This window comes from Pseudomonas delhiensis, from assembly GCF_900187975.1.
Lineage (GTDB): Bacteria > Pseudomonadota > Gammaproteobacteria > Pseudomonadales > Pseudomonadaceae > Pseudomonas > Pseudomonas delhiensis.
In genome coordinates, this window is sequence record NZ_FZPC01000003.1 from 56508 (window position 1) to 166994 (window position 110487).

108 protein-coding genes, 1 tRNA gene and 1 pseudogene (2 of these 110 running past the window's edge) are annotated in these 110487 nt (G+C 69.5%); 57 read left to right on the top strand and 53 right to left on the bottom strand.

Translation table 11 applies throughout. The annotated features are described in order from the left end of the window. On the bottom strand, positions 1-1448 hold the 5' portion of the coding sequence (locus CHC02_RS03330; RefSeq protein ID WP_089390095.1) for a protein-disulfide reductase DsbD. Its footprint begins 409 nt before the window's first position; only the first 1448 of its 1857 coding nucleotides appear in the window; its start codon is at positions 1446-1448; the stop codon falls past the left edge of the window. 456 nt (positions 1449-1904) lie between these two features. Next, entirely contained in the window at positions 1905-3518 is a 1614-nt protein-coding gene (locus CHC02_RS03335; RefSeq protein ID WP_089390096.1) for a GGDEF domain-containing protein, read from the bottom strand. 249 nt (positions 3519-3767) lie between these two features. Between CHC02_RS03335 and CHC02_RS03340 the strand changes: the two genes are divergently transcribed. The 4 genes from CHC02_RS03340 to speA all read left to right on the top strand — a co-directional run bounded on the left by CHC02_RS03340 (position 3768) and on the right by speA (position 8310). Then, a complete protein-coding gene (locus CHC02_RS03340; protein WP_089390097.1) occupies positions 3768-4835 on the top strand; it encodes a DUF2333 family protein in 1068 nt (355 codons plus the stop codon). Beyond that, entirely contained in the window at positions 4835-5371 is a 537-nt protein-coding gene (locus CHC02_RS03345; protein ID WP_089390098.1) for an NUDIX hydrolase, read from the top strand. The genes CHC02_RS03340 and CHC02_RS03345 overlap by 1 nt, the downstream gene beginning before the upstream one ends. Positions 5372-5792: 421 nt before the next feature. Further along, positions 5793-6164, top strand: a complete 372-nt coding sequence (locus CHC02_RS03350) for a translation initiation factor Sui1 (protein ID WP_089390099.1) — start codon at positions 5793-5795, stop codon at positions 6162-6164. Positions 6165-6396: 232 nt separating this feature from the next. Continuing rightward, complete coding sequence (gene speA / locus CHC02_RS03355; protein WP_089390100.1) at positions 6397-8310, top strand: arginine decarboxylase; 1914 nt, start codon at positions 6397-6399, stop codon at positions 8308-8310. 293 nt (positions 8311-8603) lie between these two features. On the opposite strand, the gene pdxR is transcribed toward speA, so the two are convergent. Beyond that, a complete protein-coding gene (pdxR, locus tag CHC02_RS03360) occupies positions 8604-10022 on the bottom strand; it encodes a MocR-like pyridoxine biosynthesis transcription factor PdxR (protein ID WP_089390101.1) in 1419 nt (472 codons plus the stop codon). Between the two features lie 124 nt (positions 10023-10146). Here pdxR and cbpA point away from each other — a divergent pair, with 124 nt between their 5' ends. After that, on the top strand, positions 10147-11097 hold the full coding sequence (gene cbpA / locus CHC02_RS03365; RefSeq protein ID WP_089390102.1) for a curved DNA-binding protein: 951 nt from the start codon (positions 10147-10149) through the stop codon (positions 11095-11097). After that, the gene (locus CHC02_RS03370) at positions 11094-11396 is read left to right on the top strand and encodes a chaperone modulator CbpM (RefSeq protein WP_089390103.1); all 303 of its coding nucleotides are present in this window, start codon (positions 11094-11096) and stop codon (positions 11394-11396) included. The genes cbpA and CHC02_RS03370 overlap by 4 nt, the downstream gene beginning before the upstream one ends. 209 nt (positions 11397-11605) lie before the next feature. Here the strand turns inward: CHC02_RS03370 and CHC02_RS03375 are convergent, their stop codons facing one another. Beyond that, entirely contained in the window at positions 11606-12166 is a 561-nt protein-coding gene (locus CHC02_RS03375) for an NADPH-dependent FMN reductase (protein WP_089390104.1), read from the bottom strand. A 185-nt stretch (positions 12167-12351) separates the two neighbouring features. Here CHC02_RS03375 and CHC02_RS03380 point away from each other — a divergent pair, with 185 nt between their 5' ends. Both CHC02_RS03380 and CHC02_RS03385 read left to right on the top strand, forming a co-directional pair. Continuing rightward, entirely contained in the window at positions 12352-13110 is a 759-nt protein-coding gene (locus CHC02_RS03380) for an NAD-dependent epimerase/dehydratase family protein (protein ID WP_089390105.1), read from the top strand. Then, entirely contained in the window at positions 13107-13940 is an 834-nt protein-coding gene (locus tag CHC02_RS03385; protein ID WP_089390106.1) for an arylamine N-acetyltransferase family protein, read from the top strand. Before CHC02_RS03380 ends, CHC02_RS03385 begins: the two co-directional genes overlap by 4 nt. Here CHC02_RS03385 and CHC02_RS03390 read toward each other — a convergent pair. The 4 genes from CHC02_RS03390 to CHC02_RS03405 form a co-directional block, all read right to left on the bottom strand. Next, positions 13937-14395, bottom strand: coding sequence for a DUF2214 family protein (locus tag CHC02_RS03390; RefSeq protein ID WP_089390107.1), 459 nt, complete (start codon positions 14393-14395; stop codon positions 13937-13939). The two genes, CHC02_RS03385 and CHC02_RS03390, sit on opposite strands and share 4 nt — an antisense overlap. A 114-nt stretch (positions 14396-14509) precedes the next feature. Then, a complete protein-coding gene (locus CHC02_RS03395; RefSeq protein WP_089390108.1) occupies positions 14510-15859 on the bottom strand; it encodes an MATE family efflux transporter in 1350 nt (449 codons plus the stop codon). Positions 15860-15911: 52 nt separating this feature from the next. Continuing rightward, positions 15912-16313 (bottom strand): YkgJ family cysteine cluster protein, encoded by a 402-nt coding sequence (locus tag CHC02_RS03400; RefSeq protein ID WP_089390109.1) that lies wholly within the window; start codon positions 16311-16313, stop codon positions 15912-15914. A gap of 81 nt (positions 16314-16394) precedes the next feature. Then, complete coding sequence (locus tag CHC02_RS03405; RefSeq protein WP_089390110.1) at positions 16395-16844, bottom strand: DMT family transporter; 450 nt, start codon at positions 16842-16844, stop codon at positions 16395-16397. Positions 16845-16933: 89 nt separating this feature from the next. Here CHC02_RS03405 and CHC02_RS03410 point away from each other — a divergent pair, with 89 nt between their 5' ends. Then, complete coding sequence (locus tag CHC02_RS03410; RefSeq protein WP_089390111.1) at positions 16934-17368, top strand: SRPBCC family protein; 435 nt, start codon at positions 16934-16936, stop codon at positions 17366-17368. A 378-nt stretch (positions 17369-17746) separates the two neighbouring features. Here the strand turns inward: CHC02_RS03410 and CHC02_RS03415 are convergent, their stop codons facing one another. Further along, a complete protein-coding gene (locus CHC02_RS03415) occupies positions 17747-19774 on the bottom strand; it encodes an NADPH-dependent 2,4-dienoyl-CoA reductase (protein WP_089390112.1) in 2028 nt (675 codons plus the stop codon). A 198-nt stretch (positions 19775-19972) separates the two neighbouring features. Here CHC02_RS03415 and CHC02_RS03420 point away from each other — a divergent pair, with 198 nt between their 5' ends. The 10 genes from CHC02_RS03420 (at position 19973) to CHC02_RS03465 (ending at position 30560) form a co-directional block, all read left to right on the top strand. Next, positions 19973-20167 carry a hypothetical protein gene (locus CHC02_RS03420; protein WP_089390113.1) on the top strand — a complete coding sequence of 65 codons (195 nt, stop codon included), beginning with the start codon at positions 19973-19975 and terminating at the stop codon, positions 20165-20167. Between the two features lie 170 nt (positions 20168-20337). Beyond that, positions 20338-23433, top strand: a complete 3096-nt coding sequence (gene fdnG, locus CHC02_RS03430) for a formate dehydrogenase-N subunit alpha (protein ID WP_090330261.1) — start codon at positions 20338-20340, stop codon at positions 23431-23433. Next, a complete protein-coding gene (gene fdxH, locus CHC02_RS03435) occupies positions 23430-24362 on the top strand; it encodes a formate dehydrogenase subunit beta (RefSeq protein WP_089390116.1) in 933 nt (310 codons plus the stop codon). Before fdnG ends, fdxH begins: the two co-directional genes overlap by 4 nt. 52 nt (positions 24363-24414) lie before the next feature. Then, on the top strand, positions 24415-25041 hold the full coding sequence (locus CHC02_RS03440; protein ID WP_089390117.1) for a formate dehydrogenase subunit gamma: 627 nt from the start codon (positions 24415-24417) through the stop codon (positions 25039-25041). Between the two features lie 164 nt (positions 25042-25205). Further along, entirely contained in the window at positions 25206-26138 is a 933-nt protein-coding gene (gene fdhE / locus CHC02_RS03445) for a formate dehydrogenase accessory protein FdhE (RefSeq protein ID WP_089390118.1), read from the top strand. A gap of 110 nt (positions 26139-26248) precedes the next feature. Next, entirely contained in the window at positions 26249-27655 is a 1407-nt protein-coding gene (gene selA / locus CHC02_RS03450) for an L-seryl-tRNA(Sec) selenium transferase (RefSeq protein ID WP_089390119.1), read from the top strand. Next, positions 27652-29583 (top strand): selenocysteine-specific translation elongation factor, encoded by a 1932-nt coding sequence (gene selB / locus CHC02_RS03455; protein WP_089390120.1) that lies wholly within the window; start codon positions 27652-27654, stop codon positions 29581-29583. Before selA ends, selB begins: the two co-directional genes overlap by 4 nt. A gap of 123 nt (positions 29584-29706) precedes the next feature. Next, the gene (locus CHC02_RS30140; protein ID WP_167364767.1) at positions 29707-29877 is read left to right on the top strand and encodes a hypothetical protein; all 171 of its coding nucleotides are present in this window, start codon (positions 29707-29709) and stop codon (positions 29875-29877) included. A gap of 42 nt (positions 29878-29919) precedes the next feature. Next, complete coding sequence (locus CHC02_RS03460) at positions 29920-30318, top strand: uS10 family ribosomal protein (RefSeq protein WP_135499953.1); 399 nt, start codon at positions 29920-29922, stop codon at positions 30316-30318. 146 nt (positions 30319-30464) lie between these two features. After that, positions 30465-30560, top strand: a tRNA-Sec gene (locus tag CHC02_RS03465). Positions 30561-30602: 42 nt separating this feature from the next. On the opposite strand, the gene CHC02_RS03470 is transcribed toward CHC02_RS03465, so the two are convergent. From CHC02_RS03470 to CHC02_RS03480, 4 genes are all read right to left on the bottom strand, one after another. Continuing rightward, on the bottom strand, positions 30603-30908 hold the full coding sequence (locus CHC02_RS03470) for an excalibur calcium-binding domain-containing protein (protein WP_089390121.1): 306 nt from the start codon (positions 30906-30908) through the stop codon (positions 30603-30605). Between the two features lie 100 nt (positions 30909-31008). After that, a complete protein-coding gene (locus CHC02_RS03475; protein ID WP_089390122.1) occupies positions 31009-31611 on the bottom strand; it encodes a GrpB family protein in 603 nt (200 codons plus the stop codon). 52 nt (positions 31612-31663) lie between these two features. Beyond that, positions 31664-31840, bottom strand: a complete 177-nt coding sequence (locus CHC02_RS30145; protein WP_167364770.1) for a hypothetical protein — start codon at positions 31838-31840, stop codon at positions 31664-31666. 156 nt (positions 31841-31996) lie between these two features. Beyond that, a complete protein-coding gene (locus CHC02_RS03480; RefSeq protein WP_089390123.1) occupies positions 31997-32671 on the bottom strand; it encodes a M15 family metallopeptidase in 675 nt (224 codons plus the stop codon). 191 nt (positions 32672-32862) lie between these two features. Between CHC02_RS03480 and CHC02_RS03485 the strand changes: the two genes are divergently transcribed. Beyond that, positions 32863-34488, top strand: coding sequence for a methyl-accepting chemotaxis protein (locus CHC02_RS03485; RefSeq protein WP_089390124.1), 1626 nt, complete (start codon positions 32863-32865; stop codon positions 34486-34488). 7 nt (positions 34489-34495) lie between these two features. On the opposite strand, the gene CHC02_RS03490 is transcribed toward CHC02_RS03485, so the two are convergent. From CHC02_RS03490 to CHC02_RS03530, 9 genes are all read right to left on the bottom strand, one after another. Continuing rightward, complete coding sequence (locus tag CHC02_RS03490) at positions 34496-34702, bottom strand: hypothetical protein (protein ID WP_089390125.1); 207 nt, start codon at positions 34700-34702, stop codon at positions 34496-34498. A 71-nt stretch (positions 34703-34773) separates the two neighbouring features. Beyond that, entirely contained in the window at positions 34774-35259 is a 486-nt protein-coding gene (locus CHC02_RS03495) for a glycine cleavage system protein H (protein WP_425262373.1), read from the bottom strand. Next, positions 35235-35609 (bottom strand): DsrE family protein, encoded by a 375-nt coding sequence (locus CHC02_RS03500; RefSeq protein ID WP_089390127.1) that lies wholly within the window; start codon positions 35607-35609, stop codon positions 35235-35237. The genes CHC02_RS03495 and CHC02_RS03500 overlap by 25 nt, the downstream gene beginning before the upstream one ends. Next, a complete protein-coding gene (locus tag CHC02_RS03505) occupies positions 35596-36081 on the bottom strand; it encodes a GNAT family N-acetyltransferase (RefSeq protein WP_089390128.1) in 486 nt (161 codons plus the stop codon). Before CHC02_RS03505 ends, CHC02_RS03500 begins: the two co-directional genes overlap by 14 nt. After that, the gene (locus tag CHC02_RS03510; protein ID WP_089390282.1) at positions 36078-36641 is read right to left on the bottom strand and encodes a DUF4136 domain-containing protein; all 564 of its coding nucleotides are present in this window, start codon (positions 36639-36641) and stop codon (positions 36078-36080) included. The genes CHC02_RS03505 and CHC02_RS03510 overlap by 4 nt, the downstream gene beginning before the upstream one ends. Before the next feature lie 121 nt (positions 36642-36762). Continuing rightward, positions 36763-37353: a DUF4136 domain-containing protein gene (locus tag CHC02_RS03515; RefSeq protein WP_089390129.1), complete on the bottom strand. Its 591-nt coding sequence runs from the start codon at positions 37351-37353 to the stop codon at positions 36763-36765. A 58-nt stretch (positions 37354-37411) separates the two neighbouring features. Then, positions 37412-38164: a methyltransferase domain-containing protein gene (locus CHC02_RS03520; RefSeq protein ID WP_089390130.1), complete on the bottom strand. Its 753-nt coding sequence runs from the start codon at positions 38162-38164 to the stop codon at positions 37412-37414. Further along, entirely contained in the window at positions 38157-38465 is a 309-nt protein-coding gene (locus tag CHC02_RS03525) for a MazG-like family protein (protein ID WP_089390131.1), read from the bottom strand. The genes CHC02_RS03520 and CHC02_RS03525 overlap by 8 nt, the downstream gene beginning before the upstream one ends. A gap of 48 nt (positions 38466-38513) precedes the next feature. Next, positions 38514-39371, bottom strand: coding sequence for a MaoC family dehydratase (locus CHC02_RS03530; protein ID WP_089390132.1), 858 nt, complete (start codon positions 39369-39371; stop codon positions 38514-38516). Positions 39372-39583: 212 nt separating this feature from the next. On the opposite strand from CHC02_RS03530, the gene CHC02_RS03535 reads away from it, so the two are divergent. Next, positions 39584-40576: an AraC family transcriptional regulator gene (locus CHC02_RS03535; protein WP_089390133.1), complete on the top strand. Its 993-nt coding sequence runs from the start codon at positions 39584-39586 to the stop codon at positions 40574-40576. 301 nt (positions 40577-40877) lie between these two features. On the opposite strand, the gene CHC02_RS03540 is transcribed toward CHC02_RS03535, so the two are convergent. Continuing rightward, entirely contained in the window at positions 40878-42233 is a 1356-nt protein-coding gene (locus CHC02_RS03540) for a 3-oxoacyl-ACP reductase (protein WP_089390134.1), read from the bottom strand. A 167-nt stretch (positions 42234-42400) separates the two neighbouring features. On the opposite strand from CHC02_RS03540, the gene CHC02_RS03545 reads away from it, so the two are divergent. Beyond that, on the top strand, positions 42401-43681 hold the full coding sequence (locus tag CHC02_RS03545; protein WP_089390135.1) for an acetyl-CoA C-acetyltransferase: 1281 nt from the start codon (positions 42401-42403) through the stop codon (positions 43679-43681). Positions 43682-44030: 349 nt separating this feature from the next. On the opposite strand, the gene CHC02_RS03550 is transcribed toward CHC02_RS03545, so the two are convergent. Beyond that, positions 44031-44477, bottom strand: a complete 447-nt coding sequence (locus tag CHC02_RS03550; RefSeq protein WP_089390136.1) for an Lrp/AsnC family transcriptional regulator — start codon at positions 44475-44477, stop codon at positions 44031-44033. 167 nt (positions 44478-44644) lie between these two features. On the opposite strand from CHC02_RS03550, the gene yedA reads away from it, so the two are divergent. Further along, on the top strand, positions 44645-45532 hold the full coding sequence (yedA, locus tag CHC02_RS03555) for a drug/metabolite exporter YedA (RefSeq protein WP_089390283.1): 888 nt from the start codon (positions 44645-44647) through the stop codon (positions 45530-45532). A gap of 6 nt (positions 45533-45538) precedes the next feature. On the opposite strand, the gene CHC02_RS03560 is transcribed toward yedA, so the two are convergent. The 3 genes from CHC02_RS03560 to CHC02_RS03570 form a co-directional block, all read right to left on the bottom strand. Beyond that, positions 45539-45790, bottom strand: coding sequence for a hypothetical protein (locus tag CHC02_RS03560; protein ID WP_089390137.1), 252 nt, complete (start codon positions 45788-45790; stop codon positions 45539-45541). A 120-nt stretch (positions 45791-45910) separates the two neighbouring features. Next, positions 45911-47494, bottom strand: a complete 1584-nt coding sequence (locus tag CHC02_RS03565) for a rhodanese homology domain-containing protein (RefSeq protein ID WP_089390138.1) — start codon at positions 47492-47494, stop codon at positions 45911-45913. After that, positions 47491-48096: a 3-mercaptopropionate dioxygenase gene (locus CHC02_RS03570; protein WP_089390139.1), complete on the bottom strand. Its 606-nt coding sequence runs from the start codon at positions 48094-48096 to the stop codon at positions 47491-47493. The genes CHC02_RS03565 and CHC02_RS03570 overlap by 4 nt, the downstream gene beginning before the upstream one ends. 114 nt (positions 48097-48210) lie before the next feature. Here CHC02_RS03570 and CHC02_RS03575 point away from each other — a divergent pair, with 114 nt between their 5' ends. From CHC02_RS03575 to CHC02_RS03645, 15 genes and pseudogenes are all read left to right on the top strand, one after another. Continuing rightward, positions 48211-49107, top strand: coding sequence for a LysR family transcriptional regulator (locus CHC02_RS03575; protein ID WP_089390140.1), 897 nt, complete (start codon positions 48211-48213; stop codon positions 49105-49107). A gap of 539 nt (positions 49108-49646) precedes the next feature. After that, on the top strand, positions 49647-50714 hold the full coding sequence (locus CHC02_RS03580; protein ID WP_089390141.1) for an LLM class flavin-dependent oxidoreductase: 1068 nt from the start codon (positions 49647-49649) through the stop codon (positions 50712-50714). 12 nt (positions 50715-50726) lie between these two features. Beyond that, a complete protein-coding gene (locus CHC02_RS03585; RefSeq protein ID WP_089390142.1) occupies positions 50727-51671 on the top strand; it encodes an ABC transporter substrate-binding protein in 945 nt (314 codons plus the stop codon). A gap of 16 nt (positions 51672-51687) precedes the next feature. Next, complete coding sequence (locus CHC02_RS03590; RefSeq protein WP_089390143.1) at positions 51688-52770, top strand: LLM class flavin-dependent oxidoreductase; 1083 nt, start codon at positions 51688-51690, stop codon at positions 52768-52770. Positions 52771-52912: 142 nt separating this feature from the next. Beyond that, positions 52913-53350: pseudogene (locus CHC02_RS03595) on the top strand (acyl-CoA dehydrogenase family protein); the annotation flags it as partial. Positions 53351-53461: 111 nt separating this feature from the next. Continuing rightward, complete coding sequence (locus tag CHC02_RS03600) at positions 53462-54448, top strand: ABC transporter substrate-binding protein (protein ID WP_089390145.1); 987 nt, start codon at positions 53462-53464, stop codon at positions 54446-54448. Between the two features lie 183 nt (positions 54449-54631). Beyond that, the gene (locus CHC02_RS03605) at positions 54632-55534 is read left to right on the top strand and encodes an acyl-CoA dehydrogenase family protein (protein ID WP_089390146.1); all 903 of its coding nucleotides are present in this window, start codon (positions 54632-54634) and stop codon (positions 55532-55534) included. Positions 55535-55710: 176 nt separating this feature from the next. Then, complete coding sequence (locus CHC02_RS03610) at positions 55711-56682, top strand: aliphatic sulfonate ABC transporter substrate-binding protein (RefSeq protein WP_089390147.1); 972 nt, start codon at positions 55711-55713, stop codon at positions 56680-56682. An 80-nt stretch (positions 56683-56762) separates the two neighbouring features. Next, positions 56763-57773, top strand: a complete 1011-nt coding sequence (tauA, locus tag CHC02_RS03615; RefSeq protein ID WP_058488306.1) for a taurine ABC transporter substrate-binding protein — start codon at positions 56763-56765, stop codon at positions 57771-57773. Positions 57774-57983: 210 nt separating this feature from the next. After that, positions 57984-58775, top strand: a complete 792-nt coding sequence (locus CHC02_RS03620; protein ID WP_089390148.1) for a taurine ABC transporter ATP-binding protein — start codon at positions 57984-57986, stop codon at positions 58773-58775. Next, positions 58765-59583: an ABC transporter permease subunit gene (locus tag CHC02_RS03625; protein WP_089390149.1), complete on the top strand. Its 819-nt coding sequence runs from the start codon at positions 58765-58767 to the stop codon at positions 59581-59583. Before CHC02_RS03620 ends, CHC02_RS03625 begins: the two co-directional genes overlap by 11 nt. A gap of 216 nt (positions 59584-59799) precedes the next feature. Beyond that, complete coding sequence (gene tauD / locus CHC02_RS03630) at positions 59800-60636, top strand: taurine dioxygenase (protein ID WP_089390150.1); 837 nt, start codon at positions 59800-59802, stop codon at positions 60634-60636. 279 nt (positions 60637-60915) lie between these two features. Beyond that, on the top strand, positions 60916-62940 hold the full coding sequence (locus tag CHC02_RS03635; protein ID WP_089390151.1) for an OPT family oligopeptide transporter: 2025 nt from the start codon (positions 60916-60918) through the stop codon (positions 62938-62940). A gap of 68 nt (positions 62941-63008) precedes the next feature. After that, a complete protein-coding gene (locus CHC02_RS03640; protein ID WP_089390284.1) occupies positions 63009-63224 on the top strand; it encodes a ribbon-helix-helix domain-containing protein in 216 nt (71 codons plus the stop codon). After that, the gene (locus tag CHC02_RS03645; RefSeq protein WP_089390152.1) at positions 63218-63583 is read left to right on the top strand and encodes a type II toxin-antitoxin system VapC family toxin; all 366 of its coding nucleotides are present in this window, start codon (positions 63218-63220) and stop codon (positions 63581-63583) included. Before CHC02_RS03640 ends, CHC02_RS03645 begins: the two co-directional genes overlap by 7 nt. Here CHC02_RS03645 and CHC02_RS03650 read toward each other — a convergent pair. From CHC02_RS03650 to CHC02_RS30150, 8 genes are all read right to left on the bottom strand, one after another. Next, positions 63571-64296: a DUF6796 family protein gene (locus CHC02_RS03650; protein WP_089390153.1), complete on the bottom strand. Its 726-nt coding sequence runs from the start codon at positions 64294-64296 to the stop codon at positions 63571-63573. The genes CHC02_RS03645 and CHC02_RS03650 overlap by 13 nt on opposite strands. Then, positions 64293-64475 carry a hypothetical protein gene (locus tag CHC02_RS03655; RefSeq protein WP_089390154.1) on the bottom strand — a complete coding sequence of 61 codons (183 nt, stop codon included), beginning with the start codon at positions 64473-64475 and terminating at the stop codon, positions 64293-64295. Before CHC02_RS03655 ends, CHC02_RS03650 begins: the two co-directional genes overlap by 4 nt. Next, positions 64472-65620 (bottom strand): PepSY-associated TM helix domain-containing protein, encoded by a 1149-nt coding sequence (locus CHC02_RS03660; protein ID WP_089390155.1) that lies wholly within the window; start codon positions 65618-65620, stop codon positions 64472-64474. Before CHC02_RS03660 ends, CHC02_RS03655 begins: the two co-directional genes overlap by 4 nt. 7 nt (positions 65621-65627) lie before the next feature. Beyond that, positions 65628-68042 carry a TonB-dependent receptor gene (locus CHC02_RS03665; protein WP_089390156.1) on the bottom strand — a complete coding sequence of 805 codons (2415 nt, stop codon included), beginning with the start codon at positions 68040-68042 and terminating at the stop codon, positions 65628-65630. 101 nt (positions 68043-68143) lie between these two features. Further along, entirely contained in the window at positions 68144-69106 is a 963-nt protein-coding gene (locus tag CHC02_RS03670; protein WP_089390157.1) for a FecR domain-containing protein, read from the bottom strand. After that, positions 69103-69609 (bottom strand): sigma-70 family RNA polymerase sigma factor, encoded by a 507-nt coding sequence (locus CHC02_RS03675; RefSeq protein ID WP_089390158.1) that lies wholly within the window; start codon positions 69607-69609, stop codon positions 69103-69105. Before CHC02_RS03675 ends, CHC02_RS03670 begins: the two co-directional genes overlap by 4 nt. Positions 69610-69690: 81 nt before the next feature. Beyond that, a complete protein-coding gene (gene betT / locus CHC02_RS03680; protein ID WP_089390285.1) occupies positions 69691-71646 on the bottom strand; it encodes a choline BCCT transporter BetT in 1956 nt (651 codons plus the stop codon). Between the two features lie 368 nt (positions 71647-72014). After that, on the bottom strand, positions 72015-72167 hold the full coding sequence (locus CHC02_RS30150; protein WP_167364769.1) for a hypothetical protein: 153 nt from the start codon (positions 72165-72167) through the stop codon (positions 72015-72017). Between the two features lie 332 nt (positions 72168-72499). On the opposite strand from CHC02_RS30150, the gene CHC02_RS03685 reads away from it, so the two are divergent. Beyond that, a complete protein-coding gene (locus tag CHC02_RS03685; protein WP_089390159.1) occupies positions 72500-72823 on the top strand; it encodes a hypothetical protein in 324 nt (107 codons plus the stop codon). Positions 72824-73006: 183 nt separating this feature from the next. Here the strand turns inward: CHC02_RS03685 and CHC02_RS03690 are convergent, their stop codons facing one another. Further along, positions 73007-73903, bottom strand: a complete 897-nt coding sequence (locus CHC02_RS03690; protein ID WP_089390160.1) for a sigma 54-interacting transcriptional regulator — start codon at positions 73901-73903, stop codon at positions 73007-73009. Positions 73904-73994: 91 nt separating this feature from the next. After that, positions 73995-74774, bottom strand: coding sequence for a MetQ/NlpA family ABC transporter substrate-binding protein (locus CHC02_RS03695; protein ID WP_089390161.1), 780 nt, complete (start codon positions 74772-74774; stop codon positions 73995-73997). Positions 74775-75226: 452 nt separating this feature from the next. Here CHC02_RS03695 and CHC02_RS03700 point away from each other — a divergent pair, with 452 nt between their 5' ends. The 3 genes from CHC02_RS03700 to CHC02_RS03710 are packed head-to-tail and all read left to right on the top strand — an operon-like array spanning position 75227 to position 77833. After that, on the top strand, positions 75227-76663 hold the full coding sequence (locus tag CHC02_RS03700) for a cytochrome ubiquinol oxidase subunit I (protein ID WP_089390162.1): 1437 nt from the start codon (positions 75227-75229) through the stop codon (positions 76661-76663). 2 nt (positions 76664-76665) lie between these two features. Further along, positions 76666-77673 carry a cytochrome d ubiquinol oxidase subunit II gene (gene cydB / locus CHC02_RS03705; protein ID WP_089390163.1) on the top strand — a complete coding sequence of 336 codons (1008 nt, stop codon included), beginning with the start codon at positions 76666-76668 and terminating at the stop codon, positions 77671-77673. Between the two features lie 10 nt (positions 77674-77683). After that, a complete protein-coding gene (locus CHC02_RS03710; RefSeq protein ID WP_089390164.1) occupies positions 77684-77833 on the top strand; it encodes a DUF2474 domain-containing protein in 150 nt (49 codons plus the stop codon). A gap of 125 nt (positions 77834-77958) precedes the next feature. Here the strand turns inward: CHC02_RS03710 and CHC02_RS03715 are convergent, their stop codons facing one another. After that, complete coding sequence (locus CHC02_RS03715) at positions 77959-79170, bottom strand: MFS transporter (RefSeq protein ID WP_089390165.1); 1212 nt, start codon at positions 79168-79170, stop codon at positions 77959-77961. 301 nt (positions 79171-79471) lie between these two features. Here CHC02_RS03715 and CHC02_RS03720 point away from each other — a divergent pair, with 301 nt between their 5' ends. The 5 genes from CHC02_RS03720 to CHC02_RS03740 are packed head-to-tail and all read left to right on the top strand — an operon-like array spanning position 79472 to position 85615. Beyond that, positions 79472-82303, top strand: coding sequence for a xanthine dehydrogenase family protein molybdopterin-binding subunit (locus tag CHC02_RS03720; RefSeq protein WP_089390166.1), 2832 nt, complete (start codon positions 79472-79474; stop codon positions 82301-82303). After that, entirely contained in the window at positions 82296-82829 is a 534-nt protein-coding gene (locus tag CHC02_RS03725) for a (2Fe-2S)-binding protein (protein WP_089390167.1), read from the top strand. The genes CHC02_RS03720 and CHC02_RS03725 overlap by 8 nt, the downstream gene beginning before the upstream one ends. Before the next feature lie 2 nt (positions 82830-82831). Beyond that, on the top strand, positions 82832-84073 hold the full coding sequence (locus CHC02_RS03730; protein WP_089390168.1) for a c-type cytochrome: 1242 nt from the start codon (positions 82832-82834) through the stop codon (positions 84071-84073). 1 nt (position 84074) lies between these two features. Further along, a complete protein-coding gene (locus CHC02_RS03735) occupies positions 84075-85043 on the top strand; it encodes an XdhC family protein (RefSeq protein ID WP_089390169.1) in 969 nt (322 codons plus the stop codon). Continuing rightward, positions 85040-85615, top strand: coding sequence for a nucleotidyltransferase family protein (locus CHC02_RS03740; RefSeq protein WP_089390170.1), 576 nt, complete (start codon positions 85040-85042; stop codon positions 85613-85615). Before CHC02_RS03735 ends, CHC02_RS03740 begins: the two co-directional genes overlap by 4 nt. Positions 85616-86155: 540 nt before the next feature. Here CHC02_RS03740 and CHC02_RS03745 read toward each other — a convergent pair. The 3 genes from CHC02_RS03745 to CHC02_RS03755 form a co-directional block, all read right to left on the bottom strand. Next, positions 86156-86566: a type II toxin-antitoxin system VapC family toxin gene (locus tag CHC02_RS03745; protein WP_089390171.1), complete on the bottom strand. Its 411-nt coding sequence runs from the start codon at positions 86564-86566 to the stop codon at positions 86156-86158. After that, positions 86563-86823 (bottom strand): antitoxin, encoded by a 261-nt coding sequence (locus tag CHC02_RS03750; RefSeq protein ID WP_089390172.1) that lies wholly within the window; start codon positions 86821-86823, stop codon positions 86563-86565. Before CHC02_RS03750 ends, CHC02_RS03745 begins: the two co-directional genes overlap by 4 nt. An 84-nt stretch (positions 86824-86907) precedes the next feature. Continuing rightward, positions 86908-88032 (bottom strand): methyltransferase, encoded by a 1125-nt coding sequence (locus CHC02_RS03755; RefSeq protein WP_089390173.1) that lies wholly within the window; start codon positions 88030-88032, stop codon positions 86908-86910. Between the two features lie 128 nt (positions 88033-88160). Between CHC02_RS03755 and CHC02_RS03760 the strand changes: the two genes are divergently transcribed. Then, a complete protein-coding gene (locus CHC02_RS03760) occupies positions 88161-88937 on the top strand; it encodes a ferredoxin--NADP reductase (protein ID WP_089390174.1) in 777 nt (258 codons plus the stop codon). Between the two features lie 188 nt (positions 88938-89125). After that, positions 89126-90679 (top strand): TerC family protein, encoded by a 1554-nt coding sequence (locus CHC02_RS03765; RefSeq protein WP_089390175.1) that lies wholly within the window; start codon positions 89126-89128, stop codon positions 90677-90679. An 18-nt stretch (positions 90680-90697) separates the two neighbouring features. Here CHC02_RS03765 and mscL read toward each other — a convergent pair whose 3' ends face one another. Further along, positions 90698-91111, bottom strand: a complete 414-nt coding sequence (gene mscL / locus CHC02_RS03770) for a large-conductance mechanosensitive channel protein MscL (protein WP_089390176.1) — start codon at positions 91109-91111, stop codon at positions 90698-90700. Between the two features lie 190 nt (positions 91112-91301). On the opposite strand from mscL, the gene CHC02_RS03775 reads away from it, so the two are divergent. The 3 genes from CHC02_RS03775 (at position 91302) to radA (ending at position 93324) form a co-directional block, all read left to right on the top strand. Then, the gene (locus CHC02_RS03775; RefSeq protein ID WP_089390177.1) at positions 91302-91544 is read left to right on the top strand and encodes an HP1242/YdcH family protein; all 243 of its coding nucleotides are present in this window, start codon (positions 91302-91304) and stop codon (positions 91542-91544) included. A gap of 77 nt (positions 91545-91621) precedes the next feature. Then, positions 91622-91864 carry a hypothetical protein gene (locus CHC02_RS03780; protein ID WP_089390178.1) on the top strand — a complete coding sequence of 81 codons (243 nt, stop codon included), beginning with the start codon at positions 91622-91624 and terminating at the stop codon, positions 91862-91864. Positions 91865-91959: 95 nt separating this feature from the next. Next, complete coding sequence (radA, locus tag CHC02_RS03785; RefSeq protein WP_089390179.1) at positions 91960-93324, top strand: DNA repair protein RadA; 1365 nt, start codon at positions 91960-91962, stop codon at positions 93322-93324. Between the two features lie 463 nt (positions 93325-93787). Here the strand turns inward: radA and CHC02_RS03790 are convergent, their stop codons facing one another. Next, positions 93788-94159, bottom strand: coding sequence for a PilZ domain-containing protein (locus CHC02_RS03790; RefSeq protein ID WP_089390180.1), 372 nt, complete (start codon positions 94157-94159; stop codon positions 93788-93790). A gap of 147 nt (positions 94160-94306) precedes the next feature. Here CHC02_RS03790 and CHC02_RS03795 point away from each other — a divergent pair, with 147 nt between their 5' ends. From CHC02_RS03795 to yjiA, 4 genes are all read left to right on the top strand, one after another. Then, complete coding sequence (locus tag CHC02_RS03795) at positions 94307-94813, top strand: DUF3015 domain-containing protein (protein WP_089390181.1); 507 nt, start codon at positions 94307-94309, stop codon at positions 94811-94813. 199 nt (positions 94814-95012) lie between these two features. Further along, positions 95013-97079: a carbon starvation CstA family protein gene (locus CHC02_RS03800; RefSeq protein WP_089390182.1), complete on the top strand. Its 2067-nt coding sequence runs from the start codon at positions 95013-95015 to the stop codon at positions 97077-97079. 15 nt (positions 97080-97094) lie between these two features. Continuing rightward, positions 97095-97298 (top strand): YbdD/YjiX family protein, encoded by a 204-nt coding sequence (locus tag CHC02_RS03805; RefSeq protein WP_089390183.1) that lies wholly within the window; start codon positions 97095-97097, stop codon positions 97296-97298. Between the two features lie 73 nt (positions 97299-97371). Further along, positions 97372-98361: a GTPase gene (gene yjiA, locus CHC02_RS03810; RefSeq protein WP_089390184.1), complete on the top strand. Its 990-nt coding sequence runs from the start codon at positions 97372-97374 to the stop codon at positions 98359-98361. 404 nt (positions 98362-98765) lie between these two features. Here yjiA and CHC02_RS03815 read toward each other — a convergent pair whose 3' ends face one another. The 9 genes from CHC02_RS03815 to CHC02_RS03855 all read right to left on the bottom strand — a co-directional run bounded on the left by CHC02_RS03815 (position 98766) and on the right by CHC02_RS03855 (position 108444). Beyond that, positions 98766-100253 (bottom strand): APC family permease, encoded by a 1488-nt coding sequence (locus tag CHC02_RS03815; RefSeq protein ID WP_089390185.1) that lies wholly within the window; start codon positions 100251-100253, stop codon positions 98766-98768. Positions 100254-100603: 350 nt separating this feature from the next. Continuing rightward, complete coding sequence (locus tag CHC02_RS03820; RefSeq protein ID WP_089390186.1) at positions 100604-101347, bottom strand: cache domain-containing protein; 744 nt, start codon at positions 101345-101347, stop codon at positions 100604-100606. Positions 101348-101690: 343 nt separating this feature from the next. Next, positions 101691-102440: a FadR/GntR family transcriptional regulator gene (locus tag CHC02_RS03825; RefSeq protein ID WP_089390187.1), complete on the bottom strand. Its 750-nt coding sequence runs from the start codon at positions 102438-102440 to the stop codon at positions 101691-101693. Between the two features lie 152 nt (positions 102441-102592). Then, entirely contained in the window at positions 102593-103285 is a 693-nt protein-coding gene (locus CHC02_RS03830) for a substrate-binding periplasmic protein (protein WP_089390188.1), read from the bottom strand. Continuing rightward, positions 103282-104655 (bottom strand): glutamine synthetase family protein, encoded by a 1374-nt coding sequence (locus tag CHC02_RS03835; RefSeq protein ID WP_089390189.1) that lies wholly within the window; start codon positions 104653-104655, stop codon positions 103282-103284. Before CHC02_RS03835 ends, CHC02_RS03830 begins: the two co-directional genes overlap by 4 nt. A 121-nt stretch (positions 104656-104776) precedes the next feature. Then, positions 104777-105499, bottom strand: coding sequence for a glutamine amidotransferase-related protein (locus tag CHC02_RS03840; protein WP_089390190.1), 723 nt, complete (start codon positions 105497-105499; stop codon positions 104777-104779). Between the two features lie 10 nt (positions 105500-105509). Next, positions 105510-105950, bottom strand: coding sequence for a flavodoxin domain-containing protein (locus CHC02_RS03845; RefSeq protein WP_089390191.1), 441 nt, complete (start codon positions 105948-105950; stop codon positions 105510-105512). After that, positions 105947-107227, bottom strand: a complete 1281-nt coding sequence (locus CHC02_RS03850) for an FAD-dependent oxidoreductase (protein WP_089390192.1) — start codon at positions 107225-107227, stop codon at positions 105947-105949. The genes CHC02_RS03845 and CHC02_RS03850 overlap by 4 nt, the downstream gene beginning before the upstream one ends. After that, a complete protein-coding gene (locus tag CHC02_RS03855; RefSeq protein ID WP_089390193.1) occupies positions 107224-108444 on the bottom strand; it encodes a cytochrome P450 in 1221 nt (406 codons plus the stop codon). Before CHC02_RS03855 ends, CHC02_RS03850 begins: the two co-directional genes overlap by 4 nt. A 284-nt stretch (positions 108445-108728) precedes the next feature. Between CHC02_RS03855 and CHC02_RS03860 the strand changes: the two genes are divergently transcribed. Continuing rightward, the gene (locus CHC02_RS03860) at positions 108729-109409 is read left to right on the top strand and encodes a type 1 glutamine amidotransferase (RefSeq protein WP_089390194.1); all 681 of its coding nucleotides are present in this window, start codon (positions 108729-108731) and stop codon (positions 109407-109409) included. A 680-nt stretch (positions 109410-110089) separates the two neighbouring features. On the opposite strand, the gene CHC02_RS03865 is transcribed toward CHC02_RS03860, so the two are convergent. Then, positions 110090-110487, bottom strand: the 3' end of a protein-coding gene (locus CHC02_RS03865; RefSeq protein ID WP_089390195.1) for an aldehyde dehydrogenase. 1096 nt of this gene lie beyond the right edge of the window; 398 of the gene's 1494 nt are visible here — the last part of the coding sequence; its start codon lies beyond the right edge, outside the window — the gene reads right to left on this strand; the stop codon is at positions 110090-110092.

The following is a 110487-nucleotide window of genomic DNA, read 5'->3' on the forward strand; positions in this document are numbered from 1 at the left end:
CGGCCCAGCGGGTGCAGCGGGTCGGATTCGCCGCGCAGGGCGCCGGCCCAGGCGGCCAGGGCGTAGACCAGGAACATCAGGCCCAGCAGCTGGGCGCCGCGTTGCAGCGGCGTCTTGCGCACCAGCTCCAGGGTGCCCAGGGCGATGGCCACGCCGCCGGCCAGGGCGCCCCACAGGGCCAGGCTCACCGGGCCGGAGAGCACCCGTTCCAGCAGCCAGATGGCCACCGCCAGCAGCAGCACGCCGAAGAAGTTGCGCACGCCGGTCATCCAGGCCCCGGATTTCGGCAGCACCGCGCCGCCGCCGGCGCCGAAGATCACCAGCGGGGTGCCCATGCCCAGGCCCAGGGCGAACAGCAGCAGGCCGCCGCCCAGGGCGTCGCCGGTGCTGCCGATGTACAGCAGCAGGCCGGCCAGGGGCGCCGAGACGCAGGGCGAGACCAGCAGGCTGGAAAGCACGCCCAGGGTGGCCGCGCCGGCGATGGAACCGCCGCGGGTGTCGGCCGCCATGCGGTCCAGGCGCTCGCGCAGGAAGCCCGGCAGGCGCAGTTCGAAGATGCCGAACATGGCGATGGCGAAGGCCACGAAGAAGGCCGCGAAGGGCACCAGCACCCAGGGCGATTGCAGCATCGCCTGCAGGTTGAGCTTGGCGCCGAACAGCCCCATGAGCGCGCCGAGCACGGCGTAGCACACCGCCATCGGCAGCACGTAGGCCAGCGACAGGGTGAAGCCGCGCATGCCGCCCGGGCGCCCGCGCAGCACCACCCCGGAGAGGATCGGCAGCATCGGCAGCACGCAGGGGGTGAAGGTCAGCGTCAGGCCGGCGAGGAAGGCGATCAGCAGGCCGCGGTCGAGCTTCTTGATCTTGCCGCTGCCTTCGCCCTTGAGCAGCGCCAGCAGGTCGTCGACCACCGCCGGCTCGCCGGAATCCACGGCGGCCCCGGCCGCGGCGGCGGGCTTGGCGCCGAGGCTGGCCTCGCCGCTGGCGGAGACCTGCACCTGGACGGTCTCCGGGGCGTAGCACAGGCCCTTGTCGGCGCAGCCCTGGTAGGTGACGGTGAGGCGGTAGGGCAGCTTCCGCGGGTTGTCCACCGGCACCTTGATGTCGGTGATGGCGTAGTAGACCTGGGAGTCGCCGAAGTAGTCGTCGTGGTGGGCCTTGCCCGGCGGCAGCTGCACCTCGCCGAGGCCGACCTCGGCCGGCTCGACCTGGAACTTCATGCGGTGGCGGTAGAGGTAGTAGCCCTCGGCGTTGACGAAGCGCAGCAGCACCTGCTGGGCGTCGCTGTCCTCGATGCTCAGGCGGAAGGCCTCGGCCACCGGGAGGAACTTGCCCTCGGCCGGCGCCGCGGTACTGAAACCGGGGGCGGCGGGGGCCGGTTTGTCGAACAGGCCGGCCGTGGCGGGCAGGGCGACCAGGAACAGGAGCAGGGTCAGCAGGCGGCGCATGGAACTCTCGCGGGCTTTCTGGGTGGCGGCATGATAGCCGAATGCGCCCGGCCCCTGGCCACCCCGGCGGGGCCGGCTGTGACAAGACGTGAGCGACCGCACTGCGACCGGCGCGCGCCGCCGGGGTTCCCGGGCCTGCGGCAATCGGGCGCGCAAGTGCTTGCCGGCTGCGTCGAAATGCTCTTCGTAGGAGCGAGCTTGCTCGCTCCTACTAAAAGCCGTGCGTGTGGGCCAGTGGGGGGCGGAGTCGCGATGGGTATCGCTTCGCTCAACCCATCCCACGGGGCGTCGTGGTTGAGTCTGGCGCGCTCTTCAAGGGCGCTTCGTGCCCATCACCGAGCGGGGCATGGCTAAGGTCAAGCGGCGGATAACCGCGAACGGTTATGCGCCCTACGCCGAGCCCACCCCCAGCGTAGGGCGGATAACGCCTACGGCGTTATCCGCCGATCCGCGGGATCAGGCGAACACCTCGACGCGGTTGCGTCCGCCGTGCTTGGCGCGGTACAGCGCCTCGTCGGCGCGCCGGGCCAGGACGGTGACGTCCTCGTCCTGGCCCAGCTGGGCGATGCCGCAGCTGAAGGTGCAGGCCAGGTCGGCGGGCTTGGCCGGGTAGCGGATTTCGGCGAAGCGCTGGCGGATTTCCTCCAGCACCTTGTGCGCCGCCGTGCTGTCGGTGTCCGGCAGCACCACGGCGAATTCCTCGCCGCCGTAGCGGCCGATGTGGTCGGTCTTGCGCAGGCGCTGCTTGAGGAACAGCGCCAGGCTCTTGATCACCCGGTCGCCCATGGGGTGGCCGTAGCTGTCGTTGACCTTCTTGAAGTGGTCGATGTCGAGCATGGCGAAGGTCAGCGGGCGGCCCTCGCGGCGCGCGCGGTAGCTGGCGTCTTCCAGCAGCTGCAGGGTATGGGTGTGGTTGTACAGCCCGGTGAGGCTGTCGCGCACCATGCGCGCCTTGAGGCTGCGCGCCCGCGCCGCGCGGTTGCGCACGGTGGCGATCAGGTGGCGCGGCTTGATCGGCTTGGTGAGGAAGTCGTCGCCGCCCTCGCTCATGGCGTCCAGCTGCTTGTCCAGGTCGTCCTCGGCCGACAGGTAGATGATCGGCACGCTGACGTGGCGCTCGTGCTGGCGGATCACCTTGGCCAGCTCGGTGCCCAGGCATTCGGGCATGTACATGTCGAGGATGATCAGGTCGGGCTGGAACTCGGCCAGCTCGGCCATCACCGACAGCGGCGCGGTGAGCGCGCGGGTGACGACGCCGGCGCCGTTGAGGACCATCTCGGTGTGCGCCGCCTGGGCCCGCGAGTCGTCGACGATGAGCACGCGGAAGGGGTCGTAGTGGGCGACGCGGGTGAGCAGCTCGATCTTCTCCAGCACCCCGGAGGCGTCCAGGGTGCCGCTGAAGAACTCCTGGCCGCCGGCGCGGGCCGCGGCCAGGCGCGTCGGGGTGTCGGTTTCCTCGTGGCTGAAGAACAGCACCGGCAGCTTGTGCGCCAGGCCCGCCTGCACCTCCTCGGCCAGGGCCAGGCCGTGGCCCGCGCCGGCGAAGTCGACCTCCATCAGCAGCGCCGCCGGATGGCGCTCGGCCATGGCCGCGCGGAAGGCCGCGGCGTTCTCGCACAGCTGCGCGTGGACGCCGAAGAACTCCAGCTGCTGGGCCAGGCGCTCGGCGCGCTCGGCGTCCTGCAGGGCCAGGTAGACCGGCTTGCGCAGCGGCGGTAGCTGGGTGTGCTCGAGCTGGTCGCCATGCCGCAGGCCGGTGCGCGACAGGCGCAGCATCAGCTGGGCGAACTCGTTGATCAGCTCGCTGGACAGGCGCCCGCGGTTTTCCGCCACGGCGTCCAGCCCGGCGCCGATGGCGGCGGCCAGCTGGGCGTGCTCGGCCTGCTCGAAGCGTTCGGCGTAGCGCTGCAGGCGCAGGGCGGCCTCGCGCAGGTCGAGCATGCCGCTGGCGGTCCATTCCGAGCGGCTCAGCTGCTGCCAGATCTCCAGCACGTGCCGGGCCTGGTGGATCACCCGCTGGGCGAAATGGTGTTTCAAGCGATCACGGGTCGGATCGTCGTGCTCGGTCATGGCGCGCTTCTTGTGGGGGCTGACGCGGTGGCGAGAGTCGCCGGAGCGGTGATGGCATCATGCTACCATTTGCCGCTGGCAATTCCAGTGATGCCAGTCAAGGATCGCCACGCGTGCCATGCAGAGGGTAGGCTGCCCTTAGGGCGCCGACTGCGGCATGCTAGTGCGCCTGGATCGCGGCATCGTCCGGCACCTGTGGCGAGGCTGGCGGTCCAACCTCTTTCCGTTAGTCGAACCAAGGACTTTGCCATGTGGAACTGGAAGAATCGCGGCGGCTCGGTGCGCGAGCGCGTCGACGACAGGGTTGACGATGTGCGCGCCTACTTCGGCGGGCCCTGGCTGGCGCGCGTGGTGGGCGGGCTGCTGGGCGCCTACCTGGTGGTCGCCGGCCTGGTCGGCTGGTACTGGAGCCGCGAGCCGGACCTGTTCCCCGTGCAGCAACACGCCCAGCAGGCCGCCGAGCGCGCCGGGCGGCAGATGGTGGTGGGCTACACCACCGTGGAAACCCTCAAGGAAGTGGTCGGCACCGTGCTGAACAAGCCGGGCGGCTACCTGTCCAACGACATCTTCCCGCCGGGCCTGTGGCTGGACAACATGCCCAGCTGGGAATACGGCGTGCTGGTGCAGACCCGCGACCTGTCCCGCGCCCTGCGCAAGGACTTCGCCCGCTCGCAGTCGCAGTCCACCGAGGACGCCGACCTGGCCCGCGCCGAGCCGCGCTTCAACTTCGACAATAAAAGCTGGGCGCTGCCGTCCTCCGAGTCGGAGTACGCCGAGGGCATCAAGTCCCTGGACCGCTACCTGGCGCGGCTTTCCGCCGAGCAGCCGAGCGCGCAGTTCTACGCCCGCGCCGACAGCCTGAACAACTGGCTGGGCGACGTCTCCACCCGCCTGGGCTCGATGTCCCAGCGGCTCTCGGCCAGCGTCGGCCGGGTCAAGCTCAACACCAACATCAATGCCGCCGCGCCGCTGGCCCCCGGGCAGGCGCCGCAGGTCGACGAGGAACTGCAGGAAACCCCCTGGCTGCAGATCGACAACGTGTTCTACGAGGCCCGCGGCCAGGCCTGGGCGCTGTCGCACATCCTGCGCGCCATCGAGGTCGACTTCGCCGACGTGCTGGCGAAGAAGAACGCCACCGTCAGCGTGCGGCAGATCATCCGCGAGCTGGAGGCCACCCAGGAACCGTTGTGGAGCCCGATGGTGCTCAACGGCGGCGGCTTCGGCGTGCTGGCCAACCACTCGCTGGTGATGGCCAACTACATCTCCCGGGCCAACGCCGCGATCATCGATCTGCGGCAGCTGCTGGCGCAGGGCTGATGGACCTCGTCAGCGCCGCCGAGGCCGCCCACCGGCTGGCCTCGGACCGGGAACTGATCGCCTGGGTGGACGAGCGCGACCAGTTGCTGGGCGAGCTGCCGCGCGCCCAGCTGCGCGAGCGCGGGCTGATCGGCCGCGGCACCTTCATCCTGCTGTTCGGCGGCGCCGGGCAGCTCTGCGTGCACCGCCGCAGCCTGAGCAAGGCGGTGTACCCGGGCTACTGGGACGCCGCCGCCGGCGGCATGGTCCAGGCCGGCGAGAGCTACGCCCTGTCGGCCCGCCGCGAGCTGGAGGAAGAGCTGGGCGTGGCCGGCGTGGAACTGCGCGAGCACGGCACCTTCTTCTTCGACGAGCCGGGCAACCGGTTGTGGTGCGCGGTGTTCTCCGCCACCTGGGACGGGCCGCTGAAGCTGCAGCCGGAAGAGGTGCTGGAGGCGCGGTTCGTCGAGCCGGGGGTGGCTTTGGAGGAGGCTGGCGCCGGGGCTTTGTACTGTCCGGACTCTTTGCAGGCTTTGAGGCTTTATTTGGCTTCTTGAGCGGCAGGCGGAAAGCGGAAAGCTGAAGAGCCCCTCACCCTGACCCTCTCCCGCAAGCGGGAGAGGGGACTGTCTTGAGTGGGCGTGTGGTTTGTGCCTCTGCTTGCCGATGCCTGTGCATCCACTCCGTGATAGCCGTCGTGCTCGGTGTTTCCGGCGCGGACTCCCTCTCCCGCTTGCGGGAGAGGGCCGGGGAGAGGGTGCTTTTTGAGGGGGCCATGGGGGCATGTCGCCAATCCGCCGATCAATGACGCATTTCCACCCTTAGCATTTGCCTCCAATGCTGGTAAATTGCGCGACCTTTCCGCCCGGGTCCTCCGGCGGGAATGCGCAGCCCCTGCCTGAGTGGGGCGTCGCGGTCGGCGCCAGCCGATCATTCGTTGACCTGGCCCCTAGAGGCCAATCCTGGGGAAAACGCCCGGTGGTCAAGAAAGCATCCTCCCTGTCCGCCCTCGGCGGGCTCGTCTACTCCACCGATGCGGGCCGGCATTGCCCGGACTGCAAGCAGCCCATTGGCGCCTGCACCTGCAAGCAGTCCGTGGTCCCGGCCGGCGATGGCATCGCCCGCGTGCGCCGCGAGACCAAGGGCCGCGGCGGCAAGACCGTGACCACGGTCAGCGGCGTGCCCCTGGCCGAAGACGCCCTCAAGGAACTGGCCAGCGCGCTGAAGAAGCGTTGCGGCACCGGCGGCGCGCTGAAGGACGGCGTCATCGAGATCCAGGGCGACCACGTCGAGCTGCTCCTCGAAGAGTTGGCCAAGCGCGGCTTCAAGGCTAAGAAATCCGGCGGCTGATTCGTCTCTCCCCTGCAGGGAACGGGTTAGGCAGCGGCGCAGTGCGCCGGCATGCCGGCCAGCCCGTTCCCTAGATGGGAGATGCGCCGCGCTCGCGAGTTCGCCACGCTTTCCTAAACTACCGCCAGAGATGGCGGTCAACACGGCAACGTCATACCCGACGTATAGGCTTGTTGCGTCCGCGCGCTACCCGCGCCGGGCGCTCGACTTTCTTTTCAGGAGACACCCGCGCATGGCCGCAAGACGGACCCGCAAAGACGACGGCAGCAACTGGACGGTGGCGGACAGCCGCAGCATCTACGGTATCCGCCATTGGGGCGCCGGTTACTTCGCGATCAACGACGCCGGCAACGTCGAGGTGCGCCCGCAGGGTGCCGACGCCCAGCCGATCGACCTGCACGCGCTGGTCGGCCAGCTGCGCGAGGCGGGCCTGTCGCTGCCGCTGCTGGTGCGCTTCCCGGACATCCTGCAGGACCGTGTGCGCAAGCTGACCGGCGCCTTCGACGCCAACATCGCGCGCCTGGAATACGGCAGCCGCTACACCGCGCTCTACCCGATCAAGGTCAACCAGCAGGAAGCGGTGGTGGAAAGCATCATCGCCACCCAGAAGGTCTCCATTGGCCTGGAGGCCGGTTCCAAGCCCGAGCTGATGGCGGTGCTGGCGCTGGCGCCCAAGGGCGGCACTATCGTCTGCAACGGCTACAAGGACCGCGAGTTCATCAAGCTGGCGCTGATGGGGCAGAAGCTCGGGCACAACGTCTTCATCGTCATCGAGAAGGAGTCCGAGGTGCAGCTGGTGATCGAGGAGGCCGAGCAGGTCGGCGTGCTGCCGCAGGTGGGCCTGCGCGTGCGGCTGTCCTCGCTGGCGTCCTCGAAGTGGGCCGACACCGGCGGCGAGAAGGCCAAGTTCGGCCTGTCCGCCGCGCAGCTGCTGTCGGTGGTCGAGCGCTTCCGCAAGGCCGGCCTGGACCAGGGCGTGCGCCTGCTGCACTTCCACATGGGCTCGCAGATCGCCAACCTGGCCGACTACCAGCACGGCTTCAAGGAAGCCATCCGCTACTACGGCGAACTGCGCGCCCTCGGCCTGCCGGTGGACCACGTGGACGTCGGCGGCGGCCTGGGCGTGGACTACGACGGCACCCACTCGCGCAACGCCAGCTCGATCAACTACGACATCGACGACTACGCCGGCGTGGTGGTGGGCATGCTCAAGGAGTTCTGCGACGCTCAGGGCCTGCCGCACCCGCACATCTTCTCCGAGAGCGGCCGCGCGCTGACCGCGCACCACGCGGTGCTGATCACCCAGGTCACCGACGTCGAGCGGCACAACGACGAACTGCCGAAGATCACCGACCTCGCCGAGCAGCCGGAGATCGTCCAGTACCTGGCCGACCTGCTGGGCCCGACCGACGCCGAGATGGTCACCGAGACCTACTGGCGCGCCACCCACTACATGAGCGACGCCGCCAGCCAGTACGCCGAGGGCAAGATCAGCCTGGCCCAGAAGGCCCTGGCCGAGCAGTGCTACTTCGCCATCTGCCGGCGCCTGCACAACCAGCTCAAGGCCCGCCAGCGCTCGCACCGCCAGGTGCTCGACGAACTTAACGACAAGCTCGCCGACAAGTACATCTGCAACTTCTCGGTGTTCCAGAGCCTGCCCGACACCTGGGCCATCGGCCAGGTGCTGCCGATCCTGCCGATCCACCGCCTGGGCGAGGAGCCGGACCGCCGCGCGGTGCTGCAGGACCTGACCTGCGACTCCGACGGCAAGATCACCCAGTACGTCGACGAGCAGAGCATCGAGACCAGCCTGCCGGTGCACGACGTGAAGGAAGGCGAGGACTACCTGATCGGCGTGTTCCTGGTCGGCGCCTACCAGGAAATCCTCGGCGACATGCACAACCTGTTCGGCGACACCGACTCGGTGAACGTCTACCAGAACGCCGACGGCAGCTTCCACCACGCCGGCATCGAGACCCACGACACCATCGAGGACATGCTGCGCTACGTGCACCTGTCGCCCGAGGAGCTGATGACCCACTACCGCGACAAGGTGGCCGGGGCCAAGCTCACCGCCCGCGAGCGCACCCAGTTCCTCGACGCGCTGCGCCTGGGGCTGACGCGCTCGGCGTACCTGTCGTCCTGACCGGCACGGACTGCTCTTCGTAGGCGCGAGCTTGCTCGCGAACCCGCTTCACACCATATCTTCCTCGTCATTCCCGCCTTCGCGGGAATGGCGGGTGGAGCGTGGTGTCAGGGACGTAGGGCGAATAACCGTTCGCGGTTATCCGCCGATTGACCTTGGCCATAGGCGCGTACTGGATTCAACCTCGGAGCCGCTCCCGGCTGGCTTGCGGTCTGGCCTTGAGTGTCCAGCCCAGCCGTGGCGCGCGGGATAAGTGCGGTGTAGCGGCGTATAACCGCGAACGGTTATACGCCCTACGCTCCCATCACCTCTGTCACGCGTCTGGCCAATTCGGTTGCCTGCCGCTCGTCTTTTACATTGGTGAAACTCATCACCAGTGCCGGTTCGCGCTTCGCCTCCACGCACCAATTGTTCAGCGCCTGCAGGCCCAGGCCGGCTTCCCGGGCGTGGGCGGCGATGGCCTTGTCGTCGCCGTCGATGCGGCCGATCAGGTGCAGGCCGCCGGGCAGCTCGGCGAAGCGCATGCGTTCGCCCAGGCGCCGCTCCAGCGCGCTGCGCAGCAACTGCCGGCGCTGCGCGTAGAGCGTGCGGGTGCGCTTGAGGTGGCGGGCGAAGTGGCCCTCGCTGATGAAATCGCACAGCGTCGCCTGCTGCAGCTCGGCGCAGCCGTTGGCGAAGGTCTGCTGGCTGCGCACGAAGCGCGCCAGCAGCGCTTCGGGCACCACCAGGTAGCCCAGGCGCAGGGCCGGGAACAGCACCTTGCTGAAGGTCCCGGCGTAGAGCACGCGGCCCTGGCGGTCGAGGCTCTTCAGCGCCGGCAGCGGGAAGCCGGCGTAGCGGTACTCGCTGTCGTAGTCGTCCTCGACTATCCAGGCCCCGGCCTGGGCCGCCCAGTCCAGCAGGGCCAGGCGCCGCGGCAGGCTCAGGGCCACGCCGGTGGGGCTCTGCTGCGAAGGAGTGACCAGGGCGAAGCGGGCGTCCGGCGCGCGGCGCAGGCCTTCCTCCACGCACAGGCCGTCGGCGTCCACCGGCACCGCCACCGGTGCTGCGCCGGACGCGGCCATCAGCTGGCGCCCGCGCGGGTAGCCGGGGTCCTCGTGCCAGACGGCATCGCCAGGCTGCAGCAGGGTGCGGCTGATGAGGTCCAGCGCGCCCTGGTAGCCGGCGCAGATCAGCACCTGCGCCGGCTCGCAGGCGATGCCGCGGGACACGTTGAGGTAACCGGCCAGCGCCTCGCGCAGTGGCGCGTAGCCGCAGGGATCGGGGTAGGCCAGCTCGACACTGGTGCCATGGCGCAGGCGGCGCCCGGCCAGGCGCGACCAGAGCGCCCGGGGGAAGGCGTCCAGCGCCGGCAGGCCGAGCTGCAGCGGCAGCACCTGCGGGCCGTGGGCGATCAGCCCGGGGAACACCTGCTCGGCCTGGGGCGCCAGGCGCGCCGGGCGTTCGGCGTTGCGCCCGGCCAGTTGCGGCGACACCACGGTGCCCGCCGGGCCGCGGGCCAGCAGGTAGCCTTCGCTGGTCAGCAACTGGTAGGCCAGTTCCACGGTGCCGCGGGCCACGCCCAGCTCGCTGGCCAGGCCGCGCACCGGCGGCACCCGCTCGCCCGGGCGCAGGGTGCCGCGGGCGATGGCCTCGCGGATGCGCTCGTAGAGCTGGCGGTAGATCGGCTGCGCCAGGCTTGGGTCCAGGCGCAGGGCGAGGGGCTCGGTCATGGCCTGGTTCACTGCGGGCATTGTGGATAAATGACTATGCCATGACACGGATCAGCCGTCGCGGGCGGACGACCGCCGCGCCAGCGGCTAGGCTTGCAGTTCCAGACCCGGGAGCAGCAAGGCGATGGATTTCAAGGATTACTACGCGGCGCTGGGCGTGGCGCCGGACGCCGACGAGAAGGCGATCAAGGCCGCCTACCGCAAACTGGCGCGCAAGTACCACCCCGACGTCAGCAAGGAACCGGACGCCGAAGCGCACTTCAAGGAAGTCTCCGAGGCCTACGAGGTGCTCAAGAGCCCCGAGAAGCGCGCCGAGTACGACCAGTTGCGCCAGTACCAGCAGGGCGGCCATTTCGAGGCGCCGCCGGGCTGGCAACCGTCCGGCGGCTTCGAGGGCGCCGAGCATTTCCAGGAGCAGGACTTCTCCGACTTCTTCGAATCGATCTTCGGTGCCCATGCCGGCCCGCAGGCTCATCGCCGACGGGAAAGGCGCGGTCGCGACATCGAGCTGGAGGTGCCGCTGTTCCTCGAGGAGAGCCAGTCCGGCGAGCCGCAGCCGATCCGCTTCAGCCTGCCCAGCTACGACGAGCAGGGTCGGCGCCTGCCCGACGTGGAGAAGACGCTGAAGGTGCGCATCCCGCCCGGCGTGGTGGACGGCGAGCGCATCCGCCTGAAGGGGCAGGGCGCGGCGGGGCTGGGCGGCGCGCCGGCCGGCGACCTCTACCTGATCATCCGCCTGGCGCCGCACCCGCTGTTCGACGTCGACGGCCGCGACCTCGTCCTCGGTGTGCCGCTGGCGCCCTGGGAAGCGGCGCTGGGGGCGAAGATCGAAGTGCCGACGCTGGACGGCCGCATCGCCCTGGGCGTGCCGCCGGGCAGCCAGAACGGCCAGCGCCTGCGCATCCGCGGCAAGGGCCTGGCCGGCAAGGGCGGCGACGCCCCCGGCGACCTCTACGCGGTGCTCAAGGTGGTGATGCCCAAGGGCGCGCCCGAGGGCGAGACGCGCAAGCACTGGGAAGAACTGGCCGCCCGCGCGGCCTTCGATCCACGCAGCCAGTGGGGTAAACGGCCATGAGCGAGATACTGCTGAGCCTGGAGCTGGAAGAGCTCTGCGAAAGCGCGCGGCTGCCGCGCGAGACGCTGCTGGAGATCGTCGAGGTGGGCATCGTCGAGCCCCTGGAGCGGCGTGGCGACACCTGGCTGTTCAGCGTCGAGTCGCTGACCCTGGTGCGCCGCGCGGTACGCCTGCAGCGCGAATTCGAGGTGGACTGGCCGGGAATCGCCCTGGCCCTGCGCCTGCTCGACGAGGTGGAGCAGTTGCGCACCGACAACGCCCGCCTGCGCCAGCGCCTGGCGCGTTACGAGGAAGATTGAAGGGGCGGGGGAGGCCGCCCCGCCCCACATTCCCCATGTAGGAACGGGAGGCGCGGTATTCCTCCCGGAGCGGACCTTGTCCGCGATAGCCGGACGTATCGGCGCGGATCGCGGATGAGATCCGCTCCTACGCTGCCCCACCCGCGCCATTCAAATGTAGGAGCGCGCCCTGCGCGCGAATCGCGGGCAGGGCCCCTACAATTCGCGATTCAGGCCCCGGCGATCTTCTCCACCCAGCGGGCGTAGCTGTCGATGATGGTCTGCAGGAAGGGCCCGACCTGGTCGTTGGCCTTGCCGGTGGCGTCGAAGAAGTTGCCGGCGCCGCCCAGGTAGGTTTCCGGCTGCTGCATGCAGGGCACGTCGAGGAACACCAGGGACTGGCGCAGCGCGTGGTTGGCGCCGAAGCCGCCGATGGCCCCCGGCGAGACGCTGACCACCCCGCCCGGCTTGCCGCCCCAGGCGCTCTTGCCATAGGGGCGCGAACCCACGTCGATGGCGTTCTTCAGCGCCCCCGGCACCGAGCGGTTGTATTCCGGGGTGACGAACAGCACCGCGTCGGCGCGGCGGATGCGCTCGCGGAAGGGCGCATAGCTGGCCGGGGCGTTGTCGCCGTCCAGGTCCTCGTTGTACAGCGGCAGCTGGCCGATCTCGACGATCTCCAGCTTCAGGTTCGCCGGGGCCCGCTCGGCCAGGGCCAGGGCCACCTTGCGGTTGAGGGATTCCTTGCGCAGGCTGCCGACCAGCACGGCGACGTCGAAGACTTTGCTCATGGGCGTTTCCTTGTTGCGAGGGGAGTCGGAAACCTTCGTTATAGACGAGAAATGTGGCATTCGCGGGGGCGCTGCGCGGATCGGTCGCGCGAGCATGTCCCAGTCCGTTGATCGATTCTTGGCTCTGTCGACTGTGCCATGGCGCACCTAGAGTGGCCCCATCCACCCCCAGACGAGACGCGGACATGTGCACGAGAATCTTCTTCGCCGGCGCCACCGGCGCCGTGGGCAAACGCCTGCTGCCCCTGCTGCTGGCGCGCGGCTACCGGGTGCTGGCGAGCAGCCGTGACCCGGCCCGGGCCGAGGCCCTGCGCGCGGCCGGCGCCGAGGCCCTGGTGCTGGACGTCTTCGATGGCGCGGCGCTGGAGCGCGCCATGCTGGAGTTCCGCCCGCAGTGGGTGATGCACCAGCTCACCGACCTGCCGCCCGGCCTGGACCCGGCGCGCATGGCCGAGGCCACGCCGCGCAACGCCCGGGTGCGCCGCGAAGGCACCGCCAACCTGGTGGCCGCGGCCCGCGCCGCCGGGGCCCGGCGCCTGGTGGCGCAGAGCATCGCCTGGGCCTATGCGCCGGGGCCCTTGCCGCACCACGAGCGGCAGCCGCTGGACCTGGCGGCCGAAGGCCCCCGCGCCATCAGCGTCGGCGGCGTCGCCGCGCTGGAGAACGCCGTGCTCGGCGCCGCGCCCCTGGAAGGCCTGGTGCTGCGCTACGGGCGCCTGTACGGCCCGGGCACCGGCTGCGACGAACCCGACCCGCGCCTGGCCCTGCACGTCGACGACGCTGCCCGCGCCGCGCTGCTGGCGCTGGAGTGGGGCGCGCCCGGGTGCTACAACCTGGCCGAGCAGGACGGTGAAGTCAGCACCGCGCTGGCGCGCCACCGGCTCGGCTGGCAACCGGGCTTTCGCCTGGACGCCCGCGCCCTGACCCAAGGAGAAACCCCATGACCCCGCTCACCCCCTTCGCGCCGCAGCAGCTGCAGGCCTGCCTGGCGCGCCTGGGCCTGCCGCCGCAGGCGCCGGCCGCGACCCTGGAGACGCTCGAACGCCTGGTCGACGCCGCGCTGCACCACCTGCCCTTCGAGAACCTCGACGTGCTGCTGGAGCGGCCCGTCGCCATCGAGCCGGAGGCGGTCTTCGCCAAGGTCGTCGAGGGCGGCCGCGGCGGCTACTGCTTCGAGCTGAACAGCCTGTTCGCGCGCCTGCTGGCCAGCCTCGGCTACCGCGTCAGCCTGCTGGTGGCGCGGGTGCGCTGGGGCATGCCGGCGGAGGTCGAGCGCACCCAGCAGAGCCACCTGCTGCTGCGCATCGAGCTGGACGAGGGGCCCTACCTGGCGGACGTCGGCTTCGGCGGCGCCAACCCGCCACGGCCGCTGCCGCTGGTGATCGGCGAGGAACTGCCCGGCGGCTGGCGCATCGCGCCCCACGACGGCGACGAACTGGAGCTGGCGCTGCACACCGCCAGCGGCTGGCAGGCGCTGTACCGCTTCACCTTGCAACCGCAGTACTGGGTCGATTACCTGCCGCGCAACTGGTACACCTCGACCCACCCCGACAGCGTGTTCCGCAAGAGCCTGCGGGTGGCGCTCAGCGAGGGCGGCATGCGCCTGACCCTGCTCGACGGCCAGTTCGGCTGGCGCGATGCCCGGGGCAACGCCGAGCAGCGGCGCATCCTCGATGTCGACGAGCTGATCGAGGTGCTGCGCGGGCGCTTCCACCTGCGCCTGCCGCCGGCCACCGGCGAGGCGCTGCGCGAGCGCCTGGCGCGGCTGCTCTAGCTGCCGGTCATGCCGATGCCGTGGGCCATCAGGCTGGCCAGCAGCGGCAGGATCAGCATCGCCAGCAGCTCGATGCGGATCACCAGGGTCACCCGCCGGCCCTGGGCCTCGCCGACCTGCGGGGCCTGGCCGGCCTTGAGCGCGTTGCGCCAGTTGAGGAAGGTCATGGTCGGGTAGATGGACAGCAGCGCCACCAGCACGAACAGGCCGACCAGGGCATGGAAGGCGGCGTTGTGCAGGTAGTAGTCCAGGCCCTTGGCGAACCACAGGGTGCGGGCGATGCCGCTGAGCAGCACGACGCCGGCGCTGGCGCCGTAGGCCAGGTCGATGATCACCAGGCTGCGGGCGCGCCTGGCGTCCAGCGGCAGCTGGAACAGGCGGTGCTCCAGCACCAGCAGGGCGAACATCACGAAGATGGAGACGAAGTGCAGGTAGGCAACCAGGGCTGAGGCCATGTCGTGGGGTCCTTGTCAGGCATGGGCCGTGGTCGCGGCCACGGCTTCGTTGTCATAGGCGCGATCGCGAATGCGCCGCCTCGCACTGTAGAGCGCGGCGGCGGCGCCTGCCAGTCAGGTGGAGGGCACGCCCACCCAGGCGTTGCGGCGCGTCAGCCGCCAGGCGTAGAGGGCCAGGATCAGCCCGCGCAGCAGCATGAAGCACAGGAGCGCCAGCCACAGCCCGTGGTTGCCCAGCGGCTGCAGCAGCCAGCCCAGCGGCAGGCTCACGGCGCAGGCCAGGAGCATGGCGTTGCGCATCTCGCGGGCGCGGGTGGCGCCGATGAACAGGCCGTCGAGCAGGTAGCTCCACATGCCGATCAGCGGCAGCACGGCGAGGTAGGGCAGGTACTGGTCGGCCACCGCGCGCACCTCGGGGATGTCGCTCTGCAGGGCGATGAACAGGTGCCCGGCGCTGCCGAAGAACAGCACGAAGGCCAGGCTGGCCAGCAGCGACCAGCCGCAGGCGACCACCAGCGAACGGCGCAGCGTGCGGCGGTCGCCGCTGCCGATGGCATGGCCGCACAGGGCCTCCACCGCGTGGGCCAGGCCGTCGAGGGCATAGGAGGTGATCATCAGGCCGTTGAGCAGCAGGGCGTTGGCCGCCACGGTGGCATCGCCCAGGCGCGCGCCCTGCACGGTCACCAGGAAGAACACACCCTGCAGCGCCAGGCTGCGGATGAAGATGTCGCGGTTGACCATCAGCAGCGGCGCCCAGCTGGCCCAGCGGCGCAGGCGGCGCCAGTCCGGCACCCCGGGGAAGCGTCCCAGCGCGCCGCGGGCCAGCCACAGGCCGAGCAGCGCGCCGCTCCACTCGGCGATCACCGAGGCCTGCGCGGCGCCGGCCACGCCCCAGCCCAGGCCGAGCACGAAGAGCAGTACCAGGGCGATGTTCACCAGGTTGGTGGTCAGCAGGATGGCCAGCGGCCCGCGGGCGTTCTGCGTGCCCAGCAGCCAGCCGATCAGCGCATAGCTGGCCAGGGCCGCGGGCAGGCCGAACAGGCGGATGTGGAAGAACTGCCGGGCCAGGCCGTCGAGTTCCGGCGAGGCGTTCATCAGGCCCATGGCCACGGGCGTCAGCGGCACCGCCAGCAGGCCCAGCAGCAAGGCCAGGCCCATCGCCAGCAGCAGGCCCTGGCCGAGGATGCGCCGCAGCGCGCCGCCGTCGTTACGCCCGGCGGCCTGGGCGGCGAAGCCGGTGGTGCCCATGCGCAGGAAGCCGAGCACGCCCAGCAGCAGGGTGTACAGGCTGCCGCCCACGGCCACGGCGCCCAGCTGGTGGGCATGGGGCAGGTGGCCGATGACCGCGCTGTCGACCAGGGTCACCAGCGGCACGGATACGTTGGACAGGATCATCGGCGCGGCCAGCGCCCAGACCCGCCGGTGGGTCGGGCGATCGCGCCAGGCGTCGCTCAGTGGGTTCATGCAGGGCTCCGGAACAGTGCCGCAGTATAGCGGGGCCGCGGCGCCCGTGGTCCTACGCCTGCTTCTTGCGGTAGGCGCAGTAGCCCGGGCGCGGGCCCACCTGCGGGTGGTTGCGGCAGGTGTCCGGGCGCTTGGCGTAGACGGTGCACAGGCGCGTCTTGCGGTCCAGGTACAGGCAATCGCCGTTGCTGCTGCGGGTGAGGGTGAAGATGCCGCTCTTCTGGTTGAAGCGCTCGATCAGGCCTTCCTTGCTCAGGCGCCTGGCGATGTTCTTCGCCGGCTCCTCGCGCTCGAACTCGTCCACCACGCCCAGGCGGATGAGGTCGCCGATGCGCACTTCCACCGGCATGGTGCAGCAACTGGCATGGCAGTCGCGGCACAGGCCCGAGCTGTACTTGGCCCAGGTTTCCAGGCGGTCGAGGTCGGCGTCGGCGATCAGCGGCGGTTTTCTCATGGCGGCGGCACGGTGCGTTGCGGGGCGCGCAATCATAGTGGCCTCGACGGCGGATTGCGCGCGCTTTCGACGAAATGGCGCTCAGCCCTTGCGGATCAGCCAGATGCCCACGCCGATGGCGGCCAGGCCGGCGAGCTTCATGGCGCTGACCGGGTTCTCCTTGAAGCCGGCCCAGCCGAAGTGGTCCAGGCTCATGGCCATGCCCAGCTGGCCGGCCAGCACCAGCACCATGAACAGCAGGGCGCCCACCCGCGGCGCGGCGAAGGCGGCGATGAAGATGAAGAACATGCCGAGGAAGCCGCCGCACCAGTGCCACCAGTGCAAAGAGCGCAGCGCCTGCAGGGCGGGGAGCTCGCGGTTGGCCAGGGTCAGCACCAGCAGGCCGAGGGTGCCGACGAAGAAGGAGATCAGCGCGGCGGCCAGCACGCTGGACACCTGCTTGGCCAACTGGCCGTTGATGCCCGCCTGCAGCGGCAGGCAGGCGCCGGCGATCAGCGGCAGGACGAACATCCACCAGGGCGGCGTGGGCATGGGGTACTCCTTGGCAGTCGAAGCGAAAAGAACAGCCGGCTAGTATGCACCAGACCGGAGCAACGCTCCCGCCTCGCTGGAGAGAAACCATGGGCACCTTCGCTTCCCGTACCCTGGCCGTGCGCATCGAGCGCCCCTGGCAGGTGGCCTACGACTTCCTCGCCGAACCGCGCAACTTCCCGCGCTGGGCCTCGGGCCTGTGCAGCGCCATCGAGCCGCTGGACGATGATCACTGGCTGGCGCAGACGCCGCAGGGGGCGCTGCGGGTGCACTTCTCGCCACGCAACCCGTTCGGCGTGCTGGACCACGACGTGCTGCCGGACGACGCGCCACCGGTGCACATCCCCCTGCGGCTGATCGCCAACGGCGACGGCTGCGAGTTGCTGCTGACCCTGCTGCGCCAGCCGGCGATGGACGACGCCACCTTCGCGCGCGACGCGCAGTGGGTGGAAAAGGACCTGGGGGCGATCAAGGCGCTGCTGGAGTCCGAGGAGCTGCCCTGGCCGATGGGGTTTTCGCCGTGACCGGGTTGGTGCTTCGAGGTTGAACGCCGTGCATGCCTGGGGCCAAGGTCAGGCGGCGTATAACCGCGAACGGTTATACGCCCTACGCCACTTGTAGGCGTCGCTGCTTTTCGTAGGAGCGAGCTTGCTCGCGAATGGGGTTTTCCGGTTGCTCTTGAGCTGGGTTTGAGCGCTTTCCCTCTCCCCAGCCTTCTCCCTGAAGGGAGAGGGGGCTTGTCCGTGCCGAGAAAGGATTTGGTGTCAGCCGGGAGCTCGGTACAAGCCGGCTAACACAGAAACACCAGCGCACGCCGAACGGTCCCCTCTCCCTTCAGGGAGAGGGTTAGGGAGAGGGCGCTCTTCGGAATAGCACCACCCTCCCCAACGAAACACACCCCCTCACAACCGCGCCGCCAATTCCGCCCCCTCGCGTATCGCCCGCTTGGCATCCAGCTCCCGCGCCAGGCGGGCGCCGCCGATGATGTGGTGGCGCAGGTTCTCCGCCGCCTGGGTGGGTTGCAGTTCCAGCAGCGGTTCCTGGCCGGCGCAGACCACCACGTTGTCCACCTCCAGGCACTGCTCGCGGCCTTCCACGCGGATGTGCAGGCCGGCGTCGTCGATGCGCAGGTATTCCACGCCGCCCAGCATCCGCACCTGGTGGTGCTTCAGGTGGGCGCGGTGCACCCAGCCGCTGGTCTTGCCCAGGCCGGCGCCGGGCGTGCCCGGCTTGCGCTGCAGCAGCCATAGCTGGCGTTTCGGCGTGATCGGCGTGGGCTCGCGCAGCCCGCCGGGGGTGCTGTTGTCCAGGTCGATGCCCCATTCGCCCAGCCACTGGCCCAGCGGCTGCGGGCCTTCGCCCTCGGCGAGCAGGTAGCTGGCGACGTCGAAGCCGATGCCGCCGGCGCCGATCAGCGCCACCCGCCTGCCCACCGGCGCGCCCTTCAGCACGTCCAGGTAGCCGAGCACCCTGGGGTGGCCGATGCCCGGCAGCTTCAGCGCCCGCGGGCGGATGCCGGTGGCGACTATCACCTCGTCGAACTGCCCTTGCAGCTCGCCGCGGGCGATGCGCCGGTTCAACTGCAGGTCCACGCCCAGCTCGGCCAGGCGCACGGCGAAGTAGCGCAGGGTTTCGCCGAATTCTTCCTTGCCGGGGATGCGCCTGGCCAGGTTGAACTGCCCGCCGATCTCGCCAGCGGCCTCGAACAGGCTGACGCGGTGGCCGCGCTCGGCCGCCACGCAGGCCGCCGAGAGCCCGGCGGGCCCCGCGCCTATCACGGCGATGCGCTTGGGCTGGCGCGCCCTGCGGTAGCGCAGCTCGGTCTCGTGGGCGGCGCGCGGGTTGACCAGGCAGCTGGCGCGGCGGTTGGCGAAGGCGTGGTCGAGGCAGGCCTGGTTGCAGGCGATGCAGGTGTTGATGCGCCCGGGCTGGCCGGCGGCGGCCTTCTGCACGAACTGCGGGTCGGCCAGCAGCGGCCGGGCCAGGGACACCAGGTCGGCCTGGCCGCTGGCGAGCAGCGCCTCGGCCACCTCCGGGGTGTTGATGCGGTTGCTGGCGATCAGCGGGATGCGCAGCTCGCGGCGCAGGCGCGCGGTCACCTCGGCGAAGGCCGCCCGCGGCACCGAGGTGACGATGGTCGGCACCCGCGACTCGTGCCAGCCGAAGCCGCTGTTGAGCACATCGACGCCGGCCGCCTGCAGCGCCAGGGCCACCTGGCGCACCTCGTCCCAGGTGTTGCCGCCTTCCACCAGGTCGAGCAGCGACAGCCGGTAGCCGATGACGAAGCGCTCGCCCAGCGCGCGGCGGATGCGCCGGACGATCTCCAGCGGCAGGCGCATGCGGTTCTCCAGGCTGCCGCCCCAGCGGTCCTGGCGGCGGTTGCCGCGCGGGCAGAGGAACTGGTTCAGCAGGTAGCCCTCGCTGCCCATGATTTCCACGCCGTCGTAGCCGGCGGCGCGGGCCAGGCGCGCGCAGCGGCTGAAGGCGGCGATGGTGCGGGCGATGCCGCGCTCGGACAGCTCGCGCGGGGCGAACCAGCTGATCGGCGACTTGAGCGCCGAGGCCGAGACCACCAGCGGGTGGTAGCCGTAGCGCCCGGCGTGGAGGATCTGCAGCAGGATGCGCCCGCCCTCGGCGTGCACCGCCTGGGTCAGGCGGCGGTGCGCCGGCACCTGCAGGCTGTTGGTGAGGTCGCTGCCCAGCGGCAGCAGCCAGCCCTCGCGGTTGGGCGCGAAGCCGCCGGTGACGATCAGCCCCACGCCGCCGCGGGCGCGCTCGCGGTAGTAGGCGGCGAGCTTGCCGAAGTCCCACAGGCGGTCCTCCAGGCCGGTGTGCATGGAACCCATGACCACGCGGTTGCGCAGGTGCAGCGGGCCGACCTGGAGCGGGGCGAGCAGGTGGGGGTAGGGGCTGGCGTCGGTGGCGTGCATGCTGGCCTCATCGGCAGGGCGATGACGGCACCATAGGAAGTTGCGCGGCGCCGGTGAACGGCCCGGCTGACGGCCGCGCCGGGCATTTGGGCCAAGCCGCCGCGCTTGACAGCCGGCATGGCGGGCACACACTGGAAAGAGCGGGAAGGCAGCTTTCGCCATCCCCGGTTCCTTGACCGGCTTCCGCGGGAGGTTGTCATGAACGGCACAAGAAGAAAGCACCTGCGGCACTACCGCCACTACCTGCTCGCCGCGCTGCTGGGCCTGCTCCTGCTGGGCCTGCACGAGACCGTCAACCAGGACCTGCAGCCCTCCTGCCTGGGCGACGAGGGCCAATTGATCTGTTCCTACCCCTCGCGTACCGATTTGCAGGTACTGCTTTATTTCCGCTGAGCAGGCCCGCGCGGGCTGACCTGGGTCAGGGAAGCGGCTCGGCCTTTTCAGGCAGAGTGCTCGGCCGCGCCTGCTGGCGCTGCCTGGCGCAATGCGCCAGGTTGGCTATCTTTTAATCAGAGGCGCCTGGCCAGGTACTGGGCGCCCTTTGCCTGATCAGGAGACGCACGATGGACATGAACCGTCGGCAATTCTTCAAGGTCGCCGCCGTCGGCCTTGGAGGATCCAGCCTTGCGGCCCTCGGCATGGCGCCACCGGAAGCCTTCGCCGAACAGATTCGCCACTTCAAGCTCGAACGCACCACCGAGACCCGCAACACCTGCACCTACTGCTCGGTAGGCTGCGGCATCCTCATGTACAGCCAGGGGGATGCGGCCAAGAACGTCACCCAGAACATCATCCACATCGAGGGCGACGGCGACCATCCGGTCAACCGCGGCACCCTCTGCCCGAAGGGCGCGGGCCTGCTCGACTTCATCCACAGCCCCAACCGCCTGAAGTACCCGCAGATCCGCGAGCCGGGCTCCAGCGAATGGAAGCGCATCGAATGGGACGAGGCGCTGGACCGCATCGCCCGGCTGATGAAGGACGACCGCGACGCCAACTTCATCGAGAAGAACGCCCAGGGCCAGACGGTGAACCGCTGGCTGACCACCGGCTTCCTGGCCGCCTCGGCGTCTTCCAACGAAGCCGGCTACATCACCCACAAGGTGGTGCGCTCCCTCGGCATCCTGGGGTTCGATAACCAAGCGCGTGTCTGACACGGCCCGACGGTGGCAAGTCTTGCCCCGACGTTTGGCCGTGGAGCCATGACCAACCACTGGACCGACATCAAGAATGCCGATCTGATCCTCATCATGGGCGGCAACGCGGCCGAGGCGCACCCCTGCGGCTTCAAGTGGGTGACCGAAGCCAAGGCGCACAACAAGGCGCGCCTGCTGGTGGTGGACCCGCGCTTCACCCGCTCGGCCTCGGTGGCCGACTACTACGCGCCCATCCGCACGGGGACGGACATCGCCTTCCTCGGCGGGCTGATCAGCTACCTGATCGAGAACGGCAAGTACCAGAAGGAATACGTCGAGCACTACACCGACGCGGCCTTCATCGTGCAGGAAGGCTTCGGCTTCGAGGACGGCCTGTTCAACGGCTACGACGCCGAGAAGCGCAGCTACCCGGACAAGTCCGCGTGGAACTACGAGCGCGGCGAGGACGGCTTCGCCAAGGTCGACCCGACGCTGCAGCACCCGCGCTGCGTGTTCAACCTGATGCGCCAGCACTACAGCCGCTACACGCCGGATCTGGTCAGCAGTATCTGCGGCACGCCCAAGGACATGATGCTCAAGATCTGGGCCGAGATCGCCGAGACCTCGGCGCCCGGCAAGGCCATGACCATCATGTACGCCCTGGGCTGGACGCAGCACTCGGTGGGCGCGCAGATGATCCGCACCGGCGCCATGGTGCAACTGCTGCTGGGCAACATCGGCATGCCCGGCGGCGGCATCAACGCCCTGCGCGGCCACTCCAACATCCAGGGCCTGACCGATCTGGGGCTGCTCTCCAACCTGCTGCCGGGCTACCTGACCCTGGCCATGGACGCCGAGCAGGACTACGCCGCCTACATCGCCAAGCGCACCGCCAAGCCGCTGCGCCCGGGGCAGCTGTCCTACTGGCAGAACTACGGCAAGTTCCACGTCAGCCTGATGAAGTCCTGGTTCGGCAAGGCCGCCACGGCCGAGAACAACTGGTGCTACGACTGGCTGCCCAAGCTCGACATGCCCGGCGCCGGCTACGACGTGCTGCGGGTGTTCGACATGATGTACCAGGGCAAGGTCAACGGGTACTTCTGCCAGGGCTTCAACCCCATCGCCTCCTTCCCCAACAAGGCCAAGGTCGGCGCCGCGCTGGCCAAGCTCAAGTGGCTGGTGATCATGGACCCGCTGGCCACCGAGACCTCGGAGTTCTGGCGCAACGCCGGCGACTTCAACGACGTCGACACCCAGGCCATCCAGACCACGGTGATCCGCCTGCCCACCACCTGCTTCGCCGAGGAGGACGGCTCCATCGTCAACTCCGGGCGCTGGCTGCAGTGGCACTGGAAGGGCGGCGAGCCGCCGGGCCAGGCGCGCCCGGACATCGCCATCATGGCCGGGCTGTACCATCGCCTGCGCACGCTGTACGCGAAGGAGGGCGGCAAGTTCCCCGACGCCATCCTCGGCCTCGACTGGCCCTACCAGCGGCCGGACGACCCGAGCCCCGAAGAGCTGGCCAAGGAGTTCAACGGCAAGGCCCTGGCCGACCTGGTGGACCCGAAGAACGGCATGGTCCTGGCCAAGGCCGGCGAGCAGCTCCCCGGCTTCGCGTTGCTGCGCGACGACGGCAGCACCGCCAGCGGCTGCTGGATCTTCGCCGGCTCCTGGACGGCCCAGGGCAACCAGATGGCCCGCCGCGACAACGCCGACCCCTACGCCATGGGCCAGACCCTCGGCTGGGCCTGGGCCTGGCCGGCCAACCGGCGCATCCTTTACAACCGCGCCTCGGCCGACCTTTCCGGCAAGCCGTGGGACCCGGTCAAGAAACGCCTGGTGTGGTGGAACGGCAAGGCCTGGGGCGGCACCGACGTGCCCGACTACAAGCCCGACGTGCCGCCGGAAGCGGGCATGAACCCGTTCATCATGAACCCCGAGGGGGTGGCGCGCTTCTTCGCCGTGGACAAGATGGCCGAGGGGCCCTTCCCCGAGCACTATGAGCCGTTCGAGACGCCCATCGGCATCAACCCGCTGCACAGGGACAACCCCAAGGCCACCAGCAACCCGGCCGCGCGGGTGTTCAAGAACGACATGGAAGTCTTCGGCAAGGCCGACGAGTTCCCCTACGCGGCCACCACCTACCGCCTCACCGAGCACTTCCACTTCTGGACCAAGCATTGCCGCCTGAATGCGATCACCCAGCCGGAACAGTTCGTCGAGATCGGCGAGGCGCTGGCCAAGGAGCTGGGGATAGCGGCCGGCGACCGTGTGAAGGTCTCCTCCAACCGCGGCTACATCAAGGCCGTGGCGGTGGTGACCAAGCGCATCCGCCCGCTGCAGGTCGACGGCAAGACCGTGCACCACGTCGGCATCCCGCTGCACTGGGGCTTCGCCGGGGTGGCCCGCAACGGCTACCTGACCAACACCCTGACGCCCTTCGTCGGCGACGGCAACACGCAGACGCCGGAGTTCAAGTCGTTCCTGGTCAACGTCGAGAAAATCAGCGGAGGTGAGGCATGAGCACGCAGGACATCCATGCCCGTTCGGCCACCACCACGCCGATGCCCTCGGTGCGCAACCAGCAGGAGGTGGCCAAGCTCATCGACGTGTCCAAGTGCATCGGCTGCAAGGCCTGCCAGGTGGCCTGCTCGGAATGGAACGAGCTGCGCGACGAGGTGGGCCACAACCACGGGGTGTACGACAACCCCCTGGACCTGACGGCCGACTCCTGGACGGTGATGCGCTTCACCGAGCACGAGAACCCCAACGGCAACCTCGAGTGGCTGATCCGCAAGGACGGCTGCATGCACTGCGCCGAGCCGGGCTGCCTGAAGGCCTGCCCGAGCCCGGGGGCGATCGTGAAGTACGCCAACGGCATCGTCGACTTCAACCAGGACCACTGCATCGGCTGCGGCTACTGCATCACTGGCTGCCCGTTCGACATCCCGCGCATCTCGCAGAAGGACCACAAGGCCTACAAGTGCACCCTGTGTTCCGACCGCGTCAGCGTGGGCATGGAGCCGGCCTGCGTGAAGACCTGCCCGACCGGGGCCATCGTCTTCGGCACCAAGGACGCCATGAAGGAGCACGCCGCCGAACGCATCGAGGACCTCAAGTCGCGCGGCTTCGAGCACGCCGGCCTGTACGACCCCGAAGGGGTGGGCGGCACCCACGTGATGTACGTGCTGCACCACAACGACCAGCCCTCGCTGTATGCCGGCCTGCCCGACAAGCCGGCCATCAGCCCGATGGTCAGCCTGTGGAAGGGCATCACCAAGCCGCTGGGCCTGCTGGCCATGGGCGCGGTGGTGCTGGCCGGGTTCTTCCACTACACCCGCATCGGCCCCAACCGCACGGAAGAGGACGAGGAGCCGGGGCCTGGGCCGGAAGCGCCGGTGCACAAGGTCGACCCCTCGGTGCACAGCTATGACCCGCGTGACCCGCGCTGAGCGGCCATGACGAACCGCCGCGCTCCCCCGGGAGCGCGGCCGGGAGAGCAGCATGAAAAAAGACATCCAACGCTATACCGCCAACGAGCGCAGCAACCACTGGCTGGTGGCGATTCTCTTCATCCTCGCCGGCCTGTCGGGGCTGGCGCTGTTCCACCCGGCGCTGTTCTGGCTCAGCCAGCTGTTCGGCGGCGGGCCCTGGACGCGCATCCTGCACCCCTTCCTGGGGCTGGCGATGTTCGTGTTCTTCCTCGGCCTGGTGCTGCGCTTCGCCCACCACAACCTGCTCGACCGCGGCGACGTGCAGTGGCTCAAGCAGTGGCGCGACGTGGTCGGCAACCGCGAGGAGAACCTCCCCGCGGTGGGCCGCTACAACGCCGGGCAGAAGCTGCTGTTCTGGACCCTGCTGCTGTGCATGCTGGTGCTGCTGGTGACCGGCTTCGTGATCTGGCGCCAGTACTTCAGCGCCTGGTTCGGCATCGACGTCATCCGCCTGGCCGCGCTGCTGCACGCCTTCGCCGCCTTCGTGCTGATCTGCAGCATCATCGTGCACATCTACGCCGGCATCTGGGTCAAGGGCTCCATGGGCGCGATGCTCTATGGTTGGGTCAGCCGCGCCTGGGCGCGCAAGCACCACGCCGCCTGGCTGAAGAGCGTGGACAAGGGCGAGGGCCACTGACCGCCCCGCCGTCCTGTAGGCGCGAGCTTGCTCGCGAACCCCCATGGGCACGGCATCCACCGATACACCGAACAATCCCCTCTCCCTCAGGGAGAGGGCTAGGGAGAGGGGACGCAGACACGGTCTTCAACCCCTCTCCAAAGCCCATCGCAAAGGAGTCCTGCGTGCCAGGCCAAATCCTCGAACCCGGCCAGATCGAAGCCGCCGCCAACATCCCCCCGTTCCTCAGGCTGCCCCCGGCGCAACTCTTCGCCCAGCGCGGCCAGCGCCTGCGCCAGCTCGCCGAAGGCCACCCCCTGGGCGACTACCTGAGCCTGCTGGCCGAGCTGTGCGATATCCAGCAGAACCTGCTCGACGCCCCGCCCGCGTTGCCCATGCCCGACGAGGCCGGCCTGCGCCGCAGCGTCGAACACGGCATGCCGCCGCTGGGCTTCGAAGTGCTGGTGCGCGAAGGCGCCTGGCTGGTCCTGCTCGAGCCGCTGCTGGAGGCCTTCGCCACCACCCCGGCCAGCCCCATCGCCAACGCCCTGCAGCAACTGCGCGAGGCCGACGCCGGCCAGCGCAAGGCCTGGGCCCTGGCGCTGCTCAACGGCCAGTTCGACCTGCTGCCGGCGGCCCTGGTGCCCTTCCTCGGCGCCACCCTGCAGGTCGCCTTCAGCCACTGGCTGCTGCGCCTGCCCGAAGGCCTGCTCAGCGAGCGCGAGGAACAGACCCTCTGCCCGGCCTGCGGCTCGCCGCCGGTGGCCGGCGTCATCCACAACCGCGGCAAGTGCAACGGCCTGCGCTACCTGGCCTGCTCGCTGTGCTCCTGCCAGTGGCACTACGTGCGGATCAAGTGCAGCCACTGCCGGCAGAGCAAGGGGCTGTTCTACCTGTCGGAGCAGCACGACAGCCGCGAGGTCATCCGCGCCCCGCTGCGCGCCGAGGTCTGCCCCAGCTGCCAGAGCTACCTCAAGCAGTGCTACCTGGAGCACGACGAAGCCGCCGAGCCCCAGGCCGACGACCTCGCCAGCCTGGCCCTGGACGTGCGCCTGGCCGAGGAGGGCTACCTGCGCAGCGCGCCCAACCTGCTGTTGTCCCCGGGCGGCTCCGACTGACCTAGACTGCAACCAGGCCCCCCACCCGTAGGATGGGTGGAGGAGCCTGCGACGATACCCATCGCCCGCCGCCCACCCAAATCGCCCCGTGACGACAGACAGGACCGCGCATGACCTCCGCCCGCCTGCCCTCCATCGACCGCCTGCTGCGCAGCCCGGCCTGCGCCCCCCTGCAACAGCGCTACGGCCGCGAAGCCCTGCTCGGCACCCTGCGCGACCTGCTCGACGAACTGCGCGAGCCGGCCCGCCACGGCCAGCTCGCCGCCATCGAACTGAGCGAAGCGGTGCTCGCCGGCCGCGCCGGCGAACGCCTGGCCGCGCACCACGCCAGCCGCGTGCGCCGGGTGTTCAACCTCACCGGCACCGTGCTGCACACCAACCTCGGCCGCGCCCTGCTGCCGGACGAGGCCATCGAAGCCATCACCCTGGCCGCGCGCTACCCGCTGAACCTGGAGTTCGACCTGGCCAGCGGCAAGCGCGGCGACCGCGACGACCTCATCACCGGGCTGATCCGCGAACTGACCGGCGCCGAGGCGGTCACCGTGGTCAACAACAACGCCGCCGCCGTGCTGCTGGCGCTCAACAGCCTGGGCGCGCGCAAGGAAGGCATCATCTCCCGCGGCGAGCTGATCGAGATCGGCGGCGCCTTCCGCATCCCCGACATCATGGCCCGCGCCGGCGTGAAGCTGGTCGAGGTCGGCACCACCAACCGCACCCACGCCAAGGACTACGAAGCCGCCATCGGCCCGCGCTCGGGCCTGCTCATGCGCGTGCACACCAGCAACTACAGCGTGCAGGGCTTCACCGCCAGCGTCGCCACCCGCGACCTCGCCGGCATCGCCCACGCCCACGGCCTGCCGCTGCTGGAAGACCTGGGCAGCGGCACCCTGGTGGACCTGACGCGCTGGGGCCTGCCCAAGGAACCGACGGTGCAGGAAGCCCTGAAGGACGGCGCCGACATCGTCACCTTCAGCGGCGACAAATTGCTCGGCGGCCCCCAGGCCGGGCTCATCCTCGGCAGCAAGGAACTCATCGGGCGGATCAAGAAGAACCCGCTCAAGCGCGCCCTGCGCGTGGACAAACTGACCCTCGCCGCGCTGGAAGCCGTGCTCGGCCTGTACCGCGACCCCGACCGCCTGGCCGAACGCCTCACCACCCTGCGCCTGCTCAGCCGCCCGCAGGCCGACATACAGGCCCAGGCCACGCGCCTGGCGCCGCTGCTCGCCGCGCAACTGGGCGCAGGCTGGGCGGTGGCCGCGGAAGCCGCCCTGGGCATGATCGGCAGCGGCGCCCAGCCGGTGGCGCGCCTGCCCAGCGCCGCCCTGGCCTTGCGCCCGCAGAGCAACAAGCGCCTGCGCGGCCGCGCCCTGCGCGAGCTGGAAGAACGCCTGCGCGGCCTGCCCATCCCGGTGCTCGGGCGCATCGACGACGACGCCCTGTGGCTCGACCTGCGCCAGCTCGACGACGAGGCCGCCTTCCTCGCCCAACTGCCGCTGCTGGCGGAGGGCGAGGCTTGATCGTCGGAACCGCCGGCCACATCGACCACGGCAAGACCGCCCTGCTGCGCGCGCTCACCGGCGTCGAGGGCGACCGCCGCCCGGCCGAGCGCGAGCGCGGCATCACCATCGACCTCGGCTACGTCTATGCCGACCTGGGCGACGGCAGCCTCACCGGCTTCATCGACGTGCCCGGCCACGAGCGCTTCGTCCACAACATGCTGGCCGGCGCCAGCGGCATCGACCTGGTGCTGCTGGTGGTGGCCGCCGACGACGGCGTGATGCCGCAGACCCGCGAACACCTGGCCATCGTCGAACTGCTCGGCATCCCTCGCGCCCGGGTGGCGCTGACCAAGGCCGACCGCGTCAGCCCGCAGCGCCTGGCCGAGGCCCGCGCCGAAGTGGAAAGCCTGCTGGCTGCGGGACCGCTGGCCGGCGCGCCGATCTACCCGGTCTCCAGCGTCACCGGGGAGGGCGTGGACGCCCTGCGCCAGGCCCTGGCCGCAGCCGCCGGCGAAGTGCACGCCCGCTCCACCCGGGGCGGCTTCCGCCTGGCCGTGGACCGCGCCTTCAGCGTCAGCGGCGCCGGCCTGGTGGTCACCGGCACGGCCTTCTCCGGTAGCCTGAAGGTGGGCGACGAACTCCTCCTCGGCAACGCCGGGCGCCCGGTGCGCGTGCGCGGCCTGCACGCGCAGAACCGCGCCGCCGAACAGGCCCACGCCGGCCAGCGGGTGGCGGTCAACCTCGCCGGCGACCGCCTTGGCCCGGACCAGGTCAAACGCGGCGACTGGCTGCTGGCGCCGGAACAGCACGCGCCCACCACCCGCATCGACATCGACCTGCAGCTGCTCCCCGGCGAACCCCGTGCCCTGGCCCACTGGACGCCGCTGCACGTGCACCTGGGCGCCCAGGACGTCACCGGCCGCGTCGCCCTGCTGGAAGACGAACGCCTGGCGCCGGGCGAAAGGGCCTTCGCGCAGCTCGTGCTGAACGCTCCCGTGCAAACCGTGCACGGCGACCGCCTGGTGCTGCGCGACCAATCCGCCCAACGCACCCTCGGCGGCGGCCGCGTGCTCGACCCCTTCGCCCCGGCCCGCAACCGCCGAAGCCTCGAGCGTCTGGCACAACTCCAGGCCCTGCGCGGCGAAGGCCTGGAACAGGCCCTGCCGGTGCTGCTGCAACACGCCGACAACGGCCTGGACCCCAAACTGCTGGCGCGCCAGTTCAACCGCCCCCGCGAAAGCTGGCGGCTGCCCGCCGAACTGGTGGAAATCACCACCCGCGGCGGCCCCCGCCTGTTCACCGGCGAACGCTGGCGCGCCCTTGGCGAACAGTTGCTGCAAGCCCTGGCCCGCTTCCACGTCGAACAACCCGACGAACTCGGCCCCGACCGCGACCGCCTGCGCCGCTACGCCTTCGCGCAACTGGAACGCCCGGTCTTCATCGCCCTGCTGGAACAGGCCCTGGCCGGCAAAACCGTGGAAAGCAGCGGCCCCTGGCTGCACCTGCCGGACCACCGCGTACAACTGGGCACCGAAGACGAAGCCCTGCGCCAACGCCTCTGGCCACTGCTGCTCGCCGGCGCCTACGACCCCCCCTGGACCCGCGACCTGGCCCGCGAACTGCAAGTCGACGAAGCCGCCATGCGCCTGCTGCTGCGCAAACTCGCCCGCCTGGGCCAACTGCACCAGGTGGTGAAAGACCTGTTCTACCCCGACGAAACGATCCGCCAACTGGCCCGACAAGCCCTGCAACTCCACGCCGAACAAGGCCTGATCCGCGCCGCCGCCTTCCGCGACCGCATCGGCATAGGCCGCAAGCGCAGCATCCAGCTACTGGAATACTTCGACCGCATCGGCTTTACCCGGCGGTTCGGCAATGAGCGGAGGGTTCGGGAGGGTTCGGCGTTGGCGCTGGGAGCGGACGTCAATGCAGAGCGAACTGCCTGAGTGCCGCCATCATGGTGATCACCAAGACTGCAGGCCAATGGCGGCAAGGCAGGTCTGATTGCTCAAAAAAGCAGCAGCGCTTACCATGGTGAGCATTGCAATCCCCGTTTCAGGAGGGATTTTATGGTGATGCACCTTGTTGGCCGGCCCGCGGCCAAACCTACCGGCAAGCCCAAGCCCAGGACCAAGAAAGGCGCGCGTGATCCGCTCGCGGTCGTGGAGCAAGCCGCGCGTGCCGGTGATGCCCAATATCAATACTTTGTCGAGACCGGGAAGCTTCCGGACTCTAAGTGAGGTTGCGTGTCGATTGCGCGAGTCTTCGTAACCGACAGCTTCATGAACCTCCCCGCCTGGCACGACCTGTACGTCGATTTCTACAACCTGAAGGTCTGCGATATTCATCCGTCCCATTGGGGGCGTGATGCCTCTCTTTGGCAGGTGCCTTTCGGCCATGTCCAGTTGACCGATAGCCGAGTGGTCCTGCTGCGCTGGAGCAAAATCGGTGATCCCTTCAAACGCACCGTGAAAGACAGCGAGTCGGAGCATGACCTGTGGCTACTCTATGCGCAGGACCTCCCGGAAAACCGTTATTTGATGCTGTCCGTATTCGGCCCTCATGCGCATAAGGACTCGCGCTTCCAAAGCTACATCCGCACATTGAAAGTGGATATAGTCGATCCCTGGCTGGACGGCAGGCTTCATTGCTTCGAGCCGCCGGAAGACTATGAGCCGTAAGTGAAATGGCTGTTGTTCCGGGCTCTTGATGGAAGAAACAGCATTGCTGTTCCTGGCGGTGATGCGTCCAGGGATTTTCGACACTTCTTCGACACTCCACCGGAGTCGGCAACGGAAGCTGGCGAAAAAGCCTTGTAGCTCGATATGGAAGGCAATCACGCCCGGTGGCGTGGCCGGGCTTCAAACCCGGTGGGGGACGGCAGCCGTTCCTGGGTGAGTTCGACTCTCACTGCCTTCCGCCATTTCCCCTGTAACCCCGGCAGCGCCCTTCCTGTGGCGGGCTGCTACATCCTGCACCACTGCTCCTCGCAGGGAATCCCATCCCCGTCCCCATCCATCTTCATCCCCGGACAGCTGCGCAGAAACGCCTTGGCCTCGGCGCAGGAGGTCATTTGCGAGCAGTATCTGCGGCCATCGCAGCGGGCATCGAGGGTGGAACTACCGGAGGGGGCGTTCGCCGCTTCGTCGGCGTCTTCCGCGATGCTCATCGGGGCCGGTTTCGAGCGGGAGAAAGGGTTCTGCCAGGACGGGGTGTCCATGTACTGCCACGCGAGCAGGGCGAGGGCGGCCAGTAGCATCCATTTCTTCATGAGGTTCACCGGGTTCCGGGGGCGGTGCACCGCGTAGGATGGCGTTGAGCGCAGCGATACCCATCATCGGCGGCATGGGTATCGCTGCGCTCCACCCATCCTACGTCCTGGCTCCCTGTACCGATCCACCCGACTCGCCCATCTGCCGTTCGCGCAGTGCCTTGCCCAGTATCCGCGCCACCAGTTCGTCCTTGCCTTGCGTGTAGGCCTCGCGGTCGGTGGGGAAGCGTTCTGCCAGTCGCTCCTTGAGGCGTTGGTATTCGGCGGCGTCCTGCGGATGGTTGCGCAGCCAGTTGCGGAAGATCAGGTGGCGGTCGGCGTCGGCCAGGTTCATCACGTGGACGTGGTGGGTGCGGCCTTGGCCCTGCGGCGGCATGCCCTTGACGAAGAACATCCGCTGCGGCGCCGGGTTGTCGCGCCAGTACTGGTAGCCGAGGGCTTCCAGCGGGGCGACCAGGCTTTGCCAGCCGGCTCCTGGTGGCGGTAGCAGGAGGATGTCGATGATCGGCTTGGCCTTCAGGCCGGGCACCGCGGTGCTGCCGAAGTGCTCGATCTTCAGGCCGGGCAGGGCCAGGGCGCCGGCAATGGCGTCGGCTTCCTCGGCGAAGCGCCGGGGCCAGTCCGGGTTGGCCTCGGCCAGTTCGATGCGGTCGGCCTCGGCGTTGCTCCAGCGTTGGCCGTCGAAGGTGGGGGGCTGGGTCATGGGGTATCCTGGCTGAGGGGCTGTCGTTCGACGTTCGGGCTGGTGCGCAGGTTCATCGTCGTTGTTCGGGCTTCTTCCTCTGTTCCTTGATTCGGTTGCGCAGGTGCTCGAAGAAGGCTGAATCGGCGTGCTCCGTGGGGGCGGATTCGGCGCCGGCCAGAAGGAGGTTTCGCAAGCGATGGCGGTCTTGCGTCCTTTGGCCGTTGGCGTGCGGGTTGGTGGTACTCATGGGCCTTCCCGTTTGCAGGTTTGGGCTGAGCCTATCCTGAGGTGGGCGGGTTGGCCATGCTCTTGTAGGAGCGAGCTTGCTCGCGAACCGCCTCAACTCCGCAATCACCGGATAGCACGTTCGCGAGCAAGCTCGCTCCTACGAAAAGCTGGCAGGCTATTTCACCGGGAAGTCGAAGGCGGTGTTCGGGTAGGGCTCCTGCTTCAGCGTGTAGTGCCACCACTCGTTGGCGTAGGGCTCGAAGCCGTGGCGTTGCATGGCGCTGCGCAGGGTTTCGCGGTTGCGTGTCTGTTGCACGGTGATCAGGCCGGTGCCGTGGTGGGAGATGGGGCCGAAGAAGTCGAAGTGGCTGCCCATGTCCAGTTCCTGGCCGGTTTCGGCGTCCACCAGGGTGAGGTCCACGGTGCTGCCGCGGCAGTGGGCCGACTTTTTGGCGATGTAGCCGTCGCGGAACAGCGCCGCCTTGTCCAGCTGCGGGTAATAGCGCTCCCTGGTGCGGGTGTCGGCCAGGTCCGCGGCCCAGCGCTGGAAGTGGGCCACGGCGCGTTGCGGGCGGTAGCCGTCGAAGAGTTTCAGCGCCAGGCCGCTCAGGGCCAGGTCGCGTTCCACCTCGGCCAGGGCCGTGGCCGCTTCTTTCGTGAGGATCACCCGCGGGCTCTCGTAGCCGTCGATGCGGGTGCCGACGAAGTTGTCGCCGCTGTAGTAGCGCGCTTCGTAGCGGGCGTTCTTCAGGACCTGGTCGAGGTAGACGAAGCCGGGTTGCGCCGGCTGGTCGGCGCTGGCGCCGAGGCTGGCCAGCAGCAGGAGCAGGGCGAGGGCTTGGCGGAGCATCCGGCCTCCCGGGCGTGGGGTTTCTTTCACCCTAGCAGTCCTTTCCTGGGAAGCGTCTCTCGAAATGGAGGGATGTTTCCTACTTAACCCTCAGGTCCAGTTCTCCCCTGGAAGGCCGATCCATTCGCCGAGACGAGCGGATCGCGGTGACGTGGTCCGCGCACGAGTTCGAGCAGCCCAGGAGAAATGCGATGCTCAACCAGTTCCGCGTACGTACCCGCCTGCTGTCGCTGGCGTTCCTGCCCCTGCTGGTGCTGGCCGGGGTGATGGCGCTGGCGGCCTACAACGCCGGCCAGCTCAACGATGACTTCGACGAGCTGTTCAGCGACCGCATGCGGCCGGTGAACCGGCTCAACCTGATTTCCAACGCCTATGCGGTGAACATGGTGGATGCGCTGCACAAGTACCGCGCCGGGGTGATCGACGTGGACGCCTTGCGCGGCGCCGTCGGCGAGGCGCGCAAGACCATCGCGGACTCCTGGCGCCTGGTGCAGGACAGCAAGATGACCGATGCCGAGCGGCAGATGGTGGCCGGCATCCGCGCGCGCATGGCCGAGGTGGACAGGCTGGTGGAGGCGCTGCTGGGGCAGGCCGACGGCAGCCTGCGCAGCGAGAGCGACGGCAGTTTCGTGCGGCGCCTGTATGCGGCCTTCGACCCGCTGGGGGACGCGCTGGAGGAACTGGCGCAGCTGCAGGTCCGCGAGGGCGATACGCTGAACCAGGCCTCCACCGCGCGCTACCAGGCGATGAAGCACAGTTTCGTGGTCATCGCCGTGGTGGTGCTGGTTGGCATGCTGCTGTTCAGCCTGCTGGTCAGCCGTTCCATCAACCGCCCGCTGGAGCAGTTGAGCCGGGTGATCGCCACGGTGCAGCGCAATTCCGACCTGAGCCTGCGCGCCGAGGCCGTGGGCCGCGACGAGCTGGCGCAGACCGCCCGGGCCTTCAACACCATGCTCGAGCACTTCCAGCGGCTGATCCGCCACCTGGGCGGCGCCTCCGTGCAGCTGGCCAGCGCTTCGGAGCAGATGAGCGCCATCAGCGCCCAGGTCAGCGATGCCGCCAACGGCCAGGGCGAGCAGACCGCCATGGTCGCCACCGCCGTGCACGAGATGAGCGCCGCGGTGCAGCAGGTGGCGGAGAACGCCCTGGACATGGCGCGGGTGGCCGAGGACGCGCGCCGCGAGGCGCACCAGGGCACCGCGCTGGTGGAGGCCAACCTGGGGGCCATCGAGCGGCTGTCCCAGGCGGTGCAGGAGAGCGCCGGGGTGATCGACCGCCTGCACAGCCAGAGCGACGAGATCGGCAGCGTGCTTGGGGTGATCCAGAGCATCGCCGAGCAGACCAACCTGCTGGCGCTCAACGCCGCCATCGAGGCGGCGCGGGCCGGCGAGGCAGGGCACGGTTTCGCCGTGGTGGCCGACGAGGTGCGCAGCCTGGCGAGCAATACGCAGAAGGCCACCGAGTCGATCCGCGGCATGATCGACGCGCTGCAGAACGGCGCGCGCCAGGCCGTGGGGGTGATGCAGGAGTCCCGCGAGCGGGCCGGGGAGAGCGTGCGGCATTCGCGCGAGTCCGGTGAGGCGCTGCGGCACATCGCCAACGCCATCGACCGCATCGCCGACGGCAACGCGCAGATTTCCACCGCCACCGAGGAGCAGACCGCGGTGGCCCACGAGATCAGCCAGAACATCACCCAGCTCAACGACAGCATCCAGAGCGTGGTGGAGAACGCCGGACAGAGCGCCGCCGCGAGCCTGGAACTGGCCCGCCTGGCGGTGGAGCAACAGCAGCAGCTGGCGGGCTTCCGGGTGGACTAGGGCGCGCTCACGGGCCCATCAGCAGGCGCTGCTGCTGGGACGAGAAGCCGCCCTGCTGCTGGAACTGCGCGCCCATCATGGGTTGGCGTTCGAGGTCGTCAAGGCCGAAGGATTCCTTCACCGGCGACTCGATGGCGCCGAGGTTGTAGCTGCCCTGCCCGGCGCAGCCGGAGAGGGCGAGTAGAGCGAGGACGAGGGCGGGAAGCCGGGGCATGGCGGACTCCTTCCGTGAGGGAGCTTGCGGTCGCCCAGGTTAGACCGGCGATGCTTACGGCTTGCTTAAGCTCAGTCGCGGCGCAGGGCCTGGACGTCGTCGCCCCGGGGGTCGAAGGCGTCCAGGCGCATGCGTTCGGCGAAGGCGTCCAGCGCCGCCTGGCCGCTGACGAAGCCGGTGCGCGCGGCGGCCCAGTCGTCCGGGCGCAGGCGCACCATCCAGCCTTCGCCGTAGCAGTCGAGGTTGATCAGGCCGGGGCGGCGCTGCACTTCCGCGTTGCTCACCAGCAGGGTGCCGGCCAGCGGGCTGCGCGCCGAGGAGGCGGCCTTGGCGAACTCGACCACGCCGAAGCTGCGGTCGCGCTCGACGTGCCAGCCGTCGCGCTTGGGGGTGAAGGCGAATATCTGCCCGTAGAGCGCGCAGCCGTAGGCGCTCAGGCCGAGGGTCACGGCGCCGTCGGGCTCCTCGCGCAGCCACAGGTTGTAGTCCGGGGCGTAGAGCAGGTCGTCGGGGAAGTCCAGGCCGTGCAGCTTCACAGCGTCAGCACCCGGTCGTATTCGAGGATCATTCGCGCCAGCTCGCCGCCGCTGGCGATTTCGTCGACTTCGTCGATCAGCGCGCTTTCGTCGATGGGCACGCCGGGGGCGCGGCACATCAGCAGGCGCGCGCCGGCTTCCTTGGCCTGCTGGATGAAGTGGCTGAGCGGCTCGCCGCCGGGGGTGGCGTAGAGGTTGTCCACCACGTCCTGGCGCGCCAGCTGCACGCCCTCGCCGCTGAGGAAGAGGGTCACCTCGGCGTCCATGCAGGCCAGCAGGGTGGCGGTGTAGAAAGGCGCCGCGCAGCGCGCCGGGGTGCTCGGGCCGCTGCTGACGATGATCAGCACGCGCTGTGGGTCAGGCGGGTTCAAGGGCTTTCTCCATCTGCACCAGGGCCACGCGGCGGCCGTCCGGCGCCCGGCGCTCGACGATGCCCACCGGGCGGTAGCCCAGGCCGGCGTACAGCAGCAGGCCGCCGGCGTTGTCGTTGAAGCAGGATATCTTCATCAGCGGCGCAGCGTAGTCGCGCCGGGCGAGGCCTTCCATGACGCCGATCAGGTAGCGCGCCACGCCATGCCCGCGGGCCCAGGGCGCGACCATCATGTTGCCCAGGGCGCAGTATTCGCCCGGCAGGCTCAGGTAGAAGTTGGCGAAGCCGGCGGCGCGGCCGTCGAGCAGGGCCAGGGTGCTGGCGCGGCGCTCGGCCACGGCGGCGGCCAGTTGCTCGACGCTGAACGGCCACTGCGCCTTGGGGTAGGCGTAGAAGAGCTCGTCGGCGTCACGCACGAAGCCGGCCACCTCGGCCAGGTCGCCGGCTTCCACCGGGCGGTGCTGCAGGCTCATCCGCGCGGCGGGTACTGGGCGAGGACCTTCTGCACGGTCTCGCGGATCGCCGCCTCGCGCTCGGCCGGGGTCGGCGGGCTGCTGCGCATGATCTGCTCGCCGCTGCCGCGCCACACCAGCTTGCCGTCCTTGCCGTCGAGCAGGTCGACCTGGATGGTGGCGACCTTGTAGGTCACGGTGCGCGACTCGGCCATCGCCGGGCCGCCCCAGTAGCCGCCCCAGTACCCGTTCCAGTAGCCGCCGGTGTAGGTGGTGACCTGGTCCTGGCGCTGGTCGACGATCAGGTAGGTGCGCACCGTCACGTCGGGCGCGGCGCCGGCCTGGGCCGGGCGCAGGCCGCGCTGGTCGAGCTGGTCGGCCACCGCCGAGCGGATGCGCTGCTCGGTGAGGTCGCTCTTGATCCGCGGGTCGTCCGGGCGGTACTCGAAGGCCGGTTGCGCCCAGGCCCAGCTGCGGTAGGCGGCGAAGTCGCGGCTGGAATCGTAGTCGCGGTTGAGGTTGACGGTCTCACAGGCGGCCAGGCCCAGCAGCAGGCCCAGCAACAGCAGGCGGCGGATCATGATCGGCATACTCCAGGCAGAGTCTTCATCGAAGCTCAGAGTGCCGGCAAAGGCAAGTGCCGAAATGTCTCGAAACGGCCCTATTCCGCAGTTTCCTGGCAACAAGGGCGGACGGTGCCGATCAGTGCGGCGGATAGCCCGACAACGCCTTGCGCACCGCCTCGCGTAGCCCCCGGGCCTGCTCGCTCTGGTTGCCGCTGGGCGCGTATTCGGCCGAGGCCACCCAGACGGCATGGTTGTCGCGGGCGTCGTACAGTTCGATGCGCACCACGTTGACCTGCACCACGTAGGTCCGCGTCACCGGGATGGAGGCGCCGTACCAGGGATCGTTCCAGCCGCCGTAGTAGCCGCCGCCGTAGTAGTCGGTGACCTGGCGGGTGCGCTGCTCGCTGCTGACCCGCGCGCTCACCCGCAGGTCCGGCGCGGCGCCGGGGCGCGCCGGGCGCAGGCCGACCTGGTCGAGGCCCTCGCTGACCGCGTCCTGCAGCGAGCTGCCGTAGGTGGTGGCGCCGCTGGGCGCGCCGGTCCAGTTCCACGAGCGGTAGCGCCCGTAGTCCGGCGGCGCGGCCGGGTAGGCGCCGGGGTCGAAGCCCGGGGCGCTGGCCTGGGCCGGCACCGGGGGCGGCGGCAGCGACTGGCTGGTGTAGGGGTTCTGGCCTTGGCAGGCGGCGAGTGCGGCGAGCAGCGGCAGCAGGATCAGGCGTGGCGACATGCGGGGCTCCCGCCCGCGCCGGGGCACGGGCGACGACGGTGATGCGGCGATTGTGCACCTATTCGCGCGGGCGGCACAGCCAGTGCAGGTAGCGGCCCAGGCCGGCGAAGGCCGGGTGGCGGCGGTAGGCCAGTTCCATTTCCACCAGGTCCAGGGGCTCGGCCTTGTGCTGGAACTCCTGCGGCATGTAGTCGTGGAACACCCGCACGCCGCTGCGTGCCTCGATGTTCCAGCTGGCGGCCATGGCCGCTTCCAGCTCGCGCGGGTCCAGCGGCTGCTGCGGCGTCAGGCTCTGGCCCTCGCCGGCGAAGCGCTGCTTGCGCAGCTTGCGGAAGTGGCCCTTGAGCAGGTTGCGGTAGATGAGTGCGTCGCGGTTGTAGAAGGCCAGCGACAGCCAGCCGTCGCGGGCGGTCAGCTGGTGCAGCACGGGGAGGATGGCCTGGGGCTCGGCCAGCCATTCCAGCACGGCGTGGCACAGCACCAGGTCGTAGGGTTCGTCGAGGCGGCCTAGCAGTTCCTGCCAGGGCGCCTCGATGAAGGTGGCTGCGCGGCCGGCCTCGGTGAAGCGTTGGCGGGCGCCTTCGAGCATGGGCGCGGCGGGTTCGGCGAGGGTCACCTGGTGGCCGCGCTCGGCCAGCCACAGCGCCATGTGGCCCAGGCCCGCGCCTATGTCGAGCACGCGCAGCGGGCGCTCGGGCAGCGCTTCGGCCAGGTCGGCCTGCAGCACGGCCAGGCGGATGGCGCCCTTGGCGCCGCCGTAGATCTTCTCGGCGAAGCGCGTGGCCAGTTCGTCGAAATGCCGGTCAGCCATGCACGAAGCGCCTTTCGCTGTCGGCCAGCTTGGCGCGCACCACCTGGTCCATGTCCAGGCCCAGTTCGGCGCAGAGCAGCAGCAGGTAGAGGACGATGTCGCCGACCTCCTGGCCGGCGTGGGCGAGCTTGTCGGCCGGCAGGCGGCGCGACTCGTCCTCGCTCAGCCACTGGAAGATTTCCACCAGTTCGGCCATTTCCACGCTGGCGGCCATGGCCAGGTTCTTCGGGCTGTGGAAGCGCTTCCAGTGGTTATGGTCGCGGATCGCGTGCAGGCGCGCGGTGAGTTCGTCGAGGTTCATCGGGGGCTCCTTGGGAGCCCCATAGCTTCCGGCTTCGGCGCCGCCGCATCAAGCGTCGAGCGGTTTCCAGGCGCCGGCCATGTGCGGCAGGCCGTCCGCCCCGCGCAGGCTGAACTGCCCGGCCGGGGCCACCTCGCTGGCCAGCAGGGTGACGCTGGAAGGCAGCAGCACCGGCTTCTGGAAGCGCACCTCCACCTGGTAGCCGGCCGCCGGTAGGCGTTCGCCCAGGGCCGCCAGGCTGCGCGCCTTGTTCCACAGGCCGTGGGCGATGGCGCGGGGGAAGCCGAACAGCCTGGCGCTGGCCGCCGACAGGTGGATGGGGTTGTAGTCACCGGCCACCCGGGCGTAGCGCCGGCCGATGTCCGCCGGGCACAGCCAGTGGTCGATCTGCTCCAGCGGCAGTTCGGGCGGCTCCTGGCGTTCCGGCGGCGTACCTTCCAGGCGCATGCCGCGGAACAGGATGCGGCTGTCGCCTTCCCACAGCAGGCCGAGCTGGTCGTGCAACTGGGTGACGAGGCTGAAGGTCACGCCCTTGTCGTGGGGCTGCAGGTCGGCCACCCGCACGCTGGCCTGGAACGGGCCCAGGCCGCCGAGCGGGCGCAATACGCTGATACGGTTCTCCAGGTGCACCAGGCCCAGCAGCGGGAAGGGGAAGCGGGCGTCGGTGAGCAGGCCCATCTGCAGGCCGAAGGCGAGGATGTGCGGGTAGGTCGGCGGCAGCAGGTGGTCGTTCCTGAAGCCGCACACCTGGCGATAGCGCTCCAGGTGCCGGGCATCGACCATCACCGGCGCGCGCACGCCGCGGGTGGGCAGGCTGCGGCCGCGCAGGCCGCGGCGTACGGCGGCGCGCAGGAACAGGCCGGGCAGGGCGGGTGGGGCGGACAGGTCCAGCCAGTCTTTGGGCATCGACAATCTCCTGAGCGGAATTACCTTCAGCTTAGCCGCCGGGCCCGGCCGGGCATTGGCCGGGGCGGGGCGGCCTGCCGGCAGGCCGGTCAATCGGCGGCTCTGGCATGGGGCTTGTGGATAAATCGACCGCTGCCATGGCGTGTTACTTGAGAGGCGGTGGGAAAGCTGCCTAAGATGGGCCCGCTTCATGGATAACCAGAATAAATACCATGCACGATCTGACCGACGATGTGGCGCTGATGCGCCCGGTGATCGACGCGCTGCGCGCCAGCGGCAGCGATCCCGACCGTGTGCTCGCCCGGGTTGGCCTGCCGCCGGGCGCCCTGCCGGCCGGGCGCTTCCCCCATAGCGCGCAGAACCTGTTCTGGAAGGCCGCCGCCGAGGAATGCGGCGAAGAACACGTCGGCCTGTACCTGGCCGGGCACCTGCCGGCCTTCCACGGCCTGCTGCTGGAATACCTGTTCCTCTCCAGCGCCACCTTCGGCGAAGGCCTGCGCCACGCCCTGCGCTACGTGCGCCTGCTCTCCGACACCCTCAACGCCCGCCTGGAAGTGGAAGGCGAGCGCGCCGTGCTGCTGCTCGGCCACAGCGCCGGCACCAACCGGCACTTCCCGGAAATGCTCGCCGGCGCGGTGATCCGCCTGTTCCACGCGCTCACCGAAGGCGACTTCAGGCCCCGCGAGGTGCAGCTGATGCACGAGCAGGGCGCCCCCGCCGAACGTTACCAGCAGGTCTATGGCTGCCCGGTGCGCCTGGGCGCCGAGCGCTATGCCCTGGAGTTCGACGCCGCGGTGCTGGACAAGCCCTCGCGCCATGCCGCGCCGGAGCTGCTGCGCATGCACGAATCGCTGGCGCGCCGGCAACTGGCGGAAGTGGAGCGCCTGGACCTGGTGCGCAAGGTGCGCGAGCTGATCGGCGAGCTGCTGGTGGATGGCGGCGCCACCCTGGAGCAGGTGGCCGCGCGCCTGGACATGCCGGCCCGGCGCCTGCGCGAACGCCTGGCCATGGCCGGGGTGCGCTTCAACGACCTGGTCACCGACTACCGCTGCCGCCTGGCCAAGGAACTGCTGCTGAAGACCGACGAGCGCATCGAGGTGATCGTCGAGCGTACTGGGTTCTCCGAGCCGAGTACCTTCTACCGAGCTTTCAAACGCTGGGTGGGGGAGACGCCGGTGGAGTTCCGCAAGCGGGGGAAGGCATGAGGCCGCTGGTCGAAACCTGCTCTTCGTAGGAGCGAGCTTGCTCGCGAACGCTGTTCTGCCGGTGGTTTCGGTGCTTGCCTTGAAGAGCGCCCTCTCCCCAGCCCTCGGCTGCGCGCCCCGCCCTGAAGGGAGAGGGGCTAGTCCGGCGAGGGGCGAAGGTTCGGCATTAACCTTGTAGGAGCGGGCCCTGCCCGCGAATCGCGCGCAGGGCGCGCTCCTACAGGTGGGTTTGGCGTCACCATGTGGGAATGCATGATTGTAGGCGCGGATTCATCCGCGATCCCCCCGGCAGAGCCGGCCCTCACGCCCCCAGCAAACTCTGCCCGCAAACCCGCAACACCTGCCCGCTCACCGCCCCGCTGCCCGGCTGGGCGAACCAGGCCACGGCCTCGGCCACGTCCTGGGGCAGGCCGCCCTGGCCCATGGAGTTCATGCGCCGGCCGGCCTCGCGGATGGTCAGGGGGATGGCCGCGGTCATCTGAGTCTCGATGAAGCCCGGGGCCACCGCGTTGATGCTGATGCCCTTCTTGCCCAGGGCCGGGGCCCAGGCCTGGGCCAGGCCGATCAGGCCGGCCTTGCTCATCGCGTAGTTGGTCTGCCCGAGGTTGCCGGCGATGCCGCTGATGGAGGCCAGCAGCACCACGCGGCCGTCGTCGTGCAGCTTGCCGGCGTCCAGCAGGGCCTGGGTGAGCACCTGCGGGGCCTTGAGGTTGACGTCGATCACCGAGCTCCAGAACGCCTCGCTCATCTTCGCCACCGTCTTGTCGCGGGTGATGCCGGCGTTGTGCACCACGATGTCGACGCCCTCGGGCAGCGCTTCCACCAGCTTCTCGCCGGCGTCCGGCGCGCAGATGTCCAGGGCCACGCCCTGGCCGCCCAGGCGCGCGGCCAGGGCGTCGAGGGCGTCCTTGGCCGGCGGCACGTCGAGCAGCACCACCTCGGCGCCGTCGCGGGCCAGGGTTTCGGCGATGGCCGCGCCTATGCCGCGGGCGGCGCCCGTGACCAGGGCGCGCTTGCCCACCAGCGGGCGGCTCCAGTCCTGCACCTGGCCTGCGTAGGCCGAAAGGCGGATCACCTGGCCGGAAACGTAGGCGCTCTTGGGCGAAAGGAAGAAGCGCAGGGCGCCTTCGAGCTGGTCCTCGGCGCCCTTGCCGACGTACAGCAACTGCACGTTGCCGCCGCGGCGGATCTCCTTGCCCAGGGAGCGGCTGAAGCCTTCCAGGCTGCGCTGCACGCTGGCGGCGATGGGGTCTTTCAGCGATTCCGGGGCGCGCCCGAGGATGACCACGTGGGGGCACAGGTCCAGGCCCTTGAGGGCGGCCTGGAAGAAGTTGCGCAGTTCGATCAGCTGGTCGAAGCCGGCCAGGCCGCTGGCGTCGAACACCATGGCCTTGAGCTTCGGGCCGTGCTCGGCGGTCCAGCGCGGCAGGCCGTACTGGCCTTCCACGGCGGCGTAGACGGCATCGGTCAGGCGCTGGCTGAAGCCCAGCACGGCCTCGCCCAGGTTGCCCACCCCGCCCAGCAGCAGGGCGCCGTCCACCGGCCGGGTGCGCCCGGCGCTCCAGCGTTCCAGGCGTACCGGCGCGGGCAGGCCGAAGGCGCCGACCAGGCGGCGGCCGACGTTGGAGTTGGCGAAGGCGATGTAGCGATCGGTCATGGACGGGGGCTCCTGCACGGATACTCGAAGTGCCGACCACTCTACGCAGGCACCGGTTCCGCGCAATTGACCGCGCTGACCTGCGCCATGGCGGGGCGGCCAATGCGACGGGACCGGCTAAGGTTAGCCTGTGCGCCACAACCCGCTCAGCCCGCAAGGAGCCTTGCATGACCCAGACCCGACGGGTCGCCATCGTCGGCGGCAACCGTATCCCCTTCGCCCGCTCCAATACCGTCTACGCCACGGCGAGCAACCAGGAGATGCTCACCAGCGCCCTGGACGGCCTGATCGAGCGCTACAGCCTGCATGGCGAGCGCCTGGGCGAGGTGGTGGCCGGCGCGGTGCTGAAGCACTCTCGGGATTTCAACCTGACCCGCGAATGCGTGCTGGGCACCCGCCTGGCCGCGGAAACCCCGGCCTACGACGTCCAGCAGGCCTGCGGCACGGGCCTGGAGGCGGCGATCCTGGTGGCCAACAAGATCGCCCTGGGGCAGATCGAGTGCGGCATCGCCGGCGGCGTGGACACCACCTCCGACGCGCCCATCGGCGTCAACGAGGGGCTGCGGCGCATCCTGCTGGAGGCCAACCGCGGCAAGTCCAACGGCGACAAGCTCAAGAGCCTGCTGAAGATCCGCCCGCGCCACCTGATGCCGCACATCCCGCGCAACGGCGAGCCGCGCACCGGGCTGTCCATGGGCGAGCACTGCGAGCTGATGGCGCAGACCTGGCAGATCCCCCGCGACGAGCAGGACAGGCTCGCCTACGAAAGCCACGTCAAGCTGGCCGCGGCCTACGCCGAGGGCTGGCAGAACGACCTGATGACGCCGTTCCGCGGCCTGACCCGCGACCAGAACCTGCGTCCGGACATCAACCTGGAGAAGCTCGGCACCCTCAAGCCGGTGTTCGAGCGCGGCCCGCGCGGCACCCTGACGGCGGCCAACTCCACGCCGCTGACCGATGGCGCCTCGGTGGTGCTGCTGGCCAGCGAGGACTGGGCGAAAGCGCGCGGCCTGCCGATCCTGGCGTACTTCCGCGACGGCGAGGCGGCGGCGGTGAACTTCGTCGGCGAGGGCGCCGAGGGCCTGCTGATGGCGCCGGTCTACGCCGTGCCGCGGCTGCTGGCGCGCAATGGCCTGAGCCTGCAGGACTTCGACTACTACGAGATCCACGAAGCCTTCGCCGCCCAGGTGCTGTGCACCCTCAAGGCCTGGGAAGACGCCGAATACTGCAAGACCCGCCTCGGCCTGGACGCGCCGCTGGGCTCGATCGACCGTAGCAAGCTCAACGTCAAGGGCAGCTCCCTGGCCGCCGGCCACCCCTTCGCCGCCACCGGCGGGCGCATCGTCGCCAACCTGGCCAAGCTGCTGGACGCGGCCGGGAAAGGGCGCGGGCTGATCTCGATCTGCGCCGCGGGCGGGCAAGGTGTGACCGCGATCGTGGAAAAGTAATCCAATACATCGGGCGGCCCTGGCCGGCCCACGATGTAACAGCAACTCCGTGACTTAAGGCGGTGCCGTGCGAGCGGCGCCGCCTCTTTTTTTGTGTGGCTGGGCGTTTTGTTTTTTGTAGGAGCGAGCTTGCTCGCGAACAGCCTCTCCCGGCAGCGCTATCGTCTCAGGTCGACTCCGTCCCCTCTCCCTTCAGGGCGGGGCGCGCAGCCGAGGGTTAGGGAGAGGGCGCTCTACAGCCCAACTCCCCAGCCCGCCGGCAAGCACTGTTCGCGAGCAAGCTCGCTCCTACGAAGAGCCCCCCATCCTGCTCGCTTGCAGCTTGCAGCTTGCAGCTTGCAGCCTCTTTTTACCCCCCCTGCAACATCGCCGGATGCACCCGCCCATCCAGCGTGGTAGAGAGGATCAGCGAAGTCTTGCTCGCCCCATGCTGCGCCAGCTGGTCGATCAGCTCTTCCAGCTCGGCGGTGCTGGTCACCGTTACCCGCAGCATCACGCAGGATTCGCCGGTCACCCGGTAGCAGTCGAGCACCTGGGGGATTTCCGTCAGGCGTTGCAGCTGCAGGGCACCGCGGTGGTCGTTCAGGCGCAGTTCGATCAGGCACTGGATCGGGCGGCCGAGCTTGGTCAGGTCTACGCTGGCGTGGTAGCCGGTGATCACCCCCTCGGCTTCCAGGCGCGCCACGCGGTCGGCCACCGCCGGCGGCGAGAGGTTGATGCGCCGGGCCAGTTCGGCGAAGGACAGGCGGCCGTTTTCCAGCAGGGCGGCGAGCAGTGCGCGGTCGTATTTGTCCATCGGTTTTTCTCGTCTGTGGAATCGATGGCTTTCCTGGCGAAAATCCGTCGAAAGAAAAGTGTTACGCCAGATAATGCGTTCTCTGTGCCTTATAGGGCACAGGATCACTTAATAAAATGAGGCGCTACGACCCACTTGTCGAGCCCGCTGCCATGTCCGTCATGCCCATGCCCAAAGCCCGCGTCTCGCTGACGCTGATCGCTGCCTTCTTCGCCCTCTACTTCATCTGGGGCTCGACCTACCTGGTGATCCGCATCGGCGTGGAAAGCTGGCCGCCGATGCTCATGGCCGGCTGCCGCTTCGTCATCGCCGGGGCGCTGCTGCTGGCCTGGGCGCTGTACCGCGGCGCGCCGTTGCCCAGCGGCCGGCAATGGCTGAACGCGGGGGCCATCGGCGTGCTCCTGCTCAGCTGCGGCAACGGCGGGGTGACGGTGGCCGAGCACTGGGGCGTGGCCTCGGGCGTCGCCGCCCTGGCGGTGGCCACGGTGCCGCTGTTCACCCTGGTGTTCGCGCGCCTGTTCGGCCAGCGCAACACTCTGCTGGAGTGGGGTGGCATCGGCCTGGGGCTGTGCGGCATCGTGCTGCTCAACCTCGGCTCCAACCTGCAGGGCAGCCCGGCGGGCGCCGCGCTGATCCTCTTCGCCGCCGCGGCCTGGGCCTTCGGTTCGGTGTGGAGCCGGCGCCTGGACCTGCCGGCCGGGCCCATGGCCAGTGCGCTGGAGATGCTGGTGGGCGGCGCCGCGCTGCTGCTCGGCAGCCAGCTTTCCGGCGAGCACCTGCAGCAGCTGCCGGACCTGCGCGGCTGGCTGGCGCTGGGCTACCTGGTGGTGTTCGGTTCGATCATCGCCTTCAGCGCCTACGTCTACCTGCTGGCCAACGTGCGCCCGGCGGCGGCCACCAGCTATGCCTTCGTCAACCCGGCGGTGGCCGTGCTGCTCGGGGTGCTGTTCGCCGGCGAGCACATCGGCTGGCCGGAGGCGCTGGCGATGGCGGTGATCATCGGGGCGGTGGTGTTGATCAGCCTGCCGCAGTGGCGGCGGCGCGAGGCGGCCTGAGCCGGCTCAGTTGATCGGGACGATGCGCACGCGGGTGACCCCCACGCGATCGGCGCTGTGCCGCAGGTTGGGGATCAGGTTGGGGTCCAGGGGGGCGTCGGTCAGCCCGGTGGGGTCCTCGCCGGTCTCCTGCGCCAGGTGCAGCAGGACCTGGAGCAGGGCGAGGAACTCGTTGGGCTCCTCGGACCACTCGTGGATCAGCCGGCGCGGCTGTTCGCGCAGCCGGTAGTGGATGGCGTAGCGGTGGGTGACGTTCATGGTGGCACCTCCGCAGGCTAAGACACCTCAGAACGTCAAAATTCCCATCACTTTCGCGGCCAGCCGACAGGTGGTCATTTTTTCGCCACTCACCGACAGACGTCGATCAGCGGCGGCGCCTCAGATGACGAAAAAGCCGTGGGTGCCATCGCGGCCGAGCTGTTCGACCAGGCCGAATTCCCAGTCCAGGTAGCCCTGCATGGCCTCGCGCGGGTTGTCGGTGCCCTCGTAGGGGCGGCGGTAGCGGTCGATGCGCGGCGCGGCCAGCAGGCGCTCGCCTTCCTCGGTCGGCAGGCCGGCGGCGACCCAGGCCGCGGTGCCGCCTTCGAGCAGGAACACCGGCTTGCCGCTCAGCGCCTGCACCTGCGGTACGGCGAAGCGCGCCAGCAGGCTGCTGCCGCAGGTGAGCACATAGCGTTCGGCCGCGCCCAGCTGCGCCAGCGCCTCCTTCAACTGGCTGCGCAGGGCCCAGGCGGCGCCGGGAATGTGGCGTTTCACGTAGTTGGCGCTGGCGGTGAAGTCGAGCACCCGGGTGCCCGGCTCGCGCAGCCACTCGGCGAGGGTCTGCGGGGCGATGGTTTCGGCCTGCGGCTTCGGCGGCAGCGGGGCGGCCCAGGCGCCTTTCTCGCCGAAGTCGGCGGCGGACAGCCCGTCCAGCACCGCCACCTCCCAGCCCATCTGGGCCAGCCAGGAGGCGCTCATGTTGGCGCGCACGCCGTCGTCGTCCAGCAGCACCAGGCGCGCGCCGCGCACGCTGGCGACGTGGTCGGTCTCCTGCACCAGCTGGCCGCCGGGGGTGGAGCGCGAGCCGGGCAGGTGGCCGGCCTCGTATTCCTCCGGGGTGCGCACGTCGAACAGGTAGGTGGTGCGCCCGGCCTCGGCCTGCCACTGGCGCAGGCCGGCCAGGTCGGTGCGCGCCACGCCGGCGCGGTCGGCCACGGCGCGGGCGCGCTGGGCGGCGGCTGCGCGGGTGGCGCTGGAGACCTCGCCGAAGCGCCGCGCCTGGCCGTGCTCCAGTCGCTGGCCGGCCAGCGTCCAGCCGATGGTGCCGTTGCGCAGCGCCGACACCGGGTTGGCGATGCCGGCGTTCACCAGCGACTGGGTACCGATGATGCTGCGGGTGCGTCCGGCGCAGTTGACGATCACCCGGGTGGCCGGGCTGGGCGCCAGCTCGGCGATGCGCAGCACCAGCTCGGCGCCGGGCACGCTGATGCCGGTGGGGATGCTCATGGTCTGGTATTCGTCGAAGCGGCGGGCGTCCAGCACCACCACGTCGGCCTTGGCGTCGAGCAGCGCCTGCACGTCCTCGGCGGCCAGCGACGGGGTGTGGCGCTCGGCCTCCACCAGCTCGCCGAAGGATTTGCTCGGCACGTTGACGTCCTTGAACAGCTCGCCGCCTGCGTCGCGCCAGCCGGCCAGGCCGCCGTCGAGCAGGGCCACGTCGCTGTAGCCCAGGTCGAGCAGGCGCTGTGCGGCGACTTCGGCCAGACCCTCGCCGTCGTCGTAGACGGTGACGGGCGTATCGCGGCGCGGCACGCGGGCGTAGACCTCCAGTTCCAGCCTGGACAGCGGCACGTTGGCGGCGAACAGCGGGTGCGCCTGGGCGAAGGGGTCTTCCTCGCGCACGTCCAGCAGCGCCAGCTCGCGGCGGGCGAGGAGGGCGGCGCGGATGTCGTGGAAGGTACGGCGGGCGATCTGGCTCATGCGGGGTTCTCTTTCGACAGGTCCCAGATATTGGGCAACTGGCTGTTGGAATAGCCGGAGACGAAGGGCTTTTCCTCACCTTCGGCGGTATAGACGGCACGCCGCACCGCGCCGATGTTGGCGCCGTAGACGTGGATGCTGATGGAGGGCCGGTCGGCGAAGGCGTTGCTGACCTGGTGGATGTCGCCGATGCGCGGCGACACCGCCTCCACCTCGCCGGGCTCCAGGCGCACCGCCTCGCCGGCCGGCTGCAGGCTGCCGTCGACGGCGAAGGCGAAGGGCTGCGAATACTCGGCGCCACGCAGCATGCCGATCAGGCCCCAGACGCGGTGGTCGTGCACCGGCGTGCGCTGGCCCGGGCCCCAGACGAAGCTGACCACCGAGAAGCGCTGTTGCGAGTCGGCGTGCAGCAGGTACTGCTGGTAGCGCTGCGCGTTGGGCTGGGCGCAGGCCTCGGGCAGCCAGTCGTCGTGGCGCACCAGTTCGGCCAGCAGCGGGCGGGCCCGGGCGAGCAGGGTGGCTTCGTCGGGGTGGCCGTCGAGCAGGGTGGCCAGGTCGCCGATGAACTGGCGCAGGCGGTCGAGACGCAGGGAGGCGGACATGCGGGCGTATTCACTCCGGAAGGTTCTGGCTGTACGGTAGCAAACGCGTTTTTATTCCTGAAATGCATTTTGAATCTAAGCTAATATGCGAGAAATGCAATTGGTGCCAGCCCCATGAAGATCGACGACATCGACGCCTTCGTCGCGGTGATCCGCAACGCTTCCCTGAGCCAGGCCGCCGAGAGCCTGGGCCTGACCCAGTCGGCCATCACCCGCCGGGTGCAGAGCCTGGAGGAGGCCCTGGGCGTGGAACTGCTGGACCGCAACACCAAGCCGCTCAAGCCCACCGCCGCCGGCCTGCGGGTCTACGAGCAGTGCCGCCGGGTGCTGCGCGAGGTGGACGGCCTGCGCGAGCTGGTGGCCAGCGACACCGCCCCCAGCGGCGTGCTGCGCCTGGGCGTGCCGCAGAGCATCGGCGAGGTGGTGCTGCTGGAGGCGCTGCGACGCCTGGCCGGCGAGTACCCGGAGCTGCGTGCCCAGGTCGGCAGCGGCTGGGGCAGCCATTTGCTGGCGCGGCTGGAGAACGCCGAGCTGGACGCGGCGGTGGTGCTGTTCCCGCCGAGCAAGGTGTTCCCCGACGACCTCGGCGCCACGCCCCTGGGGCGCATGGACCTGTGCGTGGTGGCCGCGCGCGACAGCGACCTGCAAGCCCGCCGCCTGCTCGACTGCTACCAGCACGGCTGGGTGCTCAACCCCGACGGCTGCGGCTTCCGCGCCGGCCTGCAGCGCGCCCTGGCCGACCAGGGCCTGGGCCTGCAGCTGAACCTGGAGACCTTCGGCAGCGAGCTGCAGCTGGGCCTGGTCGCCGAGGGCCGCGGCCTGGGCCTGGTGCCGGCGCCGGCCCTGGCGCGCAGCCGCTACCGCGAACAGCTGCGGGTGCTGCAGCTGGACGACTTCCAGCCGCTGATCCAGCTCTGGCTGGTGCGCCCGCGCCTGCTCGGCAACCTGGAGGCGCCGGCGCGGTTGTTCGGTAATGCGGTGGCTGACGGGTTGGATATGCGGGTGGGGTGAGTTTTTCGAATCTGCTCACTTACCCCCCCCTGTAGGAGCGAGCTTGCTCGCGAACAGACTCCCCCGGCAGCGCTGTCGCCCCAGGTTGACTCCGTCCCCTCTCCCCAGCCCTCGGCTGCGCGCCCCGCCCTGAAGGGAGAGGGGGCTTGTCCGTGCCGAGAAAGGATTTGGCGTCAGTCGGGAACCTTGTAGTAGCCGGCTAACGCCGAAATACCCGAGCACGCCGAACGGTCCCCTCTCCCTTCAGGGAGAGGGTTAGGGAGAGGGCGCTCTCATGCCTGACACCGGCATGACCGGAAACTCTGTTCGCGAGCAAGCTCGCTCCTACAAAAGCGAAAACCTCCCCCGCGCAACTTGCTCCATCCTGAATATGCGTATTTAGCATATTAGGATATGCAAAAAATGAATTTCCATCATGAAGTGCTTGCCTATAGCTTCTAAGAACAACGTCCAACATGACGTTTTTCTTATAACGAAAGCCGCCGACCTTATGCAGCGGCCCAGGCGAGGGCAACACAGTGAGCGTGGAAATTCTCGGCATGATCACCGCCACCCCGAGTTCCGAGGTGGATCAGCCGCTGGGGGACGCGGTGGACGCCGGTTTCGTCCGGCGCTTCGCCCAGGCCCATGAGGACGCCGGTTTCGACCGCGTGCTGGTGGGCTACTTCAGCAATGCCGCCGAGAGCGCCGTGGTCAGCTCTTTCGTCGCCGCCGCCACCCGGCGCCTGGGCATCCTCCTGGCCTACCGCCCCGGGGTGATCGCGCCGCCGCTGGCCGCGCGCCAGCTGGCCACCCTAGACCAGTTCAGCGACGGCCGCCTGGCCCTCAACGTGGTCAGCGGCGGCAACGACGAGGACCTGGCCCGCGACGGCGACTACCTCGACCACGACCGCCGCTACGCCCGCACCGACGAGTACCTCGCTGCCCTGCGGCGCATCTGGACCGCCACCGGCCCGGTGGATTTCGCCGGCGAGTTCTATCGCTTCCAGGGCGCCTCGCCCGCCGTGCGCCCGCGGCAGCAACCGCACATCCCGATCTACTTCAGCGGCTCCTCCGACGCCGCCATCGAAGTCGCCGCCAGGCACGCCGACACCTACATGCTCTGGGGCGAACCGCTGGCCGCCGTCGACGGCCACATCCGCCGCGTGCGCGCCGCCGCCCAGGCCCAGGGCCGCGAGCCGCGCTTCTCGGTGTCGTTCCGGCCGATAGTCGCGGACACCGAGGAAGCCGCCTGGAAGCGCGCCGCCGAGGTGCTCGAACAGGTGCGCGAGAACCGCACCCGCCTGGGCCTGCCGCTCAACGACCACCAGCCGGAGAACGTCGGCTCGCAGCGCCTGCTGGCCGCCGCGCAACAGGGCGAGGTGCTCGACACCCGGCTGTGGACCGGCGTGGCCCGGCTGACCGGCGCGCGCTGGAACTCCACCGCCCTGGTCGGCACCCCCGAGCAGGTCGCCGCCGCCCTCGGCGAGTACTACCGCCTGGGCGTTTCCACCTTCCTGATCCGTGGCTTCGACCCGCTCGGCGACGCCGTGCGCTACGGCCAGGGCCTGATTCCCGCCATCCACGACCACGTCGCCCGCCTGCCGCAACTGCGCCGCGCCGGCTGAGGAGCCCCACCGATGAACCTGAAACGACGCCTGCGCGCCACCTTCGCCGCGCTGCTGCTGGGCGCCCCCCTGGCCCAGGCCGCCGACCTGCCGACGCTGCGCGTGGGCGACCAGAACTACTACAACGTGCGCGCCTCCATGGAGGCCTCGGGCGTGCTCGAAGGCGCGCCCTACACGGTCGACTGGAAGCACTTCCAGTCGGCCGCGCCGGTGGCCGAAGGGCTGCAGGCCGGCGCGCTGGACCTGGGCTTCCTCGGCGATTCCGGCTTCATCTTCCTGGCCGCCAAGGGCGCGCCGGTGAAGCTGATCGGCGTGTCGCGGCAGAACCCCGACACCATCGCCCTGCTGGTGCCCAAGGATTCGCCGGTGAAGACCATCGCCGACCTCAAGGGCAAGAAGGTCGCCTACTGGCCCGGCGCCTGGAGCCAGCAGCTGACCCTGCGGGCGCTGGAGAAGGCCGGCCTGCCGAAGGACTACGTGGACTTCGTGAAGCTGATGCCCATCGACGCCGCCGCCGCCCTGCCGCGCGGCAGCATCGACGCCTTCCCGGTGTGGGAGCCGTACATCTCGCAGCAGATCGTGTTCTCCGGCGCGCGGCCGATCCTCACCGCCCGCGACCTGATGCCGGGGCTGTCGAGCATCGCCGCCAACGCCGACTCCATCGAGCCCAAGCGCGCGCAGATCGCCGACTTCCTCGGCCGCCTGCAGCAGGCCCGGGCCTGGGTCGAGGCGCACAAGGAGCAGTACGCCGACATCTGGGCGAAGAAGGCCAACCTCGACCAGGCGGTGTCGCGCCACTGGATCGGCCAGGCCGGCATGAGCGTCGGCCCGGTGGACAGCCAGGCCGCCGCCGACTACCAGGGCACCGCCGACTTCCTGGTGCAGACCGGCGCCCTGCCCAAGGCCTTCGACACCGCCAGCGTGATCGACACCTCCTTCGCCAAAGCCTTCCACTGAGCACGGAGCACAGACCATGAGCATCCAGTTTCTCGGCATGATCGGCCACCGCCTGGCCTCGGAAACCCTCGCCCCGGCCGGCCCGATCCTCGACAAGCAGTACATCGCCGCCTTCGCCCGCGCCCACGAGGAAGCCGGCTTCGACCGCATCCTGGTCGGCTACTGGTCGGACCAGCCGGACGGCTTCCTGGTGGCCGCCACCGCCGGCCTGGCCACCTCGAAAATCAACTTCCTGCTGGCGCACCGCCCCGGCTTCGTCGCGCCGACCCTGGCCGCGCGCAAACTGGCCACCCTGGAGCACCTGCTCGACGGGCGCCTGGCGGTGCACATCATCAGCGGCGGCAGCGACGCCGACCAGCGCAAGGACGGCGACTACCTCGACCACGACCAGCGCTACGCCCGCAGCGAGGAATTCATCGAGGTGCTCAAGCGCACCTGGACCAGCGCCGAGCCCTTCGACTTCCACGGCGAGCACTACCGCGTGGAACAGGCCTTCTCGGCCATCCGCCCGCAGCAGAAGCCGCACATCCCGGTGTACTTCGGCGGCTCTTCGGAGGCCGCGCTGAAGGTCGCCGGCAAGCAGGCCGACGTATTCATGCTCTGGGGCGAGCCCCTGGCCCAGGCCGCCGAGACCATCGCCGCGGTGCGCGAGCAGGCGCGGCAGAATGGCCGCGAGGTGGAGTTCAGCCTGTCGTTCCGGCCGATCCTCGGGCGCACCGAGGAAGAGGCCTGGGCCAAGGCCGAGGCGATCCGCGCAACTGCCGGCGAGCGCCTGGGCGAGGCCGGTTTTCCCAAGGGCAAGCCGCAGAGCGTCGGCGCCCAGCGCCTGCTCAAGGCGGTGGAGCAGGGCGACCGCGTCGACGAACGCCTGTGGACCGGCATCGCCAAGCTGGTTGGCGGCGGGCACAACTCCACCGCCCTGGTCGGCACCCCGGAGCAGGTCGCCGATGCGCTGCTGGCCTACTACGACCTGGGCGTGCGCAGCATCCTCATCCGTGGTTTCGACCCGCTCAACGACGCCGTGGAATACGGCCGCGATCTGATCCCGCTGACCCGCGCCAAGGTCGCCGAGCGCGAGCGTCGGCGTGCCACGGCCTGAACCCATGACCGTCCCGCAGACCCCGCCGCTGGCGCTCAACGACCTGCTGCCGGCGCTCACCCGGCAACTGGCGGAAAGCGCCGAGGCCTACGACCGCAGCGGCGATTTCCCCCACGCCAACCTCGCCCTGCTGCAACGCCACGGCCTGCGCGACTTCGCCCAGGCCAGCGCGGCGCTGCTGGGTGCGCTCTACGACGGCATCGCCGGGGCCGCCCGCGACTGGCTCGTGCAGTGGCTGGGCGAGCGCGTGCCGGCTAGCCTCGGCGCGCCCCTGGCGAGCCTGCCGCGGGTGCAGGAGGCGGTCGGCGCCATCGACGGCCTGCTGCTGCAGAACCGCCTGCTGCTCGACGCCGCCTGCCGCGACCGCCTGACGGCCAGCGAGTCGGGGTTGATCAAGGTCGCGGTCACCGACAACGCGGTGGCGGTGCTCGAGAAAGCCCTGGAACTGACCGGCAACCACGGCCTCAGCCGCCACAACCCCTTGCAGCGGCATTACCGCGACGTGCTCTGCGGGCGCGTGCACACACCGCAGAAAGACAGCGTCTGGATCGCGGCGGGGAGGGCGGCGCTGAGCCCCTGACCCCCCGGGATTACCTGAAGGAAACGACGGCAATATCGGCGACCGCACCGGCGGAACGGATAGCCCAAGACAACCCCCGGCTTCCGTGCGGAGCCGCCTGGAGATTGCCCCATGAAACGAACCCTGCGTGTCCTCGCCGGCCTGCTGGCCGCGACCCTGCTGGCCGGTGCCGCCAGCGCCGCCGAACCCGTCACCCTGCGCCTGGGCGACGTGAAGGGCGACCGCTACGCCTCGCTGCGCGCCTCCGGCGAGCTGGAGAACCTGCCGTACAAGCTGGAGCTGTCGGCCTTCCCCTCCGGCGCCCCGGTGCTCGAAGCACTGAACGCCGGCGCCCTGGACATCGGCTTCACCGGCGACATCCCATTCCTCTTCGTCTACGCCGCCGGCGCGCCGCTCAAGGCCGTCGGCGCCTGGCACTTCAACCCGGCGACCGTGGCGCTGGTGGTGGGCAAGGACTCGCCCATCCACTCGGTGGCCGAGCTCAAGGGCAAGCGCATCGCCGTCAACCGCGGCGGCTGGGGCCACTTCATGGCCCTGGGCGCGCTGCGCCGTGCCGGGCTCAAGCCGGAAGACGTGACCTTCTCCTTCCTCGGCCCGGTGGACGGCCGCGCCGCCCTGGTGCGCGGCTCGGTGGACGCCTGGGTGCCCTGGGAGCCCTACACCTCCAGCGCCGTGCTGCTCGACCAGGCGCGGGTGATCGACAACGGCGAGGGCATCATGACCGGCTATTCCTATGCCCTGGCCAGCGACGCCGCCATCGCCGCCAAGAAGGCCGCCATCACCGACCTGCTGACGCGCCTGGCGCGCGCCCAGGCCTGGGCGCTGCAGCACCCGGACGCCTTCGCCGCGGCCCTGGCCAGGGACCTGAACATGCCCCGGGAAGTCACCCGCCGCTGGGTGGGCGAGGCGCGCATCAGCCCCATCGTGTTCGACGAGCGCATCGCCGCCACCCTGCAGAAGGCCGCCGACTTCTTCCATGGCGAAGGCGTGCTGCCCAAGGCGCTGAACGTCACCCCGGCGTTCGACTTCGGCCTGTCTGGCGGCGCCGCCGAAGTGGCCCGCCACCTGCCCGCCGACCTCAGCGTCGGCCAGCGGTAGCCCTGACGGTTCTCAGCTAAGGCAAAAAGGTTATTTAACCTTGCCGTACCGCTTGGATATGGTTTTAAGTATCGCCCCGGCCGCGCCTCGCGCGCGGCGCAACGGGGCGCCGCCGAACCCCTTCGCTTCAGTCTCCCCGCGCGCCATTCGCCCAGGCACTGATCCCGTCGTCCCGAGGTGCCCATGAGCGTCGCCCCGTCCCGGCTGGCCCCCGCCGAGCCGTTCCTCCAGAGCGCCGTCGCCGGCCCCGCCGCCTGGGCCCGCGCCCTGCGCGAATCCGGGCTGCTGCGGCTGTCGCTGCCGGCCCAGCTGGGGGGCGGCGGCAGCCCCTGGCGCGAGGTCCTGCAGGTTCTGCGCGACCTCTGCGAACGCGACGGCGGCCTGGCCCGGCTGTTCGCCGTGCACCACCTGCAGCTGACCCGCGTGCGCCTGCTCGGCAGCCGCGAGCAACTGCAACGCCTGCTGCACCTGAGCCTGCTGCGCGAGCCGCTGTGGGGCGCCCTGGGCGAGGACGACGGCCAGCGGCTGCGGGCGGAAGAACACGTGCGCGGCGGCTTCCGCGTCAACGGCGCGCAGTGGGACGCCTTCACCGCCGAGGCGGCCGACTGGCTGCTGCTGCGCGCCTGGCACGCGCCCAGCGGCGACTTCCTGCTGGCCGCGCTGCCCAGCGCCCGGGCGGGCCTTGCGCTGCGCGCCGGCGCCCTCTGCCAGGGCCTGCGCCTGCACCCGGAAGACATCCTGCTGCCGCCGGGCCTGGCGGCCACGCCCAGATGCGTGCTCTGCGACGGTCTGGCGCAACTGCTGCAGGCCAACGTCGCCCTGGGCCTGGCGCTGCAGGCCGCGGACAGCCTGGACCTGCCCGAGGCCTCGGAACTGTCGCGGCTGCTCGGCCTGGGCCTGGTGCTCAGCGAGCAGGCCGCCCGGCAGCTGGACGAGGGCATCGAGGCGGGCGCGGCGCTGGCCTTCGGCCGCGCCAGCCACTTCGCCAACCTCGCCGCCCAGGCCCTGGCGGTGGCCCGCCAGGCGGCCCAGGCGAGCCTCCGTGCGGAAGGCGTGAGGGCCCGGCTGCTGGGGGCTGCGCACTGATGGCGGGATGAATCCGGGCGATATTAGTTAAGAACTAAAAATTATTTATTTCAGATTTTTTATAGCTGTAATCTTCACTTCACCGGACCACCGGACTCATTCAGAACACCTGACCCCAGTCCCGTGGTCCGTCCTCGCTCTGCAGGCGGCCGCCCCGTACCCGAGGAGCCGTACCCATGTCCCGCAGCCCGTTCCTGCGCCGTTTCGCCGTCGGCCTCGCCGCCTCCGCCGCCCTGCTGGGCGCCCTGGGCGCGCACGCCGAAGGCACCCTGCGCATCGGTTTCCAGAAGTCCTCCACCCTGCTGACCATCGTCAAGGCCCAGGGCACCCTGGAGCGCGAGCTGGGCAAGCAGGGCATCAAGGTGAGCTGGCATGAGTTCCCCAGCGGCCTGCCGCTGCTCGAATCGCTCAACGTCGGCAACGTCGACCTGTCCGCCGACGTCGCCGACACCGTGCCGGTGTTCGCCCAGGCCGCCGGCGCGCAGCTGACCTACTTCGCCCGCGAAACCCCGTCGCCCACCGCGCAGTCGATCCTGGTGCCGGAGGATTCGCCGCTGAAATCCCTGGCCGACCTCAAAGGCAAGCGCGTGGCCGTGACCAAGGCCGCCGGCAGCCACTACCTGCTGATCGCCGCGCTGGCCAAGGCCGGCCTGAAATTCTCCGACATCCAGCCGGCCTACCTGACCCCCGCCGACGGCCGCGCCGCCTTCGAGAACCACAAGGTCGACGCCTGGGTGACCTGGGACCCGTACGTCGCCAGCGCCCAGCGCCAGCAGCACGCCCGCGTGCTCGCCGACGGCCAGGGCCTGGCCAGCTACCAGCGCTACTACCTGGCTTCCAGCGACTACGCCAAGGTCCACCCGGAAGTGCTCAGGCAGGTCTTCGCCGAGTTGCAGAAGACCGGGCGCTGGGTGAAGGAACACCCGGCCGACGCGGCCAAGCTGCTCGGCCCGCTGTGGGGCAACCTCGACGCCGCCACCGTGGAGCAGGCCAACGCCCGCCGCAGCTACGACGTGCAGCCGGTGCGCGCCGACGGCCTCGAGGAGCAGCAGCGCATCGCCGACGCCTTCTACGCCCAGGGCCTGCTGCCCAAGCCGGTGGACGCCCATGCGGTGCAGGTCTGGCAGCCGGACCTGGCGCGCAACTGAGCCGAATTTCCCGCCGCCCCGCGAGGGGCGGCCCGTCACGGCCCGGCCGGCCGCCCCGAATGCATTTCCAGGAGCACCCCATGAAACGCACCTTCGCCCCGCGCCGCCTGCTGGCCGCGCTCGCCCTGGCCGGCGTCGCCGGCATCGCCCAGGCCGACATCACCCTCGGCTACCAGACCGGCGTGGACCCGACCAAGGTCCCGCAGGCCGACGGCACCTACGAGAAAGCCATCGGCGAGAAGCTCGACTGGCGCCGCTTCAACAGCGGCCCGGAAGTGGTCGCCGCCATCGCCTCCGGCGACGTGCAGCTGGGCAACCTCGGTTCCAGCCCGCTGGCCGCCGCCACCTCCCGCGGCCTGCCGATCGTGGCCTTCATCGTCACCGCGCAGATCAATGCGGCGGAAGCCCTGGTGGTGCGCAACGGCAGCAGGATCGAGAAGCCCGAGGACCTGGTCGGCAAGACCATCGCCACGCCCTTCGTGTCCACCTCGCACTACAGCCTGCTGGGCGCGCTCAAGCACTGGAAGATCGACCCCACCAAGGTGAAGATCGTCAACCTCAACCCCACCGAGATCGCCGCCGCCTGGCGTCGCGGCGACATCGACGGGGCCTTCGTCTGGTCGCCCGCCCTGGGCGAGATCAAGAAGAGCGGCAAGGTGCTGACCGACGCCGCGGAAGTGGGCAAGTGGGGCGCGCCGACCTTCGAGGTCTGGGTGGCCCGCAAGGACTTCGCCGAGAAGCACCCGGAGGTGCTGGCCAAGTTCGCCCGCGTGACGCTCGACTCCTTCGCCGACTACAACGCCCACAAGGCCCAGTGGACCGCCGACTCCGAGCAGGCGAAGAAGATCGCCCGGCTGACCGGCGCCGCCCCCGAGGACGTGCCCGAGCTGCTGGCTGGCAGCGCCTTCCCGGAGACCAAGGAGCAGCTCTCCAGCGCCCTGCTCGGTGGCGGCACCGCCAAGGACATCGCCGGGACCGCGGCCTTCCTGAAGGAACAGAAGCGCGTGCCTTCGGTGCTCAAGGACTACTCGCCCTACGTCAGCGCGGAGTACGTGCGCCAGGCGGAGAGCGTGCAGGTGGGGCAGCGCTGATCGCGCCGGCCTGCTCGATCTCCCTGTAGGAGCGAGCTTGCTCGCGAACAGCCCGGCACCTTTCTCCACCTCGTCATTCCCGCGAACGCGGGGATGACGGGGAAGGTGTGGCGTGAAGCGGGTTCGCGAGCAAGCTCGCTCCTACGAAGAGCGAAGAGCGCAACGTGCGAAGCGCCCAGCATTCCTTCTTACCCTACGGAGGGCAGAAACATGAGCCGTTTGACGGCCGAGGCGGTGAGCCTCTCCTTCGAGCAGCATGGCCAGACCCGGCGCGTGCTGCATGAACTGACCCTGGATGTGGCCAAGGGCGAGTCCCTGGTGGTGCTCGGCCCTTCGGGCTGCGGCAAGTCCACCCTGCTCAACGTCCTCGCCGGTTTCCAGAAGCCCGACCGTGGCCGCGTGCAGATCGACGGGCGGACCCTCGAAGGCCCCGGCGGCGAACGCGGCGTGGTGTTCCAGGACGACGCCCTGATGCCCTGGCTGGATGCCCTCGACAACGTCGCCCTGGGCCTGCGCATCCGCGGCCTGGGCCGCGCCGAGCGCGAGGCCCGCGCCCGCGAGGTGCTGGCCCTGGTCGGCCTGCAGGAGCATGCGCATTACCGCGTCTCGCAGCTTTCCGGCGGCCAGCGCCAGCGCCTCGGCCTGGCCCGCGCCCTGGCGGTGGAGCCGGACTTCCTGCTGCTCGACGAGCCCTTCGGCGCCCTCGACGCGCTGACCCGCGAGCGCATGCAGGTGCTGACCCTGGAGCTGTGGCGCAAGACCGGCAAGGGCCTGTTCCTGATCACCCACAGCGTCGACGAGGCGCTGTTCCTGGCCACCGACCTGGTGGTCATGGACGGCCCGCCGGCGCGCATCGTCAAGCGCCTGCGCCCGGACTTCGCGCGGCGCTACGCGGCCGGCGAGCCGGTGCGCTCGATCAAGGCCGACCCGGAGTTCGGCGGCCTGCGCCAAGAGTTGCTGGACGAGTTCCTGGAAGAACCGGAGGCCGAACATGCCCACTGACACCCTCAGCGCCAAGCTGCCTGCCAGCCGTCGCGCCAAGCCTGCCCGCCCGCGCGACGCGAGGCGCTGGGCCGCCGCCGGGAGCATAGCCGCGCTGGCCGCGCTCTGGTGGTTCGCCACCCATTTCGGCTGGGTCGACACGCTGTTCCTGCCGGCCCCCGAGCAGCTCTACGAAGCTCTGCAGCGGGTGCTTGCCGAAGGCTACGTCGACGCCAGCCTGTGGCAGCACATCGGCACCAGCCTGCTGCGCGTGCTGCTGGCCCTGGGCGCGGCGGTGCTCACCGCCATCCCCCTGGGCATCCTCATGGGCCTCAACCCGCTGGTGGGCGCCGCGCTGGACCCGCTGGTGGAGTTCTACCGGCCGATCCCGCCGCTGGCCTACCTGCCGCTGATCGTCATCTGGTTCGGCATCGGCGAGCTGTCCAAGGTGCTGCTGATCTACCTGGCGCTGTTCGCCCCGCTGCTGATCGCCACCGCCGCCGGCGTGCGCCGCGTGGACAAGTCGCGCATCCAGGCGGTGCGCTGCCTGGGCGCCAACCGCTGGCAGGTGGTGCGCCACGTGGTCCTGCCCAGCGCCCTGCCGGAAGTCCTCACCGGCCTGCGCATCGCCCTGGGCGTGGGTTGGTCGACCCTGGTGGCCGCCGAGCTGATCGCCGCCAACCGCGGCCTGGGCTTCATGGTGCAGTCGGCGGCGCAGTTCCTGGCGACCGATGTGGTGGTGCTGGGGATTTTGCTGATCGCCGGGATCGCGCTGGCGTTCGAGGTGAGCCTGCGCTGGTTGCAGCGGCGGTTCGCTTCCTGGGAGTAGGGCTGTAGAGCCAGAGCCCCTCTCCCTAACCCTCTCCCTGAAGGGAGAGGGGACTGGTCCTGAGCGGCGGTTGGAGCGTTGCCTCCGAATGACATCCGCGTGGCGGCAGGACTGTTCCGTCCTTTCCGCTCGCACCGAACAAGCCCCCTCTCCCGCTTGCGGGAGAGGGCTGGGGAGAGGGTGCTCTTCCCACACAGAACACGAGAGAGAAAAGAAATGACCACCCTGACCCTCGAACCCCTCAGCCCCGCCCTCGGCGCCGTGGTCTCCGGCATCGACCTGCGCCAGAGCCTGGACGACGCCCAGCAACAGGCCATCGAGCAGGCCCTGCTCACCCACCAGGTGCTGTTCTTCCGCGACCAGCCCCTGACGCCGCAGCAGCAGGCCGCTTTCGCCGCGCGCTTCGGCGACCTGCACATCCACCCGATCTACCCCAGCGTGCCCGAGCAGCGCGAGGTGATCGTGCTCGACACCGCCGTCACCGACGTGCGCGACAACGCCATCTGGCACACCGACGTGACCTTCCTGGAAACCCCGGCCCTGGGCGCGGTGCTGGCCGCCAAGCAGCTGCCGCCCTACGGCGGCGACACCCTCTGGGCCAGCGGCATCGCCGCCTTCGAGGCGCTGTCCAGGCCGCTGCGGGCGCTGCTCGACGGGCTGACCGCCACCCACGACATCAGCAAGTCCTTCCCCCAGGAGCGCTTCGGCGCCACCGACGCCGACCTGGCGCGCCTGGAAGAGGCGCGGGCGAAGAACCCGCCGCGCTCGCACCCGGTGATCCGCACCCACCCGGTCACCGGGCGCAAGGCGCTGTTCGTCAGCGACGGCTTCACCACCCGCATCAACGAACTGTCGGCGGCCGAGAGCCGGGCCATCCTCGAGCTGCTGTTCGCCCACGTCGCCCGCCCGGAGTTCACCGTGCGCTGGCGCTGGCGCGAGAACGACGTGGCCTTCTGGGACAACCGCGTGACCCAGCACTACGCGGTGGACGACTACCGCCCGCAGCGCCGGGTGATGCACCGCGCGACCATCCTTGGAGACAAGCCGTTCTGACCCCCGCACGCCAACCCTTGCCCTTGTAGGAGCGAGCTTGCTCGCGAACCGCCTCATGCCGAAGCTATTCGCGAGCAAGCTCGCTCCTACGAAAAGCGGGGGCCGTTGCGTGGGCGGCATTCGGCGTGGTGGGCGTGAACCGCCTCGTGCCAGGGCGGTTCGCGAGCAAGCTCGCTCCTACGAAAAGCGGGTGTCGTCGCCTGGGCGACATTCCGCGACGTGGGCGCGCGCGCCGCTCTGGCCTAAGCTTGGCAGGTTGACTTCCAGAGACTGCCTTCCATGCTCGAACGGATTCCGGACGAATCGAACCTGGCCGAACTGACCCTGCGCGGGCTCATCCTCGGCGCCCTCATCACCGTCGTCTTCACCGCCTCCAACGTCTACCTGGGCCTGAAGGTCGGGCTGACGTTCGCCTCGTCGATCCCCGCCGCGGTGATCTCCATGGCGGTGCTGCGCTACTTCTCGGGCTCGAACATCCTCGAGAACAACATGGTGCAGACCCAGGCCTCGGCCGCCGGCACCCTGTCCTCGATCATCTTCATCCTCCCCGGCCTGCTGATGATCGGCTACTGGGCCGGCTTCCCGTTCTGGCAGACGGCGGCCATCTGCTCCATCGGCGGCATCCTCGGGGTGCTCTACACCATCCCGCTGCGCCGGGTGATGGTGGTGCAGAGCAGCCTGCCGTACCCCGAAGGGGTGGCGGCGGCGGAGATCCTCCGCGTCGGCAGCCATGAGGAGGAGCACCCGCAGGCGGGCGACGCCGGCAAGCCGGGCCTGCGCGACATCCTCGCCGGCGGCGTGGTGGCGGCGCTGTTCAGCCTGTTCAGCAGCGGTTTCAAGCTGCTGGCCGAGGGCTTCAGCTTCTGGCTCACCGCGGGCCAGGCGGCGTTCCGCCTGTCCACCGGCTTCTCCCTGGCGCTGGTGGGCGCCGGCTACCTGATGGGCATCACCGCCGGCATCGCCATCCTCATCGGCGTGGTGATCGCCTGGGGCGTGGCGGTGCCGCTGCTCACCGTGAACAGCACCCTGGCCGCCGGGCAGGGCCTGCCGGAGCTGGCCAGCAAGCTGTGGAGCAGCCAGGTGCGCTTCCTCGGCGCCGGCACCATAGGCGTGGCCGCGCTCTGGACCCTGGCCACCCTGTTCAAGCCCATGGTGCAGGGCGTCTGGGCTTCGCTCAGCGCCATCAGCGGGCGCGCCGAGGCCAGCGACCTGCGCACCGAGCGCGACATGCCGGCGGCCTGGATCCTGGCCATCGCCGCGGTCCTGCTGGTGGCGCTGTTCGTGGTCTTCGCCTACTTCCTCGGCCAGGCCGCGCCGGACCTCGCCGGCTTCGCCTTCTGGGGCCTGGTGGCCACCTGCGTGGTGTTCGCCTTCTTCTTCGGCTTCCTGATCGCCGCCGCCTGCGGCTACATGGCCGGCCTGGTGGGTTCTTCCAGCAGCCCGATCTCCGGCATCGGCATCATCGCGGTGATCCTGGTGTCGCTGCTGATCCTCGGCGTCGGCTCGCTGGAGGCCGATTTCCTCGACCGCGAGGGCGGCAAGCTGGCGATCGCCCTGGCGCTGTTCACTACCGCGGTGGTGCTGGCCATCGCCGCCATCTCCAACGACAACCTGCAGGACCTCAAGACCGGCTACCTGGTCGGCGCCACGCCCTGGCGCCAGCAGGTGGCGCTGATCGTCGGCTGCCTGGTGGGCGCGCTGGTGATCCCGCCGGTGCTGGAGCTGCTGTACAACGCCTACGGCTTCCCCAATGCCCTGCCGCGCGTGGGCATGGACCCCGGCGCAGCCCTGGCCGCGCCCCAGGCGACGCTGATGACCGCCATCGCCAGCGGGATTTTCCACGACGCGCTGAACTGGAACATGATCCTCATCGGCGTGGCCCTGGGCATCGCCCTGATCCTCGTCGACGTGCTCCTGCGCCGCACCGGCAAGGCCAGCCTGCCGGTGCTCGCCGTGGGCCTGGGCATCTACCTGCCGCCGACCATCGGCATGACCCTGGTGGTGGGCGCGGTGCTCGCCTGGCTGCTGGAGAGCGCGCTGAAGAAGCGCGCCCAGGCCGCCGGGGTGAACGAGGACAGGTACGCCGAGCTGCCGCGCCGCCGCGGCGTGCTGCTGGCCTCGGGGCTGATCGTCGGCGAGAGCCTGATGGGCATCCTGCTCGCCGCGCTGATCGGCACCAGCGGCAAGGACGCGCCCCTGGCGCTGGTCGGCGCCGGTTTCGAGGACACCGCGCAGTGGCTGGGGCTGCTGGTGTTCGTGGTGGTCTGCGTGCTGTTCCACCGCCAGGTGCTGGGCAAACGCTGATACAAACGGCGGCTTGGTCGATCGGGGATGTGTGATATATGTTATCGATATCACATATGGAGGACGCCATGCGCACCCTCGTCGACATCCCCGCCGAACACCTCGAAGCGCTCAATGCCCTGGGCGAGCAACAGCAGCAATCGCGCGCCGCGCTGATCCGCGAGGCGGTCGCCGAGTACCTGGTCCGGCACCGCCGGCAGGATGCCGAGGCCGCCTTCGGCCTGTGGAACGGCAGCGCCGGCGACGGCCTGGCTTACCAGCGGAAGGTGCGCGAGGAATGGTGAAGGCGCTGTTCGACACCAACATCCTCATCGACTACCTCAACGGCCACGAGCAGGCCCGAGACGAGTTGCGCCGCCACGATGACCCGGCCATCAGCATCGTCACCTGGATGGAGGTGATGATCGGCGCAACGCCCGCCACCGCCGCGGCCACCCGCGCCTTCCTCGACAGCTTCGCCCTGGTGCCGCTCGACGCGTCCGTCGCCGAGCGCGCCGTGGCGGTGCGCCAGGCGCTGCGGGTGAAGCTGCCGGACGCCATCATCAAGGCCAGCGCCGAGGTGCAGGGGCGCCTGCTGGTCACCCGCAACACCCGGGACTTCGCCGCCGACGACGTCGGCGTGCGCCTGCCCTACAGCCTCTGAGCCCCGCGCCGAGCGAACCACAGGCTGGAGAAGGCGTAGGCGACGAACCAGCCGATGTTGATGCCGGCACCGCGCAGCCAGGTGCCCAGCGGCTCCGGTAGCACGGCGGGGGCGAAGTGGCCCAGCGCGCCCAGGCTCAGCGGGTTGAGCAGCAGCGCGCTGCTGCGCGGCAGGCGCGTGCGCCCGCAGGCGATGGCCAGGCTGAGCACGGCCAGCCCGGCCACCAGGCCGCCCACCGCCGCCACCCAGGCGATCATCAGCAGGCGGTGGAACTGCTCGCCCAGCGCCAGCAGCGCCGGGTGGGCGTCCGCCGGCACCAGCAGCAGGGTCTTGTAGACCATCCCCAGGTGGTAGAAGGCGGCGTGCCCCAGCGGCGAGTAGGCGTTGCCGCAGACCAGCAGGGCGAACAGCGTCCAGGCCATCCAGCCCTGGCCGCGGGCGACCAGGAACCAGTGCCAGGCGCCGAGCAGGTAGAGCGGCATGGCCAGCACCGCCACCAGGGCGCCGAAGGCCAGGCGCGGCTCGCTGTTGGGCAGCATGTAGTCCAGGCCTTCGAAGCTGATGCGCGACAGGTAGTCCTGCAGCGGCGGGTAGTCGGCGAGGTTGGCCCGGGCGCCGAGCAGGCCGGCGTCGCCGATCATCCAGAACACCGCGGCCAGCAGCCCGGCGTAGCCGCACAGGCGCAGCGCGCGGTCGCCGTAGATCGGGTTCATGGCGAGCCCCTGCGGGCGCGGGCCAGGGCCGCCAGGATCACCACCAGGGGGATGCCCAGGGCGACCCAGGACAGCGCGTCCCAGGGGCCGTCGCCGACCAGCGCGGAAACCAGCCCCACCAGGCTCAGCACGGCCAGCGCCAGGGGCCAGCGGAACACCCTCCACAAGTTGCGCTTCATGCCTCGCCCTCCGCGGCCAGGTGCCCGGCCCGCAGGTCGGCCAGGCGTTTCTCCATGGTCTTGCGCCGCGCGAACCACAGGTACAGGCCGCTGCCGAGCACGACGATGGCCACCAGGTCGAGCAGCGTCCAGACGATCTTCAGCGGCAGCCCGCCGTAGTCGCCGAAGTGCAGCGGTTGCGAGAGGAACAGCGTCTTCACGTACAGCGGCATCTCGCGGATGTCGGTCAGCTCGCCGGTCTGCGCGTCCACCAGGGCCGGCTTGAGCAGGCGCTTGGTCAGCGGCGTGGCGCCGTGCATGAACACCGCGTAGTGGTGCTGGCTGCTGAACTGGGTGCCGGGGAAGCCGATGAAGCTCATGGTCATGTCCGGCGCCGCCGCCTGGGCGGTCTGCAGCGCCTTGTGCAGCGAGCCGTTGTCGGCCATGGGCGGCGCGTCGCGGTAGGGCGCGGTCATCTCGGCCAACTGGTCGCCGCGCCAGAGCATGAGGATCGGCAGCGCCAGGGTGTTGATCACCCCGGTGGCCCCCACCACCAGCACCCAGGCCAGGGTGACGATGCCCAGCATGTTGTGCAGGTCCAGCCACTTCACCCGGCGGCTGCGCCTGGTGCGCACCGCGGCGAAGTCGAGCTTGCGCATGAAGGGCGCGTAGACCACCACCCCGGACACCAGCGAGGCCAACAGCAGCAGCCCCATGAAGCCGAGGAACAGGTAGCCGGGCAGGCCCATGAACAGGTCGGTGTGCAGCTTGAGCATCAGGTACATGAAGCCGCCGGGCGGCGGCTCCGGGTCGAAGAACTCGCCGGTGCGCGCGTCGAACGGCTGCACGTGGCCGATGTCCGGCGGCGGCACCAGGCTGGGCGCGGTGATCACCGCGCCCAGCGGCTCGTCGGGGTCGAACACCACGAAGCGCACCACCTCGCCCGGGCGCGCGGCCAGGGCGCGGGCCACCACGTCGTCGTAGTCGATGCGCGGCGACTCGGCGGTCAGCGGCTTGAGCTCCGGGTGCGGTTCCAGGGTGTGCTCGATCTCCTCGTGGAAGATCAGCGGCAGGCCGGTCAGGCACAGCAGCAGCAGGAACAGCGTGGACACCAGGCTGGTCCACTTGTGCACCAGGTACCAGGTGCGCAGGGCTTTCGCGGTCATGGGCGCCTCAGAAGTCCGCGGTCAGCGACAGCGACAGGGTGCGCGGCGAGCTGACGGTCATGTAGCCGTTGGACGCGGTCCAGTAGTCCTTGGCCAGCAGGTTCTCAAGGTTGGCCCGCGCCACCAGCGGCTTGCCGGCCACCGCGAAGGCGTAGCTGGCGCCCACGTCGACGCGGTTCCAGTGCGGCACCTTGAGGTCGTTGGTGGTGTCCAGGTAGGCCTCGCCGGTGTAGATCCAGCGGCCGTCGAGGGTCAGCCCCTGGACGAACGGGGTGTCCCAGCTCAGCCCCAGGTTGGCCTGGCGACGCGGCACGCCGGGGGCGTCCTTGCCTTCGCTGGCGGGGCTGGCGGTCTTGCTCTGCTCGGCCTTGATGTAGCTGGCGCCGGCCAGCACCCGCAGGTCGTCGGTGAGCTGGCCGAACAGGCTCAGCTCGATGCCGCGGTTGCGCTGCTCGCCGTCGGCGCGGAACACGTTCTCGGCGTCGACGAAGGCGTTGGGTTTCTTGATCTCGAACAGCGCCAGGGTGGTGGTGAAGCCGCCCAGGTCGTACTTGGCGCCGACCTCGTACTGCTCCGCCTTGTAGGGCGCCAGCACCTGGCCGGCGTTGGCCGCGGTGGAGGGGGCGGCGTCGCCCTGGCTCAGGCCCTGGATGTAGTTGGCGTACAGCGACAGCTCGTCCAGCGGCTTGACCAGCAGGCTGAACATCGGCGTCCAGGCGTGCTCGTCGTACTTGCCGGTGCGCGCGCCGGTGCTGGGCGAGTAGTCCTTGGACTGCACCGTCTGCCGGCGCACGCCGGCGGTGAACTGCACGCGCTCGTCGAGGATCGACAGCCTGTCGGCCAGGGCCACGCCGGAGAGGTCGGTCTCGTTGGTCTTCGGGATGCCGCCGTCGAGGCTGGAGAAGTCCGGGATCGGCGTGTGCGGCGAGGTGTCGTAGAGGCTGCCCGGCTGCATGCCGGTGAACACGTAGACCATGCCCAGGCGCTCGTGCAGGCGGTTGGCGCTGAGGGTCCAGTCGTGGCGCACGGGGCCGGTGTCGAAGTCGCCGCGCACCCCGGCCTCGCCGGAGTAGGTGCGGCGGTCGGCGCGCTGGCGCGCCAGGCTGTTGATGACGTCGCCCTGGTTGCCGTTGAGGATGCTGTTGGCGGCGATGGTCTCGTAGTCGCTCTGGCGCCCGCCGAGGCTGGCGAAGGCGGTGAGGTGGTCGGTGAGGTCGTACTCGCCGCGGTTGACGATCGAGTAGTCCACCTGGTCCAGGTAGGAGTCGCGCAGGCCGAAGCGGGTCTTCGAGTCCGGCGCGTGGGGGATGCTGGTGGCGGTGCCGGTGATCACCGGGCGCACCACGCCCTCCAGGCTTTCCTTCTGGTACAGCAGGTCGCTGGACAGGCGCAGGCGTTCGCCGCGGAAGTCCAGGCCCAGGGCCAGCAGCGGGAACTCGCGGCTCTGGTGGTCGATGGCGGTGTCGCCGTTGCGGTACACGCCGTTGAAGCGCACGCCGAAGGCGTTGCCCTCGCCGAAGCGGCGGCCGATGTCCAGGTGGGTGCCGACCTGCGAGCGGTCGGTCCAGTCCAGGCTGACGCGGGTCAGCGGCTGGTCCTCGGCGCGCTTGGGCACCAGGTTGATGGTGCCGCCGACGCTGCCGCCGGGGGACATGCCGCCGAGCAGGGCGGTGGGGCCCTTGAGCACTTCCACGCGCTCGGCGAACTCGATGGGCACGCGCCAGTAGGGCAGCACGCCGTACAGGCCGTTGAAGGCGACGTCGGCGTTGTTCACGTTGAAGCCGCGGATGACGTAGGTGTCCACCAGGTCGCCGCGGCCGCCGACGACGCGCACCGACGGGTCGTTGGCCACCAGCAGGTCGGCGACGCTGCGCGCCTGCTGCGCCTCGATGGTCTGCGCGGTGTAGCTGGTGACGCTGAAGGGCGTGTCCATCAGGTCGGCGTTGCCCAGCATGCCCAGGCGCGCGCCGCTGGCCACCTGGCCGCCGGCGTAGGCGGGGGGCAGGGCCTCGGCGCCGAGGCTGGCGGTGATGGTGCTGGCCGACAGGGCCACGGCGCCGTCGGTGGGCACCGGGCGCAGCACGTAGCTGCCGTTGGCCTGGGGCTCGGCCTGCAGGCCGCTGCCGACGAGCAGCGCACTGAAGCCGCCGGTGACGTCGTAGCTGCCGTGCAACCCGGCGGACTGGCGGCCGCGCAGTTGCGCGGCGTCGAACGACAGGGCCACCCCGGCGGCGCTGGCGAAGCGCCCGAGCACTTCCGCCAGGGGCCCGCCGGCGATGTCGTAGCGCACGGCTTCGGCGGCCTGGGCGCTAGCAGCGGCGAGCGCGCCGGCGCCCAGGGCCAGGGCGATGGCCAGGGCCAGCGGTTTGTGGAGCGAACGGCTGGCGGTGGCCGGTGCCGGGTCGACGGTGTTGCGGTTCATGCGGACTCCCCCAAGTTGGGCCAGATGGCCCGGAATACGAGGGGGCCGGGCGAGGGCGGAAAAAAGTGCAAGGCCGGGGAGATTTTTTTCCGGCCCCGGTCTCAGGCCTGCGGCTGCACGCTGACCCAGAAGCGCGTGTGGCGCACGATGCGCAGCCCGAAGGCGGATTCCAGGGCGGCCAGGGCCAGCTCGGTATCGCCGATGGGGAAGTTGCCGGAGACCTTCAGCCCGGCGATCCGCGGGTCGCAGTGCAGCACGCCGCTGCGGTAGCGGCCCAGTTCCTCCAGCAGTTCGCCCAGCGGGCGGTCCACGGCGATCAGGCTGCCGGCGAGCCAGGCGGCGGTGTTGGCGTCGTTGCGCCGCAACGGGCCGAGGTCCAGCTCGCCGAGGTCGAGCTGCTCGCCGCCGTGCAGGATGCGGCTGCGCTGCGGCGCGGCCCGGGGGCGGACTTCCACGGCCTTGTCGAGCACGGCGACGCGGGTGCGGCTGTCGAGCAGGCGCACGCTGAAGCGGGTGCCCAGGGCGAGGATGCGGCCCTGGGGCGTCTCCACGCGGAAGGGGCGGGCGCTGCCGCTGGGGTCCGGCGCGGTGCTGACGAAGATTTCCCCGCGCAGCAGGCGCAACAGGCGTTGTCCGGGGTCGAAGAGCACGTCCACCGCGCTGTCGGTGTTCAGCGTCAGCGAGGAGCCGTCGGCCAGGGTGACTTCGCGGCGCTCGCCCACCGCGCTGCGGTAGTCGGCCAGCCAGGCCTGCCAGGGCGTGTCGCGCCAGGCCAGCCAGGCCAGCGGCAGGCCCAGCCCGAGGCTGCCCAGGCCGCCGAGCAGTTGGCGGCGCGACAGCCCGCGGGTGCCCAGGGTCGGCCCGGCCAACTGGCCCGGCACCCGGGCGAACTGCTGGCGCACCTGTTCCACCCGGGCCCAGGCGCGCTGGTGTTCGGCGCTGGCGGCGTACCAGTGCTGCCAGGCGCTCTGGTCGGCGTCGTTGGCGTGGCCGGAGTAGAGGCGCGCGTACCACTGGGCGGCGGCGCGGATGGCCTGGCGTTCGGCCTCGCTGGGGGCGCTCATGGCAGCATCAGGCAGCAGTGTTCCATGGCCTTGGCCATGTGGTTGTTCACCGTGCGCAGGGAAATGCCCTGGCGCTCGGCGATCTCGGCGTAGGTCAGGCCCTCGACCTGGGCCAGCAGGAAGCTGCGCTTGACCTTGGCGCCCAGGCCGTCGAGCAGGCGGTCGATCTCCATCAATGCCTCGAACAGCAGGGCCTGGGTTTCCGGCGAGGGCTGCTCGTCTTCCGGCAGGCTGGCCAGGGCCTCCAGGTAGGCCTGCTCCAGCGAGCGGCGGCGGAAATGGTCGATCATCAGGCCCTTGGCGATGGTCGCCAGGTAGTCCCGCGGCTCGCGGATCTCGCCGGCGTTGCGCGCGCGCAGCACGCGGACGAAGGTGTCCTGGGCCAGGTCGGCGGCATCGCAGGCGTTGCCCAGGCGGCGCCGCAGCCAGCCGTGCAGCCAGCCGTGGTGCTCGTTGTAGAGATGGTGCAGGGCGTGCTGCGGGTCGAGAGCGGTCGCCGGCATGGGAAGGGCCTGAAGGAAGGTGTGCCAATGATAATCACTATCAATTGACAATTGCCAGGCCCCTCGTCACCGGCGCGCCGTTCAACGCACCAGGTGCAGGAACTGCAGGTGGCGCTCGTACTGGTCGAGCATGTCGTTGATGATCTGCTCCCTGCCGTAGCCCATCAGGTCGTAGTCCTGGCTGCCCTCGGCCAGGTGCACCTCGGCGCGGAAGTAGCGGCGGTTCTTCAGGTGCAGGCCGCCCATGCCGGCGCGGGCGAAGGACGGCGTGAAGTAGCCGCGCATCGATACCTGGTAGTAGAACGGGTGCTGCTCGCCGTGGCCGATCTCCAGGCTCAGCTCCAGGTTGCCTGGGTCGAGGTCGGCGTCCACCTGCAGGCCCTTGTCGCGGAACACTTCCGCCACCTCGGCCATGGCCGGGCCGACCACGTCCGCCAGGAAGCGGTAGACCTCGTCGCGGGTGGGGAAGTGCACCGCCTGGGAGATGCGCCGCTTCCAGCCGCCGGCCTTGGCCGCCAGCGGCGGCGCCAGGGAGTGGCTGCGCGCGCGCTGGCGCTGGGACTCCAGGTAGAAGGCCTTGTGCAGGCCCCACATCATCAGCAGCAGGATCAGCGAGAAGGGCAGCGAGGTCAGCACCACCGCCGACTTCAGCGCGTCGATGCTGCCGGCGAACAGCAGGCCGCCGGTGACCAGCGCGGTGGCCAGGCCCCAGAACACCCGCAGCCACTTCGGGCCGTCGTCGTCGGCGCTGCCGCCGCGGGCGGAGAGGGTGGAGAGCACCACGGTGCCGGAGTCGGCCGAGGTGACGAAGAACACGAAGCTGACCAGCACGGTCACGGCGATCAGCACGCGGCTGCCGGGGTAGTCCTGCAGCAACTGGTAGAGCGCCATCTGCGGCTCCGCCACGGCCACCCGGCCCAGTTCGACGGCGCCGTGGTCCAGCACCTGTTCCAGGGCGCTGTTGCCGAAGATGGACATCCACGCCAGGGTGAAGCCCAGGGGGATGAAGAGCACGCCGAAGACGAATTCGCGGATGGTCCGCCCGCGGGAGATGCGCGCGATGAACAGGCCGACGAAGGGCGCCCAGGCGATCCACCAGGCCCAGTAGAACACCGTCCAGCCGCCCAGCCAGTCACCGCCCTCGCCATAGGCGTAGAGATCGAAGCTCTTGGTCGGCAGCGCGCCGAGGTAGTCGCCGATGTTCTGCACCAGGGTGTTGAGCAGGTGCTGGGTAGGCCCGGTGAACAGCACGAACAGCAGCAGGGCGCAGGCCAGCAGCATGTTGATGTCGGAGAGCAGGCGGATGCCCTTGTCCACGCCGGACACCGCCACGGCGATGGCTGCGCCCATCATCAGGGCGATCAGGGTCATCTGCACCGGGTGGCTGTGGGCGACGCCGAACAGGTAGTCGAGCCCGGCGTTGAGCTGCAGCACGCCGAAGCCCATGTCGGCGCCCAGGCCGAACACGGTGGCGACTATGCCGAAGCAGTCCACGGTGTAGCCGATGGGCCCGTTGATGCGCTTGCCGATCAGCGGGTACAGCGCCGAGCGCAATGCCAGCGGCAGGTTGTGGCGGTAGGCGAAGTAGGCCAGGGCCATGGCCACCAGGGCGAACACACCCCAGCCGTGCAGGCCCCAGTGCAGGAACAGCAGCTGCATGGCCTGGCGCGCCGCCTCGGTGGTGCCGGCCGCGCCCTGGGGCGGCTGCAGGAAGTGCGTCAGCGGCTCGGACACGCAGAAGAAGAACAGGGTGATGCTGATGCCCGCGGCGAACAGCATGCCGGCCCAGGACAGGTAGCTGAATTCCGGCTCGTCGTGGTCGGCACCGAGCTTGATCTTCCCGTAGCCGGAAAGCGCGGTGACCACCACGAAGATCAGGTACAGCGTCATCGCCAGCAGGTAGTACCAGCCGACGTTGGCGGCGGCCCAGGCCTGGGCGTCGAGCAGCCATTGGCCGGCCTCGACGGGGAAGCCGATGACCAGGACGACGAACAGCAGGATCAGCGCCGCCGCACCGTAGAAGGCCGGTGGGTTCATGCGCATGGCGGGGGAGGGTGGAGCGGTGGACGAGGGAAGCTGGGGAACGGACAAAACGGGCGGGGTTCCTCGTGTTTTTAATTGAACAAGCAATCAATATAAACACGAAAGGCCTTGCCAGGGCCACTCCCCGGGACCGATGGTCCCGCCGCCGGCCCCGTGCGGGGGCCGAGCGGAGCGGGTACTGCTTTACTTGCGGCGGGGCTTCGCACGGCGGACTTCACGGCGTTCCGGATCGACCTGCTGCGGTACGTTCAGGAAAGCGGTGGCGGCGAAAAAGCTGGCAAGAGCGGCAAAGCTGGTCACGATAGTCTCCAAGGGCGCCGGGGAAATTGGGTCCCGACTGCCTGGTAGCCATTTTCCCTGATTCACATGACAAATTGAAGTTGATGTGCCTGATGATCGGTATTGATATGGTCGATGGGACTGCCTTTTGCCGTTGACGTCAGAGAAATCCCTGTTTTTGACCTTTCCATCAGGATTCCCTGCTGCCGGGCATGGGGGTAGGCGAATCGTTTCACTGCGACCATCCGTCGCTTTTCGTGGACGTTCGAAGCCTGGGGGCCGCGTTTTCGTAGGTGTGCGATGCGCCCGGGAGGGCGGCGAATGCTGCTGATCGCGGACGGAGTCCGCTCCTACAGGGATGTCGTGCCTTCCACCGAACCGTGGGACTTCGTCCGCGATTGACCGCCGGCCCTGCCGACGGATGTCCTCCGCCATGGTCTGTAGGCAGGCCAGGGCGGTTTCATACATGGCCTGGTGTTTACTCGGAAAGGTCCGACTTCGGGCCGTCGGGCGTTTGGTTAGTGTCGTCGCCGGCAACACACCAACCCTCGATCAGGACACCCGTCGCATGAACCTCACCCGCATCTGCCTCGTCTTCGCCCTGGCGGCCCCCCTGGCCGCCTGCACCACCATGACGCCCAACCAGGCGATAGTCCCCCTGCAGGCAGCCACCGCCCAGATGATCGGCCTCGCCTCTTCCGACGAACTCGTCATCCGCGACGTCAAGGCGGGGCAGCCCGATCCCCTGGGCACCCAGGAGCTTTCCTATACAGCCAGGACCACCAAGGGGCGCGTCTTCAACTGCACCTCGCGAATGATGCCCGGCCTGCTGATCAGCCCGGCGACGCTGTCCACCCCTTCCTGCACGCCGGTGGTCGCCCATTCCAACTGAGACGGTGACGGCCTGTTGGCCGGATCGTGGACGGAGTCCGCTCCTGCGCTGCCCGAGCCATGTCATTCCCCTGTAGGAGCGGGCCCTGCCCGCGATTTCGCGCGCAGGGCGCGCTCCTACAGGTGGAACAGCGGTGGCGGCGTAGGAGACTCCGTCCGCGATAGCCGCAGGTTCCGGCGGCCCCTACGGCAGGGAGCCTTCTTCCAGTAACGCGAGCAACTGCTCGCGCACGCCGGGCTGGCGCAGCAGCCGGCGCAGGTCCGCTGGCGCGCTGTCCGGCAGGTTGAGGTGCTGCGGCTGGATTTCCTCGCCCGGGCTGACCAGCAGGGCGAAGTGGATGACGTTCTCCAGCTCGCGGATGTTGCCCGGCCAGGGGTAGGCCTCCAGCGCCGCCTGGGCCGCTTCGCCGATGTGCGGCACCGGCAGGTCCAGGCGCTGGGCGTGGATGCCGAGGAAGTATTCGGCCAGCGGCAGGATGTCGCCGATGCGCTGGCGCAGCGGCGGCAGCTCCAGGTCGCCGTCCACCAGGTATTGCCGCAGCGGTTCGAGGAACTTGCCGGCGGCCACCGCCTGGCCCAGGTCGATGCTGGTGGCCACCACCAGGCGCACGTCCACCGGGATCGGCTCGCGGGCGCCGACGCGCAGCACCTCGCGCTCCTGCAGCACGCGCAGGAGTTTCTCCTGCAACCCCAGCGGCAGGTCGGCGATCTCGTCCAGGTACAGGGTGCCGCCGTTGGCCGAGCCCAGCCAGCCGGCGCGGCTGCCCACCGGGCCGTTGTGCGCGCCGGGGGCGTAGCCGAACAGCTCGGCCTCGGCGAAGTTGCGGCTCAGCGCGCTGCAGCTGACCGCGACGAACAGCCCGGGGCGCTCGCTGGCGCGGTGGATGTGCCGGGCCAGCAGTTCCTTGCCGGTGCCGGTCTCGCCGCGGATTAGCACCGGCTGCAGGCCCGGGGCCAGGCGCTCGACCTCGTCGCGCACCTGGTGCGAACGCGGGTCGAAGAACACCAGCGCCTTGGCGCGGATGCTCAGCGGGCTCTTGTCGGCGTCGGGGAAGGTCAGCAGCGGTTGGGGAGTTTTCATCGGCACGGCTCTCGAAATGAAAACGCCGGTGGCGGGCACCGGCGCGTGCGTGTGAAGACGGCGCGCCCCTTGGCCGGGGCGCGCCCATCGATCAGAAGGCGGGGATCACCGCGCCGTCGTATTTCTTCTCGATGAAGGCCTTCACTTCCGGGCTGGTCAGCGCCGCGGAGAGTTTCTTCAGGGCGTCGCTGTCCTTGTTGTCCGGGCGCGCCACCAGGTAGTTCACGTAGGGCGAGTTGCGGTCCTCGAGGATCAGGGCGTCCTTCACCGGGTTGAGCTTGGCCTCCAGGGCGTAGTTGGTGTTGATCAGGTCCAGGTCGACCTGGTCCAGCACGCGGGGCAGCAGGGCCGACTCCAGCTCCTTGAACTTCAGGTGCTTGGGGTTCTCGGCGATGTCTTTCGGCGTGGCCAGGGCGTTGTGCGGGTCCTTCAGCTTGATCACGCCGGCCTTCTGCAGCAGGAGCAGGGCGCGGCCGCTGTTGCTGCCCTCGTTGGGCAGGGCGACGGTGGCGCCGTCGGGCAGCTCGCTCAGGGACTTGTACTTCTTCGAGTAGCCGCCGAAGGGTTCGACGTGCACGCCGGTCACGGTGACCAGGTCGGTGCCCTTGCCCTTGTTGAAGTTGTCCAGGTACGGCCGGGTCTGGAAGTAGTTGGCGTCCAGGCGCTTCTCGGCCACCTGCACGTTGGGCTGCACGTAGTCGGTGAAGACCTTGATCTCCAGGTCCACGCCTTCCTTGGCCAGGGTCGGCTTGATCAGCTCGAGGATCTCGGCATGGGGGACCGGGGTGGCGGCCACCACCAGTTTCTCGTTGGCGTTGACCGAGGCGCTGAAGGCGGCGGCGAGGGCAGTCAGGAGCAGCAGTTTCTTCATGGCGATGTCCTTGTAGGGCAGCGTGCCGGCGATCGGGCCGCGGCTCGTGGCGGCGGCGCAGGGCGGCGGGGGTTGGCTCCGGCCCCTCTGCGGAGGCCGTTGGAGCGAAAGCTACCGGGATTTTTTATTCCATTAAAATATTATTTATTCATCTACATATGACTTGTTTTCATAATGAATGGCCGCTGAGACAGGCTGCCGCGCGACAGCCTGCCGCGCGGCAACCCACCACGGCGGCAAGCCGCGGCGTGCGGCGTAACATCGATACGCTTTCTTGAGCTGCATCAATGCGCGCCCTGCTAGTCTTTGCTTGGCGTACCGCCGCAGACCTCCGGTCCGCCGGCCCGAACAAGAATCCGATTCCAGGATCACTGCTGAAACCCCGGCGTTCCGTGCGCCGGCGAGCTGCCCGCTGCGTGCGACGACGGGCGTCACCCTGAAGAGGAAACGTCATGTTGGGTCTCGAGGCGTTGGAACTGGCGCGTATCCAGTTCGCCTTTACCGTCTCCTTCCACATCATCTTCCCCGCCATCACCATCGGCCTGGCCAGTTACCTGGCGGTGCTCGAAGGGCTGTGGCTGAAGAGCGGCCAGGAGGTCTACCGCGACCTCTACCACTTCTGGTCGAAGATATTCGCGGTGAACTTCGGCATGGGCGTGGTCTCCGGCCTGGTGATGGCCTACCAGTTCGGCACCAACTGGAGCCACTTCTCCGCCTACGCCGGGAGCATCACCGGGCCCTTGCTGACCTACGAGGTGCTCACCGCGTTCTTCCTGGAGGCCGGCTTCCTCGGCGTGATGCTGTTCGGCTGGAACCGCGTCGGCCCGGGGCTGCACTTCTTCGCCACGGTGATGGTGGCCCTGGGCACCCTGATGTCGACCTTCTGGATCCTCGCCTCCAACAGCTGGATGCAGACCCCGCAGGGCTTCGAGGTGGTCGACGGGCGGGTGATCCCGGTGGACTGGTTCGCGGTGATCTTCAACCCGTCCTTCCCCTACCGCCTGTTGCACATGAGCATCGCCGCCTTCCTCGCCACGGCCTTCTTCGTCGGCGCCTCGGCGGCCTGGCACCTGCTGCGCGGGCGTGACAACCCGGCGATCCGCAAGATGCTCTCCATGGCCATGTGGATGGCGCTGCTGGTGGCGCCCATCCAGGCCATGATCGGCGACGCCCACGGCCTGAACACCCTGGAGCACCAGCCGGCGAAGATCGCCGCCATCGAGGGCCACTGGGACAACGCCGAGGGCGGCCCGACGCCGCTGATCCTCTTCGGCTGGCCGGACATGCAGCGCGAGGAAACCCGCTTCAAGGTGGAAATCCCGGTGCTCGGCAGCCTGATCCTCAAGCACAGCCTGAGCGAGCCGATCCCGGCGCTGAAGGACTTCCCGCGCGAGGACCGGCCCAACTCCACCATCGTCTTCTGGTCGTTCCGCATCATGGCCGGCCTGGGCATGCTGATGATCCTGGTCGGCGTCTGGAGCCTGTGGCTGCGCTGGCGTGGCGCTCTGTTCAGCAACCGCGCCTTCCTGCGCCTGGCGCTGTGGATGGGCCCCTCGGGGCTGCTGGCGATCCTCGCCGGCTGGTTCACCACCGAGGTCGGCCGCCAGCCCTGGGTGGTCTACGGGCTGATGCGCACCGCGGACGCGGTGTCCAACCACAGCACCCTGCAGATGAGCCTGACCCTGGTGATGTTCGTGCTGGTGTACTTCTCGCTGTTCGGCGTGGGCATCGGCTACATGATGCGCCTGGTGCGCAAGGGCCCGGTCACCCACGAGGGGCGCGAGCACAACGAGGGCGGCGCCGGCCGCCAGCGCACCGCGGCGCGGCCGTTGTCGGCCACCGCCGAGGGCTTCGACGACGATGACGACGGCCGGGAAGGGAGGAACTGACGATGGGTATCGACCTTCCGCTGATCTGGGCGATCATCATCATCTTCGGCGTGATGATGTACGTGGTGATGGACGGCTTCGACCTGGGCATCGGCATGCTCTACCCGTTCTTCAAGGACGAGCGCGACCGCGACGTGATGATGAACACGGTGGCGCCGGTGTGGGACGGCAACGAGACCTGGCTGGTGCTCGGCGGCGCGGCGCTGTTCGGCGCCTTCCCGATGGCCTACTCGGTGGTGCTCTCGGCGCTGTACCTGCCGCTGGTGCTGATGCTGGTGGGGCTGATCTTCCGCGGCGTGGCCTTCGAGTTCCGCTTCAAGGCCAAGGCGCACAAGCGGCACATCTGGGACAAGGCCTTCATCGGCGGCTCGCTGGCGGCGACCTTCTTCCAGGGCGTGGCCCTGGGCGCCTTCATCGAGGGCCTGCCGGTGGTCGACGGCCAGTACGCCGGCGGCTCGCTGGACTGGCTGGCGCCCTTCCCGCTGTTCTGCGGCCTGGGCCTGATCGTCGCCTACAGCCTGCTCGGCTGCACCTGGCTGATCATGAAGACCGAGGGCAAGCTGCAGGAGCGCATGCACGACCTGGCGCGCCCGCTGGCGCTGGTGCTGCTGGCGGTGATCGGCATCGTCAGCCTGTGGACGCCGCTGGCCCACGAGGCCATCGCCCAGCGCTGGTTCAGCCTGCCCAACCTGTTCTGGTTCCTGCCGGTGCCGCTGCTGGTGCTGCTGACCTTCTACGCCCTGCTGCGCTCGGTGGCGCGCAACGACAACGCGCTGCCCTTCGTGCTCACCCTGGTGCTGATCTTCCTCGGCTACAGCGGCCTGGGCATCAGCCTGTGGCCGAACATCATCCCGCCGGGGGTGAGCATCCAGGCCGCCTCGGCGCCGCCGCAGAGCCAGGGCTTCATGCTGGTGGGCGCGCTGTTCATCATCCCCTTCATCCTCGGCTACACCGCCTGGAGCTACTACGTGTTCCGCGGCAAGGTGAAGCACGGCGATGGCTACCACTGAGGGCCGCGGCATGACACCGGACGAACAGGGCAAGGCGCCGCTGCGCAAGCGACTGGGCTGGCTGGTGCTGATCTGGGCGGCCAGCGTCGCCGCCCTGGGCGTGGCGGCCTGGCTGATGCGCCTGCTGATGAGCGCGGCGGGGTTGGGGACGCCGCACTGAGACTCCCATCCGGGCGCCTTCGGGGGCCTGTAGCCCTCGCTTTGGCGGGGGCTTTTTTTATTGAGGGGCTTTTGGGTTTTTCGTAGGAGCGAGCAAGCTCGCTCCTACGAAGAGCGAAGAGCGCTTCAGTGCAGCTTGTCGCGCTGCGCCAACGTCGGAAACAGCTTCATCCACGCCCCAGTAACGACCAGCGTCCCCACGCCACCAATAACCACCGCCGGCACCGTGCCGAACCAGTGCGCCGTCAGCCCCGACTCGAACTCGCCGAGCTGGTTGCTGGCGCCGATGAACAGGCCGTTCACCGCGCTGACGCGGCCGCGCATCTCGTCCGGGGTTTCCAGCTGCACGAAGGCGCCGCGGATCACCATGCTGATCATGTCCGCCGCGCCCAGCACCACCAGCACGCCCAGGGACAGCCAGAAGGAGGTGGACAGGCCGAAGGCGATGGTCGCCACGCCGAAGATGCCCACCGCCAGGAACATGATGCGCCCGACGTTGCGCTCGATGGGGAAGCGCGCCAGCCAGAACGACATCAGCAGCGCGCCCAGCGCCGGCGCCGAGCGCAGCAGGCCCAGGCCCCAGGGGCCGGTGAGCAGGATGTCCTTGGCGAACACCGGCAGCAGCGCGGTGGCGCCGCCCAGCAGCACCGCGAACAGGTCCAGGGAGATGGCGCCGAAGATGTCCGGGCGGCTGCGGATGAAGTGGATGCCGGCCATCAGCGACTGCAGGCTGGCCTTGCCCTGGTTGCCGTTCTGCCGGCGCACCTGCAGGCTCAGCGACAGCGCGCAGGCCATGAAGTAGAGCAGCGTGGTCGGCGCGTACACCCAGAAGGCGCCGAAGGCGTAGAGCAGGCCGCCCAGGGCCGGCGCGGCGATGGTCGCCGCCTGCATGGCCGAGGCCGAGGCGGCCACCGCGCGGGGGAAGAGGGCGCTGGGCACCAGGTTCGGCAGCAGCGCCTGGGTGGTCGGCATCTCGAAGGAGCGCGCGCTGCCGAGCAGGAAGGCCAGCACGAAGATCATCTCGCGGGTGACGCTGCCGGTGCTGGCGCCCAGCACCAGGGCCAGCGCCACCAGGCCCTGGGCCACCTGGCACAGGGCGGCCACCTTGCGCCGGTCGTAGCGGTCGGCGACGTGCCCGGTGTGCAGCATGAACAGCACCCGCGGGAGGAACTCCACCAGGCCCACCAGGCCGAGGTCGAGCACGTTGTGGGTGAGCTCGTACATGTGCCAGCCGATGGCCACGGTGAGCATCTGGAAACCGCTGGCGGTGCACACGCGGGCGAGCCAGAAGGCGAGGAAGGGACGGTGGCGGAGCAGCGAGGTGGCTTCGGCGGACATGGTGCGCGGGCGACTGGTTAGGGAGCTAAGCAAAGGCCGGTGAGCGTAGCACGCCGTAACAAATTCGGTAGGCATTTTCCTTCAGGCGAGTGGACGGCAACGGCGCATTCGGTTCGCTGACCGCCCTGCTTAACTTTTGCCTGAGGCGTGCGATTTGGGTAAAGTTGACGTATCGGTCAGGATTTTCCGTAGGACGACGCGGCTCGCAATGCCGCCGTCGCGCCGTTCCATGCCTCGGTTCCGCCGGTTCCAGAACTCCATAACGACATGGGCGGGTAGTGCACCGCCCAGAGGATGATCCATGTCCAACCGTGATATCTCCCGGCGCGCCTTCCTCCAGGGCGGTCTGATCGCCGGCGTGAGCGTCACCCTGGCGCCGCTGGGCAGCCGGGCTTTCGCTGCCTTGATGGAGAAGAGCGTGACGGTGCCGGCCGAGCAGTGGCTCGGCCACGACGGCAAGGTGCGCTTCCGCAACGACGCCATTTCCAAGGTCTGCGGCAACAAGGTGTTCGCCCGCGACATCCGCGCGAAAGACATGCCCGGCTGGCCGCAGCAGCAGGGCCACGCCATGCTGCTGAAGACGCTCAAGGCCGACCGCCTCTACGAAGGCTACGACCTCGCCTGGCTGGGTGACGACCTGCAGCCGGACCGCATCGTCACCGCCGACGACCTGGCCAAAGACGGCATCGCCTTCCCCGAGGCCCACGGGCCGGACCCGCTGCTGCCCACCGGCAAGGTGCCGATGTTCATCGGCCACCCGGTGGCCATCCTCATCTGGCACGACTTCGAGCGCTTCCGCCGGGCCAAGCTCAAGCTGAAGTTCAACGACAAGGCCATCCGCTACGGCGCCCAGGCGCCGCTGTACCAGGGCGACCCCTACGGCAGCTTCCGCTACGTGCGGGTGGGTGGGAAGACCTCGGCCGACGAGGACGAGTTCTCCAGCCTCAAGGCCTCGATCCTCTTCCCCATGATCCGCAACCGCAAGCCGGTGTGGGACCAGCAGCCCAGCCAGCACGGCAACCTCACCGAGCAGGGCCTGTTCTACGCGCAGAAGATCAAGGACCAGGTGGACAACCCGCCGGCCGACTGGCTGGTCTTCGACGAGCGCTACAGGACGCCGTCCATCGAGCCCGCCGCCCTGGAGCCGGACAACGGCAACGGCTGGTACGACCCGGCCAGCAAGACCCTGCACTTCGTGGTCGCCACCCAGTGCCCGTTCGAGGCCGCCTACGAGACGGTGCACATGATCGCGCCGTCGCGCTTCGGCCTGGCCACGCTGAACATCCACCCCGGCTACACCGTCGGCTACGGCTCCAAGGACCACAACATCTTCGTCTTCTACGCGGCCCTGGCGGCGCTGTACGGCGAAGGCGTGCCGGTGCGCCTGGCCAACGACCGCTACGAGCAGTTCCAGAGCGGCATCAAGCGCCACGCCTTCGACATCCGCTACCAGCTGGCGGTGGACAAGAAGGACTATGGCTTCCGCGTGTTCCGCGCCGAGATGAGCCTGGACGGCGGCGGCCGCGCCAACTACAGCGCCTCGGTGGCCGCCGTGGGCGCCACCGCCGCGCAGTCCATCTACTACATGCCGCAGAGCGACCTGCAGGCCACCGCCTACCATTCGCGCGGCGTCGAGGCCGGCTCCATGCGCGGCTATGGCACCCTGCAGAGCATGGCTTCCACCGAGATGATGGTGGACGAGATCGCCGGGCGCCTGGGCATCGACGCCATCGAGCTGCGCCGGCGCAACGCCCTGGTCTCCGGCATGAAGAACACCCAGGGCGCGGTGCCCGCCGGCGCCCTGCGCCTGCACGAGATTCTCGACAAGGCCGCCGCCCACGAGGTGTGGAAGAACCGCGCCGAGCGCAAGCAGCAGTTCGACGCCCAGGACCCGGACAACTGGTACGGCGTCGGCTTCGCCATCTGCCAGAAGGACTTCGGCACCGGCTCCGAGGCGCCCATGGCCAGCCTGGAGTTCGACGCCGAGGGGCGCATCCAGCTGCGCCACATCGGCATCGAGATCGGCACCGGCATGTCCACCTCCCAGGCGCTGGTGGCCGCCGACTTCCTCGGCCGCCCGGCGGACGAGGTGAAGACCGCCGAGACGCAGTGGCCGGAGCTGCAACTGGTCAGCGGCGAAGACCCCTACACCATGAGCCAGGCCACCCAGGACGAGAAGCTGCGCAACCCGCGCTGGGTGGGCAAGTACGCCTCGGCGTCCTCGGCCACCAACTCGGCCTACTACTTCAGCCACGCCACCCGCGAGGCGGCGCGCGTGCTGTTCAACCACGGGCTGTGGCCGGCGGCCCTGGAAATCTGGCGCCAGGGCCCGTTCGGCGGCCAGGCCAACCCCTACGTGGTGCGCCGCGAGGACGCCCACTGGGTGGACGGCAAGCTCACCGCCAACGGCCTGCAGCCGCTGCCCTTCGCCCTGCTGGCCAAGCGCGCCCACGAGCGCGGCCTGGTCACCGGCGCCACGGTGCACGCCTTCAACCGCTGGAGCTGGGCGGAGTGCGAGTTCAGCATCGACGGCGTCAGCGAGCGCCTGCCGCTGGACGGCCTGGCGGTGAAGTACGGCGACGGTGCGCCGCAGGCGAAGAAGGCGCAGATGACCAGCGCCGGCTTCCACCTGCTGGAGCGCAGCAACGTGAACTACCCGCCGGTGCAGCTGAACAACGCCGCGGTCACCTACTACAGCCCGGTGGCCACCCTGGTGGAACTGAAGGTCAACAAGGGCAGCCACGAGGTGCAGGTGCTCAACCACCACTCCTGGGTGGAGTGCGGCCGGGTGCTGGTGCCGGAACTGGTCAAGGGCCAGATCGAAGGCGGCACGGCCATGGGCCTGGGCCACGCGCTGCTGGAAGAGATGCCGCTGCACGAGGGCGGCCCGGCCGAGGGCGACTGGAACTTCAACCGCTACCGCCTGCCGCGCGCCAAGGACGTGGCGGTGTGGCAGCAGACCTCGGAGATCCTCCCGCCGCTGTCGCCCAGCGACCCGTCCAAGGGCATCGCCGAAGTGGTGATGATCCCCATCGCCGGCGCCGTGGGCAACGCCATCGCCCACGCCATCGGCAAGCGCGTCCGCGACCTGCCCGCCACCCCCGCCCGCATCAAGGAGGCCCTCGATGGCTAAGCTCCAGCTGACCCTCAACGGTCAAGGCGTCGGCCCGGTAGAGGTCCCCGAAGACCTGCCGATGATCGACTACCTGCACGAATACCAGAACCTCACCGGCTCGCGCCTGGGCTGCGGCCAGGGCATCTGCCACGCCTGCGTGGTGATCGTCGACAACCCCGACGGCACCAGCGAGGAAGTGCGCACCTGCATCACCGGCGCCAACTGGTTCGACGGCAAGCAGGTGCGCACCATCGAAGGCCACGCCAAGCGCGACGCGCAAGGCCAGGTGAGCGAACTCAACCCGATCCAGCAGAAATTCGTCGAGCGCTTCGCCTTCCAGTGCAGCTACTGCGCGCCGGGCTTCGTCAACGCCGCCACCGTGCTGGTGGAAAAGGCCCAGCGCCAGCCGCTGAAGAAGAGCGAGCTGGAGTCGGTGATCGAGGCCAGCCTGGGCCACCACATCTGCCGCTGCACCGGCTACGTGCGCTACTACAACGCTACCGCGGAGGTCCTCGCCGACCTCGGCCTGGTCAAGGAGGGCTGAGCATGGCTCGATCGCTAACCGGCCTGCTGCTGGCCGCCGGGCTGGGCCTGGCCGCCGGCGCCCAGGCCGCCGACGCCGACCTGGTCAAGCGCGGCGAATACCTGGCCCGCGCCGCCGACTGCATGGCCTGCCACACCGCGGCGGGCGGCGCGCCCTTCGCCGGCGGCCTGCCGATCGCCTCGCCGTTCGGCACCATCTACGGCAGCAACATCACCCCGGACAAGGACCACGGCATCGGCAACTACAGCGCCGACGACTTCTTCGCCGCCCTCACCGAGGGCAAGCGCAAGGACGGCGCCAACCTCTACCCGGCGATGCCCTACACCTCGTACCACCTGATCAGGCGCGAGGACTCCGACGCCATCCACGCCTACCTGATGACCGTCGAGCCCGTGCACCGCGCCGCGCCCGAGACCGCGCTGAACTTCCCGTTCAACGTGCGCGCGGGGCTTTCCGGCTGGAACCTGCTGTACGGCAAGAGCGTCCAGCTGCAGAGCGCCGAGGGCCGGAGCGAGCCCTGGCAGCGCGGCCAGTACCTGGTGGAAGTGCTCGGCCACTGCGGCGAGTGCCACACCCCGCGCAACGCCATCGGCGCGCTGCAGCAGGACAAGCGCCTGTCCGGCGCCCTGCTCAACGGCTACCTGGCGCCCAGCCTGCTGCCCGGGGACCTGGCCGCGCGCGGCTGGAACCACGCCGACCTGTCGGCCTTCCTCGAGCACGGCATGAGCGCCCAGGGCAGCATGTTCAACGAGATGTTCCCGGTGCTGCACCACAGCACCCAGCACCTGGACAGCGGCGACCTGCAGGCCATGGCCACCTACCTGCTGGGCGACCAGCCGCCGGCGGCCAGGGTGGTGCAGACGGTGGCTTATCCACAGCTCTCCGCCAGCGCCAAGCGCGGCCGCCAGCAGTACCTGAACGTCTGCGCCGGCTGCCATGGCACCGAGGGCGAGGGCAAGCCGCACATCGCCGTGGCCATGCAGGGCAACACCACCCTGCGCCTGGCCGACTCGCGCAACCTGCTGCGGGTGATAGTCGACGGCATCGGCGAACAGCAGTTCGGCGGCTACGAGCGCATGCAGCCGATGCCCGGCTTCGCGGATAAACTGGATGACGCGCAACTCACCGATCTGCTCAACTACCTGCGCCAGAGCTGGGGCGGCCTGCCCGGCGACCTCGACGTCCAGGCGGTCGCGCGACTGAAGTCCGATGGCGCGCCGGCCCATGCCGGCAAGGCGATGTGACGTGCAACATCTCGATCTGCAAGTGGTTCGCCAGGCGCTGCGCTGGTCCGGCGAGGGCCAGCGCGTCTGGCTCTGCACCGTGCTCTTCACCTACGGCTCGGCGCCCCGCGCGCCGGGCTCGCTGCTGGCGGTGAACCCGCGCGGGCAGTGGGTGGGCTCGCTGTCCGGCGGCTGCGTCGAGGACGACTTCCTCGAACGCGTGGCCCATGGCGAGTTCGCCGAGCCGGTGAAGGTGGTGCGCTACGGCGAGGGCGACGCGCGCAGCAACATCCGCCTGCCCTGCGGCGGCATCCTCGACGTGCTGGTGGAGAACCTGGCGCCGGACTGCGAGGTGCAGGCGCACCTGCGCGAGCTGGAGTCGGCGCTGCTCGGCCAGCGCCGCCTGCTGCGCCGGGTGGACCTGGCCAGCGGCGCGCGCCGCCTGAGCGACGACCATGAGCATGGCCCACGGGTGGAGCGCGACGAAGGTTCGGTGCAATTGCGCGTCGGCGCCGCCCAGCGCCTGCTGCTGGCCGGCTATTCCAGCGTGGCCCATGCCTGCGCCGAGTTCGGCAAGGGCCTGGGCTTCGAAGTGATCCTCTGCGATCCGCGCGACGAGGCGCTGGATGGCGTGGAGCTGGACGGCATCGAGGTCCGCCGCGAACTGCCGTCGATCTTCATCGCCAACGGCGGCTGCCATGCCGACACGGCGGTGGTGGCGCTGACCCACGACCCGAGGATCGACGACCTGGCGATGCTCGAAGCGGTGCGCACCGAGGCCTTCTACATAGGCGTGATGGGCTCGCGCACCACCTCGGCCCGGCGCAGGGAGCGCCTGCAGCGCATCGGTGGCCTGGGCGAGACGGAACTTGCGCGCATCCACGCGCCCATCGGCCTCAACCTGGGCAGCAAGACGCCGGCGGAAATCGCCCTGGCGGTGCTCGCCGACATCCTCCGCACCCGCAGCGGCATCGCCCGCGAGAGCCTGTGAGCACCGTCGCCCTGCTGCTGGCCGCCGGCTCCGGCCACCGTTTCGGCGCCGACAAGCGCCAGGCGCGCCTGGCCGACGGCCGCGGCCTGCTGGCGGCGAGCCTGGCCAATGCCCGCGAGGCGTTCGACGAAGTGCTGGTGGTGCTGCGCCCGGAAGACGACGCGGCCGCGCTCGGCGTGCCTGTGGATATCGCCACCGTGCGCTGCGCGGAAGCGGCGGCCGGCATGGGCCACAGCCTGGCCGCCGGCGTCGCCGCGCTGGCCGACAACCCGGCCGCCAGCGTGGCGATCCTGCTCGCCGACATGCCCTGGATAGCCCCGCAAACCCTGCACCTGCTGGCCACGCAGGCCAGCGAACAGCGTATCGTCTTCCCCCTGCACCAAGGTCAACGCGGCCATCCGGTCCTCTTCGGCCGCGCCTTCTGGCCGGAGCTCCGCGCCCTGCAAGGCGACGAAGGCGCCCGCGCGGTGCTGCAAGCCCACCGCGAAGCCTGGCACCCCGTGGAGGTTGGCGACCCGGGCGTGCTGCGCGACGTGGACACCCCCGCAGCCCTGAACGACGCCCGACTGTAGGGCGGATAACGCCACGGGCGTTATCCGCCGTCTTTTGCAGGACTTGGCGCATTGGCCAACGGCGGATAACCGCGAACGGTTATTCGCCCTACGCCCAGGGTAGGCTTGGCGTAGGGCGAATAACGCTCCGCGTTATCCGCCGTCTGACCTGCCGTAGGGACCGCCGGAGCCTGCGGCTATCGCGGACGGAGTCCGCTCCTGCAGGTTGGCTCCGAACCTCCCGGCGCTGCCGAGCAGCCCCCTCTCCCGCTTGCGGGAGAGGGCTGGGGAGAGGGTGCGGAATCAACCCGACGCACAGCTGCCGCCGGGGAGCTCCCTTCGCGAGCAAGCTCGCTCCTACACCGGAATGGCGGAGCGGCTCTCATCCGCGAATCGCGCTGATACGTCCGGCTATCGCGGACAAGGTCCTACGGAGAGGAATACCGTGCTTCCCGCTAACTTGTAGGAGCGGGCCCTGCCCGCGATTCGCGCGCAGGGCGCGCTCCTACAGGGGAGCAGTGTGGCTGGGGCCGCGTAGGAGCGGACTCCGTCCGCGATGCCCTACTCGGCTGCCCAATCCTCCAGGCGCAGCCCGTCGATGCGTTCGAACTCGCGGGTGTTGTGCGTCACCAGGGTCGCCTCCAGTGCCAGGGCGTGGCAGGCGATCCACAGGTCGTTGGCGCCGATCGGCGTGCCGGCCAGCTTGAGGCGGGTGAATTGCGCCGCGTAGTGCTCGCACAGGCGCGGGGTGCCGTCGTAGACCACCGGCACCTGGCGCGTCAGGCGCTCCAGCTGGCGCAGGACCTCGCCGCGCCGGGTGCTGCGCTCGGCGCCCTTGAGCAGCTCGGCGTAGGTGATGAAGGACATGCATAGCCCGGCGTCGGCGGGCAGGGCGTTGACCCGTCGGGCCACGGATTCCGGGCGGTTCTTCAGCAGGTAGATGAGGATGTTGGTGTCGAGCAGGTATTTCACAGCTCTTCACGCTCCTGCACCGGCGGCTGCTCGCGCTGGCCTTCCTCCAGGGCCTCGACGAAGTCCTCGTCGAAGCCGGCGAGCGCCTGCAGCAGGGCCTCGCCGCGGTCCTCGGGCAGCGGGTGGATGACCAGGTCGCCGTTGGGCTGGCGGTGGATCTCCACGCGGCTGGCATCCAGGCGGAACTCCTGGGGGATGCGCACCGCCTGGCTGTTGCCATTCATGAAGACGCGGCTGGGAAGCGTCGATGTGGACATGCAATGGGCCTCCCTGTGTAACGTGTGTACAGGTATGTGTGTATCTTGCGCCCGCCAGTCACTGCAAGGCAATGCCCGCCCGTCTCACTTGCTGGCCTTGAGCACCACGAACTTCGGGTTCGCCGCCACCTGTTCGACGCCGCGGAACAGGCGCTTGAGCTTGGCGTGGTAGCCCAGGTGGCGGTTGCCGACTATCCACAGCTGGCCGCCGGCGACCAGGGCGTGGCGGGCCTGCTGGAACATGCGCCAGGCGAGGAAGTCGCCGACCACCTGCTGCTGGTGGAAGGGCGGGTTGCACAGCACCAGGTCCAGCGAGTTTTCCGGCTGCCCGGCCAGGCCGTCGGCGGCGTGGAACTCCGCTTCGCGCTCGCCCAGGGCGGCGCGCCAGTTCTCGCGGGCCGACTGCACGGCCATGAAGGACTCGTCCACCAGGGTGTAGCGGGCCTCCGGGTTGGCCAGGGCGCTGGCGATGGCGAGCACGCCGTTGCCGCAGCCCAGGTCCGCCACCCGTGCCCGGCCCAGGCCCCGCGGCAGGTGCGGGAGGAAGGCGCGGGTGCCGATGTCCAGGCCTTCGCGGCAGAACACGTTGGCGTGGTTGAGCAGTTCCAGCTTCGGCTGGTCCAGGGTGTAGCGGGTGGGGTAGGGCGAGGCGGCCGGCGCTTTGTCCACAGGCGTGGCGAACAGCAGCCGGGCCTTCTTCTCCGCCAGCGAGGCCTGCACCGGGCCGACGTATTGCTCCAGCAGGTCGCCGGCGGCGCGCGGCAGGTGCTTGACCATGGCCCCGGCGATCACCCGGGCGCCCGGCGCCAGGCGGCCGTGCAGGCGGATCAGCTGTTCCTCCAGCAGGGCGAGGGTCTTGGGCACCCGCAGCAGCACCAGGTCGAAGGGCCCGGCCGGGGTTTCGCTGGCCGGGACGAAGTCCACGGCGTCTTCCGCCAGGCCGTTGCGCGCCAGGTTCTTGCCCAGGGCCAGGGCGGCGAGGAAGGAGTCGCCGCTGCTGGTCACCCGCGCATGGCCGGCCAGGCCCGCGGCCAGGGCGCCGAAGGCGTCGTTGAGCACCAGCACCCGGCAGCCTGCGGCCAGGCCGTCGGCGGCCACCTGGCGCAGCAGGTATTCGTCGGCGGCGTCGAAGGCCTGCAGCGGGTCGTTGCGTTGCTCCGGCTGGCGGATCAGGTCGAGTTCGGCGAAGGGCGTCTGGAAGGTCGGCATGGGCATCGTTTTTTTGTTGCGTCAGGTCAGGCCGGCCGGGGTTTCCGGCAAAGGCCCTGATATCTGACGGTGTTTCTCGGTGTTGCGATGGGAGAAACTGTAGGCAGAGATCGGATCGGGAGCGGAGTATGACCGCCAGCGAAGAGAAGTTCACCCGTCAGACGCTGCTCGACGTGCAGACGCTGACCCCCAGCCTGTTCACCCTGCGCACCACCCGCGACGCGGGCTTTCGCTTCCGCGCCGGGCAGTTCGCCCGCCTGGGCGTGTACAAGCCCAGCGGCAGCATCGTCTGGCGCGCCTATTCGATGGTCTCGGCGCCCCACGACGAGCACCTGGAGTTCTTCTCCATCGTGGTCCCGGGCGGCGAGTTCACCAGCGAGCTGAGCCGCCTGCGCGAGGGCGACCAGCTGCTGGTCGACCGCCAGGCTTTCGGCTTCCTCACCCTCGACCGCTTCCCCGACGGCCGCGACCTCTGGCTGCTGGCCACCGGCACTGGGCTGGCGCCGTTCCTGTCGATCCTCCAGGACTTCGAGGTGTGGGAGCGCTTCGAGACCATCAAGCTGGTCTACAGCGCCCGCGAGGAAAAGGAGCTGGCCTACCGCGAGCTGATCGCCGGCCTGGCCCGCCGCGACTACCTGGCCGAGCACGCCCACAAGCTGCAGTTCATCCCGGTGGTCACCCGCGAGCAGGTGCCCGGCTGCCTGGGCGCGCGCCTCACCACCCTGATCGAGAACGGCGAGCTGGAACGCGCCGCGGGCCTTGAGCTGTCCCCCGAGCATTCGCGGGTGATGCTCTGCGGCAACCCGCAGATGATCGAGGACACCCGCGCAGTGCTGAAGACCCGCGGCATGAGCCTGGCGCTGACGCGCAAGCCCGGGCAGATCGCCGTGGAGAACTACTGGTAGTTAAGATTTGGAAAAGATTGCCCGCTTAAGCGGCGGGCGTCTTTGCCCTTAGGATGGCCGTCCATTCATAGCCCCTGGAACCCCATGGACTGCCACACGAGCGAGCCGCCCCCGGCGGCCGACGACCTTTTCGCCAGCATCTTCCCCCACACCCTCGCCGCGCCCCTGCGCGCGCCCGGGAGCTGACCATGGAGTGGCTCCTGGACCCTACGGCCTGGCTCGGCCTGCTCACCCTGATCCTGCTGGAGCTGGTGCTGGGCATCGACAACCTGGTGTTCATCGCCATCCTTGCCGACAAGCTGCCGCCGCAGCTGCGCGACCGCGCCCGGCTGATCGGCCTGTCGCTGGCGCTGCTGATGCGCCTGGGCCTGCTGGCCAGCATCTCCTGGCTGGTGACCCTCACCGAACCGCTGTTCGAGGTCTTCGGCAAGGCCTTCTCCGGCCGTGACCTGATCATGCTGTTCGGCGGCCTGTTCCTGCTGTTCAAGGCCACCATGGAATTGCACGAGCGCCTCGAGGGCCGCGTGCACAAGGCTGGCGGCCCGCGGGTCTACGCCGCGTTCTGGCCGGTGGTGGCGCAGATCGTGGTGCTCGACGCGGTGTTCTCCCTGGACGCGGTGATCACCGCCGTGGGCATGGTCGAGCAGCTGGAAGTGATGATGATCGCCGTGGTCTTCTCCATGGTCCTGATGATGGTCGCCAGCAAGCCGCTGACGCGCTTCGTCAACGCCCACCCCACGGTGATCATGCTGTGCCTGGGCTTCCTCATGATGATCGGCTTCAGCCTCACCGCCGAGGGCCTGGGCTTCCACATCCCGAAGGGCTACCTGTACGCCGCCATCGGCTTCTCGATCCTCATCGAGCTGGCCAACCAGGCGGTGCGCTGGCGCCGCCGGCGCAGCCTGCAGGGCCGCCGAGGCCCGCGCGAGCGCACGCGCTACGCGGTGCTGCGCCTGCTGGGCGGCAGGGTGGAGGCCGACGAGGTGGGCGAGGAGATCGCCGACATGCTGGGCGAAGAGCCGGCCGACGCGCCCTTCGACCGCCGCGAGCGGGTGCTCATCAGTGGTGTGCTGGAGCTGGCCGAACGCTCCATCCGCACGGTGATGACCGAGCGCACCGAGGTGCACCGCATCGACCTCGACGCCGGCGCCGAGCAGACCCGCCAGGTGCTGCTGGAATCGCCCTTCTCGCGCCTGCTGGTGATCCGCGCCGGCCAGGTGGACGAGCCGCTGGGCTACGTGCACAAGAAGGAACTGCTCAAGGCCATCCTCGCCGGCCGCCAGCCGGACATCGAGCCGCTGCTGCGGGTGCCGCTGAACCTGCCGGACAGCTGTAGCGTGCTCGGCGCCCTGGAGCAGATGCGCCAGGCCTCGACCCATGTGGCCTTCGTGGTCAACGAGTTCGGTGGCTTCGAGGGCCTGCTGACGCTGACCGACATTCTCCAGGCGATCGCCGGGGAACTGCCGGACGCCAGCGAGATGGCCGGCCCGGACATCGAGAAGGGCAGCGACGGCTGGCGCGTGCGCGGTGCCACCACCCTGGCGCTGCTGGCCGAGCGCATCGGCTTCCGCGGCCAGGCGCCGGAGGATTGCCGCACCCTGGGCGGCCTGGCGCTGCACCTGCTGGACCGCCTGCCGGCGGCGGGGGACGAACTGGAGCACCGCGGCTGGCGCCTGCGGGTGCTGGAGGTGAAGGAGCGGCGCGTCGAGCGCCTGCTGCTGCAACCGCCGCGCGCCGCCTGACGGCGCGCGGGGCCGGGCTCAGCTGCGGTTCTGCTGGTTCTTCAGCAGGTCGCGGATCTCGGTCAGCAGCACTTCCTCGGGCGTCGGCGCCGGCGGCGTCTCGGGGGCGGCGGCTTCTTCGCGCTTGAGGCGGTTGATGGCCTTCACGCCCATGAAGATGGCGAAGGCCACGATCAGGAAGTCCAGGCAGGTCTGGATGAACTTGCCATAGGCCAGCACCACCGCCGGGACGTCGCCCTCGGCGGCCTTGAGGGTGATGGCCAGGTCGGAGAAGTCGACCCCGCCGATCAGCAGGCCGATCGGCGGCATGATCACGTCGCCCACGAAGGACGAGACGATCTTGCCGAAGGCGGCCCCGATGATGATACCGACGGCCATGTCGACCACGTTGCCCTTGACGGCAAAGGCCTTGAACTCGCTGAGCAGACTCATGCAAAGACTCCTTGTTGGGAAGAGGGGACAGGGGGGAGTTTAGCGGTCGCGCCCGCGTTGAACACTACCCCCGCGCCGCCATGGACCGCCGCCTGCGCAAAAGTTCCGGCATGACCGGCGGCGCTGGGCGAAATTCGGGGGTGGTCTAGGCTGAAGGAAATCATCCACCCCACGCAGAAGGAGGACCGCCATGCCGCTCGAGCACCATCCCCTGGCACGTGAGTTTCCCGATCAGCGCGCCAAGATCGCCAGGCTCATCGGCGAGAACAGCCATTTCACCCGCCTGGCCGGCACCTACGAGGAACTGGACCGGCGCATCTACGACATCGAGGACGGCCGCGAGCCGCTGGATGACCTGGCACTGAACAACCTGAAGCTGCAGCGCGTCGCCCTGAAGGACGAGATCGCCGAACTGCTGCAGCGTTCAAGCTGAGCTTGATCGACATCAAGGGAGCTCGCCGAGGTCGGGCGTAGTCTTCGGACAACTTTTTCTACTGCTGGTGATCCGCCATGCGTAAAGAGCCGCGTCCCCTGGCCAAGTCCGTCCGCAAACAGGCCAAGACCCCCTTCGACCCGCGCCGGGCGCAGGAGCGCCTGGTGCGCCTGAAGCTGCAGTACGAGCTGCTGGACCAGCGCATCAGCCGGGTGGAGGAGGGCATCGAGCGCCCCGATGGCACCCTGGCCGCGCTGATCATGCGCCGCGAAGGCCTGCGCTACGACATGGAGAGCCAGTACCGCCTGCTGGCGGGCTGATTCCCCGGCCGCACCCGTCGGCCATTGCCGCGCCGGGCTGAAGCGCCCGGCGCGAACCGCTATGATGCGGGCTTTGTTTCCGACGGAGTCCGCCCATGGCCAAGGCCAAGCGCATGTACGGCTGCACCGAGTGCGGCGCCACCTTCCCCAAATGGGCCGGGCAGTGCGCCGACTGCGGCGCCTGGAACACCCTGGTGGAAACCGTGGTGGAGGGCGCTTCCTCCGCGTCTTCCGGGCGCGGCGGCTGGGCCGGGCAGCAGGCCAACATCAAGACCCTGGCGGAAGTCAGCGTCGAGGAGATGCCGCGCTTCAGCACCGCCTCCAACGAGCTCGACCGCGTCCTGGGCGGCGGCTTGGTGGACGGCTCGGTGGTGCTGATCGGCGGCGACCCGGGCATCGGCAAGTCGACCATCCTCCTGCAGACCCTGTGCAGCATCGCCAGCCGCATGCCGGCGCTCTACGTCACCGGCGAGGAGTCGCAGCAGCAGGTGGCCATGCGCGCGCGGCGCCTGGGCCTGCCGGAAGACCGGCTCAAGGTCATGACCGAGACCTGCATCGAGAGCATCATCGCCACCGCTCGCCACGAGCAGCCCAAGGTGATGGTGATCGACTCCATCCAGACCATCTTCACCGAGCAGCTGCAATCGGCCCCCGGCGGCGTCGCCCAGGTGCGCGAGAGCGCCGCGCTGCTGGTGCGCTTCGCCAAGCAGAGCGGCACGGCGATCTTCCTGGTCGGCCACGTCACCAAGGAAGGCGCCCTGGCAGGCCCGCGGGTGCTGGAGCACATGGTCGACACCGTGCTGTATTTCGAGGGCGAGTCCGACGGCCGCCTGCGCCTGCTGCGGGCGGTGAAGAACCGCTTCGGCGCGGTCAACGAGCTGGGCGTGTTCGCCATGACCGACCGCGGCCTGAAGGAAGTCTCCAACCCCTCGGCGATCTTCCTCACCCGCGCCCAGGAGTCGGTGCCCGGCAGCGTGGTCATGGCCACCTGGGAGGGCTCGCGGCCGATGCTGGTGGAGGTGCAGGCGCTGGTGGACACCAGCCACCTGGCCAACCCGCGGCGCGTCACCCTGGGCCTGGACCAGAACCGCCTGGCCATGCTGCTGGCGGTGCTGCACCGCCACGGCGGCATCCCCACCTACGACCAGGACGTGTTCCTCAACGTGGTGGGCGGGGTGAAGGTGCTGGAAACCGCGTCGGACCTGGCCTTGATGGCGGCGGTGATGTCCAGCCTGCGCAACCGCCCGCTGGATCATCAGTTGCTGGTGTTCGGCGAGGTCGGCCTGTCCGGCGAGGTGCGCCCGGTGCCCAGCGGCCAGGAGCGCCTGAAGGAAGCGGCCAAGCACGGCTTCAAGCGCGCCATCGTGCCCCAGGGCAACGCCCCCAAGGAGGCCCCGCCGGGCCTGCAGGTGATCCCGGTGACGCGCCTGGAGCAGGCGCTGGATGCGTTGTTCGAATAGACGGCGCCGAGGTGGTCTTCATAGGCGCGGGGGACGCCTGGTTCTTGCTTGCGAATGAGCCCAGCAGCGGAATCTGTTCGCGAGCAAGCTCGCTCCTACGAAAAGCCATGTCCGCACCTACGGGGAGAATGGGCACCCTGTAGGAGCGGGCCCTGCCCGCGAAATCGCGCGCAGGGCGCGCTCCTACAGGGGAATGGTGTAGTGGGGTTGAGTAGGAGCGGATCTCATCCGCGAATCGCGCCGGTGGTTCCGGCTATCGCGGGGTCCTACGGGGGAGGAATGCCGTGCTACCCAGCGAACTGTAGGAGCGGGCCCTGCCCGCGATTTCGCGCGCAGGGCGCGCTCCTACATGGGAATGGTGTAGTGGGGCGGCGTAGGAGCGGATCTCATCCGCGAATCGCGCCAGTGGTTCCGGCTATCGCGGACAAGGTCCCTACGAGAAGCCATACCTGCCTGGGGCACCCTACGCCTGCTCCCCCAGCGCCGTCAGCTCGCGCTCCAGCAAGGTCGTGTCGCCCAGGTTGAGTTCCACCAGGCGGCGCAGGTGGCTGATGGAGTCCAGGTCGATGTGCCGGCAGATGAAGCCCAGCAGGCCCTCGCGCTCCCAGGCCAGGTCCGCCTCCATGTAGATGTTGGCGTCGAAGCCCAGGTAGATGCGGATGTCGAAGGGCTTTCCCGGGTCGCCGTTCCAGCCCGGCGGGCGCGCCAGCAGCAGGCCCTGCAGGGAAATGTCGTGCAACTCGGCCTTCCAGCGCTGGCCATCCTGACCGACTTCGGTGCCGGCATCGAAGGCGATGCGGCTGAAGCGCCGTCGTTCGGCGTGATCGTCACTCATGGGCGGGCTCTCCGGCCGTTCTGCGTTCGCCTCACTATAGCCAAGCCCCTGTCGCCCGTCGCTCCGCCGGCCGGCGGTTTGACAGCCGCCCGGGCCTCGCCAAAGCTGCTAGGGCGGGTTCCCCATCAAACCAAGGCGGAGCGGAGCATGGACAAGAAGATTCTGGGAAAGGGGCTTATCCTCGGGGTTCTGGCGTCGGCGAGCCTGCTGGCCCAGGCCGATGACGCGAGCGACAGGGGCTGCGGCTGGGGCCAGTTGCTCTTCGAAGGCCAGCGCGGGCTGTTGCCGCACCTGCTGGCGACCACCACCAACGGCACCTCGGGCAACGCCACCTTCGGCCTGACCTCGGGCACCAACGGCTGCGATTCCAACGTGCGCATCCGCTACGGCGGCCGCTCGGTCCTGGCCATGAACGGCATGCTCGACAGCATCGCCGAGGACATGGCCCGCGGCCATGGCGACGCGCTGGACGCCTACGCCACCCTGCTCGGGGTACAGGCGCAGGACCGCGCCCACTTCGCCCAGGTCACCCGGCAGCACTTCGGCGAGATCTTCGCCAGCCAGGACGCCACCAGCGAACAGGTCTACGCCAACACCCTGGCGGTGATGCAGCGCGACGCCACCCTGGCGCGCTACGCCAGGCAGCCCACCTGAGCCTCCCAGCCGCGCCGGCCCGCGCGCAAACTCCCGGCGCAGAGCGGTTTGCGCCGCGCGGGCCGCGACACCGCACCGCCCCTTTTCAGGCGGCAATATCGTTGCAACGGCTCTAGACTAAGGTCGTATAAATGACTCGCCGGAAAGGACTAGAATTTTTCCTGCGAATTCTCGCCCTTCAACAGTCGGAAGCATCGCCATGAACAATAACAACAGCCTGCTACGTCACATCGCCTGGGCGATAGTGGCGATAGTCGGTGCCTTTGCCTTAGGAGTCGTGGCCCTTCGCCGCGGCGAAGCCATCAACGCCTTGTGGATCGTGGTAGCGGCGGTCGCCATCTACCTCGTCGCCTACCGCTACTACAGCCTGTTCATCGCCGACAAGGTGATGCAACTGGACCCCAACCGAGCCACCCCCGCGGTGCTCAACAACGACGGCCTGGACTACGTCCCGACCAACAAGCACATCCTCTTCGGTCACCACTTCGCCGCCATCGCCGGCGCCGGCCCGCTGGTGGGCCCGGTGCTCGCCGCGCAGATGGGCTACCTGCCCGGCACCCTCTGGCTGATCGCCGGGGTGGTCCTGGCCGGCGCGGTGCAGGACTTCATGATCCTGTTCATCTCCAGCCGCCGCAACGGGCGCTCGCTGGGTGAACTGGTGCGCGAGGAAATGGGGCAGGTGGCGGGGACCATCGCCCTGTTCGGCGCCTTCCTGATCATGATCATCATCCTCGCGGTGCTCGCGCTGATCGTGGTGAAGGCCCTGGCGGAAAGCCCCTGGGGCATGTTCACGGTGATGGCCACCATCCCGATCGCGATCCTCATGGGCGTGTACATGCGCTACATCCGCCCGGGCCGCATCGGCGAGATCTCGGTGGTCGGCGTGGCCCTGCTGCTGGGCTCCATCTGGCTCGGCGGGCAGGTCGCGGCCAGCCCCGAGTGGGCGCCGGTGTTCACCTTCCACGGCGTGCAGATCGTCTGGATGCTGATCGGCTACGGCGCCATCGCCTCGGTGCTGCCGGTGTGGCTGCTGCTGGCCCCGCGCGACTACCTGTCGACCTTCCTGAAGATCGGCACCATTGTCGCGCTGGCCATCGGCATCCTGATCGTCATGCCGGAGCTGAAGATGCCGGCCCTGACCCAGTTCACCGACGGCACCGGCCCGGTGTGGAAGGGCAGCCTGTTCCCCTTCCTGTTCATCACCATCGCCTGTGGCGCCGTGTCCGGCTTCCACGCGCTGATCTCCTCGGGCACCACGCCCAAGCTGCTCAACCGCGAGCCCGACGCCCGCTACATCGGCTACGGTGGCATGCTGATGGAATCCTTCGTGGCGATCATGGCCATGGTCGCCGCCTCGGTGATCGAGCCGGGCATCTACTTCGCCATGAACAGCCCGCCGGCGGTGGTCGGCACCGACGTCGCCGCGGTGGCCGCGACCGTTAGCGGCTGGGGCTTCGCCATCACCCCGGAAATGCTCACCCAGACCGCCAAGGACATCGGCGAGACCACCATCCTGGCCCGCGCCGGCGGCGCCCCGACCCTGGCCGTGGGCATTGCCCACATCCTCCACCAGGTGCTGCCGGGCGAAAACACCATGGCCTTCTGGTACCACTTCGCGATCCTCTTCGAGGCGCTGTTCATCCTCACCGCGGTGGACGCCGGCACCCGCGCCGGGCGCTTCATGCTGCAGGACCTGCTGGGCAACTTCGTCCCGTCGCTGAAGAAGACCGACTCCTGGGGCGCCAACATCGTCGGCACCGGCGGCTGCGTGGCGCTGTGGGGCTGGCTGCTGTACCAGGGCGTGGTCGACCCGCTGGGCGGCATCAACACCCTGTGGCCGCTGTTCGGCATCTCCAACCAGATGCTCGCCGGCATCGCCCTGATGCTCGCCACCGTGGTGCTGATCAAGATGAAGCGCCAGCAGTACGTGTGGGTCACCGCGCTGCCGGCGGCCTGGCTGCTGATCTGCACCAGCGCCGCGGGCCTGATCAAGATCTTCGACGGCAACCCGGCGGTGGGCTTCGTCGCCCTGGCGCAGAAGTACGGCGCGGCGCTGGACGCCGGCCAGGTCCTGGCCCCGGCCAAGGACCTCGCCCAGGTCAAGACCGTGATGCTCAACGCCTACATCAACGCCGGCCTCACCGTGCTCTTCCTGCTGGTGGTGTTCAGCGTGCTGGTGTATTCCATCAAGGTCGGCGCCAAGGCCTGGACCAAGAAGGAGCGCACCGACAAGGAAGCGCCGTTCCAGCCCATTCCCGAGGCCTGAGGCAGGAGGTGACACGTGTTCAATGACCTCAGCCGCATGGGCAAGTACCTCGGGCAGGCCGCCAGGATGCTGGTGGGCATGCCCGACTACGACACCTATGTCGAGCACATGCGCAACAAGCACCCGGACAAGCCGGTGATGAGCTACGAGGAATTCTTCCGCGAACGCCAGGAGGCACGCTACGGCGGCGGCAAGGGTCGGCCGATCCGTTGCTGCTGAAGCCGCGGATGGGTGTATAAACGGACGGGCCGCCTGCGGGCGGCCCGTTTTCATTCCTGCCTGGAACCTGCCCATGAGTGATTCCCAACAACCCGCGCAGATCCCGGTGACCGTGCTCACCGGCTTCCTCGGCGCCGGCAAGACCACCCTGCTGCGCCACATCCTGCAGGCCGAGCACGGCCTGAAGATCGCGGTGATCGAGAACGAATTCAGCGACACCCCCATCGACGGCCAGTTGCTGGGCGATGCCCCGGCGCAGGTCGTGACGCTGTCCAACGGCTGCGTCTGCTGCACCATCAACAACGACCTGGAGCGTTCGCTGTACCTGCTGCTGGAGCAGCGCGACAGCGGCGAGATCGCCTTCGACCGCCTGGTGATCGAATGCACGGGCCTGGCCGACCCGGCGCCGGTGGCGCAGACCTTCTTCGTCGACGAGACGCTGCGCGAGCGCTACCTGCTCGACGGCATCATCACCCTGGTGGACGCCGCCAACGCCGATCGCCACCTGCAGGAAGCCATCGCCCAGGCCCAGGTCGGCTTCGGCGACCGCATCCTGGTGAGCAAGCGCGACCTGGTCAGCGCCGAGCAGTACCAGGCCCTGGCCGAGCGCCTGCAGCGCATCAACCGCCGCGCCGAGCTGCACCCGGTGGACCATGGGGTGATCGACCTCGGGCGCCTGCTCGACGTGCGCGGCTTCAACCTCAACGCCGACGTCGGCCTGCGCCCGCTGCAGCCGCTGCGCCCGGTGACGGCCAGCGACGACCGCATCCGCACCCTGGTGCTGCGCAGCGACAAGGCGCTGAGCATCGAGCGCCTGAGCGAGTTCATGGACGACCTGCTGCAATGGCACGGCAACTCGCTGCTGCGCTACAAGGGCGTGCTGAACATCGAGGGCGAGGAACGCCGCCTGGTGTTCCAGGGCGTGCTGCGCCTGTACGGCTTCGACTGGGACACGCCCTGGGGCGAGGACGCGCGCGAGAGCGTGATCGTGTTCATCGGCGACAACCTGCCGGAGGAGCAGATCCGCCAGGGGTTCGAGGCGATCACCGGCGTCGCACCGTAGGGCGAATAACCGTTCGCGGTTATCCGCCGCCCGGCCGGAACACCGGTGCTCGGGGACAACGGCGGATAACGCTGTAGGCGTTATGCGCCCTACGTCGCTGCTCTTGTAGGCGCGAGCTTGCTCGCGAATGGTGTTTACCTTTGGCGTAGGTGCGTTGGATGGGCTCCGCTCCCTCTCCCTAACCCTCTCCCTGAAGGGAGAGGGGACCGTTGGGCAGATGCTGATGTTCTGGAGTCAGCCGGCTAGCACTGTGACTGCCGGCTGAAACCAAGCTTCCTCTCGGCACGGACAAGCCCCCTCTCCCTTCAGGGAGAGGGCTGGGGAGAGGGCGCTCTTCAGCTCCTCATCCTCCTCAAAAAGAAACGCCCGGCATTCACCGGGCGCTCTCCTTCAACTATCCAGCCTCAGTGCCGCGCCAGCTTCCAGGCATCCCCGGCCGGCGCGGTGCCCTTGTCGTAGGGCTTGAACACCGTCATGTACACCAGCCCCACGGCGATCACGATGGCGCCCACCAGGATGATCCCGTAGTTGATGTACCAGGGCGCGTCCGGGGTGCGCGGCCAGGACATGTTGACGATCGCCAGCAGACCGTAGGCCTGGGCGGCGATGTTCACCGGCCAGCCCCACTTGCCCAGGGTGAAGGCGCCGCTGGGCTTCCAGCCGCGCAGGCGGGCGAACAGGGCGGCGCCGACGATCATCTGGAAGGCCAGGTAGATGCCGATGGCGGCGAAGCTGACCACGGTGCCGATGGCGTTCTGCAGGTAGAAGCCGATGCAGACGATGGCCGCCGGGATCACCCCGCACACCACCAGGGCGGCGGTGGGCACGTGGGTGTTGGGCGACAGGCGCTGCAGCAGGCGGCTGCCCATGACCATCTCGTCACGGGCGTAGGAGTACAGCAGGCGGCTGGCGGCGGCCTGCAGGCTGAGCACGCAGGAGACGAAGGACACCAGGATCACCAGCATCACCAGGCGCGCGCCGAGCGGGCCGAAGGCGCCGTCGAAGATGGTGGTCATGGGGTCCTTGTCGGCGCCGGAGATCACCGCGCCTATGTCCGGCACCGCGAGGATCAGCGCCAGGGCGGCGAACATCGAGGCGCCGCCGCCGATCCAGATGGTCATGCGCATGGCCTTGGGAATGCGCCGGCTGGGGTTCGGGGTTTCCTCGGCGACGTCGCCGCAGGCCTCGAAGCCGTAGTAGAGGAACATGCCGGCCAGGGAGGCGGTGAGGAACGCCGGCCAGTAGGCGCCGTCGATGCGGATGTCGAAGGTGTCGAACAGCACCGAGATCGGCTGGTGGCGTTCGAACACCAGCAGGTAGCCGCCGATGACGATGGCGCCGATCAGCTCGCAGAGGAAGCCGAACATGGCCACCCGCGCCAGCAGCTTGGTGCCGCTGAGGTTGAGCAGGGTGGCGACCAGGGTCAGGCCCAGGCCGATCAGGGTGTTGGTCGCCGGGTCGGCCTCGAAGCCGAGCAGCGTGGTGACGTAGGGGCCGGCGCCCAGGGCCACCGCGGCGATGGTCACGCACAGCGACACCGAGTAGATCCAGCCGACCATCCAGGCCCAGCGCTTGCCCACCAGGCGCCGGGCCCAGGGGTACACGCCGCCGGAGATCGGGAACTGCGAGACCACCTCGCAGAAGATCAGGCACACCAGCATCTGCCCCAGGCCCACCAGCAGGTACGACCAGAACATCGGCGGCCCGCCCGCGGCCAGGCACAGGCCGAAGATGCTGTACACGCCGACCACCGGCGAAAGGTAGGTGAAGCCCAGGGCGAAGTTCTGCCACAGGCTCATGCTGCGTTCGAAGTTGGAGGAATAGCCCAGCGCGCGGAGCTGTTCCGCGTCGCGGTCGACCGGGGCGAGACCGGGTTGGATCGGACTGTTCATCGTTATTGTTCCTGTATGGCTATGCACGTCGGCATCGAACAGATGGATCGGGACTGGGAGCCCGCTGCCCACGGCGCGTGGCGGCAGCGGTGAAGACCGGGGCGGCCGGGCCGGGGTAACAGCGGCGGCCGCCTGCGTGGAGCAAGCACAGCCTATGCCATATTACATATGATTTAAAATGTTTTATTGGGCTCTCTTCTCGGGAAGGTGGGAAGGCTGGAGCTAGAGCGGTGGGCTCCTGGGCGCTATGGCCCGGGTGACAGGGCCGCCAGGGCTGTTCAGCGCCCTGGCGGGGAACGGAAATGGGGCGGAGTAACGCCGCACTGCTCCCATAAGGAGCACCGCCGGGCTCAGGCCGCGCGGTGGCGCTTCTCCGGCAGTTGCACCAGGGTCCAGTGCGCGGACTGCTCGGCCAGGTTGGCGCGCTGGCAGCGGGCGTCGGTGGCCAGCCCCAGGCTGGCTATCTCGCCGGCGATGAAGTTGGCGGTGTTGGCCGCCACCACCCGGCCCTCGCCGCTGAGGATCAGCGCCTCGTGTTCCAGGCGCATGAGCTTGGCGGTGACCACCCGCTCGAAGCGGTTCAGCGCGATGTCCGCGGCGGCCACGCCGAGGAAGCGCCCTTCCAGCAGCAGCGGGCGGGAGAAGGTGAGGATGTACATGTCCTGGCCGTAGAGGTCGACGTAGGGGCCGACCACGCTGCTGCGCCCGCTGTCGCGGGGGATGGCGAACCAGGGCATGGCGCAGTAGTCGTAGAAGTTCTCGCTGCGCCGGTTGAAGTTCAGGCTCAGCGGCATGCTGCGCCCGCCGGCGCCCAGCTGGCGCCACTCCAGGTACATCTCCTGGTCGCGCAGCACGCCCGGTTGCAGCACCACGCCACAGCCCTGCAGGCAGGCGCCGGGCTGCGTCAGGCAACCCTCGATCAGCGGTCGCAGGCTGGCCAGGTCGGCGGAGTCGACGGGCCCGCCGTCGGCATCGCGCCAGATGCTGTCGATGGCGTTGGCCAGGGTGTCGATCTGGGCAAAGATGTTACCGATCGATACGTCGATGCGCTGGGCGCATTCATTGAGTTCGTCGTTGCGTAGCGCGCACGCCATGGCCTGTGCCTCTTGTTATAGCTTGCTTGTATGGGGAAGGACCGGCCCCTGCCGAGGATAAAAATCCTAAAGCAGAGGTTTGTGGGTGAAAATGAGGGCAAGGGCTGTGCCAACTGGTCGTTCGCGGGGGCATGGCGGTGAAGAATGTTCGCCCTGCCTCACGCGGGCCCTGCCCGCGATTCGCGCGCAGGGCGCGCTCCTACAAGGGAATGCCCGGGGGGTGTAGGGCGCATAACCGTTCGCGGTTATCCGCCGTCGGCCGATGCACCGGTGCCCGGGGCTGCGGCGGATAACGCCGTAGGCGTTATGCGCCCTACGGGTATGGGGAACGCCGTTGGGGTGGCTAGGGCTCTTCCTGGGCCAGCAGCTCAAGCTTCATGTCGATCAGGCGCTTGATGCCGCGGTTGACGTGGGCCTCGACCATGGCGCCGGCCAGGTTCGGGTCGCCGGCGACTATCGCCTCGCGGATCGCCGTGTGTTCCTGCTGGATGGTTTCCACGCCGGGGGCGCCGGGCACCGGCAGCCAGAGCAGTTCGCCGATCTCCGCCTGCAGGCGGATTTCCGCGTGGGTGAGGCGCACCGACTGCGAGGCCACGGCGATCTCGATGTGGAAGCGCGCGTCGGCGCGGCGGCGTTCGTGGCGGGTGGCGGCCTTGCCCAGGGCTTCGATGTACTGCGCCAGGTGCTGGTGGTGCTCGCGGGAGGCGCGCCGGGCGGCCAGGCGTGCGGCGGTGCCGGAAATGGCGATGTGTTCGTCGCAGAGGTCGCGCAGGTCGATGGTGCTCAGCTCGTCGAGGCGGCTCAAGACGATCTCCGCGGGTATTTCCTCGATGGCGCGGATGAAGCTGCCGCCGTTGCGCCCGCGGCGGGTCTCGATGACGCCGCGCTGGCGCAGGTAGGCCAGGGCTTCGCGGAGGGTCACGGTGGCGACGCCGAACTGCATGGCCAGCTCGGTCTCGCTGGGCAGTTGCTGGCCCTCGGCGAACAGGCCGAGATCGATGGCGTCCATCAGCCGGCGCACGACCTCTTCGGTGCGGCCTTCCTGGCGCAGGCGGATGAACGGGCCGGGAGCGGTGGGTGAGGATCCATTCATGCTGCGGTACGGCCGCGGCGTGGAGGGCGCGCCGGAGCCAGAACTCCTGTAAGGGCCGGAAGGGGTGAGGGGCTGGCGCAGTATAACCTCATACTCAGAGTTCAATGTAGAAAGCGGCCGCCCCACGGGGCGGCCGTTTGCCGCGGTATGTTTCAGAAGGGGTAGGCGAGGCTCGGCATCCAGCGCTGCCAGATGCGTTGCAGCTCGCCGTCGGCCTTCAGCGCCGCCAGGGCGCTGTCCACCTCGTCCAGCCACTGTCCCTGGCCGCGCTTCACCGCGATGCCCCAGCGGTTGTGGGTGGGCACGCTGAAGCCGATGGCCAGGTCGGGCTCCTCGGCCAGCGGCACCAGCGCCACGTCGTCGTCCACCAGGGCGTCGATGCGGCCGTCGCGCAGGGCCTGGACCATGTCGCCGAGCACGTCGTCGGTGTCGCCGCCGAAGGGCACGGTGATGCAGCCTTCGAAGGTTTCCGCCAGGGCCATGTTGAGGCTGTCGGCGATCGCCCCGACGCGCTTGCCGACCAGGTCGGCCGGGCTGCGCACCAGGCTGCCGTGCAGCACCATCACCGCCTCGTCGAACACCGCGTAGGGCGCGGTGAAGTCGGCGAGGGTCAGGCGGTAGTTGGAGATGCCCTGGCCGCACAGCAGGATGTCGGCGTCGCCGGCCTGCAGCGCCGGGTAGAAGTCCGCCCAGTTGCGGTAGACGAACTGCGCCTCGCGGCCCAGGCGCGCGGCCAGGGCGCGGGCGACGTCGGACTCGTAGCCGTGGCGGTAGCCCTCGGCGTCCTTGTGGAACAGCGGCGGGGCCGGCAGGTCGGCGCAGAGAACGCGCAATACGCCGCTCATGGCAGGTAGTCCATGTACATCTTGGCTTCCCATTCTGTGACCACGGAGCAGTAGCGCGCCCACTCGTCGGCCTTGAGGTCGCGGTACAGCTCGGCCATCGCCGGCGGCAGCGCGCCGCGCACCACGGCGTCTTCGTCGAAGGCCTGCACGGCCTCGCCTAAGGTCATCGGCATGCGCACGTTCTCGCGGGCGGCGGGGATGCTGTCGCTGTTGTCCGGCTCGCCCGGGTCGACGCGGTTGGCCAGGCCGTCGCGGATGCCGGCCAGCAGCAGGGTGTGCGACAGGTAGGGGTTCACGCTGGCGTCGGGCAGCTTGTATTCCAGGCGGCCGTTGGCCGACAGGCGCACGGTGCAGGTCTTGTTGTCCATGCCCCAGTTCAGGCGGTTGGGGGCGAACAGGCCGGCGTCCCAGAAACGCTTGTAGGAGTTCACCGTGGAGGCCATCACCAGCATCGAGCCGGGGGCGTGGGCCAGCAGCCCGCCCAGGGCGTGGCGGCCGGTCTCGGTCAGGTGCAGTTCGCGGCGGCCGGCTTCGGCCAGCACGTTCTGCTCGCCGCGCCAGAGGCTGAAGTTGTGGTGGCAGCCGCTGCCCATGCTGCCGGTGGTGGGCTTGGGCATGAAGCTGGCGCGCACGCCGAACTCGTTGGCCACCTGGCGGCAGATCAGGCGGTAGGTCACCAGGCGGTCGGCGGTGAGGTGGCAGTCGTCGAACATCCAGTTCAGCTCCAGCTGGCCCGGGTCCTCGTAGTCGCCCTCGATCATGTCCAGGCCCATGGCCCCGGCGTACTGCATCACGCGCTGGAAGATCGGCCGCATGGTCTCCAGGTTGCCCAGGTGGTAGGCCGGGCTGGCGCCGGGGCGCACCTTGACTTCCAGCTTGTCGCCGAACCAGGTCATCTCCGGCTCGCAGCCGGTCTTCAGGCTCAGCCCGGTGTCGGCGGTGAAGGCCTTGTGGCTGTCGATCAGCAGGCCGCGGGCGTCGGTGGCCAGCACCTGGCCGGCGACTTCCTGGCGGTGGTCGGGCTCGTACAGGCGGCAGAAGAAGCTGCCGATGGACTTGTCCCAGGGCAGCACGTTGAAGCTGCCCACGTCGGGGATGGCGGTGAATTCCGCGGCCTGGGCGCCGCCGCCCAGCAGCACGCCGGCGCGGGTGCTCTGCAGGTCGGAGAGCGCGGTGCGGTGGAACTGCACGCCCTTCTCCAGGTTGCGCAGCAGGTGCTTGGCCGGCACCACCTTGGCCAGCACGCGGCCGCTGAGGGTGACCACCTGGTAGTACAGGTACTCCACGCCGGCGTCGCGGATGCGCGCGGCGAGGTCCTGGGCGACGGCGGAGCTGGTGTTGTATTCCTTGTGTAGATCGAGCGCTGTCATTTCGGGGTTCTCCTCGGGCAGCGGCAGGCAAGGCACGCTGCGATGGCGGATGAATTTAAATTTGTAAACTGTGTTTATATGTTTTTAAGCGAAGAACGCGACCTCTCTGCCAGGTTCCGGGCTAGGGGATGAACGGGGAACAGACCGCTCGGGTGTGTTCGCGGAAGAAGGCGGCAGCCCAGCGGGCGACCTGCCGGTTGTCCGGGGTCAGCCGCTGCAGCGATTCCCAGGCCCGCGCGGTGACGTCCGCCGGCAGCAGGCCATTGCCGTAGCGGTCGAGCAGGGCGGCCAGGTAGTCCACGGTGAACTCCGGGTGGAACTGCACCGAGCGCGCCGGGAAGGCGTATTCCAGCACCCCGTGCGGGCAGTGCGCGGAGCCGCCGGCCACGCGCGCCTGTGGCGGCAGGCTGCTGACCTGGTCCTGGTGGAACACCAGGGTGGCGGCATCCTCCAGGCCTTCGGCGGCATAGCGGTAGGCCTGGGCGCCGACGCCCCAGCCGACCTCGGCGCGGGTGGTGCGGCCCTCGTAGGCGTCGGCCATGATCTGGTGCCCGAAGCAGATGCCGAACACCGGCCGGCGCAGGCTGCGCAGGCGCCGCAACAGGGCCACCAGCCGCAGCATCCAGGGGCTGTGCTCGTAGCAGCTGTGGCGCGAGCCGGTCAGCAGGTAGCCGTCGAAGGCCGTGGCCTCGGGCAGGGCCTCGCCGCGCACCGCCGAGACATAGGTGAAGTCCGCTTCGGGCAGCGCCGGGGCCAGCCAGCTTTCGATCATCGCCGGGTAGCTGCCGAAGCTGTCCTGCAGTTCCTCGGGGACCAGGCCGTTTTCGATGATGCACAGGCGCATGGCGTTCTCCTCAGATCTGCCCGAGCAGGGTCTTGGCCCAGGCCAGGGCGGCGTCGCCGGGCAGCTCGCCGCTGGAGGCGTCGTGCTGGCCGTGCTCGCCCACCGCCGTGGCGCCCAGCTCCACCAGGGTGTCGGCGATGATCCGGCTGCCGCGGTTGAAGGTCTCGTAGAAGCTGTCGCCCAGGCCGAAGGTGGCGAAGCGCAGGCCCGCCAGGTCCGGGCGCCGGGCCTGCAGCGCGGCGTGGAAGGGCTGGGCGCTGTTGGGCAGCTCGCCGTCGCCGTAGGTGGAGCAGACGATGACGTGGAAGTCGCCGGCATCCAGCTCGGCCGGGTCGAAGGCGGCCATGTCGCGGACCTGGGTGGCGTAGTCGGCGCCCAGGGCGTCGGCGAGGTCGTCGGCGACCATCTCGGCGTTGCCGGTCTCGGTGCCGAAGAGGATGAGGATGTTCATGCGGGGTTCTCCTGGGGGCTGCGGGCGATGGCGAGCATGCCGGCGCGGTCGGTGATCTTGCGGCGCACGCGGCCGTCGGCGGCGGCCCGGGTCTCGGCGTGGTCGATGCGCTGCCACTGGGCGTAGCCGACGCCGCGCTCGCGCAGCCCGGCGGGCAGGGCGGCGAGGCCGGGGCGGCCGGCGCGCGGTGCGGCCTGCTGGTCGGCGAACATGGCTTCGGCGACGAGGCGGGCGTCCTGGCGGTTCTCCGGGATGGTCCCGCGCGGGCCGCGGCGCAGCCAGCCGACGCAGTAGAGGCTTTCGTCCAGGCGGCCGCGCTCGAGGTCGGCGCTGGCGCCCAGCAGGGCATCGCGGTGCAGCAGGCCATCGGCCGCTTCCTCGAAGCCGATGGCGCTGACCAGGCTGTCCACTTCCAGGCGCAGCTCGCGGCCGTCGGCGTGGCGCAGCTGCAGGGCCTCGATGCGCCCGCTGCCGTCGATGGCCCGGGGTGTCCAGCCGAAGCGGAACACCAGTTCGCGGCCCGTTGCCGGCTGCGCCTGTGCGGCCAGCGCGCGCAGCACGTCCAGGCGCGCCTGCCCGGCGGCGTCGGCACTTGGGCAGGGCTCCGGCGGCAGGTCCTCGATGCGGATGCGCACCCCGGCCAGCTTGCCCAGTTCGCGCAGCATCACCGGGTCGAAGCGGGCCTGGTCGGCCGGCGAGCGGCCGACGATGTCGATGCGCTCCACGCCTTCGGCCAGCAGCGCCTGCAGCGGGGCGTCGGCGATGTCGGAGCCGGCGAAGTCCTCGGCCGACTTGGCCAGCAGGCGCAGCACGTCGATGGCCACGTTGCCGTTGCCGACGATGGCCACGCGGCGGCCGAACGCCGGGGCGAAGCCCTGTTCGTCCGGGTGGCCGTTGAACAGGCGGGTGACGCGGCCGGAGCCGTAGACGCCAGCCAGCCCGTCGCCGGGGATGCCCAGGCGGCGGTCGCCGTAGAGGCCGGTGGCGAGCACCACCAGGTCGAAGGCTTCTCGCAGTTGCTCCAGCGACAGGTCGCGGCCCACTTCCAGGTTGCCGAGGAAGGCCACGCCCTCGCGCTCGAACAGCCGCTCGAACTGCCGGCACACCGCCTTGGTGCCCTGGTGGTCCGGCGCCACGCCGTAGCGCACCAGGCCGAAGGGCGCGGGCAGGCGCTCGACCAGCACGATCTGCGCGTCCGCCCAGTGCTTGCGCAGGGCCTGGGCCAGGTAGCAGGCCGAGGGCCCGCTGCCGACGATGGCGACGCTGGGCGCGTTCATTCGCCGCGCACCGCGTCGAAGCGGATCGGCAGGCGGGTGGCGCCGGTGTTGCCGCTGTCCGGCAGCCATTCGGCCTCGCCGTTGGGCGCCGGGTTCCTCAGGTGCTGGGCGAGCAGGGCCAGGGCCGCGGTCATGTCGCCGCGGGCGATGAAGTGGCCGATGCAGTGGTGCGCGCCGGCGCCGAAGCCGAAGTGCGGCAGGCGCTTGGCGGTGATGTCGAAGCTGGCGTCCTCGAAGGCATGCGGGTCGCTGCCGGCGGACTGGCTGAACAGGTGCAGGGTGGTGCCCTTGGCGATGTGCAGGCCCTGGTACTCGAAGTCCTCCAGCGCCTCGCGGGTGACCCAGGTGACGGTCGGGCGCACGCGCATCACTTCTTCCACTGCGGCGCGGGCCAGCTCGGGGTCGTTGCCCAGCAGCTCCCATTGCGCGGGGTGCTGCAGGAAGGTGTCCATGGCCAGGCTGAGCTGGTTGCGGGTGGTGTCGATGCCGCCGAAGATCGCCAGGACGATCATGTCGTACAGCTCCTGGTCGCTGAGGGCGTTCTTGTCCTCTTCGTTGGCGCGCACCAGGCTGCTGAGGAAGTCCTCGCCCAGGCCGTTGCGCTTGAGCGCCTCCACCGCCTGGCGGGCATAGCCGAAGAGCTTGTCGGTGGCGGCGTTGATGCGCGCTTCGTCGCGCTTGAAGGTCACGCCCAGGGCCAGGCCCATCTCCACCGCCAGCTCGGCCAGGCCCTTCCACTCGCTGACCGGCAGGCCGAGCAGCAGGCAGATCACCTGGGTGGCGTAGGGTTCGGCGAACTCGCTGACGAACTCGCACTCGCCGCGCCCTTCGAACCGGGCGATCAGGTCGCCGGCCAGGCGCTGGAAGTCCGGCATCATCTGCTTCACCAGCTTGGGCGCGAAGGCCGGGTTGGCCAGGCGGCGCAGGCGCGAATGGTCGGCGCCTTCCTTGCTCAGCAGCATGCGCATCCACCAGTCGGCGAAACTGCCGCTGGCGTTGTTGTGCGCGGGCCAGGCGTAGCTGCCCTGGCGCAGGCGCTGGTCGCGCAGCAGCTTGTTCACCTCGTCGTAGCGCAGCACGGCGATGCCGTAGGGCGTGCGGGCGAACCAGCTCTTCTCGCGGGCCTCCATCACCGCCCGGGAGCGGATGGAAAAGGCCGGGTCGCTGACATCCAGGTAGGGCGCGTCATCGAGGCGGGTAGGGGCGCTGGTGGTCATTCGGACACCTCCGTTCTGGCGCTTGCCGCCAGTGGGCGGTGCGCTGTTGTTGTGATGGGCGAGGCCGGGCGGCGCCGCCATCCGCCGTCGGTGGGCGGCGGGGGATGGATTTGAATTTAAAATATGGTTTCATAGTTTTCAACAGGCTTTTTTCGCCTTTCCGTTGTCTTTTGAGTGGGCCTTGGCTGCTCGCGAAAGCGAGAGTCCAGGTTTCATGCGGGCTTCAGCGCTGCGGATGGGTGAAATAAAAAATCTGTTTTGGAATCTTTTAAGGAGGAAACACCATGAAACCATCCCGTGCCATCGCCGTGCTGCACGACGCCGCCGACGTCGCCGGCTGCCTGCCGGAGCTGTTCGCCGAGCAGGGCATCGACCTGGAGCTGCGCTGCGTGGAGGACTTCCTGCCGCCGCCGGACAGCCTGGAACTGCTGCTGGTGCTGGGCAGCCCCGAGTCGGCCTACGACCATCGCGTGCCCTGGCTGGGTGGCGAGCTGGCCTGGCTGAAGGCCGTGCAGGCCCATGGCGTGCCGACCCTGGGCATCTGCTTCGGCAGCCAGCTGCTGGCCCGCGCCCTGGGCGGCGAGGTGTACCGCAACCGCCAGGCCGAGATCGGCTGGACGCCCATCGAGACCGCGCCGGCGGACCAGGCCCTGCGCGGCCCCTGGCTGAACTTCCATTTCGACGCCTTCACCCCGCCGCCGGGCGCCACCCTGGTGGGCAGCACCGAGCTGGCGGCCCAGGCCTACCGCCACGGCCGCAGCCTGGGCGTGCAGTTCCACCCGGAGATCGACACGGCGATGTTCGACACCTGGATCGCCTACTGGCGGCGCAGCGAGGAAGGCCGGCGCTTCATGGCCGAGGCAGGCGACCTGCCGGAACGGATCCGCGCGGAGATCGCCGAGCGGGAGGGGGTGAACAAGGCGAATTGCCGGGCGTTGCTGGGGGATTTTCTTGGGCGGTTGTGATTGGGGTGCTTGGTGCTTGTTGTAGGAGCGAGCTTGCTCGCGAAGGGCGTTTGCCGGCGGCTGCGGTGTATGGGCCTGGCCCCGCTCCCCCTCCCTGACCCTCCCCCGCAAGCGGGAGAGGGGACCGTTGGGCAGAACGGGTGGTTGTGGAGTCAGCCGGGCGTCCTGTTCGCGAGCAAGCTCGCTCCTACGAGAGCGGGAGCGGGCAGGATGACTGCTTGGCCTCGCTTCACGCCGAACGGCCCCCTCTCCCTTCAGGGAGAGGGCTGGGGAGAGGGTGACGGACTCCGACGACACTCCGGAGCATGGCTTGACTCCGCTCCCCCTCCCTAACCCTCCCCCGCAAGCGGGAGAGGGGACCATTGGGCAGAACGGGTGGTTGTGGAGTCAGCCGGGTGTCCTGTTCGCGAGCAAGCTCGCTCCTACGAGAGCGGGAGCGGGCAGGATGACTGCTTGGCCTCGCTTCACGCCGAACGGCCCCCTCTCCCTTCAGGGAGAGGGCTGGGGAGAGGGTGACGGACTCCGACGACACTCCGGAGCATGGCTTGACTCCGCTCCCCCTCCCTGACCCTCCCCCGCAAGCGGGAGAGGGGACCATTGGGCAGAACGGGTGGTTGTGGAGTCAGCCGGGCGTCCTGTTCGCAAGCTCGCTCCTACGAAAGACGCCGGCGCGGGGACAGTCAGAGCTTGATCCAGGTCGCCTTCAGCTCGGTGTACTTGTCGAACGCATGCAGCGACTTGTCGCGGCCGTTGCCCGACTGCTTGAAGCCGCCGAAGGGCGCGGTCATGTCGCCGCCGTCGTACTGGTTGATCCACACGCTGCCGGCGCGCAGGGCGCGGGCGGTCTGGTGGGCCTTGGAGATGTCGCGGGTCCACACTGCCGCGCCCAGGCCGTACTGGGTGTCGTTGGCGATGCGGATGGCTTGCTCGGCGCCTTCGAACTCGATCACCGAGAGCACCGGGCCGAAGATTTCCTCGCGGGCGATCTTCATGGCGTTGCTCACGCCGTCGAACAGCGTCGGCTCCACGTAGGTGCCGCCGGTTTCCTCCAGCACGCGCTGGCCGCCGGTGAGCAGGC

Coding starts and splice junctions, on each gene's coding strand:
- CHC02_RS03395 (WP_089390108.1), bottom strand. CDS start 15,859: ATGAACCCACTGAGCGACGCCTGGCGCGATCGCCCGACCCACCGGCGG.
- CHC02_RS03635 (WP_089390151.1), top strand. CDS start 60,916: ATGCTCGAACGGATTCCGGACGAATCGAACCTGGCCGAACTGACCCTG.
- CHC02_RS03775 (WP_089390177.1), top strand. CDS start 91,302: ATGCCGCTCGAGCACCATCCCCTGGCACGTGAGTTTCCCGATCAGCGC.
- radA (WP_089390179.1), top strand. CDS start 91,960: ATGGCCAAGGCCAAGCGCATGTACGGCTGCACCGAGTGCGGCGCCACC.
- pdxR (WP_089390101.1), bottom strand. CDS start 10,022: ATGACCGAGCCCCTCGCCCTGCGCCTGGACCCAAGCCTGGCGCAGCCG.
- CHC02_RS03560 (WP_089390137.1), bottom strand. CDS start 45,790: ATGAACGTCACCCACCGCTACGCCATCCACTACCGGCTGCGCGAACAG.
- CHC02_RS03640 (WP_089390284.1), top strand. CDS start 63,009: ATGCGCACCCTCGTCGACATCCCCGCCGAACACCTCGAAGCGCTCAAT.
- CHC02_RS03590 (WP_089390143.1), top strand. CDS start 51,688: ATGAGCATCCAGTTTCTCGGCATGATCGGCCACCGCCTGGCCTCGGAA.
- CHC02_RS03685 (WP_089390159.1), top strand. CDS start 72,500: ATGAACCTCACCCGCATCTGCCTCGTCTTCGCCCTGGCGGCCCCCCTG.
- CHC02_RS03480 (WP_089390123.1), bottom strand. CDS start 32,671: ATGCTCCGCCAAGCCCTCGCCCTGCTCCTGCTGCTGGCCAGCCTCGGC.
- CHC02_RS03710 (WP_089390164.1), top strand. CDS start 77,684: ATGACACCGGACGAACAGGGCAAGGCGCCGCTGCGCAAGCGACTGGGC.
- CHC02_RS03655 (WP_089390154.1), bottom strand. CDS start 64,475: ATGAAGCGCAACTTGTGGAGGGTGTTCCGCTGGCCCCTGGCGCTGGCC.
- CHC02_RS03610 (WP_089390147.1), top strand. CDS start 55,711: ATGTCCCGCAGCCCGTTCCTGCGCCGTTTCGCCGTCGGCCTCGCCGCC.
- CHC02_RS03345 (WP_089390098.1), top strand. CDS start 4,835: ATGGACCTCGTCAGCGCCGCCGAGGCCGCCCACCGGCTGGCCTCGGAC.
- CHC02_RS03670 (WP_089390157.1), bottom strand. CDS start 69,106: ATGAGCGCCCCCAGCGAGGCCGAACGCCAGGCCATCCGCGCCGCCGCC.
- CHC02_RS03800 (WP_089390182.1), top strand. CDS start 95,013: ATGAACAATAACAACAGCCTGCTACGTCACATCGCCTGGGCGATAGTG.
- cbpA (WP_089390102.1), top strand. CDS start 10,147: ATGGATTTCAAGGATTACTACGCGGCGCTGGGCGTGGCGCCGGACGCC.
- selA (WP_089390119.1), top strand. CDS start 26,249: ATGACCTCCGCCCGCCTGCCCTCCATCGACCGCCTGCTGCGCAGCCCG.
- CHC02_RS03470 (WP_089390121.1), bottom strand. CDS start 30,908: ATGAAGAAATGGATGCTACTGGCCGCCCTCGCCCTGCTCGCGTGGCAG.
- CHC02_RS03830 (WP_089390188.1), bottom strand. CDS start 103,285: ATGAGCGGCGTATTGCGCGTTCTCTGCGCCGACCTGCCGGCCCCGCCG.
- CHC02_RS03660 (WP_089390155.1), bottom strand. CDS start 65,620: ATGACCGCGAAAGCCCTGCGCACCTGGTACCTGGTGCACAAGTGGACC.
- CHC02_RS03415 (WP_089390112.1), bottom strand. CDS start 19,774: ATGCACGCCACCGACGCCAGCCCCTACCCCCACCTGCTCGCCCCGCTC.
- CHC02_RS03550 (WP_089390136.1), bottom strand. CDS start 44,477: ATGGACAAATACGACCGCGCACTGCTCGCCGCCCTGCTGGAAAACGGC.
- CHC02_RS03535 (WP_089390133.1), top strand. CDS start 39,584: ATGCACGATCTGACCGACGATGTGGCGCTGATGCGCCCGGTGATCGAC.
- CHC02_RS03540 (WP_089390134.1), bottom strand. CDS start 42,233: ATGACCGATCGCTACATCGCCTTCGCCAACTCCAACGTCGGCCGCCGC.
- CHC02_RS03460 (WP_135499953.1), top strand. CDS start 29,920: ATGAACCTCCCCGCCTGGCACGACCTGTACGTCGATTTCTACAACCTG.
- CHC02_RS03815 (WP_089390185.1), bottom strand. CDS start 100,253: ATGAACAGTCCGATCCAACCCGGTCTCGCCCCGGTCGACCGCGACGCG.
- CHC02_RS03485 (WP_089390124.1), top strand. CDS start 32,863: ATGCTCAACCAGTTCCGCGTACGTACCCGCCTGCTGTCGCTGGCGTTC.
- CHC02_RS03665 (WP_089390156.1), bottom strand. CDS start 68,042: ATGAACCGCAACACCGTCGACCCGGCACCGGCCACCGCCAGCCGTTCG.
- CHC02_RS03565 (WP_089390138.1), bottom strand. CDS start 47,494: ATGAGCCAGATCGCCCGCCGTACCTTCCACGACATCCGCGCCGCCCTC.
- CHC02_RS03390 (WP_089390107.1), bottom strand. CDS start 14,395: ATGGCCTCAGCCCTGGTTGCCTACCTGCACTTCGTCTCCATCTTCGTG.
- CHC02_RS03575 (WP_089390140.1), top strand. CDS start 48,211: ATGAAGATCGACGACATCGACGCCTTCGTCGCGGTGATCCGCAACGCT.
- CHC02_RS03440 (WP_089390117.1), top strand. CDS start 24,415: ATGAAAAAAGACATCCAACGCTATACCGCCAACGAGCGCAGCAACCAC.
- tauD (WP_089390150.1), top strand. CDS start 59,800: ATGACCACCCTGACCCTCGAACCCCTCAGCCCCGCCCTCGGCGCCGTG.
- CHC02_RS03490 (WP_089390125.1), bottom strand. CDS start 34,702: ATGCCCCGGCTTCCCGCCCTCGTCCTCGCTCTACTCGCCCTCTCCGGC.
- CHC02_RS03840 (WP_089390190.1), bottom strand. CDS start 105,499: ATGCGCCTGTGCATCATCGAAAACGGCCTGGTCCCCGAGGAACTGCAG.
- CHC02_RS03400 (WP_089390109.1), bottom strand. CDS start 16,313: ATGAGAAAACCGCCGCTGATCGCCGACGCCGACCTCGACCGCCTGGAA.
- CHC02_RS03700 (WP_089390162.1), top strand. CDS start 75,227: ATGTTGGGTCTCGAGGCGTTGGAACTGGCGCGTATCCAGTTCGCCTTT.
- CHC02_RS03715 (WP_089390165.1), bottom strand. CDS start 79,170: ATGTCCGCCGAAGCCACCTCGCTGCTCCGCCACCGTCCCTTCCTCGCC.
- CHC02_RS03755 (WP_089390173.1), bottom strand. CDS start 88,032: ATGCCGACCTTCCAGACGCCCTTCGCCGAACTCGACCTGATCCGCCAG.
- CHC02_RS03340 (WP_089390097.1), top strand. CDS start 3,768: ATGTGGAACTGGAAGAATCGCGGCGGCTCGGTGCGCGAGCGCGTCGAC.
- CHC02_RS03720 (WP_089390166.1), top strand. CDS start 79,472: ATGTCCAACCGTGATATCTCCCGGCGCGCCTTCCTCCAGGGCGGTCTG.
- fdxH (WP_089390116.1), top strand. CDS start 23,430: ATGAGCACGCAGGACATCCATGCCCGTTCGGCCACCACCACGCCGATG.
- CHC02_RS03385 (WP_089390106.1), top strand. CDS start 13,107: ATGACCCCGCTCACCCCCTTCGCGCCGCAGCAGCTGCAGGCCTGCCTG.
- CHC02_RS03645 (WP_089390152.1), top strand. CDS start 63,218: ATGGTGAAGGCGCTGTTCGACACCAACATCCTCATCGACTACCTCAAC.
- betT (WP_089390285.1), bottom strand. CDS start 71,646: ATGAACCCACCGGCCTTCTACGGTGCGGCGGCGCTGATCCTGCTGTTC.
- CHC02_RS03505 (WP_089390128.1), bottom strand. CDS start 36,081: ATGAGCCTGCAGCACCGCCCGGTGGAAGCCGGCGACCTGGCCGAGGTG.
- yjiA (WP_089390184.1), top strand. CDS start 97,372: ATGAGTGATTCCCAACAACCCGCGCAGATCCCGGTGACCGTGCTCACC.
- mscL (WP_089390176.1), bottom strand. CDS start 91,111: ATGAGTCTGCTCAGCGAGTTCAAGGCCTTTGCCGTCAAGGGCAACGTG.
- CHC02_RS03515 (WP_089390129.1), bottom strand. CDS start 37,353: ATGTCGCCACGCCTGATCCTGCTGCCGCTGCTCGCCGCACTCGCCGCC.
- CHC02_RS03405 (WP_089390110.1), bottom strand. CDS start 16,844: ATGCCCACGCCGCCCTGGTGGATGTTCGTCCTGCCGCTGATCGCCGGC.
- CHC02_RS03580 (WP_089390141.1), top strand. CDS start 49,647: ATGATCACCGCCACCCCGAGTTCCGAGGTGGATCAGCCGCTGGGGGAC.
- CHC02_RS30140 (WP_167364767.1), top strand. CDS start 29,707: ATGGTGATGCACCTTGTTGGCCGGCCCGCGGCCAAACCTACCGGCAAG.
- CHC02_RS03475 (WP_089390122.1), bottom strand. CDS start 31,611: ATGACCCAGCCCCCCACCTTCGACGGCCAACGCTGGAGCAACGCCGAG.
- CHC02_RS03545 (WP_089390135.1), top strand. CDS start 42,401: ATGACCCAGACCCGACGGGTCGCCATCGTCGGCGGCAACCGTATCCCC.
- CHC02_RS03625 (WP_089390149.1), top strand. CDS start 58,765: ATGCCCACTGACACCCTCAGCGCCAAGCTGCCTGCCAGCCGTCGCGCC.
- CHC02_RS03765 (WP_089390175.1), top strand. CDS start 89,126: ATGGAGTGGCTCCTGGACCCTACGGCCTGGCTCGGCCTGCTCACCCTG.
- CHC02_RS03600 (WP_089390145.1), top strand. CDS start 53,462: ATGAAACGAACCCTGCGTGTCCTCGCCGGCCTGCTGGCCGCGACCCTG.
- CHC02_RS03585 (WP_089390142.1), top strand. CDS start 50,727: ATGAACCTGAAACGACGCCTGCGCGCCACCTTCGCCGCGCTGCTGCTG.
- CHC02_RS03695 (WP_089390161.1), bottom strand. CDS start 74,774: ATGAAGAAACTGCTGCTCCTGACTGCCCTCGCCGCCGCCTTCAGCGCC.
- CHC02_RS03620 (WP_089390148.1), top strand. CDS start 57,984: ATGAGCCGTTTGACGGCCGAGGCGGTGAGCCTCTCCTTCGAGCAGCAT.
- CHC02_RS03410 (WP_089390111.1), top strand. CDS start 16,934: ATGGGCACCTTCGCTTCCCGTACCCTGGCCGTGCGCATCGAGCGCCCC.
- CHC02_RS30145 (WP_167364770.1), bottom strand. CDS start 31,840: ATGAGTACCACCAACCCGCACGCCAACGGCCAAAGGACGCAAGACCGC.
- CHC02_RS03795 (WP_089390181.1), top strand. CDS start 94,307: ATGGACAAGAAGATTCTGGGAAAGGGGCTTATCCTCGGGGTTCTGGCG.
- CHC02_RS03375 (WP_089390104.1), bottom strand. CDS start 12,166: ATGAGCAAAGTCTTCGACGTCGCCGTGCTGGTCGGCAGCCTGCGCAAG.
- CHC02_RS03690 (WP_089390160.1), bottom strand. CDS start 73,903: ATGAAAACTCCCCAACCGCTGCTGACCTTCCCCGACGCCGACAAGAGC.
- CHC02_RS03835 (WP_089390189.1), bottom strand. CDS start 104,655: ATGACAGCGCTCGATCTACACAAGGAATACAACACCAGCTCCGCCGTC.
- CHC02_RS03530 (WP_089390132.1), bottom strand. CDS start 39,371: ATGCCCAAAGACTGGCTGGACCTGTCCGCCCCACCCGCCCTGCCCGGC.
- tauA (WP_058488306.1), top strand. CDS start 56,763: ATGAAACGCACCTTCGCCCCGCGCCGCCTGCTGGCCGCGCTCGCCCTG.
- CHC02_RS03520 (WP_089390130.1), bottom strand. CDS start 38,164: ATGGCTGACCGGCATTTCGACGAACTGGCCACGCGCTTCGCCGAGAAG.
- yedA (WP_089390283.1), top strand. CDS start 44,645: ATGCCCAAAGCCCGCGTCTCGCTGACGCTGATCGCTGCCTTCTTCGCC.
- CHC02_RS03380 (WP_089390105.1), top strand. CDS start 12,352: ATGTGCACGAGAATCTTCTTCGCCGGCGCCACCGGCGCCGTGGGCAAA.
- CHC02_RS03510 (WP_089390282.1), bottom strand. CDS start 36,641: ATGATCCGCCGCCTGCTGTTGCTGGGCCTGCTGCTGGGCCTGGCCGCC.
- CHC02_RS03570 (WP_089390139.1), bottom strand. CDS start 48,096: ATGTCCGCCTCCCTGCGTCTCGACCGCCTGCGCCAGTTCATCGGCGAC.
- CHC02_RS03370 (WP_089390103.1), top strand. CDS start 11,094: ATGAGCGAGATACTGCTGAGCCTGGAGCTGGAAGAGCTCTGCGAAAGC.
- CHC02_RS03750 (WP_089390172.1), bottom strand. CDS start 86,823: ATGTCCACATCGACGCTTCCCAGCCGCGTCTTCATGAATGGCAACAGC.
- CHC02_RS03650 (WP_089390153.1), bottom strand. CDS start 64,296: ATGAACCCGATCTACGGCGACCGCGCGCTGCGCCTGTGCGGCTACGCC.
- cydB (WP_089390163.1), top strand. CDS start 76,666: ATGGGTATCGACCTTCCGCTGATCTGGGCGATCATCATCATCTTCGGC.
- CHC02_RS03790 (WP_089390180.1), bottom strand. CDS start 94,159: ATGAGTGACGATCACGCCGAACGACGGCGCTTCAGCCGCATCGCCTTC.
- CHC02_RS03335 (WP_089390096.1), bottom strand. CDS start 3,518: ATGACCGAGCACGACGATCCGACCCGTGATCGCTTGAAACACCATTTC.
- CHC02_RS03420 (WP_089390113.1), top strand. CDS start 19,973: ATGAACGGCACAAGAAGAAAGCACCTGCGGCACTACCGCCACTACCTG.
- CHC02_RS03605 (WP_089390146.1), top strand. CDS start 54,632: ATGAGCGTCGCCCCGTCCCGGCTGGCCCCCGCCGAGCCGTTCCTCCAG.
- speA (WP_089390100.1), top strand. CDS start 6,397: ATGGCCGCAAGACGGACCCGCAAAGACGACGGCAGCAACTGGACGGTG.
- CHC02_RS03525 (WP_089390131.1), bottom strand. CDS start 38,465: ATGAACCTCGACGAACTCACCGCGCGCCTGCACGCGATCCGCGACCAT.
- CHC02_RS03760 (WP_089390174.1), top strand. CDS start 88,161: ATGACCGCCAGCGAAGAGAAGTTCACCCGTCAGACGCTGCTCGACGTG.
- CHC02_RS03780 (WP_089390178.1), top strand. CDS start 91,622: ATGCGTAAAGAGCCGCGTCCCCTGGCCAAGTCCGTCCGCAAACAGGCC.
- CHC02_RS03860 (WP_089390194.1), top strand. CDS start 108,729: ATGAAACCATCCCGTGCCATCGCCGTGCTGCACGACGCCGCCGACGTC.
- CHC02_RS03730 (WP_089390168.1), top strand. CDS start 82,832: ATGGCTCGATCGCTAACCGGCCTGCTGCTGGCCGCCGGGCTGGGCCTG.
- CHC02_RS03675 (WP_089390158.1), bottom strand. CDS start 69,609: ATGCCGGCGACCGCTCTCGACCCGCAGCACGCCCTGCACCATCTCTAC.
- CHC02_RS03845 (WP_089390191.1), bottom strand. CDS start 105,950: ATGAACATCCTCATCCTCTTCGGCACCGAGACCGGCAACGCCGAGATG.
- CHC02_RS03825 (WP_089390187.1), bottom strand. CDS start 102,440: ATGAATGGATCCTCACCCACCGCTCCCGGCCCGTTCATCCGCCTGCGC.
- CHC02_RS03725 (WP_089390167.1), top strand. CDS start 82,296: ATGGCTAAGCTCCAGCTGACCCTCAACGGTCAAGGCGTCGGCCCGGTA.
- CHC02_RS03850 (WP_089390192.1), bottom strand. CDS start 107,227: ATGAACGCGCCCAGCGTCGCCATCGTCGGCAGCGGGCCCTCGGCCTGC.
- CHC02_RS03855 (WP_089390193.1), bottom strand. CDS start 108,444: ATGACCACCAGCGCCCCTACCCGCCTCGATGACGCGCCCTACCTGGAT.
- CHC02_RS03820 (WP_089390186.1), bottom strand. CDS start 101,347: ATGGCGTGCGCGCTACGCAACGACGAACTCAATGAATGCGCCCAGCGC.